The 115343-nt window shown below is 61.7% G+C and carries 103 protein-coding genes and 1 pseudogene (1 of these 104 cut by a window edge); 46 read left to right on the top strand and 58 right to left on the bottom strand.

Features of this window, described 5'->3' with window-relative positions:
- The 3 genes in view from ACZK33_RS12145 to ACZK33_RS12135 are tightly spaced (at most 1 nt apart) and all read right to left on the bottom strand, a layout consistent with a single transcriptional unit that may run on beyond the window.
- Positions 1-1984, bottom strand: partial view of an SbcC/MukB-like Walker B domain-containing protein gene (locus ACZK33_RS12145; RefSeq protein WP_208043162.1) — the 5' portion only. The gene continues 1436 nt to the left of window position 1, outside the view; the window shows 1984 of its 3420 coding nt (coding positions 1-1984); its start codon is at positions 1982-1984; the stop codon falls past the left edge of the window.
- Positions 1971-2627, bottom strand: a complete 657-nt coding sequence (locus tag ACZK33_RS12140) for a DUF4194 domain-containing protein (protein ID WP_102947213.1) — start codon at positions 2625-2627, stop codon at positions 1971-1973. Before ACZK33_RS12140 ends, ACZK33_RS12145 begins: the two co-directional genes overlap by 14 nt.
- A 1-nt stretch (position 2628) precedes the next feature.
- Positions 2629-4050 carry a Wadjet anti-phage system protein JetA family protein gene (locus ACZK33_RS12135; protein WP_049400904.1) on the bottom strand — a complete coding sequence of 474 codons (1422 nt, stop codon included), beginning with the start codon at positions 4048-4050 and terminating at the stop codon, positions 2629-2631.
- A 118-nt stretch (positions 4051-4168) separates the two neighbouring features.
- Here ACZK33_RS12135 and ACZK33_RS12130 point away from each other — a divergent pair, with 118 nt between their 5' ends.
- The 4 genes from ACZK33_RS12130 to ACZK33_RS12115 all read left to right on the top strand — a co-directional run bounded on the left by ACZK33_RS12130 (position 4169) and on the right by ACZK33_RS12115 (position 10518).
- Positions 4169-5026 carry a BrxR family helix-turn-helix transcriptional regulator gene (locus ACZK33_RS12130; RefSeq protein ID WP_146027645.1) on the top strand — a complete coding sequence of 286 codons (858 nt, stop codon included), beginning with the start codon at positions 4169-4171 and terminating at the stop codon, positions 5024-5026.
- Between the two features lie 353 nt (positions 5027-5379).
- Entirely contained in the window at positions 5380-6945 is a 1566-nt protein-coding gene (locus tag ACZK33_RS12125) for a hypothetical protein (protein WP_180855130.1), read from the top strand.
- 57 nt (positions 6946-7002) lie between these two features.
- The gene (locus ACZK33_RS12120; protein WP_180855132.1) at positions 7003-9759 is read left to right on the top strand and encodes a caspase family protein; all 2757 of its coding nucleotides are present in this window, start codon (positions 7003-7005) and stop codon (positions 9757-9759) included.
- A 273-nt stretch (positions 9760-10032) separates the two neighbouring features.
- The gene (locus tag ACZK33_RS12115) at positions 10033-10518 is read left to right on the top strand and encodes a hypothetical protein (protein ID WP_180855133.1); all 486 of its coding nucleotides are present in this window, start codon (positions 10033-10035) and stop codon (positions 10516-10518) included.
- A gap of 144 nt (positions 10519-10662) precedes the next feature.
- Here the strand turns inward: ACZK33_RS12115 and ACZK33_RS12110 are convergent, their stop codons facing one another.
- The 9 genes from ACZK33_RS12110 to ACZK33_RS12070 form a co-directional block, all read right to left on the bottom strand.
- Positions 10663-11277 carry a flavodoxin family protein gene (locus ACZK33_RS12110; protein ID WP_427915905.1) on the bottom strand — a complete coding sequence of 205 codons (615 nt, stop codon included), beginning with the start codon at positions 11275-11277 and terminating at the stop codon, positions 10663-10665.
- Between the two features lie 108 nt (positions 11278-11385).
- On the bottom strand, positions 11386-12426 hold the full coding sequence (locus ACZK33_RS12105) for a lipid A deacylase LpxR family protein (RefSeq protein ID WP_180855135.1): 1041 nt from the start codon (positions 12424-12426) through the stop codon (positions 11386-11388).
- Positions 12427-12969: 543 nt separating this feature from the next.
- A complete protein-coding gene (locus ACZK33_RS12100) occupies positions 12970-13713 on the bottom strand; it encodes a cation diffusion facilitator family transporter (RefSeq protein ID WP_099596065.1) in 744 nt (247 codons plus the stop codon).
- A gap of 97 nt (positions 13714-13810) precedes the next feature.
- Entirely contained in the window at positions 13811-14386 is a 576-nt protein-coding gene (gene gfa, locus ACZK33_RS12095) for an S-(hydroxymethyl)glutathione synthase (protein ID WP_005413334.1), read from the bottom strand.
- Positions 14387-14442: 56 nt separating this feature from the next.
- Positions 14443-15552 carry an S-(hydroxymethyl)glutathione dehydrogenase/class III alcohol dehydrogenase gene (locus ACZK33_RS12090; protein ID WP_005413335.1) on the bottom strand — a complete coding sequence of 370 codons (1110 nt, stop codon included), beginning with the start codon at positions 15550-15552 and terminating at the stop codon, positions 14443-14445.
- Between the two features lie 265 nt (positions 15553-15817).
- Positions 15818-17107 carry an NAD(P)/FAD-dependent oxidoreductase gene (locus tag ACZK33_RS12085; protein WP_180855137.1) on the bottom strand — a complete coding sequence of 430 codons (1290 nt, stop codon included), beginning with the start codon at positions 17105-17107 and terminating at the stop codon, positions 15818-15820.
- 72 nt (positions 17108-17179) lie between these two features.
- Complete coding sequence (locus ACZK33_RS12080) at positions 17180-18052, bottom strand: carbon-nitrogen hydrolase family protein (RefSeq protein WP_017354476.1); 873 nt, start codon at positions 18050-18052, stop codon at positions 17180-17182.
- On the bottom strand, positions 18049-18654 hold the full coding sequence (locus tag ACZK33_RS12075) for a GNAT family N-acetyltransferase (RefSeq protein ID WP_017354477.1): 606 nt from the start codon (positions 18652-18654) through the stop codon (positions 18049-18051). The genes ACZK33_RS12080 and ACZK33_RS12075 overlap by 4 nt, the downstream gene beginning before the upstream one ends.
- 1 nt (position 18655) lies before the next feature.
- Complete coding sequence (locus ACZK33_RS12070) at positions 18656-19063, bottom strand: ketosteroid isomerase-related protein (protein WP_005413338.1); 408 nt, start codon at positions 19061-19063, stop codon at positions 18656-18658.
- Positions 19064-19193: 130 nt separating this feature from the next.
- Here ACZK33_RS12070 and ACZK33_RS12065 point away from each other — a divergent pair, with 130 nt between their 5' ends.
- Positions 19194-20153: a LysR family transcriptional regulator gene (locus ACZK33_RS12065; protein ID WP_180855139.1), complete on the top strand. Its 960-nt coding sequence runs from the start codon at positions 19194-19196 to the stop codon at positions 20151-20153.
- Between the two features lie 85 nt (positions 20154-20238).
- On the opposite strand, the gene ACZK33_RS12060 is transcribed toward ACZK33_RS12065, so the two are convergent.
- The 22 genes and pseudogenes from ACZK33_RS12060 to ACZK33_RS11955 all read right to left on the bottom strand — a co-directional run bounded on the left by ACZK33_RS12060 (position 20239) and on the right by ACZK33_RS11955 (position 45662).
- Positions 20239-22890: an excinuclease ABC subunit UvrA gene (locus ACZK33_RS12060; RefSeq protein ID WP_478453370.1), complete on the bottom strand. Its 2652-nt coding sequence runs from the start codon at positions 22888-22890 to the stop codon at positions 20239-20241.
- A gap of 41 nt (positions 22891-22931) precedes the next feature.
- Positions 22932-24260, bottom strand: a complete 1329-nt coding sequence (locus tag ACZK33_RS12055) for a replication-associated recombination protein A (RefSeq protein WP_180855143.1) — start codon at positions 24258-24260, stop codon at positions 22932-22934.
- A gap of 54 nt (positions 24261-24314) precedes the next feature.
- A complete protein-coding gene (locus ACZK33_RS12050) occupies positions 24315-25619 on the bottom strand; it encodes an NAD(P)/FAD-dependent oxidoreductase (RefSeq protein ID WP_180855145.1) in 1305 nt (434 codons plus the stop codon).
- A gap of 15 nt (positions 25620-25634) precedes the next feature.
- Complete coding sequence (fghA, locus tag ACZK33_RS12045) at positions 25635-26465, bottom strand: S-formylglutathione hydrolase (RefSeq protein ID WP_180855147.1); 831 nt, start codon at positions 26463-26465, stop codon at positions 25635-25637.
- 68 nt (positions 26466-26533) lie between these two features.
- On the bottom strand, positions 26534-27862 hold the full coding sequence (locus tag ACZK33_RS12040) for a DUF3422 family protein (RefSeq protein WP_180855149.1): 1329 nt from the start codon (positions 27860-27862) through the stop codon (positions 26534-26536).
- Positions 27863-28366: 504 nt separating this feature from the next.
- Entirely contained in the window at positions 28367-28642 is a 276-nt protein-coding gene (gene frmR / locus ACZK33_RS12035; RefSeq protein ID WP_017354484.1) for a formaldehyde-responsive transcriptional repressor FrmR, read from the bottom strand.
- A 212-nt stretch (positions 28643-28854) separates the two neighbouring features.
- Entirely contained in the window at positions 28855-30834 is a 1980-nt protein-coding gene (uvrB, locus tag ACZK33_RS12030; protein WP_180855151.1) for an excinuclease ABC subunit UvrB, read from the bottom strand.
- A gap of 233 nt (positions 30835-31067) precedes the next feature.
- Positions 31068-31991 carry a bestrophin family protein gene (locus ACZK33_RS12025; RefSeq protein WP_258014416.1) on the bottom strand — a complete coding sequence of 308 codons (924 nt, stop codon included), beginning with the start codon at positions 31989-31991 and terminating at the stop codon, positions 31068-31070.
- 120 nt (positions 31992-32111) lie between these two features.
- Positions 32112-32558, bottom strand: coding sequence for a sensor histidine kinase (locus ACZK33_RS12020; protein WP_478453367.1), 447 nt, complete (start codon positions 32556-32558; stop codon positions 32112-32114).
- A 14-nt stretch (positions 32559-32572) separates the two neighbouring features.
- Positions 32573-34129, bottom strand: coding sequence for a cache domain-containing protein (locus ACZK33_RS12015; protein ID WP_478453365.1), 1557 nt, complete (start codon positions 34127-34129; stop codon positions 32573-32575).
- 9 nt (positions 34130-34138) lie between these two features.
- Positions 34139-35536: a sigma-54-dependent transcriptional regulator gene (locus ACZK33_RS12010; protein ID WP_099596072.1), complete on the bottom strand. Its 1398-nt coding sequence runs from the start codon at positions 35534-35536 to the stop codon at positions 34139-34141.
- Positions 35537-36222: 686 nt separating this feature from the next.
- Positions 36223-36882, bottom strand: a pseudogene (locus tag ACZK33_RS12005) (ATP-binding cassette domain-containing protein); the annotation flags it as partial.
- Complete coding sequence (modB, locus tag ACZK33_RS12000) at positions 36872-37555, bottom strand: molybdate ABC transporter permease subunit (protein ID WP_005413347.1); 684 nt, start codon at positions 37553-37555, stop codon at positions 36872-36874. The pseudogene ACZK33_RS12005 and the gene modB, both read right to left, overlap by 11 nt.
- Positions 37556-37558: 3 nt before the next feature.
- Positions 37559-38302 (bottom strand): molybdate ABC transporter substrate-binding protein, encoded by a 744-nt coding sequence (gene modA / locus ACZK33_RS11995; protein WP_180855157.1) that lies wholly within the window; start codon positions 38300-38302, stop codon positions 37559-37561.
- A gap of 87 nt (positions 38303-38389) precedes the next feature.
- On the bottom strand, positions 38390-38749 hold the full coding sequence (locus tag ACZK33_RS11990) for a hypothetical protein (protein ID WP_032966746.1): 360 nt from the start codon (positions 38747-38749) through the stop codon (positions 38390-38392).
- On the bottom strand, positions 38746-39312 hold the full coding sequence (gene mobA / locus ACZK33_RS11985) for a molybdenum cofactor guanylyltransferase (protein ID WP_180855159.1): 567 nt from the start codon (positions 39310-39312) through the stop codon (positions 38746-38748). The genes ACZK33_RS11990 and mobA overlap by 4 nt, the downstream gene beginning before the upstream one ends.
- A complete protein-coding gene (locus ACZK33_RS11980; RefSeq protein WP_125895995.1) occupies positions 39278-39796 on the bottom strand; it encodes a molybdenum cofactor biosynthesis protein MoaE in 519 nt (172 codons plus the stop codon). Before ACZK33_RS11980 ends, mobA begins: the two co-directional genes overlap by 35 nt.
- Before the next feature lie 3 nt (positions 39797-39799).
- Positions 39800-40060 (bottom strand): MoaD/ThiS family protein, encoded by a 261-nt coding sequence (locus ACZK33_RS11975; protein ID WP_017354494.1) that lies wholly within the window; start codon positions 40058-40060, stop codon positions 39800-39802.
- The gene (locus tag ACZK33_RS11970; RefSeq protein ID WP_180855161.1) at positions 40060-41313 is read right to left on the bottom strand and encodes a molybdopterin molybdotransferase MoeA; all 1254 of its coding nucleotides are present in this window, start codon (positions 41311-41313) and stop codon (positions 40060-40062) included. The genes ACZK33_RS11975 and ACZK33_RS11970 overlap by 1 nt, the downstream gene beginning before the upstream one ends.
- Positions 41313-42308, bottom strand: a complete 996-nt coding sequence (moaCB, locus tag ACZK33_RS11965; RefSeq protein ID WP_043396339.1) for a bifunctional molybdenum cofactor biosynthesis protein MoaC/MoaB — start codon at positions 42306-42308, stop codon at positions 41313-41315. Before moaCB ends, ACZK33_RS11970 begins: the two co-directional genes overlap by 1 nt.
- A gap of 8 nt (positions 42309-42316) precedes the next feature.
- Complete coding sequence (gene moaA, locus ACZK33_RS11960) at positions 42317-43357, bottom strand: GTP 3',8-cyclase MoaA (RefSeq protein ID WP_226053464.1); 1041 nt, start codon at positions 43355-43357, stop codon at positions 42317-42319.
- A 31-nt stretch (positions 43358-43388) separates the two neighbouring features.
- The gene (locus tag ACZK33_RS11955; protein WP_478453361.1) at positions 43389-45662 is read right to left on the bottom strand and encodes an FdhF/YdeP family oxidoreductase; all 2274 of its coding nucleotides are present in this window, start codon (positions 45660-45662) and stop codon (positions 43389-43391) included.
- Positions 45663-46139: 477 nt separating this feature from the next.
- Between ACZK33_RS11955 and fdhD the strand changes: the two genes are divergently transcribed.
- From fdhD to cydB, 3 genes are all read left to right on the top strand, one after another.
- Complete coding sequence (gene fdhD, locus ACZK33_RS11950) at positions 46140-47000, top strand: formate dehydrogenase accessory sulfurtransferase FdhD (RefSeq protein WP_425519496.1); 861 nt, start codon at positions 46140-46142, stop codon at positions 46998-47000.
- Positions 47001-47109: 109 nt separating this feature from the next.
- Positions 47110-48498 (top strand): cytochrome ubiquinol oxidase subunit I, encoded by a 1389-nt coding sequence (locus tag ACZK33_RS11945; protein WP_017354500.1) that lies wholly within the window; start codon positions 47110-47112, stop codon positions 48496-48498.
- A gap of 11 nt (positions 48499-48509) precedes the next feature.
- The gene (gene cydB / locus ACZK33_RS11940; RefSeq protein WP_180855166.1) at positions 48510-49523 is read left to right on the top strand and encodes a cytochrome d ubiquinol oxidase subunit II; all 1014 of its coding nucleotides are present in this window, start codon (positions 48510-48512) and stop codon (positions 49521-49523) included.
- A gap of 2288 nt (positions 49524-51811) precedes the next feature.
- Here the strand turns inward: cydB and ACZK33_RS11935 are convergent.
- The 3 genes from ACZK33_RS11935 to ACZK33_RS11925 all read right to left on the bottom strand — a co-directional run bounded on the left by ACZK33_RS11935 (position 51812) and on the right by ACZK33_RS11925 (position 53798).
- Entirely contained in the window at positions 51812-52261 is a 450-nt protein-coding gene (locus ACZK33_RS11935) for a phosphatase domain-containing protein (RefSeq protein ID WP_099596085.1), read from the bottom strand.
- Between the two features lie 206 nt (positions 52262-52467).
- On the bottom strand, positions 52468-52902 hold the full coding sequence (locus ACZK33_RS11930) for an NIF family HAD-type phosphatase (protein WP_180855168.1): 435 nt from the start codon (positions 52900-52902) through the stop codon (positions 52468-52470).
- 95 nt (positions 52903-52997) lie between these two features.
- The gene (locus ACZK33_RS11925; RefSeq protein WP_180855170.1) at positions 52998-53798 is read right to left on the bottom strand and encodes a hypothetical protein; all 801 of its coding nucleotides are present in this window, start codon (positions 53796-53798) and stop codon (positions 52998-53000) included.
- Between the two features lie 95 nt (positions 53799-53893).
- Between ACZK33_RS11925 and ACZK33_RS11920 the strand changes: the two genes are divergently transcribed.
- The 10 genes from ACZK33_RS11920 (at position 53894) to ACZK33_RS11875 (ending at position 63145) form a co-directional block, all read left to right on the top strand.
- The gene (locus ACZK33_RS11920) at positions 53894-54139 is read left to right on the top strand and encodes a helix-turn-helix domain-containing protein (RefSeq protein ID WP_180855172.1); all 246 of its coding nucleotides are present in this window, start codon (positions 53894-53896) and stop codon (positions 54137-54139) included.
- A gap of 636 nt (positions 54140-54775) precedes the next feature.
- Positions 54776-56242 (top strand): SIR2 family protein, encoded by a 1467-nt coding sequence (locus ACZK33_RS11915; protein WP_208043159.1) that lies wholly within the window; start codon positions 54776-54778, stop codon positions 56240-56242.
- Positions 56243-56288: 46 nt separating this feature from the next.
- A complete protein-coding gene (locus ACZK33_RS11910) occupies positions 56289-56795 on the top strand; it encodes a toll/interleukin-1 receptor domain-containing protein (RefSeq protein ID WP_180855177.1) in 507 nt (168 codons plus the stop codon).
- A 53-nt stretch (positions 56796-56848) separates the two neighbouring features.
- A complete protein-coding gene (locus ACZK33_RS11905) occupies positions 56849-57937 on the top strand; it encodes a toll/interleukin-1 receptor domain-containing protein (protein ID WP_279923388.1) in 1089 nt (362 codons plus the stop codon).
- Positions 57934-58542 (top strand): SLOG domain-containing protein, encoded by a 609-nt coding sequence (locus ACZK33_RS11900; RefSeq protein ID WP_180855180.1) that lies wholly within the window; start codon positions 57934-57936, stop codon positions 58540-58542. The genes ACZK33_RS11905 and ACZK33_RS11900 overlap by 4 nt, the downstream gene beginning before the upstream one ends.
- A gap of 9 nt (positions 58543-58551) precedes the next feature.
- Complete coding sequence (locus ACZK33_RS11895) at positions 58552-59034, top strand: TIR domain-containing protein (RefSeq protein ID WP_180855182.1); 483 nt, start codon at positions 58552-58554, stop codon at positions 59032-59034.
- Between the two features lie 30 nt (positions 59035-59064).
- Positions 59065-59739, top strand: coding sequence for a TIR domain-containing protein (locus ACZK33_RS11890; RefSeq protein ID WP_180855184.1), 675 nt, complete (start codon positions 59065-59067; stop codon positions 59737-59739).
- Positions 59740-60371: 632 nt separating this feature from the next.
- Positions 60372-60863 carry a hypothetical protein gene (locus ACZK33_RS11885; protein ID WP_180855186.1) on the top strand — a complete coding sequence of 164 codons (492 nt, stop codon included), beginning with the start codon at positions 60372-60374 and terminating at the stop codon, positions 60861-60863.
- Between the two features lie 234 nt (positions 60864-61097).
- A complete protein-coding gene (locus ACZK33_RS11880) occupies positions 61098-61616 on the top strand; it encodes a hypothetical protein (protein ID WP_180855189.1) in 519 nt (172 codons plus the stop codon).
- A 488-nt stretch (positions 61617-62104) separates the two neighbouring features.
- A complete protein-coding gene (locus ACZK33_RS11875; RefSeq protein ID WP_180855191.1) occupies positions 62105-63145 on the top strand; it encodes a DUF2971 domain-containing protein in 1041 nt (346 codons plus the stop codon).
- A gap of 123 nt (positions 63146-63268) precedes the next feature.
- Here ACZK33_RS11875 and ACZK33_RS11870 read toward each other — a convergent pair whose 3' ends face one another.
- Positions 63269-64282, bottom strand: a complete 1014-nt coding sequence (locus ACZK33_RS11870; protein WP_180855193.1) for a hypothetical protein — start codon at positions 64280-64282, stop codon at positions 63269-63271.
- Between the two features lie 329 nt (positions 64283-64611).
- On the opposite strand from ACZK33_RS11870, the gene ACZK33_RS11865 reads away from it, so the two are divergent.
- The 4 genes from ACZK33_RS11865 to ACZK33_RS11850 all read left to right on the top strand — a co-directional run bounded on the left by ACZK33_RS11865 (position 64612) and on the right by ACZK33_RS11850 (position 68979).
- Positions 64612-64851 (top strand): hypothetical protein, encoded by a 240-nt coding sequence (locus tag ACZK33_RS11865; RefSeq protein WP_099596089.1) that lies wholly within the window; start codon positions 64612-64614, stop codon positions 64849-64851.
- A 533-nt stretch (positions 64852-65384) separates the two neighbouring features.
- Entirely contained in the window at positions 65385-66128 is a 744-nt protein-coding gene (locus ACZK33_RS11860) for a hypothetical protein (protein WP_180855195.1), read from the top strand.
- Positions 66125-67975, top strand: coding sequence for a hypothetical protein (locus ACZK33_RS11855; protein ID WP_180855197.1), 1851 nt, complete (start codon positions 66125-66127; stop codon positions 67973-67975). The genes ACZK33_RS11860 and ACZK33_RS11855 overlap by 4 nt, the downstream gene beginning before the upstream one ends.
- Positions 67975-68979, top strand: coding sequence for an ATP-binding protein (locus ACZK33_RS11850; protein ID WP_323162599.1), 1005 nt, complete (start codon positions 67975-67977; stop codon positions 68977-68979). Before ACZK33_RS11855 ends, ACZK33_RS11850 begins: the two co-directional genes overlap by 1 nt.
- 1664 nt (positions 68980-70643) lie before the next feature.
- Here ACZK33_RS11850 and ACZK33_RS11845 read toward each other — a convergent pair.
- Positions 70644-71117 carry a DUF6265 family protein gene (locus ACZK33_RS11845; RefSeq protein ID WP_478455056.1) on the bottom strand — a complete coding sequence of 158 codons (474 nt, stop codon included), beginning with the start codon at positions 71115-71117 and terminating at the stop codon, positions 70644-70646.
- A 90-nt stretch (positions 71118-71207) separates the two neighbouring features.
- Between ACZK33_RS11845 and ACZK33_RS11840 the strand changes: the two genes are divergently transcribed.
- On the top strand, positions 71208-72056 hold the full coding sequence (locus tag ACZK33_RS11840) for a helix-turn-helix domain-containing protein (protein WP_423174124.1): 849 nt from the start codon (positions 71208-71210) through the stop codon (positions 72054-72056).
- Between the two features lie 20 nt (positions 72057-72076).
- Here ACZK33_RS11840 and ACZK33_RS11835 read toward each other — a convergent pair whose 3' ends face one another.
- Positions 72077-72556, bottom strand: coding sequence for a GNAT family N-acetyltransferase (locus tag ACZK33_RS11835; protein WP_107431839.1), 480 nt, complete (start codon positions 72554-72556; stop codon positions 72077-72079).
- Between the two features lie 200 nt (positions 72557-72756).
- Between ACZK33_RS11835 and ACZK33_RS11830 the strand changes: the two genes are divergently transcribed.
- Complete coding sequence (locus ACZK33_RS11830) at positions 72757-73515, top strand: SDR family NAD(P)-dependent oxidoreductase (protein ID WP_154352553.1); 759 nt, start codon at positions 72757-72759, stop codon at positions 73513-73515.
- Positions 73466-74857, top strand: coding sequence for an NAD(P)/FAD-dependent oxidoreductase (locus ACZK33_RS11825; protein ID WP_478455053.1), 1392 nt, complete (start codon positions 73466-73468; stop codon positions 74855-74857). Before ACZK33_RS11830 ends, ACZK33_RS11825 begins: the two co-directional genes overlap by 50 nt.
- A gap of 55 nt (positions 74858-74912) precedes the next feature.
- Here the strand turns inward: ACZK33_RS11825 and ACZK33_RS11820 are convergent, their stop codons facing one another.
- From ACZK33_RS11820 to ACZK33_RS11805, 4 genes are read right to left on the bottom strand one after another with little or no spacing between them, the layout of a single operon-like run.
- Positions 74913-76349, bottom strand: a complete 1437-nt coding sequence (locus ACZK33_RS11820; RefSeq protein ID WP_478455089.1) for an efflux transporter outer membrane subunit — start codon at positions 76347-76349, stop codon at positions 74913-74915.
- A complete protein-coding gene (locus tag ACZK33_RS11815) occupies positions 76349-77194 on the bottom strand; it encodes an efflux RND transporter periplasmic adaptor subunit (protein WP_478455051.1) in 846 nt (281 codons plus the stop codon). Before ACZK33_RS11815 ends, ACZK33_RS11820 begins: the two co-directional genes overlap by 1 nt.
- A 52-nt stretch (positions 77195-77246) precedes the next feature.
- Positions 77247-77465 (bottom strand): DUF1656 domain-containing protein, encoded by a 219-nt coding sequence (locus ACZK33_RS11810; RefSeq protein ID WP_049399289.1) that lies wholly within the window; start codon positions 77463-77465, stop codon positions 77247-77249.
- The gene (locus ACZK33_RS11805) at positions 77462-79312 is read right to left on the bottom strand and encodes an FUSC family protein (protein ID WP_478455049.1); all 1851 of its coding nucleotides are present in this window, start codon (positions 79310-79312) and stop codon (positions 77462-77464) included. The genes ACZK33_RS11810 and ACZK33_RS11805 overlap by 4 nt, the downstream gene beginning before the upstream one ends.
- Positions 79313-79491: 179 nt before the next feature.
- Between ACZK33_RS11805 and ACZK33_RS11800 the strand changes: the two genes are divergently transcribed.
- Positions 79492-80505 carry an AraC family transcriptional regulator gene (locus ACZK33_RS11800; RefSeq protein WP_478455047.1) on the top strand — a complete coding sequence of 338 codons (1014 nt, stop codon included), beginning with the start codon at positions 79492-79494 and terminating at the stop codon, positions 80503-80505.
- An 18-nt stretch (positions 80506-80523) separates the two neighbouring features.
- Here ACZK33_RS11800 and ACZK33_RS11795 read toward each other — a convergent pair whose 3' ends face one another.
- The 7 genes from ACZK33_RS11795 to ACZK33_RS11765 form a co-directional block, all read right to left on the bottom strand.
- Complete coding sequence (locus ACZK33_RS11795; protein ID WP_049399295.1) at positions 80524-81321, bottom strand: SDR family NAD(P)-dependent oxidoreductase; 798 nt, start codon at positions 81319-81321, stop codon at positions 80524-80526.
- Between the two features lie 149 nt (positions 81322-81470).
- On the bottom strand, positions 81471-82511 hold the full coding sequence (locus ACZK33_RS11790; protein ID WP_423174118.1) for an AAA family ATPase: 1041 nt from the start codon (positions 82509-82511) through the stop codon (positions 81471-81473).
- A 20-nt stretch (positions 82512-82531) separates the two neighbouring features.
- Positions 82532-83506 (bottom strand): SDR family NAD(P)-dependent oxidoreductase, encoded by a 975-nt coding sequence (locus ACZK33_RS11785; protein WP_239509126.1) that lies wholly within the window; start codon positions 83504-83506, stop codon positions 82532-82534.
- Entirely contained in the window at positions 83506-83931 is a 426-nt protein-coding gene (locus ACZK33_RS11780; protein WP_423174117.1) for a VOC family protein, read from the bottom strand. The genes ACZK33_RS11785 and ACZK33_RS11780 overlap by 1 nt, the downstream gene beginning before the upstream one ends.
- Before the next feature lie 25 nt (positions 83932-83956).
- Positions 83957-85060 carry an FAD-dependent monooxygenase gene (locus ACZK33_RS11775; RefSeq protein ID WP_423174116.1) on the bottom strand — a complete coding sequence of 368 codons (1104 nt, stop codon included), beginning with the start codon at positions 85058-85060 and terminating at the stop codon, positions 83957-83959.
- Between the two features lie 32 nt (positions 85061-85092).
- Positions 85093-86136, bottom strand: a complete 1044-nt coding sequence (locus ACZK33_RS11770) for an NAD(P)-dependent alcohol dehydrogenase (RefSeq protein WP_423174115.1) — start codon at positions 86134-86136, stop codon at positions 85093-85095.
- A gap of 44 nt (positions 86137-86180) precedes the next feature.
- Positions 86181-87095, bottom strand: coding sequence for an alpha/beta hydrolase (locus tag ACZK33_RS11765; protein ID WP_423174114.1), 915 nt, complete (start codon positions 87093-87095; stop codon positions 86181-86183).
- A 114-nt stretch (positions 87096-87209) separates the two neighbouring features.
- On the opposite strand from ACZK33_RS11765, the gene ACZK33_RS11760 reads away from it, so the two are divergent.
- Entirely contained in the window at positions 87210-88187 is a 978-nt protein-coding gene (locus ACZK33_RS11760) for a LysR family transcriptional regulator (RefSeq protein WP_071227397.1), read from the top strand.
- A 6-nt stretch (positions 88188-88193) separates the two neighbouring features.
- Here ACZK33_RS11760 and ACZK33_RS11755 read toward each other — a convergent pair whose 3' ends face one another.
- On the bottom strand, positions 88194-89120 hold the full coding sequence (locus ACZK33_RS11755) for an AraC family transcriptional regulator (RefSeq protein ID WP_478455042.1): 927 nt from the start codon (positions 89118-89120) through the stop codon (positions 88194-88196).
- A gap of 122 nt (positions 89121-89242) precedes the next feature.
- On the opposite strand from ACZK33_RS11755, the gene ACZK33_RS11750 reads away from it, so the two are divergent.
- Both ACZK33_RS11750 and ACZK33_RS11745 read left to right on the top strand, forming a co-directional pair.
- The gene (locus ACZK33_RS11750) at positions 89243-90016 is read left to right on the top strand and encodes an SDR family NAD(P)-dependent oxidoreductase (RefSeq protein ID WP_329913521.1); all 774 of its coding nucleotides are present in this window, start codon (positions 89243-89245) and stop codon (positions 90014-90016) included.
- Positions 90017-90050: 34 nt separating this feature from the next.
- On the top strand, positions 90051-90920 hold the full coding sequence (locus tag ACZK33_RS11745) for an oxidoreductase (RefSeq protein ID WP_423174112.1): 870 nt from the start codon (positions 90051-90053) through the stop codon (positions 90918-90920).
- Positions 90921-90986: 66 nt separating this feature from the next.
- Here ACZK33_RS11745 and ACZK33_RS11740 read toward each other — a convergent pair whose 3' ends face one another.
- Entirely contained in the window at positions 90987-91925 is a 939-nt protein-coding gene (locus ACZK33_RS11740) for an alpha/beta hydrolase (protein WP_423174111.1), read from the bottom strand.
- 212 nt (positions 91926-92137) lie between these two features.
- Here ACZK33_RS11740 and ACZK33_RS11735 point away from each other — a divergent pair, with 212 nt between their 5' ends.
- Complete coding sequence (locus ACZK33_RS11735) at positions 92138-94327, top strand: AsmA family protein (protein WP_478455087.1); 2190 nt, start codon at positions 92138-92140, stop codon at positions 94325-94327.
- 70 nt (positions 94328-94397) lie between these two features.
- Positions 94398-94883: a TspO/MBR family protein gene (locus tag ACZK33_RS11730; RefSeq protein ID WP_121503250.1), complete on the top strand. Its 486-nt coding sequence runs from the start codon at positions 94398-94400 to the stop codon at positions 94881-94883.
- Positions 94884-94899: 16 nt separating this feature from the next.
- On the opposite strand, the gene ACZK33_RS11725 is transcribed toward ACZK33_RS11730, so the two are convergent.
- On the bottom strand, positions 94900-95193 hold the full coding sequence (locus tag ACZK33_RS11725) for a hypothetical protein (protein WP_121503249.1): 294 nt from the start codon (positions 95191-95193) through the stop codon (positions 94900-94902).
- A gap of 252 nt (positions 95194-95445) precedes the next feature.
- Here ACZK33_RS11725 and ACZK33_RS11720 point away from each other — a divergent pair, with 252 nt between their 5' ends.
- Genes ACZK33_RS11720 through ACZK33_RS11710 form a run of 3 tightly spaced genes read left to right on the top strand, consistent with a single transcriptional unit; the run spans position 95446 to position 100536 of the window.
- Entirely contained in the window at positions 95446-97683 is a 2238-nt protein-coding gene (locus ACZK33_RS11720; protein WP_423174109.1) for an ATP-binding protein, read from the top strand.
- On the top strand, positions 97680-98147 hold the full coding sequence (locus ACZK33_RS11715) for a response regulator (protein WP_423174108.1): 468 nt from the start codon (positions 97680-97682) through the stop codon (positions 98145-98147). Before ACZK33_RS11720 ends, ACZK33_RS11715 begins: the two co-directional genes overlap by 4 nt.
- Positions 98140-100536 (top strand): response regulator, encoded by a 2397-nt coding sequence (locus tag ACZK33_RS11710; RefSeq protein ID WP_423174107.1) that lies wholly within the window; start codon positions 98140-98142, stop codon positions 100534-100536. Before ACZK33_RS11715 ends, ACZK33_RS11710 begins: the two co-directional genes overlap by 8 nt.
- A 2-nt stretch (positions 100537-100538) precedes the next feature.
- On the opposite strand, the gene ACZK33_RS11705 is transcribed toward ACZK33_RS11710, so the two are convergent.
- From ACZK33_RS11705 to ACZK33_RS11695, 3 genes are read right to left on the bottom strand one after another with little or no spacing between them, the layout of a single operon-like run.
- Positions 100539-101231, bottom strand: coding sequence for a Rossmann-fold NAD(P)-binding domain-containing protein (locus ACZK33_RS11705; protein ID WP_478455085.1), 693 nt, complete (start codon positions 101229-101231; stop codon positions 100539-100541).
- 13 nt (positions 101232-101244) lie between these two features.
- Positions 101245-101919: a ChrR family anti-sigma-E factor gene (locus ACZK33_RS11700; RefSeq protein ID WP_071227404.1), complete on the bottom strand. Its 675-nt coding sequence runs from the start codon at positions 101917-101919 to the stop codon at positions 101245-101247.
- Positions 101916-102539, bottom strand: a complete 624-nt coding sequence (locus tag ACZK33_RS11695) for a sigma-70 family RNA polymerase sigma factor (protein ID WP_071227405.1) — start codon at positions 102537-102539, stop codon at positions 101916-101918. Before ACZK33_RS11695 ends, ACZK33_RS11700 begins: the two co-directional genes overlap by 4 nt.
- A 135-nt stretch (positions 102540-102674) precedes the next feature.
- On the opposite strand from ACZK33_RS11695, the gene ACZK33_RS11690 reads away from it, so the two are divergent.
- The 12 genes from ACZK33_RS11690 to ACZK33_RS11635 all read left to right on the top strand — a co-directional run bounded on the left by ACZK33_RS11690 (position 102675) and on the right by ACZK33_RS11635 (position 114490).
- Positions 102675-103442: a hypothetical protein gene (locus ACZK33_RS11690; protein WP_277778751.1), complete on the top strand. Its 768-nt coding sequence runs from the start codon at positions 102675-102677 to the stop codon at positions 103440-103442.
- A gap of 82 nt (positions 103443-103524) precedes the next feature.
- Complete coding sequence (locus ACZK33_RS11685) at positions 103525-104475, top strand: acyl-CoA desaturase (protein WP_032127330.1); 951 nt, start codon at positions 103525-103527, stop codon at positions 104473-104475.
- Between the two features lies 1 nt (position 104476).
- Positions 104477-105754, top strand: a complete 1278-nt coding sequence (locus tag ACZK33_RS11680) for an NAD(P)/FAD-dependent oxidoreductase (protein WP_423174106.1) — start codon at positions 104477-104479, stop codon at positions 105752-105754.
- Positions 105751-106518, top strand: coding sequence for a DUF1365 domain-containing protein (locus tag ACZK33_RS11675; protein ID WP_423174105.1), 768 nt, complete (start codon positions 105751-105753; stop codon positions 106516-106518). Before ACZK33_RS11680 ends, ACZK33_RS11675 begins: the two co-directional genes overlap by 4 nt.
- A complete protein-coding gene (locus ACZK33_RS11670) occupies positions 106515-107774 on the top strand; it encodes an SAM-dependent methyltransferase (RefSeq protein ID WP_423174104.1) in 1260 nt (419 codons plus the stop codon). Before ACZK33_RS11675 ends, ACZK33_RS11670 begins: the two co-directional genes overlap by 4 nt.
- 1 nt (position 107775) lies before the next feature.
- Complete coding sequence (locus ACZK33_RS11665; RefSeq protein ID WP_329913531.1) at positions 107776-108321, top strand: DUF2878 domain-containing protein; 546 nt, start codon at positions 107776-107778, stop codon at positions 108319-108321.
- Entirely contained in the window at positions 108318-109103 is a 786-nt protein-coding gene (locus tag ACZK33_RS11660) for a DUF1295 domain-containing protein (RefSeq protein ID WP_423174103.1), read from the top strand. Before ACZK33_RS11665 ends, ACZK33_RS11660 begins: the two co-directional genes overlap by 4 nt.
- Positions 109100-110173, top strand: coding sequence for an SAM-dependent methyltransferase (locus tag ACZK33_RS11655; protein WP_423174102.1), 1074 nt, complete (start codon positions 109100-109102; stop codon positions 110171-110173). The genes ACZK33_RS11660 and ACZK33_RS11655 overlap by 4 nt, the downstream gene beginning before the upstream one ends.
- 8 nt (positions 110174-110181) lie before the next feature.
- On the top strand, positions 110182-110715 hold the full coding sequence (locus ACZK33_RS11650) for a lipocalin family protein (protein WP_049421983.1): 534 nt from the start codon (positions 110182-110184) through the stop codon (positions 110713-110715).
- 135 nt (positions 110716-110850) lie between these two features.
- A complete protein-coding gene (locus tag ACZK33_RS11645; protein WP_032127338.1) occupies positions 110851-111378 on the top strand; it encodes a GNAT family N-acetyltransferase in 528 nt (175 codons plus the stop codon).
- Between the two features lie 164 nt (positions 111379-111542).
- Positions 111543-112169, top strand: a complete 627-nt coding sequence (locus tag ACZK33_RS11640; protein WP_121503237.1) for a LuxR C-terminal-related transcriptional regulator — start codon at positions 111543-111545, stop codon at positions 112167-112169.
- The gene (locus ACZK33_RS11635) at positions 112166-114490 is read left to right on the top strand and encodes an ATP-binding protein (protein WP_423174101.1); all 2325 of its coding nucleotides are present in this window, start codon (positions 112166-112168) and stop codon (positions 114488-114490) included. Before ACZK33_RS11640 ends, ACZK33_RS11635 begins: the two co-directional genes overlap by 4 nt.
- On the opposite strand, the gene ACZK33_RS11630 is transcribed toward ACZK33_RS11635, so the two are convergent.
- Entirely contained in the window at positions 114491-115246 is a 756-nt protein-coding gene (locus ACZK33_RS11630; RefSeq protein WP_279911945.1) for a SapC family protein, read from the bottom strand. It abuts the gene before it with no gap.
- Between the last annotated feature and the right edge of the window lie 97 nt (positions 115247-115343).

Below are 115343 nucleotides of genomic sequence, written 5' to 3'. Positions count from 1 at the left end.
GCGACCGGTTCGCCTCCTGCTCGCACTCGGCTGCGTTCTGCCCCAACGTGCTGCGCTGCTGCCGAAGCACCGCCAGGCGATGGCTGGCATCTTGGCGTCCCAGCACCAGTTCCGTTGCAGACAAGGGGCGTCGACGGCCGAAATCAGCACGTCCAGCCTGCTCGCCAGTACGGGTGAAGCCCTCAGGGCTATCCGTAGTGACGCGCTCCAATCGCTCCAGCCGGCCGAGTCGAAGACGGATATAGTCCACCGCCACTTGATTGTCACCCGCGATCAGATGCGCGAGACCCATTGGCGGAACTACACCCATATCCGCCTTCGACTTCACCGGGTTCACCAACAGTACTGAATCCGGCTTTGTATCCCACGGAATCTTGTTGAAAACGGACAAGGCATCCTCAAATTTGCCGCTACGGACAACCAGGGCAGTGCGCGAACGACCAAGGAATCCCTCGATTACGGGTGCCCAGTCAGCATCTGTGACCGTGACCAAATCGCAGACGGGCGTGCACAGAAGTCCTTTATCTCCAAGTATGTTCACAACTGCTTGGACGGCCGGCGGGAGTTCCGCTTTGCCTTCTTGGATGCGTTTGATCTGCTCGTTAGCGATCCTAAGCTCATTTCCGAGCTTGGACAGCCTCTGCTCGTCATGGTCTAGCTGACGCCTTGCCGACTGGATGATCGGAGCAACCCGCATGCTGGACTCGCGCAATGCTGCCGAGGCCTGCGAAACGTCAAGCACAAGCGCATCGGATACGGATGTGCTGGAAACCGCGTCAAGAAGCTCAACCCAAGGCATCGCCAGATGCTGCCAGCCTCCGAGATCGGGTTTCACGCGGTTGGCCTTCTCGAAGCCCGCCACCACCTCGCGAAGGGCCTGGGCCACATTGGTTTTGATAGGTCTAAGTGATCTCTCTCGTTCGCTGGCCAGGTCACGGGCGGCACTGATCGCCGGATCTGCTGCTGATTGAAGCTCTAGTTCGATGTGCACGCCGTTGAGTCGATCATGCTCTGCCTTGGCGCTGTCGACTGCGTTCTGCGCTGCCTGATGCCTGTCCCGCGCTTCATGCAGCGTAGTTTGTGCCGCATCAACAGCATCCATGTGTTGTTCACGCTCATAGTCATCCAACAGCGCCCTATAGGTCGCTGCGTGCATCCGAGTCTGAGTAGCCTTATGACCGGCTGCGATCAAGCTTTTGACGTTCTCAAGCCTGTCCAGTGTTTCCAGAACCTTGGCTTGAAGCGAGCGCAGATTGTCGAGCTGGGAGCGGAAGTTCTTGAGCTCGATAGGATGGGCATCGACAATGTAATTTCGAACAAAGCTGCTGGTGTCAGGAACTTTCTGCAGATTAAGCGCATTCTTCATCGCTCGCCGAAAAGCTCTCGGGTCGATGCTGCCCCCTCCTTTGGGGCGCAAGGCGAACAACATTGCTTCAACCTGCTTCTCCGCCGACGGAGGCACTGCGAGCCTACCATTCACGCGACTGACTGCGTCCTCCATCAGCTTATTGAACGTTCCCCAGGCCAACGGCAAAAGTTCCGCCTCGGCGTTCGCTTCAAGATGATCATCTAACGCGAGCGCAACCCCTTGGACCACATAGCGCCCGTAGACGTGCAGCTTTGGATCGCCCACTGATGCGCCCAGGGCCAGGCCAACCGAAACCGGCGGCAATTCGCCCTCAGTGTCGCGAAACACCATGGTCAAATAGGACGTCGCATTCTCACGAATATGCTCGTCACCGCGATAGTAGCCGAGGCAGTATTCGCGCACTGAACGCCCCCGAGTGCCTGATACGCCCCCTGACTGCGCATTGAGATCGATTTGATTCTGATCCCCTCCGTACAAGACGATCTGCATCGCATCCAGAATCGCAGATTTTCCCGATCCGTTAGGCGCCACAATGCCCGTTGCAGGACTAAAGCTCAGGGTTTCGGCACGGAATAGGAAAAACTGTACCAGGTGAAATTTCTCAAGCAGATACATTGCCATCCTCCGTGACTTCATTCATTGCGTCGAAAGTAGCTGCATCCCCCTCACCTGCCACTTCCTTGCGGAAGGATTCCAGATGGCTCAAGTATTCCTTCCGCAGCAGATCTCCGATCGCGGGATGGATGCGAACCTTCGCGAGCTGATTCCGTACATCGTCCCTGTCCTCAAAGGCAGCAATCCCCCAGCGCTTGAACTTGGCCATCAAAGAGCGGAAGTCCCCAGGCGAGGGAAAGTCCCTGCCCGTTTCCTTCTCGTAGTGCTCTTGCAAGTCAGGCAAATCGACGAAAGTTTCGCCATTTGGCTCTTCGCGCCCCTCGAAACGGACGCGATGATGAACGCCGGCGAGCACCAACAGCAGCAGGGTTTCGTCCTTGCTGGCTCGCTGTTGGGTCAGTACGTGCACGGGCCGCGCCACGATGTACTGGTAGTTGGTGTCGTGCAACAGCTCGATGCCGAGGGGACGAACTACCTGCTCAAAGTCATTGATATTTCGGCTGACAATGCCGTAATCCTTCCGGGTCGCCCGGTCCGAGGCGGACAAGACCTGGTGGGTTACTAGCCGATAGGCCGCCTGCTCGTAGTCCTGCTCCTCGTACATAGTGTCGCGGCTAAGCGCCTTTTCCCAGTGGCGTGCCATGTCATTTCACCTTGGTGATGTAGAAGTCCGGCATGTCCAAATACGGCCCGGCAATTCGTTCATCACCGGCGCTTTGGAAGCGATATCCAGGTAGTCGCTTTGAAATTCCTTCATGGTGCTTCTTTCCGAGGCCTGTCATTGCTTCCTGTGCGTAGGTGGACAGCGTCTGCACCATTCGAAATTGCTTGATACCGGTGATGGGAAGCTGAGACGCCCGGATCTGCCTGCCTCCTCCCATGACACCCTGCAAGTACACCCTCACCTCTGTTGGCATGGCGGTACGCGCATCACGCGCACGCCTGTGCAGGTTCATCCGCGCCTCCTGCTCGGCTGTCATCTGCCGGGGAGAATCGGCGGTCCTGGGAATGGGCGGACGGGCGATGCGTGGTTGAAACAGGAGTTCACCGGAAAGCAATGCTCCGGGCCCAACGGGCATGGAGGCGTCGAAGTTCTCCGCAGCATTGACTCCGGCGATAGCCTTTTTGATCCGTCTCTCGAGCTGGCCCGGCGCGCGAAGCTGGTACTCGATCATGGCCAGCATGCGACGCTCGATATGGCGCTGATCCTGGCCCAAGCGATCGAAGTAGTCTTGCAGACGATAGACATTGCTCAATCGCCTGATCGCCTTCTCATAGACAGCCTCAGCCGTGCCTTTATCACCTTTGTAGCGTCGCTCGGCCAACCACACGATGATCCGTTCCCGATGATCCCCGTAATGGATTTCCTGAGTTAGGCTCAACACCTGCGCCTTTCGTGCGAGGGGGTGATCGGCGCCAGCCAAGTCCGCATAGTCAGCCATGACGTGCTTGGAAATGTAGTCTTCAAACAACCGACGGATAGCCGCCCCGGGGGTCGCGGACTTGAATATCTCGCGCTGAAGGGTACGCACGTTCAGACTCATGGCGGCAATCCCGGACAGAAGCGCATGGGCGCTGTCGCCGGCGTTTACGAAGTCGTCGCCGTAGACATTGCTTGCAGGATCAAGCACCCGACGTAATGTGTCTTCAATGGAACGCATCTTCGCGCCGACCATCGCCGGCGTGTCTTCTGTGAAGACCTGCAAGGTGGCAAGGAAACGGCTTACCACAGCAGTCATGGACAGAGTGCGCGTGAGTCCCACCTGCTCTTCTTCGAACCAGCCATTCTCCGTGAGATGGCTCAAGTACATGTTGGCGCGAATGTTGAGCGGAGTGAGCTGGCCTACCCCCTCTTCTGCCTGCCAAGCGTCATCGTGTTCGAGGTAGTTCTCGATGAACTGCGTCAACTGCCGCCGTTCCCAGCCGGTCGCCGGGGGAACCTCAGCCTCTGGCCCGAAGAATTCTTCGTACAGACCCAAGAGCAGCCGCCAGTAGTTCTCCCGATTTGCCGAGGCCAATGGGCGAAAGAGTTGCGATGGCAGTACCTCAAACAGAGAGCTGGACACTGTGCAACTCCACAGAAGTTGGGCTGTCTACTTCACATTAGCATAAACGCTAACATATCATAAACGCTAACTTAGCATCAATGCTAAGCTGCGTGTCATCTGACCCCGGCCCAGCCCCATGCCCCGCCCCCGCCCCAATCCAAACAAAAGTCCGGAAACACTTCGAGCCATCGAAACGCTGCTCCTCTGGGAGGGGCAAGTCACCAATGAGCGAGTACGCCAAGTGTTTGATCTGCATATCACCACGGTAAGTCGATTGCTAACCCAATATGCTGAACTCAATGGAGGCGGCCTTGAGTACCGAAGCCATGTGCGCGGATACGTGGCGATGTCTGGCTTCAGACCCCTCCTAACCGAAGGGCTGATCGAAGAGTACCTTGCGTTTGAGCGCCCCCAGGAAGCTACAGGCTTTATCGAGAGCTCCCAGCTTATCCTCGGCGGCGTTGAACGACGCCACTTCGCACTGCTTAATCGTGCCTGCAGAGAGGGCAAGGGGCTCGTTGGCGAGCACCGGTCCATGCGCAACCCAGCACCTCGCACCAAACGACTGTTCCCTCATGCGCTGGTGCAGGCAGGCAGGCGCTGGCATGTTCGCGCATTTGTCATCGCCGAGGACGAGGCGGAAGCCGGACGCTTCCTGGACCTGTCTATAAATCGGCTGAGCGGCTTGAAACAGCTGGCTGATCCTCGGCCAGAGCGGGCCGAGCCTAGCCAGGACGCCGCCTGGCAGACACAGGTAGAGCTGTCGATCGTCCCCCATCCGCATCTGACACCAGATCAGAAGGATATGGTGCGTATCGAGTATTTCGGAGGTAAGGCAGCCTACAGGTTAAGAACCCGTGCAGCACTACTCCAATACCGACTACATGAGCTGCGCTGCGCCACCGATGCAGAGAAGGAGCCGCCGAACGAATTTCACCTCTGCGTCGACGATCCAACCGCGATCCAACCGTGGCTATTTGGCGAGCTGAATTAGCGGATGGCATGATCGTAGCCAAACTTGAGGCCCGGCACGGATACCGCGCTACCCCTGCCTGGGTAGCTACCCTACATAGCAACCGTATCAGATGGACGCCATTGGCATTCAAAGCCAATTCTCCGTCTGTACCTCAATGATCCGGTCGATGAGCCGTGCCCTCGTGTCCCTATCGATCGAGCGCCAAATGCAAACTACCGCCCCAGCTGCGGCATGGTCCGGGGCATTCAACTCTAGCCCTTCGCTTACTGGGCATTGAGGTGACCAATCCCGACCTAGACGATTACTGATTGCCCACTTCATAAACTCATGGCACTCTGGGTTGGGATCATTCTGGTCACAGGGGGCTAGGTATGGGCAGTCTGCATCAAATCCACAGTCGCAACGGCTGTATCGGTGCCGGAACCGATACGAAGCCAGAGGATATCGACGCTATCGTCACGGCGCTTCGTAAGGACGGGCGTGGTCATTTGCTGCTTTACTTTCACGGGGGCCTGGTCGACAAGGCCGCGGGTATCGGTATTGCCCAGCGACTTGAGGGGCGCTTTTCTCAATCGGCCTATCCGGTTTTTTCCGTGTGGGAGTCGGGTTTCGTTGAAACGATCCGCAACAACCTGCGCGAGCTGCCGGATGAGCCGGTATTCAAGAATCTGGTGCGCAAGGCGCTAGAGTACGCGCTCCGCCGCTTGGGAGGTAGCAACGGCGCCCGGACCATCACGCCGGGCAACGTCGATGCAGAGAAGGTCCGCCAGGCAGTTGATACATATTGGAGCGATCCCAGTCGCAATCACGTGCCCTACCGTGATTTCAAACCTGTAGTAGGGCCCTCAGGTGCGCGTGCGGCGAGTGCGCTGATCGACGACGCCGAGATCGAAGCCGACTTGCAAACCGACAGCGAGTTTGTGGTCGCCATGCAAACCCTGCCAACCGCGTTAGACGAAGCACGCGATGCATTCATCGGGGGAGGAGCGAGCGTTCGAGATACCCCGTTCTCGCAGGCGGTATCAACGCAGGTCGCCGGGGTCGAGGGAGGCCGCGGGTTGATCGTCTGGTTCAAAGTTGCCCTTCTGGTGAAGCGCATCCTGCAGGGTGTTCTGCGTCGGTACGCGGATCAACGCGATCACGGCCTGTATGCAACGGTCGTAGAGGAAGTGTTGCGTGGTGTTCATTTTGGTGGCAGTGGACTCAATGAATGGGGCAAGGCACTCCAGTGGAACCGCATGAAGCAGGACTCACTCGATGCGTTCGGCGACGGCTCCGACCTGTATGCCGGAACTGCGCTGCTGGAGCGGCTGCGTGCCGCCCATGCCTCTGAAGGGCTGCTATCGAGGATCACTCTAGTCGGCCACAGCACTGGCGCCGTCTACATCGCCAATTGGCTTGACAAGGCATCAGAGCTTCTGCCGGCCGAGATTGCATTCGACGTCGTGTTCCTGGCGCCCGCCATCACCTACGAGCGCTTTGCCGCCACGATCACCCAACATGGCGATCGCATCCGTCACTTCCGCTTGTTTGGCATGCGCGATGAATTCGAACGGGACGATCAGGTCGTCGGAGACGACTCTAAATTTCCCAATGGGCAGGACTGGAAGCGCTTCATCTATCCCAGCTCCCTCCTCTATCTGGTGTCGGGTGTCCTCGAATCGCGCCCAAATTCCGACGGAACGCTCGTCGACGAACCGGACATGCCGCTGCTAGGCATGGAACGCTTCTTCGCTTGGCACCACATCTACTCAGATAGCAAGTTTCCCGAAATAGGTGCAGTCCGCGCGTGGCTCGGAGCTGCACCGAACCGTACGATCTGGTCCAAGTCCCAAGGACAGACAGCAGGCTTGAACAGCACAAGCATTGATCACGGAGCTTTCGACGACGACGAAGATACGCTGCTCAGCGTTGAGAGCCTCCTCGGCGGATGGTGACATCTTCGAGAGCACGCCAAAGGTGCCCTTGTGTACGCAACAGGGAGAGATGTGGACATGCCGCGAGATGATCACTACGCGATCGTGCTGACAATTAACCGTTATCCCGGCCTGAGTGACCTCCATGGACCTGAGAACGATGGCGAAGAGTTCCGGCAATGGCTCCTCGATCCGGAGTACGGCGACCTGGACACCCGACGTATCCAAGTCATACGGTCGCAGGATTATGGCGTGGCAGCGACCCCGGACGACGCAAACCCGACCGAGAAGGAGCTCAAGAAGGCGCTTAATCTATGGCTGCGCACCCCGAACGGATGGCATGACCGCATTGGACAGCGCTTGTATCTGTTCTTCGCCGGACACGGGTTCACAGCAGGTTCGACGATCCACGACCCGGCACTATTCTCGGCCGTCGCGCAAAACGGCGATACGGCGCATATCGCCGTCCTACGTTATGCGTCGAAAATCGCCAACGCGGGTTTCTTTGATGAAATCATCCTGGTAACGGACTGCTGCCAGGACGTACTCAAGGCGAGCCAGGTGCTCGAGCCGACTTGGACCCCGCCGGACCGGCAACGAACGGCACACGTCCGATTGTTCCAGGCGTATGGAGCGCCGCGGGGACGTCAGTCCTTTGAGCGCAACATTGGCCCGGCCGGGCAGTCTCGCGGCCTGTTCACTAGCGTCCTACTGGACGCGCTGCGCAGCGCACCGCCTGACGCCGACGGATGGGTGACGGATCGCGCCGTCGCGGACTACTTCCAAGTGCTATGGGCCGATCGCTACGAACAGGAAACCGGATACACGCCACCGCTGACTCCCGCAACGAAGCGGATTCGAATATATCAGCGCCCGGCGTCGGCGCCAGCTTCCGCGCTCCCACGCCGGGTTGCCGTCGACCTGAGCCGCATCATTGCTAGATCCGCGGCCATCGACCGGCAACCGGATCCTGACATCTCTCCTTACCCACCCGCGCCGCCCACCGACATGGCGCCAAATGGGCAGCTACGCAGTAGCCAGCTTCGCCAGCTCGAGCATCCCATCGTGGAGCTGACCCCGGGTCTGCATCTCGTCGTTACACCAGGGAATCTACCCGACCTCGCCTTCGAGGTTCCCTACCCGGTGCTGCCAGCTGCAGGCAACACCCCTCCCGTTGCTGCACCTATCGACATGCCCGCTTTGCGAACCGACCAGGTTGCAGCGCAGCCGGTGGTGTTGAGGACGGACAATCCCAACGCGCAGATCACGGTGCTCGATGCTAGCTACGCTCGTGTCAGCATCGGTACGGGAGTGGTCTCGCTGTCCTTAGCTCCGGGACTCTACAAAGCCCTGGTGCACGTCGGGGCCGAATCGGCGCAATCGCTGTTCGTTGTTGCGGATGCGCCCCTCGACCAGCGGTTGCCCGGGCCCGAATTTTCCGCGGCTGCGCCCGTCATCGGCACGTCAACCACGCACCAATATCAGTCCCTTCATGCCGCTGAATACTCGATGATTCCGACGGAGCCAAGCCGCGATCTCAGCGAAATCGGTGAGGTCTTTGTCTTCGCGCGCGACTCCAGTTTCAGTCCCGACGGCTCTCTAAACCCCGCGCCACCGTGGCGGCAGTGGCACCTCAGTTCCCTTGTAGGGGCAACCTTGGAGGAGCGCCTCATCCACAGTGGTACGGACGACAGGCTCGGCTACGCCTACCTCAAATTAGCAGCAACAGCTGGCAGCCTCGCACTGCGAACGGCCAGCCCTTGGGGCGAGTCGAATGAAGACGGACTGGTCGTCCCGGTGATTAAGGGGTGGCGTACCGAGATCTACCTTGACTGTACCTCAGCTCCGCCAACCCCTCCGATGGTGGACACTCAGGGCGCACGAATGCTCGACTTGGCGACTGCCTCCATCCATCTGATCCGGATGGGAAGTGCGTCACTGCTGTTCGATCCGATCGGGCTTGCGACGGAGGCGGCGCGAGCGCAGCTTACAGTCGGCCGGGAGGTGGCGGTGCCATCAACCGAGCAAGCAATGGCCAGCCCGATGTGGGCCTTGTACGCGGCCCTCGCTGCCTTCCAGCGGGGCGGGCAGCACATCGATACCGTTGGACAATGCGTTGCAGCCGTTCCTAAGGAAATCAGGGAGGGTCTATCCGATTTTGCGGTGCTCGCGCAATGGCTAGGCCTATCGAACGTGGCCCATCCGCTCCGTAACCCACCCGCGCTGGCGGCCTCATGGAGCCTTGCCTCAAAGCTGGAGGCGCGAGGCGGACTGGCCTCCGAACTGTTCGAGGAGATCGGCCAATGGCGGTCCGGTGGGAGTCTATGGACTCTCTGGCAGCGTTCGGTTGATGACCGCTGGTTGTTGCGAAATCGGCTCTCTGACCAGGCTATGGGCACTCTGAAGGGTAATGCACAGGGGATTGACGACGCGGCAACCCCGCAAGTGCTCGCCCCCGCCTGGTCACTGGACACCTGGGTTCCGGTCGAAGACGGCCTGAGGTGTCCTAATCCCACCCATAGCCCCTTCCAGCAAGCACTCCGTCGGCGTCTTCTGGATGCGCTGGCTGAGCGCCACACCGATGCCGACAGCGACGCCTTCACCACTGTGTCGCTGCCACCCGAGTCCGATGTCTTCGCCTTGGCAGCGGAGCTCATGCTGTCGCCGATATACGCCATGGCCGCCTATAGCAAGCTGTATGCGGAAGCCCGCCGCCAATCCGACCTGGGGCCTCTCATCGAGTGGGTAACGGTGAACGGAGATGAACCCGACCTAGACTCGACAGCCACCAAGTCGAAGCGCAGCACTCACCTGCAATCAATGGACGACTACTGAGAGGCGAATCGTAAGCGCGGCCTTCACGCGAACCCCATCCAAGTATTCTTAGCGGTGTCTAGGCAAAGTTGTCCCAAGCCACAGCCGGCCTGCGTTGCCAGCCCGAAGCGGTTATAGGTCAAGAATATAGATGAGGTGCGACGCCCGGCCTACAGGATGACATCCTCCCGCGTGTTAGGCGGCTCTCAAGTAGCGCCATTTCTTGGTGGTCCTTGTGCCTTCGCTGTGGCAGTTTGCGATTCGGACCTCACACTACTCACATAGAATGCTGAAATGCCGGTAAGCGCCAATCTCGCCTACGACCTTCTCAAGACCGTGAGCAAACTGGAATTCCAGCTCCGACGGCACGGGGACTTCTTCCGGAAAGACCGGACGGGGCAACCGACGTCCGACGTGGCTTGGCGCAAGGTGCAAGAGCGCGTCCGAAAGTTGGGCGACGATTTCGCGTCAGAGGTTCCTGAGTCGGCGCGCACGCGCCTTCTCTGTCAACGCGATGAGCGCCCCATGAAGCAGATGATTATTGAAGAGAACGGGAACTTGGTGGCCCGCTTTTGCCCCTGCCCATTGGATGCCGAATCGGATGCGGTCGCGCTGGTGGAAGCCATGCGGCAAGTCCGCAACAACCTCTTCCATGGTGGCAAAGAAGATTCGGAAGTGGATCCGTACGAAGAAGACAACGATTGGGTCTACGCCGCGACGCAGGTTGCGATTGCTCTCCAGCATGCGTTGTCTAACGGACGGCTCGACAATCGCGAATGAAACCACCTCACGAAACTATCGGGACGGCCCTAGGCCGTTGACGAGCGTGCAGCAAGGGTCGACGCGGCGATTGGCATAGCGCTAGCTAAGGCGAGGGGTGCCGACTAAACGCAGCATTGGCCGGGGGCATTCATGGTAGGTCGGTCACAGCAGATCCGTAATTCTGAGATCATCTGGGTCCGATCTTCTGAACCAGGCACGCTTGCGCGCCAAAGGCCGATGCTCGAATGATCGCGCACCTCGTCGAACTATCTCTCGCCCAAGGAGCTCAATAGCTGACTGCTTCCATGATCCTCTGGATGTAGTGACTAGTACGACCTTTTTCCCAGGGAACATGTTGCTCCTAACAAACTCCCAAGCCGGCGGCGCTGGGCAACCACGCCAGATGGGTGTTCCCAAATAGATAGCGTCATAGGGAGCTAGATCCATCCACGCGGGATTTATCCACGCGTCATCAAGACCCCCATCAGCCATAGCATTCACCCACCCGGCCAAGCCCAATGAGTAGTCAAATGCTTCGACAGCACGCAGATCGGCGTGTAACTGGTTCGCCAGATAACTAGAGGCTAAGGCGGTGTGCCCAGAGCGAGAGTAGTAGACCACCAGGGCATCGGGTAAAGGAGATCTCGATGGGGCCGGCGCCTTTAGCTTCTGAAGTTTCTCCAGCCTTCGTCGCGCTGCCCACACGACACAGCAATCAATCACCTTGATCCCAGCGGCAAGCGCGACGATGACTACGACGAGCTTGGTGATTAGCATCATTCAGTACTCTCCATCATGCACTCCCGCGTTACTTCTGTAGTCGCTCTGCGAGGTACTGCACTCAAGGACATAGCATGGTCGAACACCCGCGATCGTCGCCATCTACTATAGCGAGCGGCTAATAGTGAAGCTTCCGAACACCGGCGACTGGCGCTGGCCATAGAACTCCCGGGTGCTGTGGTAACGCGCCATTGCGAATTTCCAGCGACCGCGCATCACCGCGATGCCGTAGCCGCCTTGGGCGACCACGTGGCGCTTGTCCACGCTGTGGCTGTTGCGAAAGGTATTGCCGTCCAGAGTGATGTCGCGGATTACCCATGCCGCGTCGGTGGTCGCAAACAGGTGCCAGGACCAGCCGCTGGGGCGGCCACCACGGGTCGGCGCGGTGTTCTCGCCGGCCGGGCGCAGCGGCGTGCTGCCGAAGTCGTCGGGCAGCTTCCAGCCGAAGCGCACTTCGCCACCGGCGTTGGCCTTGGTTTCCAGGTTGCCGATCGCACCGCCATAGTGACTGATCGCATCCCAGCCCCAGCCGCCGGCATTGACACTGGCATCGGCCGGCCAGCGGCGCATGCGCTCGTGGGTCAGCATGAATATCGGCTCGTTGTGCAGCTGGTTGTCCCAACCCTTGAACTTCTCGTCCCCCAGCGCGTCGTGCACGGCGTTCTGCACCTGCCTGCCTTGGGCCCAGGGCCCGACCACGCCCACGGCCAGCTGGGTGGTCTGCAGGCGGTCGCCGCTGCGTGCGTTGAAGCCGAAGCTGGCCAGCAGCACGCCGGCATACGGCCGGTCATCCTCGATCAGGTCGCGGCGGGTCGGGTCGGTGGGGGTGAAGATGGCCTGGCCGATGCTGAAGATCATGTTCTGCTGCTCGAACCTGCCGGGGTGCAGGCCTTCCAGGTACTGGTTCACCCAGCGCGCCATGCGCGGCAGGCACGGGTCGGCGGTGTAGTCGACCAGGTTCGGCGAGACCAGGGTCAGCTGCGCGCCGTTGGTATAGCCCTGGTCTTGGTGGCGGCCACCGAACAGGTCGTTGTCGACGCGGAAGCTGATCTGCGGCGGGTGGTCGCGCATCGCGTCCGGGCCACATTGTTCGGCCGCCTGGGCCACCGGGGCTCGGGCAGCGGCCAGGAACACGAGTGCCGCCATCACAGACAACCGACTAAGCGCCAGTCTTTTCATGGGCTTGCTGCCATTTGACTCAATGTGAGGTTCAATTGAAGATCTAATGCGCTGTCGCAGTAGACCCGGAGGAAGGGGTTTGAGCCATACACCAGGCCATCAGCCGGCCGCACGCCAATTGCTTTCAAAGGCGGCGCATCCCTGCAGCAGTATCTAGCGCTCTTGGGCTCGCCAAGACGTTCGCCTGAGCAAGAGATCGTCCAGGCCCTCTCTAAGTGCAGCAACAGCCGGCGCCCCAGGTGCTGACCTAGACTGAAGGGCACGTCACCTCGCTGCGAAGCAACGTCAGCCGCTCAAGATGGACGTTTCAGAATCACAGTCAGTTTGTTGATCTCTGACTGAGAGAATGGCCACCCCGCCAGCAACTCCGCATCATGTGAGGTGGGGCATAGGCGCTCGGCGGGCTCGCCAGATGCGTCCAGGAATGACTCCGGTCGCAGCGAGTTTTGTGGAAGGCTCCCAATCGCAGGGCTAGCCTCCGTGCTGAGCACGGAGGCACCACCGCACTAGCTACTTACGCCGACCTGTCCACGCCGAAATGGAGCTACGAAGCAATCTAATGGCCCAGACTGCGACAACCGACGCGCCGATGAGGCCTGTGACTGAGTCCAGCCATGTCACGTCCCAGATCATCCCCACGACAAGTGCAGTAATTGCGAGTGCCGTTACAGCGGTGTCCGTAGCGACGTGAAGATAGGCCGCACGAAGATTGGGACTCCTGCGCGCACCGGGCCCCTTCTCGTCAGCATGGCGCTCATGCGGAACGTGGCAGTGATCAACCGCAGCACCTTCGCGATGGTAGGCAGAATGTAGCCACCGCGCTGAGAATATATTTGTAATCAAACCCGCAACGGCGATGGCAAGCGCTTCTGAGTACTGAACAGCCTCTGGCGCATGGAGACGCTCCGTCGATTCATAGGCCATCGAAGCGGCAATCCAAAGCATGATCATCGCGCTTACGCTCGCCGCGATGAGCTCAACCGCTAGCACCCGAGCCGCGCGCTCTGGGCGGCTCTGATTCCGCTCAGCGTACCAAGCGATAGAAAGTGCGAACAGGAGTACCAGCACGTGAGAGCTCATGTGCCAGCCATCTGCGAGAAGAGCCATCGAGTTGAAGGCCCATCCTCCAGCAATTTCGACGGACATCATGACCGCAGTGAGAGTCGCGGCCTTCGTAATTGCCCGTGCGTTGCCGGTGCTCTGTACGCCCTGCAGAGTCCGCTCGTGCATTGCGTTGGGGGGAAGCAAGGACATGGTCGAAGACTCCAGGCTCTGAGCGAAAATGTATACGCCGGTGGCGTACTGTCAGGAAGTACCGCCCCTTGCATGCAAGGGGCGGCATTTACACTACTTAGGAGAGAACGCCGCTGAGTCGTGCAGCATGCGCGGACAGCGCATCCATGAGCGGCGGGTTCAACACGTCGTACGGCTCCAGGGACAGAGCCTTCAGGCGGCTACGGACGCCGTCCATCTGTTCCGGCCTTGCGCCGCCGCCTTCGATGATCGAAGACACGAATGCGGCGAAGCGCGGTTCTTCCCAGCCCTTCTGTTCGGACAGTTCAACGTGAATGAAGTCCAGGCCGTAGAAGGCATGGGACTTGTTCTCGATGCGGCCAAACATGTGGACACCGCAGTCCTTGCACGCGTGGCGCTGGATGGTCGCAGCCGGATCGACAATCGCCAGCTTGTCGGCGTTCGCCGTGATCGAAACGGTATCGCGGGGAACGACACCGACCACGGAGAAGATGGCGCCTTCCGGCTTCCAGCACTTGGTGCAACCACAGGCGTGGTTGTGGGCCACATTGCTTGCGACGGAGATCTCAACCGGCTTGTCAGAGCACAGGCACTTCAGCGTGCCGCCCTTGAAGCCGGCGGTTCCGGCAACGACGCCGGAATCGACCGAGGGATGGATAGTTTGGTGTTGCATGGACTTAAACTCCTATTGTTGGAAGTGCAGCACCGGTTGCCCGGTGCTGCGGTGCATCAGTAGTTGATGACAGTACGAATGGACTTGCCTTCGTGCATGAGTTCGAAGGCTTCGTTGATTGCTTCCAGGCCCATCGTATGGGTCACGAACGGAGCCAGATCGATCTCACCCCGCATGGCGTCTTCGACCATGCCAGGCAGCTGGCTACGGCCCTTCACACCACCGAAGGCGCTGCCAATCCAGCGACGACCGGTCACGAGCTGGAACGGACGGGTGGAGATCTCCTGACCAGCACCGGCCACACCGATGACAACGCTCTGGCCCCAGCCGCGGTGTGCACACTCCAGCGCCGAACGCATCACATTGACGTTGCCGATGCACTCGAAGCTGTGATCGACGCCCCAGCCGGTCATCTCAACGATGACTTCTTGAACCGGACGGTCGTAATCCTTCGGGTTCACGAATTCGGTTGCGCCGAACTGCTTGGCCAACTCGAACTTGGACGGGTTGGTGTCCACTGCGATGATGCGACCAGCCTTCGCCTGACGAGCACCCTGGATCACCGCCAGGCCGATGCCACCGAGGCCGAACACGGCCACGCTGTCACCTTCCTGCACCTTGGCCGTGTTGTGCACCGCACCAATGCCAGTGGTGACACCGCAACCGAGCAGGCAGACGTGCTCCGGATTCGCTTCCGGATTGATCTTGGCCAGAGAGACTTCGGCCACGACGGTGTACTCGCTGAAGGTCGAGCAGCCCATGTAGTGATACAGCGGCTGGCCGTTGTAGCTGAAGCGGCTGGTGCCATCAGGCATCACGCCCTTACCCTGGGTGGCGCGTACGGCAACGCACAGGTTGGTCTTGCCGCTCTTGCAGAACAGACACTCACCGCATTCTGCGGTGTACAGCGGGATGACGTGATCGCCGGGCTTCACACTGGTCACGCCCTCGCCCACTTCGACAACGATGCCGGCGCCTTCATGGCCCAGCACCACCGGGAACAGGCCTTCAGGGTCATTGCCCGACAGGGTGAATGCGTCGGTATGGCAGACACCGGTGCTGGTGATCTTCACCAGTACTTCGCCCTTCTTCGGCGGAGCAACATCGATTTCGACGATCTCGAGCGGTTGACCGGGACCGAATGCAACGGCTGCACGGGATTTCATGTGAGTTCTCCTTGGGTGTAACGAGATAAGTGCGACAACGGTCTTTGGGGCGAGCTTGATCAGTGGTACATCGGGCGCGCCGCCCCTGGCGCCGGCTCTAGAACGCGTTTCAATCAGGTCGAATGCGCCTACAGCATTCTTCTTGGCGAGCTGTTGGGACCAAGTATTGGACTTCGATGGATTGCTGTATATGGAACAGATTGGATTTCATAATTCCTTGCGTTGGAATTATTGACTCGCAGCTCCGCCCCTCAGCTCGCCCGCATCAATGCAACTTGAGGCGAGGCTCCGTACTCCGTCCCAATGCGTCTGCCAACATGCGCGCAACCACCCGGCGTGTACCGAACAGGCTCCTCTGGTGCATGCGATACAGTGAGATGTAGAACATCCTGGCCAGCCAGCCCTCGACCTTGAATGACCCCATGAGGTTGCCCATCAGCGTGCCAACGGCGCCCTCCCTCGACAGGGACACCAGCGATCCATAGTCTCGATAGGTGAAGCTGGGCAGCGGGCGTCCCTCGATACGGCGGGTAATTGCCAGCGCAAGGAAGTGAGCCTGCTGATGAGCGGCCTGTGCCCTGGGGGGAACGTTTGTACCGCTGTGTCCATTCGGGCAGGCTGCACAATCCCCGAATGCGAAGATGTTCGGATCCTGCGTTGTCTGCAGCGTTTCAGATACCTCGAGCTGGTTGATGCGATTGGTCTTTAGGTTCCCGAGGGATGCAAGGAAGACGGGAGCACGGATGCCCGCCGCCCATACCTTCAGCCTCGCAGCAACCTTGATGCCATTGGCGAGTTGCAGGCCCTCTTCATCCACTAGGGTCACAGCCGAGCCACACATGACACGAACGCCTTCATGTACAAGCCGCTCGGCGACCGGCAGGCTCACGCGCTCTGGCAGAGCTGGCAGCACTCGCGGACCAGCCTCGATAAGCGTGATCTTCAGATTCTCGGGAGAGATCTTGTCCAGCCCATAAGCGCTAAATTGCCTTGCAGCATCACGCAGCTCGGCCGCCAGCTCGACACCGGTGGCACCGGCGCCGACGATCGCAACCTCCAGTGTTTCTGACTTGCCACGCGCTTGCGCGCCCATGTACTCGCTCAGCAGCCGCTTCTGGAAAGCAATGGCGGCATCGGGATCGTCCAGGAACAGGCAATGATCCGCTGCACCGGGAGTTCCAAAGTCGTTCGTTCCGCTACCCACACTGATCACCAGGGTGTCGTAGGAGATCGAGCGACGGGGCGCAATAACGTTGCCCTCCTCATCGTACAGTGGGGCAAGCTCGATCTTTCTGGACTTCTGATCCAAACCCGTCATCCGCCCCAACTGAAACTGGAAGTGATTCCAGCTAGCTTGGGCGAGATAGTTGAGCTCACTTTCTGCGGCATCCAACGCGCCTGAGGCAACCTCGTGAAGGAGTGGCTTCCACAGATGCGTCATCCGAGCATCGACAAGAGTGACTTTTGCTCGCCCTGAGCGCCCGAGCTTCCGGCCCAGCTGCGTAGCCAGCTCCAGCCCTCCGGCCCCACCACCAACAATGACAATACGATGCATTTTGATTCCCCAGGTATTTGAGTTGCCAGCGACGCCCACGAGCACTTCATGGCCCAGGCATCTAGACGTTGGTTAGTTCAGGACCTCAACGGAATGGAAGCGGAGCTGACCATCCCAATCCTTGTCGACGGCTACCTGCGCTCGTGCACGGCTTGCTTCGAGCGCTGCGAAGTCAATGTCAGCAATCGCCCACTCCTGATCGTCGGAGGTCGCTGCGAGCACGCCGTCACTGGGGAAGCCATGGTCCATCGGTGAGAGGATCATTGCCTCACCGGTGTTGACATCAAGCGCTTCACTCCAGTCGGCGACGCCGGCGGTGACCGCCTTTGCCACGAACATCCGATTCTCAAGCGCTCGCGCTCGGCACCCAACATCGACACGGGTGGCACCGGCGTCGGTGTCGGTGCAACTTGGCACCAACAGCAAGCGCACCCCTGCCTCTTGCTGGAGGCGAACAGGAAGCGGAAATTCGCTGTCATAGCAAACCGCAATCCCGACACGCTTTCCGTCCTGCTCAAACGCCGCGATGCGATCGCCAGGCTCGATGACAACTGCCTGCTTCTCGAAGCCAGTAAGCTGAAGCTTGTCCTGCCATCCGCTGCGACCATCAGCTGTGAACCACCAGGCACGGTTGCGATACATCCCATGGGATGTTGCGGTGAGGAACGTTCCTGCCTGGATGGTCATTCCCAGTTCGACAGCCAAGGTGCTGTAGAGCTCACACCATGCGCTCTGATAGATCTGGAGCGACTCCAGGGTGGACCTCAGGCTAAGCTGAAGAGCTTCTGGAAGAGTCGAACCCAGTTCCAGCGACAGGTATTCCGGAAGTACTGCAAGCTCAACTCCTTGTTCCCGTGCGTCATTCAGAATTCGGCGCTGGCGCGCAGCGAACTCGGCAAAGGTCTTCGGACGACCGATCACGTACTTAGCTGCTGCAATCTTCATGTAACGTCCTCCAAGGAACGGAGCCAAAGTGAAAGTGTCTGCTCGGTTTCGTGCGTGGCTCCATGCTGCCGCCAAGGAAGAGCGACCTTCATCGCGCTCTGTTGTGCATACCCACGGCGAGTCCAGAAGCCTTCATTGCTTCGATATCCAGGTGGCCTAAGCGGATCAGTCTCCGACCGAACCACCGACGCGAAAGAAGACCACTTGAAGCCCTTTCGTCGGGCTTGCTCCTCTCTTCGATCAAAGAAGACGTGGCCCAAGCCAGCTCCTCTGTACTCCGGCCTCAGTACGGACTCCCCGCAGTAGAAGACTTCTTCTGGCCGGGGACCGTGCTCCTGGAAGGGACGAATGAAAGCGGCATCGGCGCTCAACAAAGGAAGGCCAGTCGATGCACCTACAACGTCCCTTCCATCCCTGGCCAGAACAACGATGCCCCCGTCAGACGTCGCATAATTGCGGAGGTAGTGACGCTCATAGTCCATGTCTCCTTCGTACAGGTAGGGATAGCTACTGAATATCTCGATCCGCAGCTGAGCGACGCGATCGAGCCAGTCCTCGATTTCGGTGCCGACCAGTACCTCTACTCGCACGTTGGTAGCCATTTCAGGGCGCCTTGTGGACCTGGGAAATCCAGTCCTCCAGGTTGTAGTAGTTGGTAACGCGCGCAATCTTTCCATCACGGATGTCAAAGAACGCGCCACCGGGAAGAACATAGATCTGCCCTGCAGCTGCAGGGAGACCTTCGTCCGTGTGGTGGTAGAGTCCGTGCACCACGTACTCCGCGCCGGCACGCGCACCATCGCTGCTGTACATCACCACGATGTCGTGAAGCTGCTCGCTGTAGCAGGAATCCATGCGGCTCAGGAACGCGCGGAATGCGTCGATCCCTACTTCGCGATTCCCCTGATTTAGATCGTGCACAACGTCGTCAGTGAGCATCGAGAGCATCGCGTCGCGATCACCGCGGTTGAATGCCTGGTAGTACTCTTCGATGTAGTTGAACTTGCTCATCAGGTTCTCCGGTCAGGTGAGGGTGTGGAGGAATTCTGGAGACCTGAAGAATTGTTGTATATGGAATTGATAGGATTTCATAATTCCCTGAAATGGAATAATATGAGCCCAACGACCACAGGGCCTTAAGATGAACAGCGAGCTGGATCTTCTAAAGACGTTTAGGGCCGCGGCTGAGGCGCCGAGCTTTCGTGAGGCCGCTGTTCGACTGGGAAGCTCTCCTCAGGCCATCACCCGAGCGATACAGGCCCTTGAAAGTCATTACGGGGAGCTGTTGTTCCACCGAAGCACACGCCAGGTTCGCATCACGGCCTTTGGGGAGGACCTCTTACATCAGCTGCGGCCGGCGCTTGAGGGCTTAGACAAGCTGTGGCGCCCGCGAACCAAGGCGACGGCCTCACAGATTGAGGGCACAGTCCGAATTAGTGCCCCTCACAGCATGGGCTCCAGGGCAGTTCTTGCCGCCTTGGATACAGTGACCCAAAGTCACCCGGGAATTGTCTTGGACGTTCGCTTAAGCGATCGGGTTGCAGACGCTGTCGATGAAGGGATCGATGTCGGAATCCGCGTCGGCTTCATGCGTGATAGCAGATTCATTGCGAAGAAGGCAGGAGAGATGCGACTGCACGTCGTTGGCTCCCCCGCACTTGTAGAGAGAATCGGAGCACCAGCGGAGACTAGCGAGCTCTCGCGGTTTCCACTGGTTGCGTCGGTGGACATCAATACAGGCAGGCCCTGGCCCTGGTACTTGGCTGGAGGCGTACAGGTGGCGCCGACAGCACCGGTCTTCATTGCAGACAATGCCGACATGGAGATGGCAGGGGTCATTGCGGGCTTGGGGTTTGCCCAACTTGCTGATTACATGGCTGCCCCACTCATTCAGTCAGGTGTTCTGCAGCGTGTGATGGAAGAATTCGATCCTGCGCCGTGGGGCTTGTACGTCTATCGGCCTCAACGCGGCCCAGTCTCACCTCGCGTCAGAGTAGTTTTCGATGCACTCCATTCCGCCGTCGGAGCACTACCGAGCCTTACGCAGATGGCGCCCTCCCCCACCTCGGCCCTAACGCCACCCAAAGCAGGGAAGCGCTAACGCCGAGTCGCTTGGCCGCTCTCTGATACGGGATCTGGCCGCCATGAGCGCCAGGGACGCTCATGGTGGCCAAAAGAGCGTCGGGTCAACCCGCGCGGGCGAGTTCCTCAGCCAAGAAGGGGGCGGTACGGCTTCTCTTCACGCGAGCGACCTGTTTTGGAGTTCCTGCCGCCACGATCTGCCCGCCCGCATCACCGGCACCTGGACCCACGTCGATTACCCAATCCGCCTGAGCAACGGCACGCATGTCGTGCTCAATCATGACCACCGTATTGCCGGCATCAACGAGCCGCTGGAGCTGCACAAGCAGCCTATCCGCGTCCGAGGCATGGAGGCCCGTAGTGGGTTCATCCAGGACATACAGTGTCCGCCCGCGCTGGCTCCGTTGAAGCTCTGTGGCCAGCTTGATGCGCTGCGCTTCACCACCCGATAGCTCGGTAGCCGGCTGGCCCAGTCGAAGGTATCCAAGACCAATCTCCTTCAGCAACTGAAGTGGGCGAGCGATCGCGTCCTCATCGCCAAAGAATTCACGTGCATCGTCGACAGTCATCCGCAGAACGTCTGCAATGTTCTTACCGTTCCAAAGCACCTTCAGCGTAGCTTCGTTGTATCGCGCACCGTGGCACGTTGGGCACGGTGCATAGACGCTAGGCATAAACAGCAGCTCGACGCTCACGAATCCCTCCCCTTCGCACGTCTCACAACGTCCCTTGGCCACGTTGAAGGAGAATCGACCTGCGTCGTAACGTCGACGCCGCGCATCTGCTGTTGCGGCAAACAGCTTTCGAACATGATCGAAAAGGCCGGTGTAAGTCGCGAGATTCGATCGCGGCGTCCGTCCGATTGGCTTCTGATCAACCTGGACGAGACGCTGAATAGCATCGACATCTCCGCCGAGGTGTCCCCCTGTCGTCTCGATGACGGTTGGCCCGTCTGCTGCCCCCGTTTCCACCGCGTCGTCTTCAGGCTCGTGGCCAAGTTGAAGCATCATCAACTCCGGCAACGCTTGGGCGACGAGGCTGGACTTGCCCGATCCCGAAATCCCGGTCACCGCGGTGAGGATGCCCAGAGGTATCTTCGCATCAATGCGCTTCAGGTTGTGACGCTGGATGCCCTGAAGTTCCAGCCAACCACTCGCTTGACGCTCTTGGCCACTAGGGGGCGGGACCTTGTCAAAGAGGTACAACGCGGTACGTGACTCGTCGATGTCACGAAGACCATCCGGCTCTCCGCTGTAGAGCACTTTGCCGCCCCGCTCTCCCGCCTCAGGCCCAACATCCACCAACCACTGGGCACGGCGCATCAGCTCCAGATCGTGCTCCACAACAAATACGGAATTACCACCGTCGCGGAGGCGGTCCAAGGCGTCATAGAGAGCCTGGCTGTCGGAGGGATGAAGACCTGCCGACGGCTCGTCCAACACGTACACCACGCCAAAGAGCAGCGAGCTCAACTGCGTGGCGAGTCTCAATCGCTGCAGCTCGCCAGCGGACAATGTCGGCGTAGCGCGATCCAAAGTTAGATAGCCAAGCCCAAGGCCACGCAACTGACTGATTCGGCTCATCACTCCACTAGCGAGGCGCTGCGCGGCCAGGCGCTTCTCCTCCGACAGCGCTGAGGTGCGGCGGACGTCAGGAGACACCGCGTGGACCGCCCGCCCACTGGCCGCCCTATCGGCGCGATCACGACGGGTGGCTTCCTTGTTCGCCTTGCCCCCGCCAGCATGAGCACTGAAGTCTCCTCGAGAAATGGGCTCGAGCAGGGACGCCAGTTGGTCAAGAGGCATCTGCATGAATTGACCAATGTCCACACCCGCAAATGTCACTGACAGCGACTCTGCCTTAAGCCGCTTGCCATGGCACGTGGGACAAAGCTTACCCTCCATGTATCGCGATACGCGGCGCCTCATCAGGGCACTTTGCGTGTTAGCAAACGTGTGCAGGACATACCTACGGGCGCCAGTGAAGGTTCCCATGTAGCTCGGCTCAGTTTTACGCTTCAGGGCCGCACGCGTCTCCGCCGGCGTGAACCCAGCATAGACCGGCACAGTGGGCGACTCCTCGGTAAACAGAATCCAATCGCGGTCCTTCTTGGGAAGGTCCTTCCAAGGCCTATCAATGTCGTAGCCCAGCGTCACCAGAATGTCGCGAAGGTTCTGCCCGTGCCATGCAGGTGGCCACGAAGCAATGGCACGCTCACGGATGCTCAGCTTTGGATCCGGCACCATGAGGGCCTCTGTCACCTCGTACACATGGCCAAGGCCATGGCAGGTCGCGCATGCGCCCTGGGGAGTATTGGGTGAGAAGTCCTCGGCATAAAGCATAGGCTGATCAGCCGGATATGCTCCCGCGCGGGAATACATCATACGAATGAGGCTGGATAGCGTGGTGACGCTACCCACCGAAGATCGCGCATTGCTGGCACCACGCTGCTGCTGCAGCGCTACTGCCGGCGGGAGTCCATCGATGGAGTCAACATCAGGGACGCCTGCCTGATCGATTAGGCGTCGAGCATAGGGAGCAACGGACTCAAAGTACCTCCTTTGAGCTTCCGCATAGATTGTCCCGAATGCAAGAGATGACTTCCCGGAACCGGATACACCGGAAAAGACGACCAGTGCGTTGCGAGGAATTGAGACATCAACGTCTCTAAGGTTGTTCTCACGCGCACCGCGCACCTCTACAAGGCCGCTTGCTGCGACACTGCAGGAAGCTTCACCGAACGTGGCGTTTGGCATGTGCATCTCTCTGTAGGTTGTAGACGTTAAGTTCAGCTGGATCACTGGCCGGAAGAGGGTTCGGCTTCGGTTTGCGATGCCTCTTCATCCAAGGCTCGCTGCCATGCCTGTCTCTCAGCCAAGGCGCGCTCAGCTCCCCGATCAGTGGGCCGATACCAGTTCGGCCTCTCCACACCCTCCGGCAGGTACGTCTGTCCAGCTGCGTAGCCGTCTGGCTCATGATGCGCGTAGCGATATGCTTGTCGATACCCCATCTGCCTCATAAGCTTCGCTGGAGCATTCCGAAGATGCATGGGAACTGGCAATGATCCGTGCTCCTTGACGAAGGCCCTTGCTAGATCCCAAGCGGCATAGGACGCATTCGACTTGGGGGAGAGCGCCAGATAGGTCGCAGCCTGGGCCAAGACAATTTCACCTTCAGGAGAGCCAAGTCGCTCATACGCCTGCGCAGCATGGATGGCCAAGTGCAGAGCGCCCGGATCAGCATTTCCGATATCTTCGCTTGCCATAACAATCATTCGACGTGTGACCTGGCTCACGTCCCCGCCCCCATCCAGAATGCGCGCTAGCCAGTAGAGGGAGGCGTCGGGGTCAGAGCCACGCAGTGATTTGTGAAACGCGGAGAGCTGCCAATAGAACTCGTCCCCGCCCTTATCGAATCGGCGCAGTGACGGGCTAGTGGAGCGCTTGGCAAACTCAAGATCCACCTCTTCCACCCGCTTCTCAGAGGCCGCAGTTGAGACCTGCTCGAGAAGGTTCAGGAATCTGCGGCCATCACCATCAGCGAAGCCCTTCAGCAGCTGCAATGCGGGATCGGAGAGGTCAACGCCTCGCAAGTGAGGTCTGGCGCGTTCGTAGAGCTTCTCAAGATCTGCGTCAGAGAGAGGCTCAAGTGTGTACACCTGCGCGCGCGAAAGCAGCGCCGAGTTAACGGCCAGTCCTGGATGCTCTGTTGTGCCACCCACCAGTGTGAGTAGCCCTGACTCAACGTGAGGTAGCAGCGCATCCTGCTGGGCCTTGTTGAACCGGTGAATTTCGTCGACGAAAAGTACCGTGGAGCGACCGCGTACGTCGAGTTCGGCCCGCGCATCATCAATGGCCTGCCTGATGTCCTTTACCCCGGCAAGTACGGCGGAGATCGCAATGAAGTGACTGTCAGTCACCATCGCTGCGAGGCGCCCCAGGGTGGTCTTACCGACGCCCGGGGGGCCCCACATGATGAAGGAGTGCAGACTTCTTGCTTCAAAGGCAAGACGCAAAGGCTTCCCTGGCCCCAGCAGGTGCTGCTGCCCAACGAACTCGTCGAGAGACTTCGGTCGTAGCAGTTCGGCCAGTGGTGCCCTTGGTTTCGCTGTGAATAGATCTGCCAAGGTGTTCTCCTTCGGGAAGTCAGTTGCGAGTATGCATTCGGAGCTTCTTGGCCCCTATTTCAGCTTCCCATCCAATGAGCCGCTTGTGGCATTGCCTGCTTTATCACGGAGGATGATGCGAGCTCCTCTGTATCCAACGCTGTGATTCCATACCCAGCTCATTGCGACGCTCAGGCGATTTCGCACTCCGATAAGGAAGTAGATGTGAGCGAGCTTCCAGATCCACCATGCGATTCCTCCGCTCAGCTTTAGCTTCCCCATATCGATTACTGCAAGGCTGCGTCCAATCGTGGCGAGGTTGCCTTGGTGCCGGTACTTGAACGCAGCGGTCCTCCGCGCCCCTGTTATCAGCCCTTCAATCTGGCCCGCGACGTACTTGCCTTGTTGCTTGGCCGCAGGCGCGATTCCAGGAACGGTCTTTCCGTCCGCAGTGGCTGATGAAGCAGTGTCCCCAATCACGAAGATGTTGGGGGAACCAGGCACCGTTAGATCAGGGCCGACGATTGCGCGCCCCGCCCGATCTGATTCGGTGTCGAGCCAACGTGCGGCTGGAGACGCCTGAACTCCGGCTGCCCAGACGATTGTGGATGCCGCCAGCTTCTTGCCATTGAGCATCACCCCATCAGAGGCGCACTCTGTGACAGGTGCCCCCAACAAAACTGATACCCCAAGCTTCTCGAGGGCGCGCCTCGTGTACTCGGAGAGCTTTTCAGGAAAGACGGGAAGCAGCCGCGGACCCGCCTCAATGAGAAATACCCGGGTTTTGCTGGGATCAACTGACCGAAAGTCATCCTGCAGCGTGCCTCGCGCCAGCTCCGCGATGGTTCCGGCAAGCTCGACACCTGTAGGCCCACCACCAATGATCACAAAGGTTTGAAGGGCTTCTCGAACCTCGGGATCATTGCAGAGCTCCGCTTGTTCGAACGCGCTCAGGATCCTGCCTCGAATGGTTGTTGCATCCTCCAGGCTCTTCAGGCCTGGAGCGTACTTCGACCATTCGTCATGCCCAAAGTAGGCATGTGTCGCTCCCGTAGCGAGCACAAGGGTGTCGTAAGGGTATCGAGTGCCGTCCTGAAGGATCACTTGGCGGGCAGCTTTATCCACACCCTCGACCTCCGCCATGAGGGTCCTCACCTCGGGGCGGTCACGGAACAGATAGCGGATCGGCCATGCAATCTCCGACGGTGACAGTGACGCACCAGCTACCTGGTAGAGCAGCGGCTGGAACAAGTGATAGTTCCGCCGGTCAATGATTGTTACATCGACATCCACTCCTTCAAGGTGCGTGGCGGCCTCCAGTCCGCCGAAGCCCGCCCCAACGATCACAACTTGATGACGATTTCTGGAGGTCTTGATCACGGCAGCACTCCTTGGTTAGGTGTTCAGCGCCGATGCGTGGTGCTTGAGATGATCGGCAATGAAGCTGGAGATGAAGTAGTAGCTATGGTCGTAACCATCGCGAAGGTTCAGCGAGAGCGGATGATTCACTTTGGCGCATGCATCTTGAAGCAGTTCGGGGCGGAGCTGATTCTGCAAGAAATCATCGCTGAGCCCTTGATCCACCAGCAGGGGCAGGCGCTCCTTTGCATCTGCGATCAGCTCCACGGCGTCATACTGCCGCCACTGCTCCTGATCTCCCCCCAGGTAGGCCGAAAACGCCTTCTGGCCCCAAGGAACCTGAGTAGGTGCCACGATCGGAGAGAAGGCGGATACGCTGCGATAGCGACCTGGGTTTCGCAAAGCGATGACCAAGGCACCGTGGCCGCCCATTGAGTGGCCGCTAATTGAGCGAGCCTGGCTAACAGGGAAGTTCTTCTCAACGAGAGCAGGCAGCTCACTTACAACGTAGTCATACATGCGGTAGTGGTCAGACCACGGTGCCTCGGTGGCATTAACGTAGAACCCTGCGCCTTGGCCGAGATCGTAAGCCGGATCATCCGCGACGGACTCTCCGCGCGGACTTGTATCCGGAGCAACGATGGCAATGCCATGCTCAGCAGCGAGCTGCTGCACTGCAGACTTGGTGATGAAGTTCTGCTCTGTGCACGTCAGGCCCGAGAGCCAGTAGAGAACAGGTACCGGGCCGCTGGACGCCTGCGGAGGGAGATAGACTCCAACCTTCATGGTGCAGCCAAGGCTGGATGATTCATGCTGGTAGACGTCTTGCCATCCACCGAAGCTTGCGTGACGCTCAATGCGTTCCATTGTTCTTTCCTCAGAATTGAATTTGATAGGCCATCTATCGCGAATCGAATGTGGCCTTAAGCCAGGCTTTAGGCCTTGTCTTCGATAGCCGAGTCACCGTGTGCATGCCTGATCCTTCGGACAATCCACCAAATCAGCAGCAATACAGCGGGAACCAAGATCGCAGTGACGGTTGCTGCGATGTCATGCGTCCCAGGCAAACCCTTGAGCAGGTATGCGAGAAGACTTACGACGTAGTACGAGATGGCGGCCACCGACAAACCTTCCACCGTCTGCTGCAGGCGCAGCTGAACCTTCGCCCGATCATTCATGGACGCCAGTAGATCGCGGTTCTGCCGCTCGAGCTCAACATCAATCCACGACCGAAGAAGCGAGATCGAGCGCGTCAACTTGTCTGAGAGCTTGCCCTGCCGCTCCTTCACGGACTGGCAAGTTCGCATGGCCGGTGCAATTCTTCGATACAAGAAGTCCGCCCAGGTGCTATAGCCGGCAACTTGATCCTCGGCCAACGCATCGAGTCGCTCTTCAACAATTTCGTAGTAAGCCCGACTTGCACCAAACCTATAGAGATTTGCCGCGGCGTCCGCCTCCAACTCTGCAGCCAGGCTGGTCAAATCCGAGAGGAGTACGTCACTGTCACGACGTCCACCGGAGGCCCTGCGCATCTCTTCAGTAATTGCAGCCAGACGCGCCTCCATGCGACGAAGATTCGACGTCATGGAGCGAGTCAGCGGTAGCGCTAGCAGGGCAAGCGTTCGGTATGTCTCGACCTCGAGCAGTCGTTGCGCCAGCGCTCCTGCCCGCGCCGGAGTCAGGTCACGATCAAGGATGAGCATGTGGGTTAGCCCTTCCTCGTCTTGCCGGAAGTCGGTCACAATGGCCGCGGCACCGTTCTCAACCAGCGAATAGCAGCGGCTGACGGGATCAAAGCAATCTATTTCCTTCTCCGCCTCCGCGGTCCAAGGCAAAAGCCTGACGCTAACAGCCGAGATCACGGGTCCTGGCGGCTTGAATCCCTGTCTAAACGGGTTGTCCCCACAAGGCTCACCTGTTTCTGAGCTCAGTGGTGCGCTCCAGAGGTAGGAAGAGAACTCAGTGTGCTTCTCGCAGTGCAGATCACCCTCATTCCACGTAAGCGCGTGATGAGGTGTGGTGTGATCCTCGACTGCAGCCCCCATACGACCTGACAGATCGTCAATCGCGGCACGATCTCGACTCATGTCCCCTTCTGTCATGAAGGAGAGCTGGAGAAGGCTTCGCGGAGACTGGGTGAGCAGGTGCGGTCGCGCATGGACTTCCTCAACGGCGGCGCGGCGGTCCGCGTGCGCCGGCATCCCATATACGTAGCCTTCCGCTGGCGTGCCTGCAGCTTGGCTCAGGCCGGATGGGTCATTCATACATAGCCTCAAGAATGGATGATCTTCTAAACACCGCTCACGGGAGGCCTATCACTTGCTTGTGCGATAGCTCAGCGAAAGGCCGCGTGGTGGAACCGGCTCTGGTGTAGGGCGGTAGTGGGAGCCACAACAAGCGGGGAGGACAGCACCGCATAGATCGCAGGCCCTTGCTCTCCCACCTTCCAAGCCAGGCGCGGACCGCATGGGGGCCGCAACGAGGCTGGAAGCTCACTTCAATGGGCCTGCCATGACTCAGTCAGATGCCGAAGTCAACGACGCCGGCCGAGAATGCCCGCTCCAAGAAATACAGACAGGCGCAACTCGACTGACATCATCCAGCATGCCCTGGAGCCTCCTGGAAAGGCCTCAACGTCCTAGTCGTGACGCCCTAACCCACGAAGGGGCTAGGAATGGCGGGTTCTACTTGAAAAAGAAGTAGTTCGGACACCCATAGATTGCCTCCTCTACTTAGTACTAGCGCCATCAAGCAATGCTGCGAACTGACTAACGGAGATAGGAGCGGACAATAGAGATGGTCTCGTCAATCGACTTCCTCTGAGAGTCGGTGTGCGTGTCGCTATGCGGGAACTCTTCACGCAGATAGCTCTCCAGAACCGTCGCCATCAAACCATTGACCGCCCCGCGCACAGCAGCAAGCTGCTGAAGTACTGCAGCACATTCCGCCCCGCTCTCCAGAGCCTGCTCCAATGCAGCCACCTGTCCGCTGATCCGACGTACACGGGTAAGGGCCTGCTTTTTCTCCCGAGGGCTGTGAGGCATTGCGCACCTGTACGTATCACATGAGGGAACGATACTATACTCCCCGATAGTATGCAAGCTAGCAATCTGGGAGGGTCTTTTGCTCCGTTGACTCAGTCTGCACCTGATTTCGAGCCGCCGCCAGAGGCCAGTGACAGGCCCCTCTCGCCCCACCCGCACACCAGAAAAGGCGGGCTCCTGCAGGAGCCACGCCCCACCACTCGAAAGAGTGGTTACATGTAGATGAATTGGCGGTATAGCTTGTCTAGCTCCAGCCTGACGAACTCGATCTCCTCCTCGTCCCCGGCATCAGAGAGCTCCAGAAGCTGTCGCTCCTTTGATGTAATTCGATCACAGAGATCTTTTAGGTTGGCGCAGAACTCCGCTGAATGGGCTTGCGACCGGTCAGGGCGAGCCTCTGTTGATCCCAACATTCCGCGAGACGTTGACGGGGTGATGCCGAACTCCTCATTGAACGCGATCTGATGCTGTCGCCTGTCATCAGTCTCAGAAATGGCCTGCCGCATCGCACTGGTGATCGTATCGGCATACATGATCGCCTTACCGCGCGAGTTTCTTGCGGCTCGTCCAATCATCTGAATGAGGGCCTGGCTCGACCGAAGGAAGCCCGCCTGGTCCGCATCAACGATAGCGACCAGAGAGGCCTCAGGAATATCGAGTCCCTCTCTCAGCAGACTGATGCCCACTAGCACATCGAACTCGCCAGCCCTCAGCCCATTGATGATCTCAACTCGATCCTCTGCCTTGATATCCGAGTGCATGTACTTCGCACGCACCCCTTGATCCTCGAGGAACTCGCACAGCTCCTCAGCAGACACCTTTGTCAGCGTGGTCACCAAGACCCTGTCGCCCTCTCGTACACAACGGGCGATCTCTGACAGAAGATCGCGCCTGTAGCCCTCCCTCGGCCTCACCTCTACCAGCGGATCGAGCAAGCCAGTGGGCCTGATGAGCTGGTCAATCAATCTTCCCTTGGATCTACCAATCTCATAGGCCCCAGGCGTAGCCGAAACGAAGATCGTCTGAGGCTTGATGGCTTCAAACTCAGAGAAGCTAAGCGGTCTGTTGTTCATCGCCGAAGGTAGACGGAACCCGTACTCGATTAGAGTCTCCTTCCTGCTCTGATCGCTCCTGAACATTGCCGCGATCTGAGGAACCATGACGTGCGACTCGTCAACAAATAGCAGGCCATCCTTCGGGAGGTAGTCCATGAGCGTCGTCGGCCTAGCTCCTGACGGCTTTGAGTTCAGGTAACTGGAGTAGTTCTCCATGCCAGAGCAATAGCCCAGCTCCCTCATCATCTCCACGTCGTTCGTGATCTTCTCGTAAAGCCTATTTGCCTCAACGATTCGACCAGATGCGTTGAGCTCCGCCACCCTGGCCTCCAGATCCTTGAGGATGGACTTCGTAGCCTCATTGATTTCTGTTTTGGGGCTTGCGAAAAGAGTCTTTGGAGAAACGAGGTAGCGCGTCTCATCGCCAAGCTTCTTCCCTGTAATCGCATCAATCCAGGTGAGCGACTGCACTCGCCCCTCATCCGTGAGCTCTACTCTAATTGCCTTGTACTCAGAGTCGGCGGGAAAAATATCGACCACATCGCCAGACACACGGAACGTGCCACGCTTCAGGGTCCGCTCAGTCCTGTCGTACTGAAGCGATGCAAGCCGACGCAGGAAGTCCCTCTGATCCAGCTCGATTCCAAGCGCAAGCTCAACCTGCAGATCCCGGTAGCTCTGTGGGTCCCCGAGTCCATAGATTGAGGACACCGAAGCGACAACAATCACGTCTCTACGCTCTATCAGAGACTTCGTAGTCGATAGTCGAAGCCTCTCAAGGTGATCATTGATGGCTGAGTCTTTCTGGATGTAACGATCGCTACCTGGGATATAGACCTCTGGCTGGAAGAAGTCGTAGTAGGAAACGAAATACTCCACGGCATTCTCGGGGAACAGCGCCTTCATCTCCCCGTAGAGCTGAGCAGTCAACGTCTTGTTTGGCGCAAGAATGAGCGTGGGTCGCTTCAGCCGATGGATCACATTGGCCATCGTGAAGGTCTTCCCTGACCCTGTAATTCCCTTCAAGGTCTGATGTGTTGCTCCCTCCTCGATGCCAGCAATTAGCCTGGCAATCGCTTCGGGTTGATCCCCGGCCGGCGTATGATCCGAATGCATTACGAACATATCTGTTGACATCACTTACGCTCCTACTGGCTCATTCTTGATCGTTAGAGGAACTATTCCCGTCTCACAGATTCCATCCCATATGTGCGAACGGAATCAAGGGGGCTGTACGAATGCTATCTTTGGGCGAGTTCCTTTCAGGTGAGCTTGGCAATCCATGCCTGACTAGCGCTAGAGCATGAGCTGGCACATCGTTACATGCCGGAGCGGCCTCAGAAGTGCACCCACCGCCCTCCGATCACGCCTCACCCCTCCCTACCTGGCTGCTGTACCGACTCGTGATCGACCGCAGTCAGAGCCAGCGTAGACATTAGCTCTGTCTCGATCGTCCTCTGCATTGAGTAGATCGGGAGCGCGTTCGGTGCGGCACTGAATGGCTCCTCCAGCTGACGGCCCAGCGCATCCAGACCAAAAAACGTGTACGCCACAATGAGTACCGGTAGAAAGGTCCACCACCCCAACGTTCCTGCCAGCGCAAAAGGAAGCGTTGTGCAGAATACGATCGCAGTCCGGTGAAGCAGCAGCGAATACGAGAATGGAATCGGAGTATTGAGTATCCTCTCGCACCCACCCTGGATACGAGCCAAGCTGGCAAGCTGCTTATCCAGCACCGAGTACTGAATCGAGTCGATCCTTCCCTCATGAGCCAGATGGGCAAGCTTCAAGCCAATGCCCTGGAGCACAGCGTCCGTCGGATTCGGGCCTTGTGATGCTTTGCCAATATCCCACCAAGGTGCGATCGCATGGGCTTCGTCGGCCCGGCGCAGTCGAGAATAGAGGCCAGCACTGAAGCCACACAGGCCTCGCAGGATCTGTGCTCGGCTGTTTGGATCGAGCAGGGTCGTCTGTCGGGCTATCGAACGACACGCTATGACCAGGTCGCCCCAAAGGTGCCTCGCCTCCCACCATCTGGAATAGCAAGCGTTGTTTCGAAAGCTCATGAATACGGAAAGTGCGATGCCAATGAGCGTGAACGGAACGGCACTGAAGCGAGCAAAGATTCCTGGATGCTCCGTTGATGCGAGCACCGCTCCTGCGGTCACAATGCTAATCAGTAGTAGATGCAATGCGATCCTGGGCAGGATGGTACCCCTGACAGCAAACGCAACGTCCCACAACGTCGGCTGCCTTCGCATTCTCGTTTCAACATCTGGGAGACGGTGTGTCATGCCAACCTCTGATTCATTGATCGACTGCTGGCGTCGATACGGCCAAGCAACAAATTCCTTTCACTTGAGTTCGAAATGCGAATGACATCACGCCGTTCGCATGACACTGCTACAGCAGGTCTAAAGCAGTTCATCGTCGGCAGCCTCGGGCATCCATAGTTCAATGACGGTCCCTGTCAGGCCGGTTCTCTCTACAGACAGGCTGCCACCGTGGCGGTTGGCAAGCATCTGACTGATGGAAAGACCCAGCCCGGTACCTTGACGATGTTTGGTCGTAAAGAATGGCTCAAAAATTCGGACCAGAATGTCCTGAGGAATGCCGCTTCCAGTATCTGATACTCGCAAAGCGACGCCAGGGTGACCATGAACGTCGTCAACGTCCAACGTCGCCAATCCCAGCGTTCCACCCTTCTGCATCACATAGATTGCATTGATCATGAGGTTCACAAGAATTTGCTGCAGCTCGCCCCGATTGCCCGCTACGAGCCGTGTGGACAGGAAGTTCTCCTCTATCTTCACGGGATGGCGCTTGATGAGGTGTTGAATCAGGGGCAGCGTCTCCAACATCAGCGTGGCAGGCTCTAGCAGCTCACTATGACCGGAGTACTCACTGGGCTTGGAGAACTGCAGCAACTTGGAATGGCGCTGATACGCCCAATCTGATCCTCAATGAGGTCAATCTCTTCTCCAAACCGCTGACCCTCGGGCTCCCTGATCGAGTCACGCAGAAGCTCGAGGTTCCCCTGCATGACGGCAAGCGGATTGTTGATCTCGTGCGCTATTCCTGCTGCGATCTCGCCAATTGTTGCCAGCTTCTCAGTGACAATCAGGTGCTGGGTCGTCTCTTCCAACCGTCTATTGGCTAGTGCGAGACCAGCAGTTCGCTCCTCCACCCTGGAATTGAGCTCCTCGTTCCAGGCGACCAGCTGTCGTTCCTTCTCTTCCAGCTGACAGAGCAGTTGGTCCAAGTGCGAAGCGACACGTCCGATTTCATCATTGGATGCCCCTGCTCCGGAGCGAGCACTGCGGTCACCCGCCTTGACCCGTCCAATTGCCTGATCCATTCGCTCAAGTGGCTTGAACACGCCGCGAGCGATGTGCAGAAAAAGGGGTACGGTGATGACTGCAACAAGCAGGCAACCGAACACGATCGCTCCGATGGAATTTCGACGGGCCGTGGTGAATGGTTCCTCCAGAAAGCCCACGAAGAGCATACCAATGGGTACACCCCGGCCATTGAGAATGGGCATATAGCCGGCGATGTACCAATCATTGACTACGTAGGCTCTTGCCTGCCAGGTCTTTCCCTGGCCCAGCACAGCCTCGGCCACTTCAGAAGACACCCGGGTCCCCGACGCCGGGTTCCCTCCCGCCAACAACGCATTGGTGCTGATGCGGGTATCACCAAGGAAGATGGAGGCTATCCCTGTTGCGCCAGTACGCAGGGCCTTATCTCGGTAGACAAGATCAGTGATCTGCTTGATGAATTCGGTGTTGTGGTTCAGCAGAGTACCCGCAATCAAGACGCCGACCTGATTGTTTGGCAGTGCAACCGGCGTTGCAGCTTGAATCATTAGGCCCCGCTTCTCACTCTGGGCCGAATCGACAGGATTCCTTGCGTTATGCGGACGAATGACCTCGGCCCGTGCGGCGAGCTTTGGGGAGATCTCCATCAGATCGTCCCGGCTTACCACCCCCACCTCCACGCTGGACGCTCCCTTCAGGGCCTTTTCGATGACTGACCAGTCCAAGTCAAGCTCAGCTGGCGAGGCCGGCTCGCTACTAGCCAACAAGCGACCGTTTGAATCCAACAGTGCGATGAAGTCTAGTGAACCACCTTGGGCTTTCGACGCCAGTAGGCTGCCAAGCTCTGCATTCTTGTTGACCCCCTGGCTAATGACGCCATGGAAGCTCTGCGAATCAGCAATCGCAGCCAGCGTCGCGCGGTCGTTGACGAGCAGCTGGTTCATGTACTGTCCCGCAACTTTCAGGTCCCCGCCAACCTTCGAGGCGAGCAGTCGGTCGAAGCGCAAATCCCATTGGTAGATGAGTCCGCCGACGATAGCCGGCAGGATCACAAACATTGGAAGGATCGCGATTAGAAGCAGGCGGAAGCGAACTGAGCGCGCTCGGTTCATTGCAGATTCCTAGGCTGATACATTCCAACTGGAGCACTTACGATCAATCGTCTTTCGCGATATGCCCAAGATCGTGGCCGCTCTTTCGCGATCTCCGCCAGTCTCACGAAGCACTGCAAGGATGTGCCTGCGCTCGACCTCCGAGAGCAGCCGGCTTCGTGGGTCAGAGAGTGACTCCAACCGCTCAAGCTGAGTCGGAAAGTGTCCGAGTATCAGGCTACGCTCAACGTAGTTGTGAAGCTCGCGGACGTTCCCGGGCCACGAGTAGCTCTGAAGATATGCCCGGGTCCTTTCGTCGATCGGAATCGGTTGAAGGCCAAGCTGCAGCCCCAGCTCACGCATGAAGCCCGCCGCCAGCTCCAACACATCAGCGCCGCGGTCATGAAGGCGAGGAAGCGACACCTCGAGAACGTTGATGCGATAGTAGAGATCCGACCGGAATGTTCCATTCTTCACTTCCGCAACCAAATTCTTGTTGGTTGAGAAGATGAATCTGACATCGATCGGAATCTCCCGATCTGCGCCAACTGGTCGTATCCGTCTATCTTCAAGCATCCTTAGCAGCTTTCCTTGGAGAGCCAAGGGAAGATCAGCGACTTCGTCAAACAGCAATGTTCCGCCTTCTGCATAGGCGACCAGTCCTTGGCGAGACGAGTTCGCTCCACTGAACGTTCCTTTGAGACTCCCGAACAGTTCAACGTCAATCAACTCGCTGGGAACAGCTGCACAATTTATTGGAATGAAAGGATGAGATGCCCGAGCGGACAACGCGTGCAGCGATCTTGCGGCAACCTCCTTTCCAGAGCCGGATTCTCCAGTGAACAGCACGCTACTGGGCAGTGGTGCGACCTTCGCGATCAGATCCTTGGTGGCCTGAATCGCACGCGAGCTACCTGTGAGCCTGTCTCGAAGCGCAGCTGGTGCACCGGAGCCATGTAGCTCGTGACGGAGAATGGCATTCTCGCGCCGTAGGCGACCGCGTTCCAGGCAGCGCGATATAGCGGCCAGCAACTGATTGGTTCTGAAAGGCTTGAGAAGAAAATCAGCCGCTCCCGCGCGGATAGCGCCGATAGCGGAATCCAAGTCTGCGTACGCAGTAATCAGAATGAAGTCGGCCAAGACCCCTCCCCTGCGCTGGTCCTCCAGCCACGCGATGCCACTCTTCCCTGGCAACACGTTGTCCACAATCACGATGTCAAAGTGGCGCTCCGTCAGATGCTGCTCCGCTTCAATGGTGTCAGCTGCAGCTTCCACAGCTTTGCATCGCGGTCGCAAGGCGCGAACCAAGAAGCTACGCATGCCAGGTTCGTCGTCAACGATCAGTATCGATGAGCGCGCAAGGTCCGGCCAAGCAAGATCGCCGTTTGCGCGCTCTTCGGAAGATTGGTTGGCGCTCTTTGGCGTCATGTTTCCCTCAGTACAAGTGAAGCGTGGCTAGTTCCGTCGATTCGTGGTCGAGTTCATTTCGATCTCTCGACCGCTAGATGACGGGTGACATATCGAACAAAACACCCCCTCTCACGACGTAGGACGTTGTGCACCAAAGGCCAGTCTTAGACGTTCAATGCTGTCGACCTCAGTCATATGCCAATCCGGAATTCTTGCCCTACGAGCCTCGTATCGACCTCTTGGTGGCCAAACGGACCGGGGGACTCCTCGCCATATTGCCCAGAGCGCCAATGGCCTCCGTGCCCCTCCAAGCCCCTCGGCGGTCGGCCGCCACGGGAGGCTGGAGAAGTCTCGCTCCCTTCGAGCGGATCATTACGCCAATTCGGCCATATGGGAAGCGCTGGGTGCGCGTTGTCCCCGCCTCGGCCGGAGCCACGCAGCGCGGCCAAGCGCGGGCGAGTCGATCCGCCTTGCAAGAAGGTCCAGGCCCTACCGCTCGCCTACCGGCATAGAGATGCCTATGCTCCAGGGTCGTCTCCCATTTGCGCGGCTCGCGGGCAGATGTATCGTGGCTTTGGGCTCTCTGAGTCTCCGACCGACTGATGGTTGCTCTTCCCCTCAAGACCCGGGCTTGTTGGGGAGCTGACTAAGGATGGTAGAAGGCGGGGCTGACGGGTCGGCCTCTGACGCGAGCCGGGAGGAGAGATCAGTCGCCCATTTTCGATGTGGGCGATCTGGCCCCCAAATATCTCAATGTCGTTGGGATCATGGCTGATCAGCAACAGTGGAATGCCGGCCCCGTCCAGCACGGCCTCCAGCTCCTGCCGCAGGTGCTGGCGAAGATCATGGTCCAGCGCGGAGAACGGTTCATCCAGCAGCAGCGCCTGCGGCTGCGTCACCAGGGCGCGCGCCAAGGCGGTACGCTGGCGTTGGCCACCGGAGACCTGCGAGGGCAGTAGATCGCCCACCGTGTCGATGCGGAATGCGTGCAACCACTGCTCCACTGCATCGAAGCGCTGGCCGACCCGCGGATTCAACCAGCCCTTCTGCAGACCGAACGCCACGTTCTGGCGCACGCTCAGATGCGGGAACAATGCGTAATCCTGGAACACGTAGCCCAGCCGGCGGCGTTGCGGCGGCAGATCCACGCCGGTAGCCGCATCGAACAAGGTCTGCCCCTGCAGCCGTACATGCCCCTGGCCCGGCCGTAGCAGCCCGGCCACCGCCTTCAAGGTCAGGCTCTTGCCCGCGCCCGAGGGTCCGAACAGCACCACCTGGCGTTGCGTGCACTGCAGCGATACGTCCAACACGAAATCCTGGCCGGCCGCCTGCAGGCGACGCTGCACCTGCAGGTCAAGCCACATCGCGCAGCTCCCGGCGACGTCCGCCTACCAGCCGCGCGGCCAGCAACAGGATCACGATACAGACCACCGAGGTCAGGATCACCAACGCGTTGGCCTTGCCATCCTGGCCGGCCTGCACCGCCTCGTAGATAGCGATCGACAGCGTCTGCGTGCGGCCGGGAATGCTGCCAGCCACCATCAGCGTCGCGCCAAACTCGCCCATCGCGCGCGCAAACGCCAGCAACAGCCCGGCGAGGATGCCGCGCCAGGCCAGCGGCAACGTGATGCGGAAGAACACCGCCGCTTCGGACACCCCCAGCGTGCGTGCGGCCTGCTCCAGCTGCCCGTCCACTTCCTCGAACGCCGCGCGTGCCGGCTTGAACACCAGCGGCAGCGAGGCCACCGCCGCAGCAATCACTGCAGCCTGCCAGGTGAACACCAGGTTGATGCCGAACCACGACTGCAGCCACGCGCCGATCGGGCCGTTGCGACCGATCAGCACCAACAGGTAATACCCCAGCACCGTCGGTGGCAGCACCATCGGCAGGGTCAGCAGTGAATCCAGCAGCTCACGGCCGGGAAATCGCCGCCGCGCCAGCAGCGCGCCCAGTGCCACGCCCAGCACCAGATTGATCGCGGTGGCCCAGCCGGCCACCTTCAGCGACAACCACAGCGCGCTCCAGTCGAGATCCATGCCTCAGGGCTTGCCGAACCCATGCTTGGCCAGGATCGCCTGGCCCTGTGCCGAACGCACGAAAGCAGTGAAGCGCTTGGCTTCGGCGGGCTGCGCGCTGACCTTGGTCACCGCCAGCGGATAGGCAATGCGCCCCGTCACCGGCACCGCGAAGGCACGGCGCACCCGGTCGGGCATCGCCTGTGCATCGGTGGCATAGACGAAGCCGGCGTCCACTTCACCGCGAGCCACGTAATCCAGCGACTGGCGCACGTTCTGCGTGGTGATGGTCTTGCCCTGCACCGACGGCCACAGGCCCGCCGCTTCCAGTGCACCCTTGGCATAGCGGCCGACCGGCACACTGTCCGGGTTGCCCAGTGCGATGCGCTGCACGCCGGCACCAGCCAGATCCCTCAGGGTACGCGGCGCGGCCTTGGCCTGCGGCGGCACCACCACCCACAGCGCGTTCACTGCGAACACCTCGCGGGTACCGACCGCCAGCAGGTCCTGCTGCTGGGCCTGGTCCATCGTGGTTTCGTCGGCCGACGCGAACACATCCACCGGTGCGCCGCGGCTGATCTGCTGCAGCAGCACGCCGGACGCGGCGAAATTGAAATCGACCTTGGTTCCCGGGTGCGCCTTCTCATAGGCGGTGCCCAGTTCGCGGAAGCTCTCGGTCAGGCTCGATGCCGCCGACACCGTCAGCTCGGCCGCCCAGGCCGGCACCGTGGCCAGCAGTCCCAGCAACAACAGTCCAGCTCGTTTCATCATTGGTTTCCCCGTTTGGTTGGGTTTAGATCGGTTTCACCGCCTATCCTTGGCATCGCAGGCGCTACATAGGTGGCCCGCCCAGAGCTAGGCAGAGGGTGCACGACGGTGCGGACCTCGTTGGCGCAGGCTGTCTCGTACATCCACATCGAATTGAAGCTGCAGCGAGATGTCATCACCCAGCGCGATGCCAAAACCAAGACCATCACGACAGGGCAAACGTGATGCCAAGGACTGAACCGCTTCGCGAGGAAGCATCAACCGGCAGTACTCGCTCCCCTCCAGAAGCACCGCCTGTTGCCCTGCATGCAGTGATAGCACCATGCCCCAGCCGCGATCGCCGCCGAACCGCGTCAGGTTCTCCACCGATTCGCCGGCCAGCAACTGCGCTAGCTCCTCTTCATCAACGCGCAGACGAACTGCCTGCCGCTGTAGCTGGACTTTCATGATGCAATGAACTCGAGCTCGGTTGGGGTGTTGCAGTTGAGTAGCTGGTCGTATTCGCTATCCGCCAGTGGCAGCTCGATTGCGCCCAAGCGTTCTCGCAGGGCGCGTAGCGAGCGGTGCGCCGCCGGATTCTCGATCAATTCCCGCAACACATGCCGGCAATGGTCATCAATCTGCAACCGCATCGGCAGGGGTTCTTCCGCAAACAGCACACAGGCAGCCGAAGGCGCATCACGTAACCGTTGTAGTAACGCCGGGGTCACATTGGGCGTATCCACCGGAAGCACCAGAGCGGCAGCGTCCGGCATGCACATGGCCACACTGTAGAGCCCGCCCAACGGGCCGCAGCGTGCCACGCGATCAGGAATGCCACCGAAGGCCGGGTAGTTGCCACTCACCCATACCCTTTCCGCACCTGCCTGTCGCAGCAGGCCACGCATGTGCTCTAGCAGGGTTCGCCCGTGCCACGGTAGCAGCGCCTTGTCACGGCCCATCCGGCTGGAAAGACCACCGGCCAGCACGATGCCGTCAGTGGGAATGTTCGTGATCGTGTGCACATTCATGGGCATTGTCATGAGCTTGCGTGGGTTCGTTATCCGCATGGCAGAGACTGCAGCCTTCGGTCCACTCGCTGTCGCCGTCCTCGTAATGCTCCTGCTTCCAGATCGGGCACTGGTGCTTGACCACCTCGATCAACTGCCGGCAGGCGCGGAACGCCTCGTCGCGGTGCGGGCTGCCGGCAGCCACCACCACCGCCACATCGCCAATGCCCAACCGGCCCTTGGCGTGGGCCACATACAGCTTCAGCTTCGGACCAAACGTCGCCTCGACCTCGGCGGCCAGGCGCTTGAACTCGTTCAACACCAGCGGCTCGAACAGGTCGTAGGTGATCCCGGTCACCGGCCGGCCGATGTTGACGTCGCGCACCTTGCCGATGAACACGTCGATGCCGCCGAAGCCCGGATCAGAGACCGCAGCAATGCCCTCGGCTGGATCGATCGCCGCCTGCGCGCGGTCCACCACCTTCGCGATGATCTTCTCGCTCATCGCTCAGCCCCCGCTCACCGGCGGCAGGATCGCCACCCGGCCATCGTCGGGCAGCGCCTCGTGGTCGCGCAGCACGCGTTGCTGGTCGGCGAACGCCGAATAATCCAGCAGGCCGGCACGGAATCCCGGCCAACGCACCGGCAGCAGCTCGCGCAGCGCCTGGCGCAGATCGGCCACGGTGCCACCGGCCACATCCACGGCAATCTCGCGGCTGGCATCCAGATCGGAAAACGCACCGAACAACTGCAGATTCACCTGTTTCATCATGACTCCTGGCTCACCAGCTGCACCGGTTCGTGGTGACCCCAGCCCTGCACGCGCACGTAGGTGCCGGCGCTGGCCAGGTCACCCTCAGCCTCCAGCACCACCCAGGCGTTGGCCTGCAGCATGGACATCAAACGGAACGACTCCTGCCCGGACAGCACGCGCGCACTCAGGCGCCCCTGACCGTCCATTTCCACCCGCGCACGCGCGTGGAAGCGCAGGCCCGGCGGCTTGCGCACGTCGGCCTGCAGCGGCAGCTGCAACATGACTTCCGGCGCCAGCCCCAACAGGCGGCGCAGCACCGGCTCGACGAAGAAACGCTGGCCCACAGCAGCGGAGACCGGGTTGCCCGGCAGGCCGAAGTACAGCGCGCCATTGGGCAGCACGGCGAACAGCAGCGGCTTGCCCGGGCGGATCGCCACCTTGTGGAACACGATGCGCGCACCACGGCCGCGCAGCGCATCGGGAACGAAATCGTAGCGCCCGGCCGACACCGCGCCGGTACTGATCAGCACCTGCGCGCCCGCGGCCAGCGCTTCATCCAGCACCGCATTGAACGCGACCACGTCGTCGCCCACCGTGCCCTGCCAGACCACCTCGGCACCGGCGGCCTGCAGGCGGCCGACCAGGTACGGTCGGTTGCTGTCACGGATCTGGCCGGATTCCAGCGCCTGCGCCGCCTCGGTCACCAACTCTTTGCCGGTAGCGATCACTGCCGCCTTCGGCCGCGCCACCACCGCCACCTGGCCCACGCCGATGGCATGCAGCAGGGTGCGCGCATTGATATCCAGCACCTGCCCGGCCTGCAGCACGCGCTCGCCTTCGCTCACGTCCTGGCCGCGCAGGCGCACATGCTGGCCCGGCTTCACCGATGCCTTCAAGGCGATGCGGGTCGGGCGTCCCTCCTCGCTGGCGAGGATCTCCACGTTCTCGACCGGCACCACCGTATCCAGCCCGGACGGCATACGTGCACCGGTCATGATTTCCCATGCACCCTCGCCGCCTTCGGCGCCGGCATCGCCGGCCGCCTGCCAGCCCTGCACCGCGAATTCGGTACCGGCCTCGAACGTCGCGCCGTTGGCGCGCAGCGCGAAGCCGTCCATTGCCGAATTGTCGAACGGCGGCAACGACTGCCCGCTGTGGATGTCACTGGCCAGGGTACGGCCGCCGGCCTCATGCAGCGGCAGGCGCTCGGCCGGCAGCGGCGTGGCTGCGTCCAGCAGGTGCTGCAGGGCTTCGCTGTAGGCAATCATCAGTGGCCACCACCCTCGACCATCGCCAGGGCATGGCCCAGTACCGGCGCCAGGATGTCCAGGCACTGCGCCGCCGCCTTCGGGCTGCCGGGCAGCGCGAACACCAGCATGTTGCCCAGCTGCACCACCTCGGCGCGGCTCAGCCAGGCCATCGGCGTGTGCTGTGCACTCAGTGCCCGCACCATCTGCGCCAGGCCATGCACCGGCCGCGCGTTCAAAGAACGCAGCGCCTCCGGGGTCAGGTCACGCGGGCCCAGCCCGGTACCGCCGGTACACAGGCACAGGCGCACGCCCTCGGCGGCCAAGGCCTGCAGGCGGCCCGCCAATGGCTCGATGCCATCGGGCAACACCTCAGCGGCCACCACCTCGCCGCCCAGCTTTTTCAGGCCGGTCACCAGGGTCGGGCCAGAGATATCCTCATAGGTGCCGTCGCTGGCGCGATCGCTCAGCGTGATCACCGCGCAGGCCGCGCCCTCCAGGCCCTTCGGCGCACGCGGCTTGAAACGCGTGCGCTCGGCATCGTCCATGCCGTCGGGGTGCAGCCAGACACCGCGCTTGCCGCCTTCCTTGAACAGCAGGCGGATACCTTCGATGCGCAGGGCCGGTTCCACCGGCTTGCTCAGGTCGTACAGGGTAAGCAGCGCCGCGTTGACGCCGGCCAGTGCCTCCATCTCCACGCCGGTGCGCGCCTCGCTGGCGCACTCGCACCACACGCGGATCGCCTGCCGTTCCGGTACCGGCGCGCAGAACACCTGCACCAGTTCCAGCGGCAGCGGATGGCACAGCGGCATCAGCATCGAGGCCATCTTGGCGCCCTGCAGGCCGGCAATCTCGGCCATCACCAGCGCATCGCCCTTGGGCAGGCGGCGCTCGACGATCAGCGGATAGGCCACTGGACCGGCATGCAGCTCGCCCACCGCCACCGCACGGCGGCGGGTGATGCGCTTGTCGCGGACATCGGCCATATGGAAGGCCGCATTCAATTCCCCACTCATCGTGTTGCTCATCCTCCGATGGAAGCCAGGTGCGGGGTCAGCCCGGTCTGGCCCTGGTGCAGTCCATGCCCGGCCGCTTTCAGGCCAAGCTGTGTGGTGATGCGTGCCAGCAGCGCGTCATGGTCGTCGTCGCTCTGCAGCAGCGGGCGCAGCGGCACGCCGAACTCGCCGAACAGGCACAGCCGCAGGTCGCCCTTGGCGGTCACCCGCAGGCGGTTGCAGCCCTTGCAGAAGTCGCGCGAATACGGGGCGATGATGCCGATGCTGCCGCGATGGTCGGGGTGGCCGAACTCGCGTGCCGGGCCGGCATCGGCCGCGCGCGGACGCTCGTGCCAGCCAGCGGCCAGCAGCTGCTCGATCACCACGTCGGCACGCAGGTGGTGGCGCTGGAAATAGGCTTCGTTGTCGCCGGTGCGCATCAGTTCGATGAAGCGCACGCTGAAGGGGCGGTCACGCAGGTAGTCCATCCACTGCGGCAGCTCGTCGTCGTTCAGGCCGCGCAGCAGCACCGTGTTGAGCTTGATCGCCGGCAGGCCAAGTGCCTGTGCCAGGGCCAGGCCCTGTTCGATCTCCGGCAGGCGGTCATGCCCGGTGATGGTCTTGAAGCGTTCGCGCTGCAGGCTGTCCATGCTCACGTTCAGCGCGGTCAGGCCAGCCCGGTGCCAACCCGGCAGGCGCCGCGGTAGCAACGTGCCATTGGTGGTGATGGCCACCTTGCGGATGCCCGGCACCGCCGCCACGGTGGCGATGATCTCATCCAGGTCCTTGCGCAGGCTGGGCTCGCCGCCGGTCAGGCGGATCTTGCTCATGCCCAGCGCGGCAAACGCACGCACCAGGCGCGCGATTTCATCCACCTGCAGGAAGCGCGGGCGGCCATCGGCCTGGTAACCGTCGGGCAGGCAGTAGCTGCAACGGAAGTTGCAGGCTTCGGTCAACGACAGACGCAGGTACGGAAAGCTGCGTCCGAAACCGTCGGTGAGTTGGCGTGGATGACCTGCCAGTGCGCCCTCACCTACCGGCTCTGGCGCCCGAATGAGCTCGGCTGACATTCTTAGTCCTCCCTACGACATGCCGGCGCAATCACTGTGAAATGACCACCCTGACCGGGATCGACTTCGCCGCGGGGGTACCACTGATGCGATCGAAGTAATCCAGAGGTAGCAGTGGATTGAGTTCAGGGTAGTAGCCCGCAATCGCGCCACGCGGCATCGGATAGTCAAGCACAGTCAACCCATCGACCCGCCGGCAGACGCCATCACTGGAGATCGTCTCGAGGCTCACCTGTTCCTCCTTCCCAATCCCTCGTGCTACTCGATCTTCCAGGTTCATGAAGAGGATCATTCGATCGTTGTACACACCGCGATAGCGATCGTTGTAGCTGTAGATTGTCGTGTTGTACTGGTCATGGGAGCGAACCGTGGCCAGCCGAAGCATAGTGGGATCCTCGACCAGGTCGTTCACTTCAAGACCCGGCAACACCAGAATATTGGCCTTCCCGTTAGGTGTCGACCACTCACGGCGGCGCGGCGGAATGTCCAAGTGGAAGCCACGCGGCGCCTGGATCCGTTCATTGAAGTCTGCGTAGATGCTGGGATAGACCGCCGCGATCAGCTCACGAACATGGTTGTAATCGTGCATGCAAGCTGCCCAGTCGACCTTGCTGTCCGGCAGTGTTGCCATTGCCATGCGGCACACGATCTCAACTTCCGGAAGAACATGTTCACTCACAGGCTCCAGTACTCCACGGGATGCGGTGACATTCGACATGGCATCCTCGATGGTGACAAACTGCTCACCCAGCGGGGTATGGATCCACTCCGAGCGCGCCACCACCGGTAGGATCAGCGCCTCCTTGCCATGCACTAGGTGGCCACGGTTGAGTTTGGTGGCGATGCCAACCGTAAGCTCAAGACCACGCATTGCCCTGTAGGCAATTTCGGTATCAGGAACAGCATGGATGAAGTTCCCGCCCATGCCGATGAAGACCTTGGCGGTTCCAGCCAGCATCGCCTCAATAGACTCAACCACATGGTGCCCATGTTCGCGCGGCGGTTCGAACCCGAACACGTCGCGAACTTGGTCCAGGTAGCGTTGCGTCGGCTTCTCATCAATGCCGACGATACGGTCGCCTTGCACGTTGGAATGGCCGCGAATAGGAGCAATGCCCGCCCCGGGCTTTCCGAAGTTGCCGCGCAGCATCAGCAGATTGGCAACCTGCTGCAAAAGGCGAGATCCTTGCTGGTGCTGGGTCAGGCCCATGCCATAGCAGATAATGGTCGCACGGGAACGGATGTAGATCTCTGCACAACGCAGAATCTGCTCCTTCTTGATCCCGGACACTTGGACGATCTGGCTCCACTCCAGGGACATCACTTCTTCACGCAATGCCTCCAGCCCGACGGTGTGCTCGGTCAGGAATTCGTGATCGAGAACAGACTCGCCGGCCGCTTCCCGCTCGAACATAGCCTTCATGATGCCCTTGATCAGGGCCAGGTCACCGCCGATGCGAATGTGTACAAATTCACTGGAAATCGCGGTGGAGCCAAACGTGGCCATCTGCACGACGTCCTGGGGCTCGGCAAAGCGAATCAGCGCACGTTCCGGCATAGGATTGACCGCGACAATTGGAGCATTACGCTTCCGCGCCTCCACCAAGTTGGACATCATTCGTGGTGAGTTGGTGCCTGTGTTCTGGCCGATGACGAAGATGGCCTCAGCATGCTCAAAGTCATCGAGCACGATAGTGCCCTTGCCGACGCCAATTGCCGGCGGCAACCCCCGGCTGGTCGGCTCGTGGCACATGTTCGAGCAGTCCGGGAAGTTGTTGGTTCCGAACTCGCGCACGAAGATCGAGTACAGGAACGCGGCTTCGTTCGGCGTCCTCCCCGAGGTGTAGAACTCAGCCTCATGCGGGCTGGACAGGGCCTGCAGGTGTCGCCCGATCAGCGCGAAGGCTTCATCCCAGCTACAAGGAACGTAATGGTCGGTTACCGGGTCATATCGCATCGGCTCGGTCAATCGACCCTGCATCTCCAGCCAATAGTCGGACTGCGCCATCAGCTCCTGGACAGTGTGCTCCGCGAAGAACTCACGCGTGGCGCGATGCTTGGTTGCCTCCCATGCCAAGGCCTTCGCACCGTTTTCGCAGAACTCCAGCTTCTTGGTGTGATCTGCATCCGGGAAAGCGCAACTGGGGCACTTGAATCCCCCAGGCTGATTCATCGACAAGAGCGCTTTAGATCCCTTGGCAATGACGCTCTGCTGCATCAAAACCTTGGCGGTTGCACCGGCGGCACCCCAGCCACCGGCAGGATGGTCGTAGGCTTTGTAACGGGGGATCTTCTGCTCTGACATGACAGGCACTCGCAGCATGCAATTGGGAGTGGGAAAAGTTAAGCACGCGACGCCCGCCCCTTCCACGGACAGTATGTCCACCCTGCCCAGACAAGACGTCCGGCGTACACGCCGGGCCTCGAATCGAGGCACTGGTGTCCGATACGAGCGCCTCAACGTACCCGAAGCGCTCATCCTGGCCCTCGCCACGAACAGGTCTTCACGCCACCCGCCATCGATTGTAACTATCTAATTTATCGGACGTTTTCTAGCTACAGACACCTCTAGCGGACAGGCGGACCACAGCCCCTCGAGCAGAATGTCTGATCAACTCAGCCAAACTGTCCATCTGCGAACATTTGTAAATTTTGACCGCAGCGGGATGTACGCCTTGGGATACTCTCCGCACTGTCAAACCACTAAGAAGTCCCCGACCCGAGGGACCCTGCACGCCCAGATCATCGTTACCGGCTTCCCTCCCCGCCAGGCCTCATCTCCATGCAAGCGCCCAGCCCAGTACCTGCCAACGAGCCCTGCGGCATCGCATATCGAAGAACTCTTCGGTGGCGTGGTGGCGAGCGCGGCTCAATCATGGACAGCGTTGCCGAAGAAGTGCCTGTCGCGATGCTCTACAACGACAATCCGTTCTCGGTGATGATGGCCAGCCCAACGGACCTGGAAGACTTTGCGCTGGGCTTTTCCATGACGGAGGGAACAATTTCTGATCCCTCCCAACTTCTCCGGATTGAAGTGAGGCCATCGCTGGAAGGCATTGAGCTGGCGATGGAAGTCACAGATAGTGCGCCCATCGTGTCAATGCCCAACGACGCCACCCGCAACCTACCCGGGCGTAGCGGTTGCGGGCTATGTGGAGCTAGTCGACTGGAGCAAGTGCTCAGAATGCCTTTGCCAATCGACCGACCCACCACCTACTCCGCCTTGGCGCTACGCGTAGCACTGTCCTCGCTAAAAGGGCTACAGCCAATGAACGAGGCTGCCGGCTCAACCCACGCAGCAGCATGGGTTCTCCCGGACGGAGCTATCGAAGTGGTACGCGAAGACGTAGGCAGGCACAACGCACTAGATAAGCTCATTGGTGCAATGAGGCGCTCATCGACTTCAACCAACGAAGGTCTCGTGCTTCTATCTAGCCGTGCTAGCTACGAAATGGTGAGTAAGGCCGCCTATGCAGGCATGGCGATCGTTGCAGCGGTATCGGCACCCACAGCCTTAGCCATAGATCTCGCAAAGGCCGCAGGGATCTGTCTTGTCGGCTTCGCGCGCTCGGATGGCTTCAACATCTATTCACACCCCCAGCGCCTACTCGATTTGGAAGCTGCACACCTAGCAGCCGTATGACGCCAGATGACGCCTGCCGTGCAATGAGCAAGGATCTCCGCCGATGAAATTGCTAGGCACCATCGGAACTTGAGCCGCTAGCCACCACCCACCCCCTATTGGGATCGTTATGGACGCCCTCCTCCTTTCCCGAATTCAGTTCGGCTTTCTCATCAGCTTCCATGTGCTCTTCCCTGCCTTCACCATTGGCTTGGCCAGTTGGCTTGGTTTCGTGGAATGGCGCTGGCTTCGAACCCGCAACCCGGTGTGGCGGGATCTGTTCTTCTTCTGGCAGAAGATCTTTGCCGTGTCCTTCGGCATGGGCGTGGTAAGCGGTATCGTCATGGCGTTCCAGTTCGGCACAAACTGGCCTCGTTTGAGCCAGATCGCCGGAACCGTAATCGGCCCCCTACTGACTTACGAGGTCCTGACAGCCTTCTTCCTGGAGGCAAGTTTCCTCGGAGTGATGATGTTCGGCTGGGGGCGAGTATCACCACGCCTGCACTTCTTTTCCACATGCATGGTCGCACTTGGAACGCTCTTTTCAACGTTCTGGATTCTTGCCTCCAACAGCTGGTTGCATACGCCTGCGGGCTACGAAATGATCAACGGAGTGGTCCATCCGGTTGACTGGTTCGAGGTTGTGTTCAATCCATCGTTCCCCTATCGACTGGCCCATATGGCAATAGGGTCATTCATAACAACCTGCTTCGTGGTGGGTGGTGTTGGCGCCTGGTACCTGCGGCGTAAGGAGCACGTCGAAGCCGGCCGCAAGATGCTTGGGGCGGCTGTGATATTTGCGGCCATTACCGTTCCTGTTCAGATTTTCGTGGGTGACATGCATGGTCTGAACACCCTCAAGCACCAGCCGATGAAGATCGCAGCGGTAGAGGCTCACTGGCATCAGGGCCAAGAAGGTGAAGGAGTTCCGCTGGTCGTCTTCGCTGTACCAAATGAGAAGGAAGAGCGGAACGATCTTGAGATCGCGATTCCGCGTGTTGGCAGCCTCATCCTGACTCACTCCATGGATGGAACCTTCGCACCGCTGACATCCGTACCGGCGAGCGAACGACCTCCGGTCACGCCTGTGTTCTTCGCATTCCGGATCATGGTTGGGATAGGCACCCTCATGCTACTGCTCGCCTGGCTTTCTGCTTTCACCCTGGCCCGCCGTAAGCTGTTCGATTCCGGGGCCCTGCTGCGCGCTTGGAACTGGATGCTTCCAAGTGGGTTCGTTGCTTTGGTGGCCGGCTGGTTTGTCACCGAGATGGGGCGCCAGCCTTGGATTGTCTATGGCGTTTTGCGAACGGCTGATGCCGTGGGGCCGCAAACGGCCTGGATGACAGCGATCTCACTCGCGGTCTATGTCGCTGGATATGCGTTCGTATTTGGTTGGGGCATCTGGTATCTGGTCAAGATCCTCCGACATGGCCCACATGCCCAAGACGGAAGTCCGTCGCTAGAGGGTGGTGATCGCACACCTGCACGGCCTATCTCGGCCGCTGATCAATCTCTCTGAGGAACGCTGACATGGACTCGATGACCTGGTTGCCCATCGCCTGGTTCGCCGTCATCAGCTTCGGCGTCCTGATGTACGTCGTCCTCGACGGCTTCGTACTCGGTATTGGCATTCTCGCGCCCTTTGCCGAGGATGAAGAGCAGCTCGATGTGATGATGAACACCGCTGCCCCAATATGGGATGGCAACGAAACCTGGCTGGTGCTCGGCGGAGCCGGATTGCTAGCAGCGTTTCCAACAGCCTATGCAGCGCTTCTTTCGGCCCTGTACCATCCAGTACTTCTGCTGCTTGTATCATTGGTTTTCCGGGGGGTCGCCTTTGAGTTCAGGTTCAAAGCCCATCGCTCCAAGAGACTTTGGAGCGTGGCTTTTGGCCTTGGCTCGCTTCTGGCCGCGTTCTCTCAAGGAGTGATTCTTGGCACGGTGGTGCAAGGCGTGCCAATGACTGGTGACACCTACGCTGGCGGACCATTCCTATGGTTCAGCCCCTTTGCCATGCTTACCGGAGCAGCCTTGGTTGCCGGCTACGCCTTGCTTGGAGGCACCTGGCTAATCTTGAAGACCGAGGGGCGAACCCACGCACTTGCCAGGCGCCTGACCCGCCCCCTGGTGGTCGCCGTGATCGTGGCCATGGGGCTCGTAAGCAGCTGGCTGCCGTTCCTTGATCTGCGACTAATGACTCGCTGGTTCAGTGACGGGAATTTCTGGTGGCTGTCCCCCGTCCCCCTTCTTACGCTCGCCGTGGCAGTGGCGCTGTGGCGCGCGGAGAAACGCCCCACTCATGATCTTGCCCCTTTCCTACTGAGCCTGTCGTTGTTTGTCCTGGGCTACCTAGGTCTCGTACTCGGCATGTGGCCGTACCTGCTCCCGCCCGGATTGACGATCTGGGATGCAGCAGCGCCAGTGTCGTCGCTTGGCTTCAGCCTGGTCGGCTTGGCGGTCATGCTTCCGGTCATCCTGGGCTACACCGCCTGGTCATACCGCGTTTTCCGCGGCAAAGTGAGTGCGAGCACGAGCTATCATTGAGCGTGATATACCACCCATTCGCCTGAAGTGGAGAATGGGCTCAACTAAAGCCCGGAAAGGGCGAGTAGAGGTTCGGTGGTGGCCGACTCATGAACTGAATGTCACTGGACTATCTTCAGCTAAGCCGAAGGTCGAATGCCACCGCCTCTGGCCCTCGACTTGACTCAATCAGTTAGCCAATACGCCCGGCCTCCCAGAATCGTGTATCGCCCTAAGACACACAGGACGTGATGAGTGAGGCCTTCAGCCGACCCTGAATCGTATGCCTTCGGATCGAACTGACTTGAACGAAAGTCGATGATTCACGGTGACGTGGTAGAAGAACGCCTCACACCAACGAAGCCGCCTAGAAAGAAGGACTACATCATGTATGGGGCCGCTACGAGATAGCCACCGGACAAGAGTGAGTGGGTCCCGTCCCGACAGCATGGGGCTAAGTAGCTCAACAGTAGAGCCTCTGGCCAACGCGCAAACCCACGGCCGTACGGATCTTAACCATAGGTGGAAGCCCTCCCGTTCAAGCCTATGCCTTTCAGCAAGCTCCGCTCTGAGCTGACGCCGGCGAACCTGGCGGGCTATCTCCAAGTGTGCCGAGTACTCCCCCTTGCCATGATAGGCAACCTTCAGGACGTAGCCCCGGGCCCTGGTGGGAATCGGTGAGTACGAAGCTCGAACACGCGCAAAGAAGTACCCCGCGAAAACGGCAGTTGCGACGAGAACAGCATGAAGTTCGCTCGGGGCGATACGGTATCCACTCGCAGTGAAGAACTGGACGCAAACAAGCCCATCGCAACCCGTAGGAATCAACGTTCGATACAACGTCGTCCCGGGAACATACAAGAGAAAAATGAAGCCATAGGCGCACCACTTCCAGCAATGAACTCGCTGATCCAGCACCGGCTCCCAACTGAGCTCTCTTTTGGGGCGGCGCAGAACGTAAGCGCCAATGAAGAGCAGCGAAGGAACGCCCAATAGCAGCAGCAGGTCGATGATCTTCTGAATTGTGTACATGGCAGGGTACTTAGAACGTCGCTCCGGAGCTCCTGGGTAAACGGGATGCCATCGCCTGGATTCGTGGCCGGGACGAACCGCTAGGAGTCTGGACAGGGCTGTATCGGCCGCGCGACATGGAACTTGAACCACTGATTCGTCCATGCTCAATGGCCTACTCGCGCTCCTCGGCATAGCACGGCTCCCAAAGAACCTAGAACACCGCTGGAGGAAGCGACGGGACTTTCACTCACAACTCCACCGCAGCCACGGACAGCAGTGCTGCGATATCTGAAGATCAGATAGACGCGAACTGGCCTCGCTGCTATGCTGGTGAGCTAGGCGAGCGATCTGAGAGACAAGTGGCCTATGTTGTCACCCAACCGACCCTCATTTCGCATTGGCCAGAGTTGGACGATTTCGTTCGTTCAATCGGCCCGTTCTTAGCCTGCGCCTGGTGCGCACTGGAGCGCTCAAGGACCGTAAGCGGGCCTGTTGCCGCCGAGGGCTTGGCCTCAGCCGCACTCGATACGCTTGCCTCACTTCGCGTACTGCAGCGCATTCCCATCGCAGCCCCCAATTCCGGGGCGAGGTCCTTGTATGAGCCTCTGGCATGGACCTATCAGGCCGCTTGGTCACGTCAGGACGTGAGTCTGGAGGCCAGGTTGACCAGTACGCTTACCCGATGGGCTGCCGAATGCTCGTCCACTGCCAAACGGACCTTGGGAACCTCGCTCGCAGAGAGCGAAGCCCGTGCATACCTGGCCAATCTGCTACGCAAGTATCGGCTATCTCCCACGCTGGGCAATGGCCTGAGATCGACCCAGCTCCCGGAGTGGAATGCACTGAGCTTGGGACGCAAGAGGTATGTACTGTGGGCCGGCATGCGCAACGTTGCGTCGGAGTTCCTGAAAGCTGATCTGGACGAGGAGGCCGCCCGTCGGGTACTTGATCGAGAGATCAGCAGGAGATGCACTTGGCTCGTTAGCCGAGTTCAATCGGGAGCACTTGACCCGACTGACTTTTGCTTCGTGCCAGGCCATGGCTGGCGTCAGCCGTTGATCTTGGACGTGGCGATGGAGACCTTTATCCCTCTGGGCAGACAGTACTGGCTGCAGCCAAGTAGCGACTGGAGGCTTTAGCGGATACTCTCCGCGCCGCGTCCACTAGTGGGCGCGCGACCCAGCGAATCCGGTGTCAGCGGTCAACTAGATCGCGTAGGTATCGGTGGCGCCAATAGCCAGGGCCTGGCCTTGAACGACTGATGAGCTCGCCACGCGTTTGATCTGGAAGGCCAACTACGAGCGCAGTCCCTGTGCCCATTGCTGCAGGAACTCCTCCTGGACAGCGGTCTCGATGGCACCCGGCCTGACACGTCGCACCGAGCCAATGGCAGCCTGCGCTGTTCGCTCAGCCCCTGACTGCAGTAGAAGCATCGCTGCGACAGTGCCGGCTCGCCCCAGCCCACCCTTGCAGTGGACCACAATGCGCAGGCCCGAATGCAAACTCCGAACGAGCATTGACCCCAGTACTGGCCATCGTTCGAGCAACCTCTGGTCAGGCGCTGCGCCATCCGTGATTGGAAGGCCATGCCATGAGATGCCCTGCCCTTCAACCACTTGAGGCAAGCACTCGATCCGCAACTCACTGAACTCCCACGGCTCGAGTAGCGTAATCAGGTGGCTGGCTCCCCAACACTGAATCACAGAGACATCCACATCGATGTCTCTCGCCCATGCCCCCGTCATCGCAACTTCTTGGTACTTACCTGGCGCGAAGGTCACACCAATAGCCCCTCCCCTTTCGCCAACCGGGAGTTCCGCGATAGCTAAAGGGTGGGTCAAACTTGTTCGAATCATGTCGGATCTCCTGAACGACAGCCCATTCCTATGCAGCAACCGGCGCTGCTGGCTGGAAGAGCTGCACCCGCCAACCCACTCACTAAGCACACCAACTACAACGGAACAACCAATCGTTCCTTCAGCATCTCAAGGGCCACTTCCAGGCCGGCGTCATCCGCGTCATATGGAGCGCCGAACAAAGAGACCTCAATCCAATAGCGCTCCTGCCCCGGATGGATGTAGTCCGAGTGATCGTCCAGCAACAGCGCTGCACCCAGGATCGGAGACACATACCGGAGGTCCTTCGTTGCCCCTCCCCAGAATGTATATGGCAACTCAGCGAACCAGCCTGGCGCGCCCCCTTCCTCGACCAGCAGCCGCGAAATCCTGCGGAAAGCTGCCTCAGGGACCGTGGTGTAGATGACCAGATGCTCGAAGAGTTCATGAGCGACCTCAAGGAACTGATAAAGCCCTGGGCGTGGAATCTGGCTGACAGCATTTGAGATCAGCGTCCCCTCGAGATCGAGAGCAAGGATGGTCGGTCGCATTGAGCGCTAGGATCCTCATCAGTAGTTGGACACTTTGATCTGGAGCGTTCCGCGCTGCGCTTGGTCATCGGACGCAGTTGCGGAACACCAATGAGTCAGATATCTGAGAACTTCTCGGCTTGCTTAAGCTGATTCTCCAGAGACTGGATCTTTTCCCTATAGTTGGCAGCTATGTAGGGCTTGTCATTGAAGTCCAAAGCCGTCTGAGGAATTAGTTCGAGCTCGACTCGCGTTGAAGACGCTTGTCGAATTGCCAGTGTCGACCACGCATCATCACCTTTTACGAAGCCAACATTGAAGCGCGCCGTGACGCCATGGTTCGGCTTGAGGCCATCAATCGATCTGAAGTCGCTGTGCACCCGCGACTTTGCCGTGGGCTGAGCTTCGCCATTGATGTAGAGCGTCGCCGCCCAGCTGGCCTGGCTGAGCGCCAAAGTTGAGCCATTGGCAATTCGCGCCTCAATGACCGGCTTCGGGCCAAAGAAGCTGTCCTCGATCCGTAACGTTGCGCCACTCGCACGCACTCTTTCTAGTTCGGTGATCGTCGGCCGCTGCGCGTTGGCCTGCTCCTGCAGAGCAAGAATTTCTTTTGGATGGGCATCCCTAATCTGCTTGATGTGCCCCCTAACCACCTGTCTTACAGATGCATTCGGGTAGGCCTTGTTCAGCTCAGCCAGATCAAGGCCGGCAACGGCCCAGTTGAAGGCATCCCGCTCATGGGCACTCAGCTCGGCGTCAATTGCGTCAATCGACGCTCTGTATTGCTCCTGCGTGCCGTCAGTGACCATCTTCCTGTCTACTGGACCGCCGCAGGCTGCAACTAGGACCGTCAGAGCAAGCAGCAAGCCCTGCCTGCCCCAGCCAGCTGCGTCGCGTCGACATTGTTCGTTGATCATGCCCTTCCCCTGTCATTGAGAAGTACAGGATATCTGGTTTTTAGATATCGGAGAACTGGATATAGCTTCTGAAGCCGCTCAACCAAGGTGCGGCCGTGGCCAAGACCATCCATCGCAAGGAATACGCCGCCCTGATTGAGACCGTCAGAGACGCGCGCTTGGCTGCTGGCCTTACCCAAGTACAAGTGTCCAGCAAGTTGGGGCGCAGCCAGTCGTTCATTAGCGATGTTGAGACAGGGAAGCGCAGGGTTGACGTCGTGGAGCTTAGGGACATCGCGCACCTGACAGGCCGATCCCTAAGCAAGCTCATTGTCGACTTTGAGAAGCGACTCAAAGATTGACTTTACTGAGCTGGGCTCAGTCTTCTTCAGATGCGTACCACCAGGCTCACACCTAGTGCCGACCCCGCTCTCCCGCCCAACGAGCATGCGCCCACGTTGAAAAATGGGCTTCTGGGCAGTCCTGTCTACACGGGACTAGCTGTCCAACTGCTGGCCTACAGCGCCCTATGTGTGCTCGAAGGGCAAGCATTTTTGGCCTGTCGCCGTGACTGACTCACGATTGGCCCGCTACGTTGCAAGTTGCGCATCCAGCAGCCCCAGGAAACCCTTGGGATCCAAGCCTTTGCGGATACTATTGCGTGAAGACCTCAGCATCCATTGCAGAGCCAACATGAGGACCGCCCTCCCGCCTCAAGAGGACGTGCTTAGGCACTCGGGAAATCATCGTGGGCATCCGCCTTGCCTTGACTCGCCCCCAATTAAGCTAGGTAGCGGATATTCCTCCGGAATTTAGCCTGCCATCGCATAGGGCGTCGCATTCAACTAGACATTGCTAATACGACTCAGTTGCATGCCATGGCCGCTGCAATTGGAGCACGGAGAAGCACCGACGGAGGACCTTGAAGCGCGCAAGCCACATGGGTAAGATCCGACCCATTCACGTTTGTGAGACATCCGTCACAAGGAGTAACGGTAATGGTCAGGGCAGCAAAACCGACATTCTCCCCAGAGATTGGAGCCTTCATTGATCGTTACGTAGAAGAGCTCGTCAACGGCAATGCCTCCGTATTCCTAGGCGCCGGGATGTCAATGAGCGCAGGCTTCGTCGACTGGAAAGGCTTGTTGAAGGATGTTGCCGCCGAACTGGGGCTCGATGTAGATCGCGAGACAAACTTGGTTGCGCTGGCGCAGTATCACTTCAACGAGCGCAACAACCGCAGCGTTCTCAATCAGAAGATTCTCGCTGAGTTCACGGAGGATCAGCAACTGACGCCGTCGCACCACGTACTGGCTCGCCTCCCAATTGGCCACTACTGGACCACCAACTATGACCGGCTGATTGAGACCGCTTTGACACAGGAGCATCGCCGCCCTGACGTCAAGTTCACAGCCGATCAGATGAGGCAGAGCAAGCCTGGACACAGCGCAATCGTCTACAAAATGCATGGCGATGTGGAGCACCCAGAAACCGCAATCCTGACGAAGGACGACTACGAAGGCTACTTCAGGGAGCATGAGGCCTTCGTTACGGCACTCAGTGGTGATCTGGTCCAGACGACCATGCTTTTTCTTGGTTTTAGCTTCACCGACCCGAACATCGACTACGTGCTCAGCCGTGTCCGTGTGACGCTGCGCCGAAAGCCAAAGAACCATTACTGCGTTCTTTGTCGCCTGCACCGCAAGGCACGCGAGAAGAAGGATGTGTATGAGTACCGGAAGCGCCAGCAGGAGTATCTGATCAAGGACCTGAGTCGACTCGGCATTCAGGCACTAATGATCGACGAGTATAAGCAGGTACCCAGCATCCTGAGTGCTATCGAATACCGATACCGACAGCGCACCATCTTTATCTCCGGCGCGGCTCACGTCTTCCCTGAACGTTGGGATTCGACTCGCGCGCACCAGTTCCTGGCAGGACTGAGTTCTGCCTTAATCCGCAAGCGACTGAATGTGGTTACAGGGTTTGGGCTGGGTGTCGGAACTTCGGTTGTGAGCGGTGCTCTCGAGACGATCTTGAGCAACCCAGCTCGATATCAGGAGAAGCAACTGCAAGCGAGCCCCTTCCCTGTAGCTACCGATCCGCGCGCAAGGCGCAGTCTCTATCGACAACATCGGGAGAAGGTACTAGGCAAGTGCGGCATTGCCATATTTGCATTCGGCACGAAGCTTGAAGGAAAGAAGACAGCCCAGTCCCAGGGTATGCGTGACGAGTTCAATATTGCCTGTGCTGACGGCTTGATCGTGATCCCGATTGGGGCAACCGGCAGCGTAGCCAAAGATCTCTGGAATGAGGTCTCTTCTCGATTCAATGAGTTCTACCCCCATGCCAGCAGTGCTTTCGCGAGACATTTCAAGACACTAGGCAAAGACGAAGCAACGCCGGAACAACTGACTCGTGCATTGACAAGCATGATCGATGAGCTGAAGCGTCTGCCCATCTAACCCGCACGACTGTTCCCCATCATTTCCATCATCAAGGAAGAACGCAGTGGCAATTTCGATCAGTTCGCTTCGCATGGCCTCCCATCGCGGCAGTGTTTCATTCGCCAGCACATCAGTAGAGGCACGAAATCGCGGAGTGAGGACGGCCTTCCTATGCCATAGCCACAAAGACCAGGACCTTGTGAAAGGCTTCGTTCGGATGCTGCACGAAAGCGGATGGTCAGTCTATGTTGACTGGAATGACACCTCCATGCCGAGCACACCCAATCAGGAGACCGCCCGCAAGATTCGGGAGAAGATTGTCCAGTTGGACTATTTCATCCTCCTCGCAACCGAAAACTCAATGGCCTCCCGCTGGTGCCCTTGGGAGCTGGGATGCGCAGATGGGAAAAAGCCGAACGAGCGCATCCTCGTGGTTCCCACCACAGAGCATGGTCGTGAGCATGGAAATGAGTACGTTGGTCTGTACAGGCGCATCGACAGCAATTCACTCGGCCACATGCAGGTGTTCAGCCCGGGATCTTCTTATGGAACTGCGGTGCGATCGCTATGAGCAGCTTGGCGACATATGAACTCGCAGTCCTTGGCTACCCTAGCCCGGAGCAGATGGAGCAACTGAGGGGCTACGTCGCCCATGCACTGGAACCATTTGGACTTCTGCTCGGCCAAGAGGTGGGTTGGACCGTGCACGAGTTCGAATTCCAACCAGCTCAATCGCGAGCGGCCGCCGCTCTTTACTTTGGATGTGAAGGTGCTACTCCCAAGCCACCTTCGGTGCCGGCAGCCGTCCCCGTAATTCCGGTGGTGAGTGACCTTGAACGCACTCCCTATCAGCTACCTGACAGCCTGCGCCCCATCAATGCGTTGGCCTGGCCTGTTGACCGGGTAGAACGTATCGCAACGGCCTTGTTGGAGTGCGCCGGACTGCTGCCACGGCAACGAAGAGTCTTTCTAAGCTACCGCAGAAGGGAGGCGCGCCTGGCCGCGCTACAGCTCTTCGACGCCTTCTCGGCGCGGCAGTACGATGTCTTCCTTGATACCCACGGCGTACCGCCTGCGGCCGATTTCCAGGCAATGCTCTGGCATCGATTGTGCGATTCGGACGTGCTGGTGATGCTTGATACGCCAGGCTACTCGGAAAGCCGGTGGACCAATGCCGAGCTTGGCCGCGCATTGGCAAAGGGTATCGTGATACTACGGGTCCAATGGCCTGACTCGACGCCGGATCGACGGACGCTGACGTCCAGTCGAGCCGAGCTCGTGTCTGAGGAGATCGATGTGTCTGGTCGCTTGGCGGAAGAAGCTGTCGAAAGAATCTGCCTGCACCTTGAGCGAGCACGCAGCGAGAGCATCGCAGTCCGTCATCTGAACCTGGTCAGTAAGGTCCGTGGTGATATCGAGAAGATCGGCGGCCAGTTCCTCGGCACTGGCCACTCCAGCTCTTTACATCTTCAGCTAGCCGATGGAAGGCCCTTGGTGGCATACCCAAGCGTCGGAGTACCCACGTCTTCCACACTCCACGATGCGAGCATCAATTGTCTGGGGAAGAGTGCGGCCGTAGTTTACGACTCGATCGGACTGTTGCCCTCATGGCAAACCCATCTGGATTGGCTTGGTGGCTACGTTCGAGGAGTCAGGTGGATCAAAGCGTCAGAGGCCGCCTGGCAGCTCGCTGATTGGGAGGACCACGCATGAAGGAGCTGTTTCTGTCCGCAAGCGTTCCGGTTCCCGAGCGTGGGCACTATCACGAGACAGCCAATCCATTTCTGATTCAGGTGGCCGTACGAGAACTGCTCATTGCAACAGTACGTCATCGCCGAATTGTGTGGTGCGGGCACCCTTCCATCACACCCATGATCTGGGCCATATGCGAAGACATGGGTGTCAGCTACGCCGATCAAGTCACTCTCTATCAATCTCGGTACTTCCGGGACATCTTCCCGGTGGAGAACGAGCACTTCAGCAATGTCGTTTTCACACCAGCCGTCCCCGACGATCAAGATGCCAGCCTGGCCTTGATGCGGGAGGCCATGTTATCCAGACAAGAGATCCAGGAAGCCGTCTTCATTGGCGGGATGGATGGCGTGGAGATCGAGCGCGCGCTACTCAATCGATTCCACCCCACCGCCAGAGTTCTGGCAGTCGCAGCAACTGGTGGCGCAGCACTAGATCTTGCCGCAGCCCAATCAGGGTCACCAGATCGCTACGATCTGGATTTTGCCTCGATGTTCCGCAACTTCTCCCCCGATGACCTTGGCACTGATCCATCGAGTGGGCCACGCCCACGGATGCACCGTTAGGAGGAATCAATGACACGCAGAGTCTTCTATAGCTTCCACTATCAATCTGATGCGTGGCGAGCGGCGATGGTTCGCCAGATCGGATCGATCGAAGGAAATGCATCGGCCAACGACAACGACTGGGAAAAGATCAAGCTTGGTGGCGACGCAGCCATAGCCCGCTGGATCAATAGCCAGCTCGAGAATCGAAGCTGTACCGTTGTGCTCGTTGGAGCTCAAACCTCACAGCGACGCTGGGTGCGGTATGAGATAGAGAAATCTTGGAGTAAGGGCATGGGCGTCTTCGGTATCCGTATCCATCGCCTACTGAACTCAGACCGGGTGCCGTCCAGCCCTGGAGGTAATCCGTTCGACTTCGTTCGGATTGATGGCCAACCCCTGAGCACGACTGTACCTCTTTACGACCCTTCCGGCAGGAACAGCCAAGAGGTGTACGGAATCATCTCCAGCAACATTCAGAACTGGATCGAACGCGCCGTGGGCGCGCGCTAGCATCAACACTGTCACGCATCAGGGGGATTTATGGGTCGAAAGATCTTCGTTTCGTACAAGTACGCAGATAGTCAGGTTCTGCACCTTCCCGGGAATGGGCTCAGGACCACGGTTCGGGACTATGTCGATCTGCTTCAGGCAAAGTTAGAAGAGGGCGATCACATCAATAAAGGCGAGGAAGACGGCGAAAGTCTTGTCTCGTTCTCGGATGAGGCGATTGCCTCACAGCTGCGCGAGAGAATCTATGACAGTACCCTGACCCTGATCATGGTATCGCCTGGAATGCGCGAGTCCGCGGTTTCAGAGAGAGATCAGTGGATGCCTTGGGAAATAAGCTATTCGTTGAGGCATAAGACTCGGAACGGCAGGCAGAGCGGTCCCAATGCGCTGCTTGGCATTGTGCTTCCGAACGCCGAAGGCAGCTATAGCTACTTCTTTGAGGATAAGAAATGCCCCAACTGCACCTCGGTCACGTTAAGAACCGATCGAACCTTCGGCATCCTCCAGCGGAATGCATTCAACACGAAGAGGCCTGAGGCTGGAACCTGCACAGATCACTCCGGAGGAAAGACCTACCGAGGCAATCACAGCTATATCAAGTTCGTGAAGTGGAACGAATTTCACGCCGACTATGGCAAGCACCTTGAAAAGGCCTACGAAATGCAGAAGTCTATTGATGACTTCAACATCTCTTCCACCATCTAGTGCATAGCCTTGGCTGATTGCGGGCATCTTGATGGAGATGGGGTTCCTTACCCCATCTCCATGAGCTAGACGGCGCCCCCTCGTCCTCACTCAGGCAGGACCGAAAGCCACTCTAGCCTCACGACACTCTGTCGGTGGGTGCAGGACTACCGGTCCTCGGCTCTCAAGCTCACGCCGCACTACGCGGCTGCGACGTGTGTGCTGCTTGAAGGCCCTTCCCAGGCTAACCAGCTCCAGGTCGCGGCGCCCAGCAATCGAACGACGTCAATACATTGAGGCCGGCCTGCCCCACCCATCGATCTAGCGTTTCGCCGCTTAGTCGACTAGCGCACCTCAGCCCCTGGCGCCCGGTAGCAACACCCAGCGGGAGCGCTTGCAACCCAAGATTGAGGGCCAGTTGCATCTAGGCCTGGTTGAACTAGATGCGTTGCCATGCCACTTGGGTAACGTGCGATCAACCGATCGGAACTGGCCGTATCAACAGATAGAACGCCGCCACTACCGGCCTTCATCTAAAGCATTGCCGGCCGCTAACGCCCTTACAGGCACTTCTGATCCGGCCGGGATCCTGAGCAGATCCGCTGCCAAGCATCACAAGGCAAAACGCAAAGAATCCTTGCAAGGAGCCATTCATGGAATCCCCATTTGCTTCAACCATCATCGCCGGACTACTACTGTCAACCGCCATCCAAGCCTCGGCCTCGCCTTGCACACTGTCGACCCTCACCATCGATGCGAGCAAGAATGGAATCGCCCGAGCGCACATAGTCTCAGACCTCACCAAGACCACCACCTTCTATGAAGGCTCACCCTATCAATTCGTCAGCGCGGCAGTAGTTCGGGTCGACAGCGATGGCGTGAAGCTTGATCAAGAGGAGACTACGACATCGATCGATGTGGGCTTCAGGGGCATCACCAACTGCTTCGGAGATCGGGTCCTCATAGACTTCAGTCACACAGATCTGATCGGGGTGCAGACAATCCCCCTTGCGCTGATTGGAACCTCCTCCCGCCCACCAATTCTGGATTCCTTCAGGACAACGATGATTCTAGAGGGCCGATCTGGCTCCGAACCCGAACACCGGACCATGAATGGTTGGACATACAGCTTCCGGGCGGAGTAGCGCCGAATGCCAGACTGCACCGGAGAAGGCCTGCATCTGGCCAAATCTCGCGGGGCACCCCCACGAATGCTCAGCGCATGGAAGGCATGCCCTACTGAGAAGAAGCCCGCATCAGAATCAAGTTCCAGCTATCCATCGAGCCGCGAGCGGTTCGTTATGAGTAGACAACGCAACCGTGCCCTGCATCCAGGGAATCAGGCTACTGACTGACGACTAGAAGGAGTACATTTCGTCATGAACTACGAAGAGCTGAACAAAGCATGGAAAACTCAGCGCGAGCAGTACCTGCTGTGGGAAAGGAGGCTAATGCACCACGCCCAGGAAGTATGCGACCACTTTGAGGAAAAGCTCAGACTTCCTCAGGCATCCTGGACCACATATGACGGAACGGAAGAGCGCCCCTATGTTGAGCTCGTTGACCTGTCCGACAGAAGCAAACCCAAAAGGGGCGCACCGAGTAACAAATCAATAACCGATGAAGGGACTCTAGTCTTCGGCATCGGCATCATTTTTGACCACGGCCCAGATTCTCACCCCAAGCGCAGCATATCCATCCCAATTGCGGTTCGGTACAACAAGATGAACCCGGAGTACGCAGTTCATTCTTTCGAAGGCGACCAGCCCGCTGAATCTTGGGTCCAGGATATGGATACGCTCTATTCGAACGCTACGAAAAAGCTGCATGAGTACCTCTCTCACGACCCTCACAACGGCTTTGCCAAGCAAGAAAGAGCCATTGGATTCATCGGCTGAGCCTTAAGCTGGAGCCCTCCAGGCCTTTGAGGTTATGCAGTCTCGTGCGCCCGCCGTCTACATGATCGCGGGCGCACGTACGACCCCACCTCTCCAGCTTTCAAATTCGCAAGCCGCGGGCAGAAGTAAGCGAACCCTCCCCTCCACCTGCGCGTGAACGCCTAAGCCCACTCGCGAGCCGACTAGCCCCTACAGCAGAGATCGAGAACACTACTCATTTGACTCGGCCGACTTGGAAAGAAGGGGTATCGTCGACGCCGCAAGGGCGCCGGACCACGTCGCGCAATGGCCTGAGGCGCAACTGCGGTAGTGACCAACCACCACTGGAGAGAAAGGGCGAGGGCCTACTCGGCGCCCTGCCACTCCGACCATCCTCGCACCCAAGATTACCTTCGTGTTCGCAGCGTGCCGGTGACGATGCATCAGCGAGCGCGAGTTGTAGCCGCAAGTGGTCATCACCCGCCAGCCACATGTAAGCAACTCTCAACATGAAATCCAAAGAAGAAAAGATGCAACCTGACTTGCTCTACCGCTACCGGCCGTTGGGCGAGAAGTCTTTGTTCACGCGCGAGCTTGACGCGCTGGAGAAAAGTTATCTATATGCCCCACGATTTGACCAGATGAATGATCCAATGGAGGCTCTGTTCGAGGTGGCAACCGCAGACGATGCCATGGCGATTCTACTACCGCCAAGCCTAGTAGCCATTGGCACCCGCATCCTTGAGACAACTGCAAAGATCGCCAAGGAATCAGGCTTGATTTCGATGTCAGTTAACCAGCTGGACTACCCGCTGTGGGCCTACTACGGCAGCAGCTTTGGTGGCATGTGCCTAGAATTCGATACTGCGGAACTAGAGATCGGATTGCTAAGCCGTGAACTCCTAATGAAGGTCGTCTACGACTCGAAGGCTCCTAACCCAGTGAGCTTCCAGTCCCTAGCATTTGCCGATCCTCTGCTACTCGTCAATAGACGACTGACCCAGAAGCGCGAGGAGTGGCGACATGAGAAGGAATGGCGCTATCTGGCTGGCCAGCCCGGCCCCAAACCACACACCGACACCGCGCTCAAGTCAATCTATCTTGGCCCCCGCATCAGATCCGACGAAAAATCGCGAATTCTCGAAGTCATGGCCCGCCGGCCGGTTGCTGTCTACGAGGGGATAGTGGACGGCTACGACTTAAAGTTCCATAAGATCAAGGCCGCGACGCCCTGGAGCGAATGCGATCGAGTAGGCTCAGGCCACTACAATCCCGATGAGTCACTATCGGCCGAAGATGAGCTTCGTAAGGCACTTGGATCAAACTTCGAAGCGCTGGGACGAAAGTGCAAGGAACTGAGCGAACACCCAAATATCGAGAGCATAGATGATGTGTATCTGACGAGCTCTGGAAGCGGTGTATTTATCACAACGACGTACGCTTTCAGGGACGGAACCCGTAGACCGCATGTCCACTACTTTGATGCCTCAATGAATCCGATCACTAAAGAGGCAGCCCTTTTGAAGGTGACCCCGGCGGGGGCTGATTGACCTCGATGGCCTCTTGGCGTGGCGCGCCCCAGAAGGGCGCGCAAGCGTATCGACCACAACCGCCTATCGCCCCTCTTGCTTTGGCCAAAACCTGAGCCCGCCTCCCCTCCCCTCGGAGTCGCGCTACTCCAAGGAAACGGGAGATCCTGGAGGTGCAACTCCCAGCATCCCAACCATGGGACGCGGATGCTCAACGTCAACCAGCACTTCAACAGACTGCCGGACCCCCAAAAGCTCCCGACCCAGAGGCTTGATGCGGGCGTAGGAGGAACTTCCCTCGCTAGAAATGGGCAGAACTTCCGCCACGCATGCAGCTACTGGGCTGATCAACGCAAACTGCGTGAGAGTTGTCACCTCACCGTGACAAACATCCTCCGGCACGTCCAGCAAGCCAAGAAACAGATCATCAACAGCGTCCTGGGGCGGCCAAGATCCGCCGAGATCAGACTCAGCCTGCTGCTCGACCATCCTTTGCCTTGCAAGATCTTCCACGAAGGCAAGATAGTGCACGTGGAACCGGGCGAAGAATGCCTCCGCCCCGCCCGTCCGCGGAGTTACCGGAAGCATGCACGGATAGTCATCTTCAAAGAACACACCACTCGCCAGATTGCCACCAAGTGTGCCGGACTCCGTTTGGCCGAGTGGAAACCCAACATCCTTTGGCAAGAGCGATCCCCGCCGGAGCCTGACCACCCGCTGCTCCATCAACAGCTGGATTGTCGCGCATGCGTCGGGACGCAATCCCCAAACAGCACAAAAACGAACAACTGCCCATCGCAGTGCGTCCCGGACATCTATTGCAGTCTCGAGCCTACCGCTGTCTATGGCCAACAGATAATTGCACGCACACAGGCCTATCGCGTCCAAGGAGCCAACTTCGGCCACGTTAAACATGGACTCCAAGGCATCTACTCGACTAGGCGCATAGCTGCTGAAGCCAGGGAGTTGGTGATGAAAAGCCACCAGGCGTTCAGTAATGGACGGCATCAGTAGCCCAAGACGCTCCATTAGCGATCGACGTACGCCTCGCAGCTGCTCCGCAGTGGGAGCCCCTGCGCCGCAGATCATCCAGATCGGATGCTCAAAGGCCTCCTTTGCAGCCGCGAACGCTGGATCCCGATGCACCGAGTCGATCAAGTATCCACCAGGGCCGCGCAGCCTCCCTGGATGATGCCCCTTGCTGAAGATCCGGTAGAAGGATCGGGGACGACCGTTCGCCGCTTGGGCGTGTACATCGAGCCCAACTCTGGGCAAGAGCGACTGATCAAGGTCATCCCAAGTCAGCCGATCGCCATGCAGCCTTCGTACAACGCAGGCCCACACGCTATTACGGACGACCAGCGCCCCATCGGTTGGAATCTTGCCACGAGGCATGCTTATGGATCTTCTGAAGCGGGACTAAAGAATCCCCTAGAACTGGCTGCAATTGTGCATGATGGAGCCCAACGGTAGCTAGGAGTTGGGTCATGCCTATCCAGAATCCAGAAGCAGCAGTCTCCACCGAACTCAGTCGCGAGCTGCTAGAGCGGCATGGGGAGCTCATGGGCGGCAGCGACCTCCAGCGGAACCTTGGCTTTCCAAACGGCCGCACCTTCGGCCGAGCCGTCCAGCGCGATCTTTTGCCGGTTCGCACCTTTCCGCTGCCAGGTCGGCGGGGGTTGTTCGCCAAAACGCGAGATGTCGCTGAGTGGCTGAACTCGCTGTAATGCCTAAGCACGCGAGCTGAGGCCGAAGCCAAAAGGCCCGCACCACTTCTGATCTGCTGAAACTCACTTGGGCGCACAGTGCGCCCCTGAATGGCTTGACGCCATAACTCCAGCTTCGAAGGAGGCATTTACCCCCCCCAGCCCATCAAATCTCCGACCCCGGAAATGAAATCGCCCCCGCAGCAACGGAGGCGATAGCCTCTCGCCGGAGCGAGAGGAGGTGAAGCTCTACGATAACGAATGTAGGCTCCCGCAATTCCGACTTCGTGTCAAGCAGCAAAGCTGCTTGAGCGGGCATCTGCGCGCGCCGACTGCCACCGTATGGCAGCCGGCACGGCGCCCCATGCCCGAAATCCCTAATGACCCTGCTGGCCATTGCCGCCAGTACCGAGCCTCATTCTCCGAGGCCAACCGGGAAGTCGATCGATGAAGATCCAACACTCAGCTGCCCATGCATTGAGTCATCCCGCAATCGCGATTGCGCAGCGCCACTCCTCGACCATGCGAACTGCAGTCATCCACAAGGAGGCAGCATGAGCAACCACGCGACCAATCCCGTGAGCCCGTTCCAAGGCGTAGCGTCTGCACGCGCCTCCGACCCGCTCCACAATGGGACGGATCGACCGCTGGTCCCCCGTGAACTCACCGCTGGCCAGATCAAGAGGGGGGACATCTTCACCTTCTTTAGCCCGAAAGAGAACCGGACGGTTACCGTACACGGCCCCCTGCAACTCGCGCTTCGGCTGCAATTGGAGTTTGATCCATCAGTGGCGGCCGTGACCGAGAGGCCTCGGTCCATCCCGGTAGGACTTGACAGCATGGAGCTGCATTTCTGGTTTCAGAGGCGCGGAGGCCAGGAGATCTATGCAAACGTCATTCCGAATTCGCAGACAGTACCCGGCGTGGATGGCAAGCGTCGTCCTCGCGAGCTGGACCGGCTTCGTTCAGCAGCCAAGGATGCAGGCATCTCTTTGCGGCTAATCACGGAGGACGAACTCAAGGCGCCCGGCGGCAGGAATGAGCTCTGCTACCAACTGCTCGGGTTCTGCCAGTCAGCCAAGGATCTGGGGAGCAGCCTGGCGTTGCGACAGGAAATCGCCGCGACCATCGAGCGAAGCGGCAGCATCAGTGCAGATGAACTCATCCATGAGCTTAGGCACCACCCTCGAACTCACATTCAGGGGGTCGTGGCTGAGTTGCTTCACGTCGGATTTCTGGCGACCGATGCATTTCCTCGAATGACGGGGCGATCAAGGATCTGGAGGGCCGACGCATGAGTTCCAAGTTCAATGCCGTCGACCTCGAGTCGATCCGGGCAACTCCAAGGCCAAATGGGATCGTACTTCCAGCTGATCAACAGTCGGAATTTCAAGCCCGTCTGTCCGCACTCACCAGCGTCCTTGATGGGGCAACCTTGGTCGACGCAGCCCTTCGATGGGGCGTGCCGCGAAATACCCTCTCTCGAATGATCCGGACCGCACTGCTCTTCGACGAAAGCGGTCATCGAGTCGGATACCGAGCCTGCATTCCCTATGCGCGATTCAGCGTGTCAGATCGCAACAATTCGGTCGTCCCCGATAGTTCACATCCGTTCGCCATGGATGCCGTCATGCAAGCCATCCCCGAGCTCGGCGATGCAGTCGCAAGATTCAAGGGCGCCTTGCCAGCGAAGTCCAAAAGGAGCCCCGCGTTCGACAGACTGCATTCCCAGTTCGTGAAGGTGCTGACTGGGAAGGGCTTTCAGGCCATGTATCCGCTCAACATCCGCGACAAGGGAAGACGAGCACTAACCTCCCTCATAAGGCGCATCCGAGGCACAAAGAGCGAAAGTGAGATGCTCTTGGCTGCGGATGAGCCTACTTCCACCCGAATCGAGAACCTACTCAGCATTCGGCCATTTGATCGAGTTGAGTACGACGAGCATTCCGTCGACATCGACGCATGGCTGGCCATGCCGATGGCGGACGGCTCATTCCGGCTAGAGAAGATTAGTCGGATCTGGCTACTGGCAGTTGTTGATGTCGGGAGTGGCGCCATCCTTGGATGGGAAATGGTGCTTGGCCGGAAGTACGAGCAACACGATGTAGTCAGCCTGTTCGCGAAGATCATGAGCCCCTGGCAACCAAGGGATCTGAGCACGTCGAACTTAAGCTACTCGACTAATGCATGGATGCCGTCGATCTACCTAGTGGATGAGGTAGTGATGAGAAGCGCAATGATCGCAATGGACAACGACTCATCCCATCACGCCAAGATGACAGTCCGAAATCTCATTGATCATCACAAGGGAATCCTGCACTTTGGACGATCCGGGATGGGCGAAGGTCGCCCCTACATCGAGGCTCTATTCAAGAAGATTGAGAATGGCCTGCTGCGCCACATCGCCGGCGGCTTTGCTCCCGCAACGCAAGTGAATGAGCGTCAAGTCACTACAAAGCTTGACGGGAAAGACCACCCCATCCTCCTGGAGGTCTTGAAAGACCTCATTGACACCTATGTTACCTCGCACAATGTGACGAGCCGGTCCACTCGCGAACCGAGGTCGCCCAAGCGAATCATTGATGAGCATCTGGCATCTGGGGAGTGGGTGTGGCATGCACCTGGCACCGAAGATGACGTGAGAAACATGACCGTTAGGCGGATGAAGGTGACCATCAGAGGCTCCAGAAGGAGTGGTGTACCTCCCCTCGTCTATCTCGACCACGCTAGGTACAGGTCACCAACACTGTCTGGACAGTGGCACCTGATTGGGCAGTCGTTTGACGCAACCTACGAAGACTGGCAAGACATTCGCAAGCTGACCCTCTGGAGAGGCGGTAAGCGTGTACTCACACTTCACGCTCTCGCCCCATATGCGAGCGTGGCCCACACGCTGTCGATCAGGAAGCGCGCGGCACGCTGGGCGAAGAGCGACGCGTCACGGGAGCCCGGTAACTACTGTTTAGCCGACAACATTGAGGCCTATCACGCAGCCGTCCGATCGGCGGCCGCTGGCATCAGGGACAGCGCCTCGCTCATGGCAGCTGGCGACGTGCCCAAGCAACCTTCCACGACCAACAGTCAGGGGCAAGGCTCTCCACTGATGGGAATCCGCAGGGCCACGTTCAACACGAGGCTCCGCTGATGAAGGCCCCGGCGAGCCTTGAGAACCACCCAATGCACGCGCGACATCGCCCCAATATCCAGACTCTCCCCTTACTGCGAATGGCATCTGGATTCGCCACGTGCCTGGAGTATGGGCGGCCGAGCCTGAGGATCATTGGCGATGGCCGGTGTGGGAAGTCAACTGCCACGCGAATACTTGAAACCACCACTTCTTGGCGACCTTTTCCTATTGGATTCCTCCGGATGGTCGTCGGAAAACCGACTACCCCTAGCGAAGGCAACTTCTTCCGCGAGGTCATCCTTGGACTGGGCATGAGGGCAACAACCGTAGCCAGCCCGCAGGATCTCCTCCTCAGGATCATCCGGGCAATTGAGCAGGAAGCCGCTAGAGCATCGGCCGACGTGGTCGTGATTGCGATCGATACCGCTGAGCAGCTCACGCTCAAGGACTATGCCCACCTTGCAAAGCTTCAGAACCACTTCCTCGGATCATCAGTGCAACCGTTCTTTCTCTTCATCCACCAGAGCAACAGCGTGATTGGAGGCGCAGACGATCTTAGTCAACTGGCGCCGCCACATCTGTATGGCCGATTCTTTGTCGACAGCCATCCTTTTACCGGGCTTCTCTGGGACATCCCGAAGGAGGACGCTGACGTGCAGGACGCATGTGACGTCGCCTTGGCATTTCGTCAGCTTGACCAAGTTATGAGATGGCCGGACGAGGGCGGAAAGACCTACACCGAAGCATTCGCACCCTATGCTTACAGCGTTGGCTGGCGCCTTGAGAAGGAGACCGAAGCGATACGCGAACGAATTGAGAACCTTGCCAATCAAGGCAACTATCCCGTCCCCAGGGATTGGCTCATGGCCTCTTTCAACCAGTTTGTTTACCACCTACTCACCAAGATCGCCGCTGGGCGCAGCGATTTCGAAGGACTTACTACCCAGCACATCGATGAAGCTCTCCTGCGCAGCGCATACGCCGGCTTCGAAAGCTCAAGAAATAGGGCCGCAGGCAAATGAGGAGCGGCACTCAGCTGGTCGGAGGCAACCTCCGACTTGTTCCATACCAATCGGCTTTTGGCTGCGTCGCGAGGCTATCGCGACTGAACCAGGCCAGGCGGGTCACGGAGTACTCACAGCTCCTCGGAATCAAGCCAAACAGACACATCAACCTGCTCTTGAGCCTGACGACCTCGCAAGTACAACAAGAGGCGCTCTCTACAACCCTTGGGATCGAGACTCCGCCCGAGTGGGACTTAGCGGCGTGGTATCCGTTCATAACTGACGACCCGAGACTGCCCTCCCATCTCAGGTTGAGGTACTGCCTTCCATGCATCAGACTCGGGTATCACACCACACTGCATCAGCTGCCCTGGATTTCCACGTGTCCTTGGCATGGCGTTCGCCTGCGCCAGAATTGCCCACGATGCAATGGATTTCCGGTGACAGTCGCCGGCACGCCCACGAAGTTGCTCACCTGTGCGTGCGGCTTTGACCTTATGAATGAGTCAGCTTCCGCCTTGCAGAGGCAGCCCCACCCCACTGCTGCGGCGTACTTACAGGCCTACCTCAACTGGTGCGCGGAGCAAAGGCGTACAAGTCGGCTGATCGTAACTCCAGGGGCGCACATTGATCCCAGCAGGATTTCCAGCCTTGTGGACCTCCCTCCTGGCCTGGCGCTACGCCAGGCCAGGAGGGTCTGCAACGCTAAAAGGTACAGACTCACGACACACCTAGACCAACAATCACCACCAGCAGGCGCAGACACAGCACGACGCGCAAGCCATACGGACCTTGAGGACGACTCAGACCCAATCCTCCGTCACATTGACCAGAATGCAGCCAAAGGTTCCCGACGAGGTCGATCAGATCAGTCCTTTAGCCATCAAGGTGAGCGAGTCGCCGGAGCTCAGGATCAGCCGGCTCCGGATGGATGGAGCAGCTACGCCGCGACGATGCCAGGTGGGCGCTATCGAGCTATTCACCCCAACTACTTGAGCTTCGTAGATGAGCTCTTGGACAAGTTCAGCCATTCCAGTCCGCGACTGGTGATGAGCAACGCGGAATTCGATCTACGAGTGAGATTGGCGGTGCTCGCCCAAGGCTACGCGGAGGGCATTCTCCTCTCGGAGCATGAGGGCAACTTGAGCGCGCTTCCGGAGCGCTATAGATCGCCCAGTCCCATTGCACTGTTGGATACGAGCCATCCACACGAACTGCGCGTGGCGTTCGGATAGCACACTCTCCAGCTGGCGCATCGCCCGTCCCCTTCTCTAAGCTCCTGACGTGACGGAGCCCTGCGCAATGCTGGCTCGATCTCGAGCGGCACCGCAGCCAACCCCTGCTCCGTGCCTCGCCTCTATCAAGAGGCGGGGCCGGCCTGAAGGAAGGCCTTCATTACCTTCCTGATAGCCTCCCCCCCCAATCCTTCGAAATCTGCTTGAGGACGATCATCGGCAGCTCGTAGGGCAAAGCCCACCCCCCAAGAGATTGAAGGCGCGGACTGAACTGCAGCGACGCACGCTGCCGCCCCATTGGCTTTGCCCCAAATTGTGAGCCGTGCATTGACGCTGCACCAACTTCACGCCCCAGCGTTGTGCAATGACCAGCTCAACAGCACTGGCTCAAGCGCGATTGTGGCGCAAAAGCCAATCAACCCCCTTACGAATCAATTACATGTAGATTCAAAATCGCGCGCGTGCAACACAACGACGATAGTCAAACGGAATCCGCAGGATCTTCCCATCATCTCCCGGACCGGAGATGCTCGCCTTCAGCGCAGTGCCATCACGCCGGTACTCGATTCGCTTCGGGAAGTCATTCTGCGGGTTCTCGAACACGACCCAGTTCGCACCATGGTCAGCAATGACAAACGTGGTTGATGCCACGCCATTGGGCTGCACATGCAGGCCAGCCGCTTTGCCTGCAGGCACCAGGCGCATGTACTCGAATGACTCCATGTCGCCGTGGCTCAGCGTGCGCGACATCCCAAGCAAAGCGCCGCCGGCCTCGGGCAGCCAGACCTCATCAAGCCTGCGCTCCTCGGTACCGCCACACCAATGCCCGGCCAGCCAGTCAAACTCGGCCGGTGCGGCCATAGCCGCGCCACTTCCAAACGCAAGGCCTGCGCCCAACACCGCCACCTTCGACTTCACCATGTCCTGACCTCCTGGATGGGTTGGCTGCAGGCTAGCGGCACGGACACCGAGGGCGCTTGTAAAAACGCGCAGGATGGCGTCCGATGCCGCATGGACTACTGCGAGCACCCTGCCCCCGACGATCTCCGCCATCACGTCCAGTGCATCTGGTGGCTGCGCGACGATGCACCCGGGAATGACGTGCAGGTCATCTATCCCGATGGCCGGTGCGAGCTGCTGGCCGAACTGGGCGTGCCGCTGCAGCTGCATGGCGCAGATGGCCGTATCCGTTCCGATCTACCGTTCTGTTTCGCTGCACAGCAGTGCGGGCCTATCCGGCTGCAAGCCGCTGGTGCGGTGTTCTGCATCGGTGTGCGCCTGCAGCCGGCCGCGAGCGCCTTGATCGCCGGTGCCCGCTTACCCGGCCTTCGTGACCAGGCCCCTGACCTGTACACGCTGGATGCCTCCTTTGCCGAGACCTTCAGTGCCGCCGCACGCGCCAGTGCGGTCATCAACACGCCCGAGCCTCTCTGGCAGGCCCTGCGGGATCGTTGCGCCAGCTTCATCCTGGACGAGCGTGTTGAACAGGCCGTAGCAGATCTGGATGCGATGGAGGGTGACCTGCGCATCGCCGAACTGGCGCGGCGGCTTGGCATGTCCCTGCGCGGCCTGCAATCCCGCTTTCTGGCTGCGGTGGGCATGACTCCGAAGGAGTACGCCCGTGTGTGCCGTCTGCAGGCAATTCTGCACACACTTGATGAGGAAGCCACGAGCATTGCCGCTGCAGCCGCACGCCATGGCTACAGCGACCAGGCCCATGCCACGCGCGACCTTGTCCGCTGGACAGGAGTCACGCCCGGCCGACTGGCGAATGCCCTGCGTGGCGATCGTGGCAGCGACGATGCACTGCGATTGGCTGCCGCCTTCGTGCGCGGCACCAGCGGCGGCCGCTTACTGTGAGCCCCCTCCTCCACGTCGCCCTATAGAAAGCGGTGCATCACATATACATCAACCAACCCCAGCGTTCGATGCCGAAACGCCGCCGGTAGCGTCCCGACCACGGCAAAGCCCAGCTTCCGGTACAGCTCAACCGCTGGCGCATTGGAACTGACCACGTAATTGAACTGCATGGCCAGGAAGCCTTCCGATCTGGCTCGATCAAGACTGTGCTCCACCAGCGCCCGGCCAATGCCGCGACCTTGTACCCGAGGATCGACCACATAGGTGGCGCTGGCCACGTGCGCTCCCAGGTCTGGATAGTTGGCACCCATCTTGTACATTCCGGCCACGCGCCCTTCCAGAACGGCCGCAAAGGCCGGCTGCACTCCAAACCAATGGCTCCGAAAGGTCCCGGCCTCGAAGGTGCCGGCGAACGGAAGCGCATCTTCCGTCGCAATGGCGGCCTGGAAGATCGCCCACATGGTCTCGATGTCGTCCGCGCTGGCGGGTCGGATTTCCATGCGGTTCCTCGGCGAGGGGCGTGATGGACAAGGCGGACACTAGCAGAATCCAGGCACGAACAATCCCGCAGGTAATGCGGACGCCTGCACATGGGATTGAGAGCTGCCAGAGCGCCCAATGGACGCAGAACCCGGCGCCGGCCAGTGAGCCGTAGCGCATGGGCCTCTCAACCCATGATCCACAGCACAGAGGCGTTCACATGGCACGTTTGAAGGACAAAGTAGCAATCATCACCGGCGCAGGGGCCGGCATGGGGGCAGCCGATGCCCGCCTGTTCGCGCGCGAGGGCGCCCACGTCTTCATCACTGACATCCGCGCCGACGCGGCACAGGCCATTGCAGCGGAGCTCAGTGCTGAAGGTCTGTCGGCCACGGCCCTGCCCCTGGATGTCACCCGCGAAGACCAGTGGAACGACGTGGTCGACCAGGTCATCGCAGCGCACGGCCGCGTCGACGTCCTGGTCAACAATGCAGGGCTTCCCGGTCCTTTTGATACCTGGGACAACGCCACGCTGGAAGGCTTCAACGCCATCATCCAGCTCAACCTCAACAGCCATTTCCTCGGCATGAAGGCGGTCAGTCCGCACATGAAGCGCGCGGGCAAGGGCTCGATCGTGAACATGTCGTCCATCTGTGGACTCGTGGCCATCACCGGCATCCATCCTGGCTATTGCCCGTCCAAGGGCGCCAACCGCCTGCTTGCCAAGGGGGCTGCTGCCGAGTTCGCCAGCTTCAACATCCGCGTCAACTCCGTGCACCCGGGCATCATCGATACGCCACAGAACAAGGACCTGATCGCCAACGATGGCGCCAACCATGGCATGCGCTCACGCATCCCGCTCGGTCGCTTCGGACGTGCAGAGGAAGTTGCCAATGTGGTGCTGTTCCTGGCCAGTGACGAAGCGTCCTATGTCACCGGTGCCGAGATCGTTGTCGATGGCGGCTACGTCATTGTCTGAGCCCATCCGGCACGGGACGGCCTCGCCCTCGCGCCATCAGGCACACCCCATGTCAGATCAGAAGAGAATCGTCATCGTCGGCGGTGGCATCGGCGGCTTGCTGCTTGCGACCCAGCTCGGCCAACAGCTGGGTCGCAGCGGTCGTGCTGCCATCACTGTGGTGGACAAGAGCCCCACCCATATCTGGAAGCCCATGCTGCACACGCTGGCAGCGGGCACGCGCAGCCTGCAGCAGCAACAGGTGGTATTGCTTGCGCATGCCAGCGAGCACGGCTTCACTTACCAGCCGGGGGAAATGCGCGGCCTGGACCGGGAATCGCGGGAAGTCCTTATCGGCGACCTGCGCTCACCCGACGGAGAGTTGCGGGTACCTGCGCATCGAATCCCCTACGACGTGCTCATCCTCGCCATGGGCAGCCATGCAAATGATTTCGGCACACCCGGCGTCCGCGAGCACTGCCACTTCATCGACAGCCTGGCCCAGGCCGAAGTCTTCAACGATGCACTTCGAACCCGGGTGATGCGTGCCATGGCCCAGGACGAGCGCCTGCGTGTGGCCATCGTCGGGGGCGGTGCCACCGGTGTGGAGCTGGCTGCGGAACTGAGTCGGTTGCTGGAACTCGCTTCCAGCTATGCAGACCCTACCCTGCGTGATCGCCTGGATCTGACCCTGCTTGAGGGAGGCCCGCGCATCCTGCAGGCATTTACCCCAGCGATCTCATCGTCGGCCACACACCAGTTGCGCCACATCGGTTTCCAGGTCCTGACCGGGGCATCCGTGATCGCCGCCGAGGCCGAAGGCTTCCGTCAGGCCGATGGCAACCTGGTTCCCGCAGACCTCATGGTCTGGGCGGCTGGGGTGAAAGGCATCACGTTTGCAGAGGGCCTGGATGGGCTGGAGCTCAATCATGCCAATCAGGTGCGGGTGCGCCCCAGCCTGCAATCCACAACGGACGACACGGTCTTCGTGCTCGGGGATGCCGCAAGCCTGACCTTGCCCGGTGCCACGCGCGCCCTGCCACCCACGGCGCAGGTGGCCACCCAGCAAGCGCAGCATCTGGCCCGCCACCTTCCGGCCTGGCTGGAGGGCCGGCCGCTGCCCGAGTTCGCGTTCCGTGACTTCGGTGCACTCGTTTCGATCAGCGATTACAACGCCTTTGGCACGCTGGGAGACTTCGGATTCTTCCGTGGCGCGTCGATCAAGGGACGATTCGCACATCTCAGCCATGCGCTGCTTTATCGCCGCCACCAGCATGCGCTGCACGGCTTCCGCAAGGCGACCCTGCTGTGGATGGCCGAACGCCTGAACGGCTGCGTCCAACCCCGCGTTCGTCTTGCCTGAGGAGAAGACGGTGCTTCGGGGCCAGCCATGGCCCCGATTGCATTGCGGCCCTTCCTTACGACTCCCATCCTCCTCCCAGCGCCAGGAACAGGGCGATGCGGCTTCGAGCGACCGTCGCATCGGAGGTGGCGACGGCCTGCTCGGCCGCCGCAAGGCTACGCGCCACATCCAGCGCTTCCAATGCCGATACTGTTCCCGCCTTCAGCATCTGCTGCTGTTGCGCATGCGCCAGTCGGGCCGCCCCGCGCACATCCACCAGTACGGCGTTCTCTTCCAATGCCTTGGCATAGGCTGCCGCGGCAATCTCTGTTTCCGACAACGCCTTGAGAACCGTACCGTCGAAGGCCGCGAGTTCAGCCCGTGACGCCGCGTCGGCAGCGTCTATCCTCGCCCGTGCCACGGAGCGGTTCGGAAAGCTCCATGACACCAGCGGGCCTACCGAATAGCGCAGTGCGGAATCGTCGAACAGATGGTCCAGTCGACGCGATGTGGCACCCGCACTCAAGCCAAGATGCACACTGGGATACAGGCCCGCCATCTCCACACCGATTCGTGCCGTGGCCGCTGCCAGTCGACGCTCGGCCGCACGTACGTCCGGGCGCCGTCGGATCAGGTCAGCGCCCTCGCCCGCTGGCACCACACCGGCCATGGTCGGAATCGAGGTGCAGTGCTGGTACTGCGCATCCAGTTGCGAGGGTGCCTGTCCCAGCAGCAACGCCAGTCGTGACAGTGCGGATTGCTGGCCGGCCTGTAGTGGCGGTATCTGCGCCTGCAGCTGCCCAAGCAAGCCCCTGGCGCGGGTTACATTGATGGCTGGCTGCTGCCCGGCCTTCCACGCACGCTCGATCAATGCCAGCTCCGAGGCCTGCAGCTGGATGGAACCTGCCACCACCTGCTGGCTCGCGCCGGCGGCGCAACTGTCGGTGTACGCGCGCACCACGTCGCTGACAATACCGATGGTGGCCAGGTCCCGCGCCGCAGCGACGGCCTCGGTCTGCGCGTCCTGCGCCTCGAGGAGCCGCTTTACCCGCCCGGCCAGATCAAGATCGTAGTCGATGCTGATGCCAGCATCGAAACTGGCATGCACGCCTGCACTGGATCCAAGACCAAGGCTGGAAGCCTGGCTGGCACCTGCCCCGGCACTGACAGCAGTACCCACACCCGCTGCGGCGCGGACCTCCCGCGCCTGAGCACGGGCCTGCTCCAGCCGCGCCTGTGCGATCCGCAGATCGGTGTTGGCGGCAAGGGCGCGCTGCACAAGGGCATCGAGCGCGGGGTCGTCGTACAGCCGCCACCATCGTTCTGGTAACGGAGCATTGCTGACGGCCGCCGACGCTCCCTGTACGGGTTCGATCGATGCAAACCCAAGGCCTGCAGCCGGCGGTCTCGGAGACCGGTAGTCCGGTCCTGCGGTACGGCACGCGCTGATGGCCAGCACGATGCACACCGGCAGTACCCACCGGGCGACATGCCCACAGGGAACTGCGCGCATCATGGGGCCCTCCCCTGCGAATCATCTTCGATCAGGGTCACCGTGGCGGTGCGCCCCGCGATCATCGCCATCCCTTCAGGGATTTCATCCAGTTCGACCCGCACTGGAATGCGTTGGGCCAGCCGGATCCAGGTGAACGTCGGATTGACGTTCGCCAGCAGGGTGCCATTTGCAGTCACACGCTCACGGTCATCGATGCCCGGTGCCAGGCCGACCACGTGGCCACGCAGCGTGGCGGCCTCACCCATCACATGAACCTGGACCGGTGCACCTGGATGGATGCGTGGCAATTTCGTTTCCTCGAAGTAGCCTGCGACGTGATAGCTCTCGCTGTCGACGATGCTCACCAACGGCTGGCCTGCGCTGGCGTAGGTGCCGGGGCGCAACGAGAAATTGCTGATGGTGCCGTTCACCGGCGAACGCACGGTAGCGCTTTCAAGATTCAAGCGCGCCAGGTCCCGCTCAGCGATGGCCTGGCGATGACTGGCCGCCGCCTCTTCAGCCTGCGTGCGACGGGCAGCGATGTCCTGGTCGGATGCTACGCCGACCAATCCGCCGTAGCGCGACGCCTCACGGCGCGCAGCGCGGGATCGCTCCGCAGCCAGTGCCACCGCGGCGTCCGCCCGTTCCAGGGCATTGGCCAGGCGGTCACGGTCCAGCACGAACAGGACCTGCCCACGCTGCACCTGCTGGTTGTCTCTCACATGTACTTCAGAGACGCGGCCGGAGACCTCGGTGGCCAATGCCACCACGTCTGCGCGGATCTTGCCGTCACGGGTCTGTGGCGCACTGATGTAGTAGCTGTAGATGTGCCAGGCCACGAACGCAGCAATGGCACTGAACATGAGGGGGTAAGGGCCTGCCGGGCAACGGCAAGCAGCAGGGGTTGCAGATTCTTCATGACGATGTGCGCCAGACAAGCGGAAAGAGAACCAAGAGCGCGCCGACGAGCATCACCAGCAGCGACAGGTCGAACAGAGGGCGATTGCCGAGCAGCCGATAGGCGCCAATCCGATCCAGCACGCGCGACAACGCAATGCGCAGCACGAATCCGATCAGCAGGCACGGCAGCAACGGCGAGACAAACAGTCCAGCCAGGTCGAGCTCTCCGATCATGCTGCCTCTCCGTTCTGCGCCGGCACCGGCTCCAGGGCCAGGCGCAGGTGAACCAGTGCATCGGTCAGTGCGTCGCCTTCCGGGCTGCCCAGCAGGATGTCGCGTCGCAGCACCCGGTCGAGGTGATCGCCCAGCATTCCGGGCGACGCTGCGCCCGCCAGTTCACGGTGGAGTCGACGCATCAGCGCATCCAGCAAGTCGCGTTCGATCCCTGCCACATGGTGGGTGGCACGTTGCAGGTGCACCAGGCTGTGGCCCAAGCGAAGCTGCCGAAACAGGTGCGCTGCCACCACCGCATTCGCACCTGTGGCACGGGCGCCAAGCTGCCCGATGCGATCGAGATCGCGCTCAAGGAAGGCGTCCTCCACGTCGCGACCCGCGGTCCGGCCCAGCGTCGCCAGGTCCTGCCGCCCGTCCTCCTGCAATCGCTTCGAGGCCGCTTCGGCGCCCATGCGCTTGACCAGCAGCAGGCAGAAGAAGCCGATGAAGATGCCGATCAGGGTTCCCGCGGCCATGTCCAGGAAGGTGCCGAAGTCCTGGGGCTGGTAGTGACTGGCCAGACCTGCATTACTGAGTGTCAACGCCAGCAGCAGGATCGCCAGCGGCTCCTCGATGCTCCACACCGCCAATGGCAGGATCACCAGTGCACAGGCAAGTGCGAACCCAGAGAAGCTCTGGGCCATGGGTAAAAGCAGGTATCCCAGTACCACCGACAACGCGACCGACAACGCGGCGAAGCGACCGAACTTCATCGCGGCCAGGTTGGCACCATCGAAGATGCCGAAGAAGGCCAGCGTCACGGTACCCATGATCAGCATGTTCGGCCCCTGTGCCCAACCGGTGGCCCACCACAGCAGGCAGATCAGCGCATACGCGAGGGCGCAGCCACCGCCGATGCGCAGTGCGTGATGATGATCCGGCGCGAGCGGCAGTGGCTGGCTCGTGGCCAGGCTGCGCTCCAGATGCGGCGGCAGCGGATCACCCTTCTCCAGGGCATCATCCAGCACCTGGATATCGGTCCATGCCTGCTGTGCACGGGCCAGGTCGCGCTGGCGTGTTGCCACGATGCACGCGCGCCAGGCCGGGTCATGCAGGCGCGAGCTGCCCGCGGTCGTCGCTTCCAACGCTCCGATCAAGGGCACAAGACGCGCCAGCCGCCGCTGCAGTGCAAACAGCAGCCGGTGCTGGCGATTGCTTACCGTGCTGTCGAAACGCAGCTGCTCGGCCACCAACGAGAGCGCCGAAAGGTCGGCCACGGCCTTGAGCCGATGCTGCGCAGCCACGTCCGTGGCCACGTTCCCAGCGACCGCGTCGTCCAGCCACTGCCTGACTTCTGGCAACCAGCGGCGCAGTCGGGTTCTCACCGAAGGGCCCAACGCGGTTGGCGCCAGGCCGTCCACCAGGGTGATCGCGGCGATGCCGATGCAGATCTCGGTGACGCGCAGCAGCGCGATGTCGAACAGGCGCCCCGGGTGTTCCACGTTGCCCACGGCGATCAGGCACAACGTGACGGCAAACAACTGCAGCGCATATGCCCGTGGGGTGCGGTTGGCCGCCGCCACGGTGAAGCCCAGCGTGGCAACCACACCACTGGCCAGCACCACTGGGAAAGAAAGAATGCCGAACAGGCCGCCGATGGCCAGCGCAGTCACGCCGGCACCGAGGGTGCCCAGTAGACGGTACAGCGCTTTGGAGCGGACATTGGCCGAGATTGGATTGGCCAACGCGACGCAGGTCACGCTGGCCCAGTAATTCTGCTCCAGCCCGAGGTGCACGGAGGCGACGAACGCCAACATGCAGGCCACATAGAGCTTCAATGCGAACAACAGGGTGGCCGCCGCATTCATGCCGGCCACCGCGATTCTGGAAGTGGGTTCACGAGGAAGGGCCCGGAAGGCGCAAGGCGGCAAGCGCCATGCCGCCGAGGTGGAAAGATGGACCGGGACGCAGGCCGGCGACCGGCACGTCCAGCCGGAAATTCTAGGAACGGAACACGGGCTGTACCATTCGCCACCGTTCGTGGTTGATGTGCATTCGTCCGCCCGCTTCGCGCCGGAGACGGGGTTGGCGCGGTACGCTATGTGCGGCCCTTCTGTTGCCGTTCTGGTGCATGGATCCTCTGTCTGAAGTACTAACCCTGCTCCGCCCCACCCATACGCGTACCGCAGCGCTGGATGTGGCGGGCCCATGGTCACTGCGTTTTCCCAACCGGCAGGGCATCAAGTTCTGTGCCGTCGAGCGCGGGGAATGCTGGATCTCCGCAGATGGCGGCCAACAGCCGCAGCACCTGCAGGAAGGTGACTGCTTCCTGCTCAGCAAAGCCGGCTCGTATGTCCTGTGCAGCGACCCTCAACTCGCTCCTGTTGATGCCGCCTCGGTGCTCGACCTCGAAGCCACTGGCCGCAGGACGCTGCACGGAGGCGGCGACCACCTGATCGTCAGCGGCAGCTTCCGCTTCGCCGATACCGATGCGGTGCGCGTCCTCGACCCCTTGCCCGGTATCGTGCAGGTGTCACATGGCGACAGCGAGGCCATCCTGCTGCGCCGTGCGCTGGCCCGCCTTGCCGAAGAACTGGTACAGCCACGCCCGGGGGCTGCGCTGGTGGTCGAGCACCTTGCCCATCTGATGCTGGTGGAGATGCTCCGCCTGTTCCTGTCCTCCGAGCACCCTGCCCTGCCGCCCGGCTGGATGCAGGCCATGACCGACCCACGTATCGCCGACAGCATCCGCGCCATGCACGGCGAGCCGGCCCGTTCCTGGCGGCTGGACGATCTTGCCAGCATCGCGGCCATGTCACGCACGGTCTACGCCGGCCGCTTCAAGCAGCTGATGGGCGTTTCGCCCATCGAGTACCTGACCAACTGGCGCATGCTGTTGGCCGCCTCCCGCCTGCGCAGCACCCAGCAGACGCTGGCACGCATCGCGGCAGACGTGGGCTACAGCTCCGAGTTCTCCTTCATCGCAGCCTTTACCCGGGTGATGGACGTCGCACCTGGCCGCTATCGCCGCCAGGTCCGCACCAGTATCGATGCGGACTGACGGCGGCAGCCAGGTGCATCAGAATGGCGTGTCAGCCACGCCACCATCCGCACGCAGCGCGGCGCCGGTAGTGCCGGATGCGAGGCTTGAGCAGGTGTAGGCCACCAGGTTGGCCACTTCCTGCGCAGTCTGGAAGCGCTCGGTGATCGACGAAGGCCGCATGGCCTTCACCAGCGCCGCGCCCTGCTCCTCGATGCTCTTGCCGGTCCGGCGGATCTCATCCTGCAACATCGCCTCCACACCTTCGCTCAGGGTCGGCCCCGGCAGCACCGCGTTGACGGTCACGCCAGTACCGGCCATGCGCTTGGCCATGCCACGCGAGAGACCCAGCAGTGCGGTCTTGGTGGTTGCGTAGTGCAACATGTCGGGAGGCGTGCTGATGCCGCACTCCGAGCCGATGAAGACCACCCTGCCCCAGGCCTTGCCTGCCATGGCCGGCAGGTACGAACGCGCAAGGCGCATGCCAGCCATGATGTTCACCGCCCAGTAGGTGTCCCACGTGTCATCGGCAATCTCGAAGAAGTCTGCGGTTTCGAAGACAGCGGCATTGTTGACCAGGATGTCGCACGCCGGCACCTGTGCCAGCAGCACGTTGCAACCCGCCGCGCTGGCCAGGTCCGCAACCACGCCCTGCACCGGTGCTGCGTCGCCGTGCTCGGCCTTCAGCCGCGCAACAGCCTGGTCCACCTGGTCGCTCCTGCGGCCATTCACCACCACCGTAGCGCCCTCCGCCAGCAACGTGCTGGCGATGGCATAACCGATGCCCTGGGTCGCACCGGTAACCACGGCGACCTTGTTCTGGATACCAAGTTGCATCTCACATTCACCTTGTTGAGGCGCACATCGTGCGCGGGTTGAAACAGCTGCGGCTGGCGTTGGATTCCATGCCATGGCCGCAAGCGTCGTGTTCAGGTCATTAAGCGCCGCGAGCAACGCTCAGGCCATGCGTGTCTGACCGCGATCACTCAGCCAGCGTCCGCAGGTGACCCGCTGCGCGAGCGCGCGTTCAGCCATGCCATCACCGTGGCGTTGGATTTGTGGGTGGCCCCCAGGTACAGGGCCGTGTTGGCCAGTGCGGCCGCGCCCAGTTCGTCGCCGAATCGCTCCAGTACCTTCCAGGCCTCCAAGGCCCTGGTCTGCGCTCTCGGGTCGGACAGGCCGATGTCCTCGATGGCCATCTTGCTCAGGTTGCGTGCCAGGTACCGTGGATCACAGCCTCCATCCAGCATCCGGCAGATCCAGTACAGGGCCGCGTCGGGATTCGTGCTGCGCACCGACTTGAACGCCGCGGATATCTGGTCGTAGAACAATTCACCCTGCTTGTCGAAGCGGCGCACCTGGCGGGGCAGCGCGTCATCCAGCAACGAATGTGGGATCCGACCATCCGCGGGCGCCAGATCCGCCAGGATCTCCAGAGCATTCAGCGCCCTGCGCAGATCTCCATCAGCGCGAACGGCGATGGCGCCCAGAACGTCGTCGTCGATCTTCAGATCGCAGTGGGCCAGCCCCTGCATCCCATCCACCAGCGCACGCCGCAGTTGTCCGATGATGTGGATCGGCTGCAGCGGCTGCAGTACATGAACGTCGCAGCGCTGAAGCAGTGACGGTCGCAACTGGAACGACGGATTCTCGGTGGTGGCAGCAAGCAAGCGAGCGTCGTTGCCCTGCAGATGACGTACCAGCACATCCTGCGTGGCACGGTCCAGACGATGAACCTCGTCGACGAACAGCAGGTGGCCGCGGCCTGCCTGGTGGCTGGCCACGGCCAGCGCCCGGCCCAGTTCGGAGGGCGTCATCACGGCTGCAGGCAGCGATGTGTGGCGATGCCCCGATGCCCCCAGTAGCAGTTGCGCGATACTGGTCTTGCCACACCCCGGCGGCCCCCACAGGATGATCGAACGTGGCAGGCCTGCTTCCAGTGCCCGCTGCAGCGGCTGTCCATCCGCCAGAAGATGGGACTGCCCGACAACGCCGGCAAGCGATACCGGGCGCAGCCGTTCGGCCAAGGGAGCGCGTGCCTCCGACATCACTCCGCGCCTGACGTCACGCCAGCAAAAGCATTGATACCGGTCAGCTCGGCCGACAGCCGCCACAGGCGTTCTGCCTGCGCGGCGTCCACCGCATACGGGCGAACACCCCCTTCGCTCGGGACGGGAAGGTCTTCCTCCCATGCGACGTCGCAGTCCTCGCAGTACACCCCACCGATGCCATCCAGCAGCGACGATGTGGCCGCCCACACCGTGGTCGCCGCACCTTGAGCGGACGTCTTGAAACTGGGGTCGATCAACCGGCCCTCTGCATCAAGCCAGCCCAATGCCTGCATTTCTTCCAGTGCCATGTGGCGCTGCAGCGCCGTGTGGATCTTGCCCGGATGGACCGAGTAGGAACGCACGCCAGCGGTGCGACCGAGCACATCCAGGTGCAGCGCGAACAGCGCGATGGCGGTCTTGGACTGCCCATAGGCCAGCCATTTGTCGTACCCCGTTTCGAACTGCAGGTCCGTCCAGCGCATGGGCGAATAGTGATGTCCCATCGAGGACAGCGAAACGATGCGGGCACCTCGCGCAATGGCCGGCCACAGCAGATTGACCAATGCAAAATGACCCAGGTGGTTGGTGCCGAACTGCGACTCCCAACCGTTGCCCACGCGCGATTCATCGTTGGCCATGACCGCGGCATTGCAGATCACGATATCCGCCCTGCGTCCGCTGGCGACGAAGCGCTCGGCACAGGCACGCACGCTGGCCTGGTCCGCAAGATCAAGCATGTCCACCTCCACCCCGGGCACATCGGCCAGCGTGGCCCGGGCCGCCGTCGGGTTGCGCGCAAGTACCAGCACGTCAGCGCCGGCGCTGGCCAGGGCCCGGGTGGTTTCCAGGCCGAGGCCACCGTGGCCGCCAGTGATGATGGCCAGCTTGCCGCGCAGATCGATACCCCGCACCACATCGGCTGCGGAACTCGTCCGGTCGAAGCCGGAGTTCAGGGGGCGCTGAGGGCTCATCACGACGACGCCACCGCAGTGTCAAGCGTGGGAGCGGAATCGGCCAGCGTATGGAACGCGCACAGCTTGTTGCCGTCCGGGTCACGCAGGTAGGCCAGATACAGCGAGCCCGCCGGAGTCTCGCGCACACCGGGCGGTTCCTCGCACGAGGCTCCACCGTTGGCCAGCGCCGCAGCATGGAAGGCATCCACCTGTGCCGGGCTGGCCATGAGCAGGCCGATCGTGCCGCCATTGGCCGCCGAGGCAGCTTCGCCGTTCAGCGGCGTGGCCAGCACCAGCAGGCTACCTGCGTGCTGGTAGAGGATGCGCTCGGAATTGAAGTTGAGGCTGAGTGCCGGGCGGGCGCCCAGTACTCCCATTACGGCGTCGTAGAAGCGACGGGACCGCACAAGATCGTTGCTGCCAAGGGTTACGTGACTGAACATGTTTCTGTCTCGGTTCGGAATGAAGTCAGGCCCAGCGCTGGCGCGCCGCACCCGGCGAAGTGGCGTCGCGGAAGGAGCGCCCGAAGACCTGGCCCTGCAGCACCTGCTCGCGCATGTGGGGCAGGCGCCGTTGCTGGTAGAGCGCCAGGGCGTCCACCACGTCGGGTTCCAGGCGTAACGCCCGTGACACGTGCAGGGCATCGAGCATGGACTCAGCGAATCCCGCGCCGGTCATCGGCGATTGCGCATGCGCAGCGTCCCCCACCAGGGCCAGGCGCCCGCGCGCGACCTGCGTGGGGACGTATTCGGAGATGGGCATCGGCAGCGCGCCCGCCTGCCGGATCGCCCGCGAAAGTGCCTTGCCCCACGGTGCAGGCCACTGCACCCGCGCACGATTGGCCAACGCAATGCGGGCGTCTGCGGGCACTGCGTCCGCCCTCGGCGTGAACCGCACCCGGTCCTCGCAGACCGCACCGAGGGCCTGCAACAGCCGGGTGCTGCGCGCTTCGAACCACGCCCAACCCACGCGTCGCGGGGTGGCGTGTGCAGCCTCCAGCAACGGGTAGATGGCCAGCACATCGTGGCCGGCCGAATGGAACTCGACACCGCTCAGCGCACGCGCGTTCCGGGGTGGCACGTCCAGTTGCCCCAGCCACGCCAGATAGCCTGCGTAGGAGGCCTCGGGCTGCTCCGGGGCGACGCACCGTCGAACCACGCTCCGATGGCCATCGGCCCCGATCAGCAGGTCGGCCGTCCACTCCCGCCCTTCTGCGCTACGCGCCCATGCCGCGTCAACACGCTCACCAACGGTGGCCACCGCCTCGCCGTCCACCAGCGTGATGCCGGGCTCAACGCTGGCCGCCTGGCGGAGCGCACTGTAGACGTCCCACCACGCATGCGGCAGCACGGCCTGTTCGATGGCATCACCGCCCAATGCATCCACCACCTGCTGGCTCGCCGGTACAGTGAATGCCATCCGCAAGGCAGTGCCGCCGGCGCGGATGGCCACACCAGCACGCCCGCGCGCCGGTGCTCGCTCGAGCACGGTGGAAACCACGCCGACGTTGGCCAGTGCCAGGGCCGCTGACAATCCGGCCAGCGAACCACCAATGATCAATGCCGTGCGCATGCTGTGCTCCTCGTCCGCTCTACCGCAGGCCTTCAGGCCAACGTGGACATGTCGATGACGAAGCGATAACGCACGTCGGCCCGCTCAAGCCGATCAAAGGCCTCGTTGATCTGGTCCATGCGGATCAACTCGCAGTCCGGCAGGATCTGTTGTCGCGCGCAGAAATCCAGCATTTCCTGGGTCTCGCGGATTCCGCCGATCATCGAGCCCGCTACGCGGCGGCGGCCCATGATCATGGGCACGGTGAACGGCTCCTGCAGATCGCCCAGTTGCCCGACGACCACCAGCGTGCCGTCGATATCCAGCAGCGGAATGTACGGGTTGATGTCGTGCTTGGTCGGTACGGTATCGACGATCAGGTCGAAGCTGGAAGCCGCAGCCGCCAATGCCTGCGCATCGTCGGTCGGCAGGAGTGCCTCTGCACCCAGAGCAAGCGCGTCGGCCTGCTTGGCGCGCGAGCGGCTGATGACGGTGACGTGTGCGCCCAGTCCGATCGCCAGCTTGACCGCCATGTGGCCCAGCCCGCCCAGGCCAACCACGGCCACCCGGCTGCCGGGACCAACGTTCCAGGTGCGCAGCGGCGAATACGTGGTGATGCCGGCACACAGCAGCGGTGCGGCCCGAGACAGGTCCAATCCTTCGGGCACGCGCAGCACGAAAGCCTCCTTCACCACAATGTGCCGCGCATAGCCCCCCAGGGTCGGCTGGCCGGTGACGCGGTCCAGGCCGTTGTAGGTCTCGGTCAGCACCTCGCGGCACATGTGCTCTTCGCCCTTGTGGCACTGGTCGCAGTGCTCGCAGCTGTCGACGAAGGTGCCGACAGCCACCGCATCACCTGCCTTGAAGCGATGCGCGGACGCGCCGGTGGCCACCACACGACCGATGATCTCGTGGCCAGGCACGACCGGGTAGATCGCCCTGCCCCAGTCGTTGCGGACCATATGCAGGTCCGAATGGCAGACGCCGCTGTAGAGAATTTCGATAGCGACATCGTCGTCACGCAGTTCACGACGTTCGATGGTGTACGGCACCATTGGCGTAGTTGCCGACAGCGCAGCGTAGGCCTGGGTTTTCATCTGCAGATCCTTGAGTAATTCAACGAAACGCCGTACTGGCGTGCTCAGCGCGCAACCAGCGCCTGGTGGTAGAACTCGCCCAGTGCCGCGCCCGCACGCGCCACGAATTCGGGCTGGTCGTACAGCGCCACGTGGGTACCACCGGCCAGGATCAGCAGGTGCTTGTCGGTGCTTGCCGCGCGCCGGTGCAGCTCTTCGCTCATCCAGCGGGTGCCGGCCTCGCTGCCGGCGATCGCCAGCAACGGTTGGGTGAGGAACAGTTCCGCGTTGTTGAAGGCGTCGTAGCCCACCAGTTCGGCCAGGTTCTGCAGCGGGAACAGCCCAGTGGCGTTCGGATGCTGGCCACGCGGTGTGCGGTAGTAGTCGAAGGCTTCGGCAAAGTCCGGGTGTGTGGCGGCTTCGCGGTTGGCTGGCAGCGCATCCTGGTACTGGAGCTGTCCGCCCTCGGCCTGACGGGTGCGGGCCTGCGCTGCGGCGTCAAGCAGCGCAACTGAATTCCGGGGATCGGCATCGCCATCCCAACCCTGGCGGAACATCTGGCCGTAATTGACGGCACTGATGGTGCCCACCGCGCGGATGCGGCGATCGTTCATCGTGGCGTGTGCCGCATAGCCGCCACCGGCACAGATACCGAGCACACCCATCCGATCGGCGTCGACGATCGGCAGCGTGACCAGCAGGTCAATCGCCGCGCTGATATCGGCCACACGCGCATACGGGTTCTCATTGCCGCGCGGTGCGCCGGTGCTGTTGCCCTGGCAGGAGGCATCGAAGGTCAATACCACGAAGCCCTGCTTGACCAGGCTGGCCGCATGCACCGTTGCGGTCTGCTCCTTCACGCCACCGGCCGGGTGAACGACCACGATGGCCGGATGACGGGCCGACAGTGCGGCGTGCTCCGGCACATGCAGCTGGCCGGCCATGGTGATGTTGCCATTGGGGAATTGCACTGCTTTCATTGCCGTCCTCACAGGTTGCTGTCCACGTTGTGTGGAATGACAGCTACGATAGGGCTGGCATGGCGCGGTGATAATCCGCAAAAATCGTAATGGACTTATAAGCAGGATCACCCAATGGCAGGCAGTCACCTCAAGGATCTCTCGGCCTTTCTGATGGTTGCCGAAGAGGCAAGCTTCACCCGCGCCGCAATCCGGCTGGGCATCACCCAGTCTTCGCTCAGCCAGATCATCCGCGGGCTGGAAACCCGCCTGGGGCTGCGCCTGTTCGCTCGCACCACCCGCAGCGTGGCCCTGACCGAGGCCGGCGAGCGCCTGCTCGGACTCATCGGCCCGGCCATGAACGAACTGGAAGCCGGGCTGGCCCGCATCGGTGAACTGCGCGACAAGCCCGCCGGCACCCTGCGCCTGACCGCAGACGAATATGCCGTGCACGCTGTATTGATGCCCGCCATCGCCCGGCTGGTACCGGACTACCCCGACATCCGTGTGGAAATCACCACCGACTACGGGTTGACCGACATCGTCAGCGGGCGCTTCGATGCCGGCGTGCGTCGCGGCGGCCTGGTTGCCAAGGACATGATCGCAGTGCCGATCAGCCTGCCGATACCGATGGTGGTGGTGGCATCACCGGCCTACTTCGCCCGCCACCCGGCACCCCAACAGCCGCAGCAGCTGGTGGAGCACCAGTGCGTGAACCTGCGCCTGCCCACCCATGGCGAGATCTATGCCTGGACATTCACTCGCGCCGGCCGCGACCACCGGGTGAAGTCCGAAGGCCAGGTGGTGGTCAACAGTATCTCGGCCATGCGCGATGCAGCTTTGCAGGGCGTCGGCCTTACCTATCTTCCACTGCATTACGTGCAGGACTGGCTGGCGTCAGGAGAGCTGGTCGAGGCGCTGACCGAGTGGCGCAAGACTTACGAGGGGTATCACCTCTACTACCCGAACCGGCGCTTGGCTTCGCCGGTGTTCACACTGTTGCTGCAAGCGTTGCGTGACAACCTGGAAGACAGCAGGAAGCGCACCGCAACGAGTGCAACACGTGCCGCCACCCAGCGTGCACCGGCCAGGCCTCGCCGGCGCGCGACCTGATACTTCTTACCTGGGCGAGGTGGCCTGCCTGCGATACTGCGCGGGCGCCTGCCCCATGATGCGCTTGAACGCAGTACTGAACGCACTCTCCGATTCGTAGCCCACGGCAAAGGCAATACTGGACACGGCATCGGCGCCATGGGACAGCCGGTCCGCCGCAAGCAGCATCCGCCAACGTGACAGATAGTCCATTGCCGTGTGCCCGACCAGTGCCTTGAAGCGCTGCGCGAACACCGTGCGCGAAACCCCTGCGATACGCGCCAGTGACTCCAGCGTCCAGGACTGGGCCGGAGCTGCGTGCATCGCCCCGAGGGCCAGGCTGATGTGGCTGTCGGTCAGGGCCAGGAACCAGCCCTTCGGCACCCGGCCCGGGGTAGCCAGGTGCAGGCGCAGCACCTGTACCAGCATGAGATGGGCCAGATGGGTGGACATCAACCCTGCGCCCGGCTGCGGCACGTGCAGTTCATTGGCCCATTGATCCAGCGCCCAGCGCAGCACGCCTGCTTGTCCCGAAGCACGTGGCACATGGATCAGGGGTGGCAGCGCATCGAACAGCACGGCGGCATGCCGCCCGGGAAACGCGAATCGGCCGCTGATGAGGAAGGTCTCTCCTCCCCCGTTGTGAGTGACAACGCCCTGCCGCGCCGCCGCTTCGATGATGGGTTCGCCGCTGGCGATGGCCACTGCAGGATCCGAAGCGAGCACGAACCGGCAGCGGCTGTTGAGCAGGAAGCAGTCGCCGGCTTCGAAGTGGAACGGTGCAGGCTCACCCTCGACGCGGCCCCAGCAGCCGCCCCCCATGACTGCCGTGAACTTGATGCCTTCGTGCGCCGGGAAATCGAATGCCCAGTCGCCGGCGGCATCGAATCCGGCAAAGAACTGGCTGCTTGGCTGCAGCAGTGACAGCACATCGGACAGCGGATCAGCGCTCATATCCGTACGCTCGAAGAAGTCAGGCGAACGCCACGGCATGGATCGTACAGAACCCCGGGCCTATCGTGCATTCCATGGCGGCACATCACCGCCCCGCTCCCGATCAAACACAGGAATTGCCCATGAAACGCCTGCAGGACAAAGTCGCCATCATCACCGGCGCCGGCAGCGGCACCGGCATGGGCGCGGTCATCGCCCGGGTCTTCGCCAGCGAAGGCGCCGTCGTTGTTGCTACCGGCACCCCAGACCGCAAACAGAACCTTGACGCACTGGTGCAGGACCTCACCGCCCAGGGCCATCGTGCAACATCGGCGTTCCTGGATGTGACCCGGCCCGAACAATGGGCCGAGGTGGCCGCCACCACAATCGAGCGCCATGGCCGCATCGATATCCTGGTCAACAACGCCGGCACGCCGGGGCCGCGCGACGGCCGCTGGGACAACGCCACGGCCGAGGACTTCAGCCACGTCATCGACGTCAATCTGACCAGCCAGTTCCATGGCATCAAGGCGGTCACGCCGCAGATGGAACTGCAGCACAGTGGCGCGATCATCAACATCTCGTCTGCCGCCGGCATCATCGTCTTCCCCGACGTGCCGCCGGGCTACAGCGCCTCCAAGGGCGGCAGCCGTCATCTGACCAAGGCCGCCGCCGTCGATTTCGCCCGCCGCGGCATCCGCGTCAACGGCATCTACCCGGGGCTGATCGACACGCCGATGGCCACCCATTTCACCGGGGATCCGCAACTCCTGGAAAGCCTGCTCAAGGGCATTCCGATCGGCCGCGTCGGCACTTCGGAGGAAATCGCCAAGGCCGCGCTGTTCCTGGCCAGCGATGACGCGTCCTACGTCATCGGTGCCGAACTGGTGGTCGACGGTGGATTGACCATCATCTGATCGCGTGTTGCACAACATTCCGCAGGATTCTCCAATGAATACACAACAACCACGTGTCTGGTTCATCACCGGTGCGTCATCCGGCCTGGGCAAGGCCCTTTCCGAAGCGGTCATTGCCCGGGGTGACCGCGCCATCCTTACCGCGCGGCGGCTGGGCCGCCTTCGCGCGATCGCCGCAGGCCATGAGGACCACGTCCTGCCGCTGGCGCTTGACGTGAACGATGCCGATGGCCGTGCACGTGCCGTGGCCGACGCCATCGAACGCTTCGGGCGCATCGATGTGCTGGCCAATGTGGCTGGCCGCGGTGTGGTGGGCGCCTGCGAGGAATTCAGCCTGGAACAGCTGCGCGAGCAGATGGAACTGAACTTCTTCGCTGCTGCCGAAATGAGTCGCGCCGTGTTGCCGCAGATGCGGAAGCAGGGCGCTGGCCACATTCTCACTGTCAGCAGCATTGCCGGGCTGGTGGCAATGAACGCGGCCGGCCCCTACTGTGCAGCGAAGTTCGCCATCGAAGGCTGGACCGAAGCACTGGCGATCGAAGCAAAGCTGCTCGGCATCCGGGTGACGCTGGTGGAGCCGGGCGCGTTCCGCACCGAGTTCGCCGGTGATGCCAACATGCGGCCAGCACACCGCATCGATGCCTATCGGCCGGTTGTGGAGCCATTCGAAACCTACCTGGAATCATCCTCCGGTCAGCAGATGGGTGACCCGGCAAAGGCCGCGCAGCGCATGCTGGACGTTGTAGCCAGCAATGACCCACCGGTGCGGCTGATGCTGGGTGCGGATGCCTATTCGATCTGGGAGACCACACTGGCCAACCGCCAGGCCGATCTGGCCAGGTGGCGTGAGCGCGGTATCGATACCGCGTTCGAGGGCGCCGCTACGGTGCAGATCCAGCTGTAAAGCAAACGTCCCGCCCGCCTGAAATGGGCCGGCGGGACGTACGTTGCTCTGGCTGGTCTTGTTGCATCAAGCGCCAAGATGCGTCCGGTAGAACGGAATCAGCTGCTGCAGCGCCTGGGTGGTGGCTGCTGGCTGGTCATACAGCTCGTAGTGACTGGCGCCGGCCACGATCTGGATGCTCTTCTGCGCCGAACGCGCCCTTGCGTACAGCTCCAGGCCGTCACGATACGAGCCGAAACCACCGGGCACACCGCCGATGACGATGTGCAGCGGCTGAGTCAGCAGATGCTCGGTGAACGCAAAGGCATCCCAGCTCAGGGCGGCGCCGGTGCTGGTGAAGCGCAGCTTGTTCGGCGAGCCCGGCTGCTGGCCACGCGGCGTGCAGTAGTACTGCACCGCCTCGACGATGTCGATGTCGTTGACTCCGGCGGCTTCGCGCTCCGCTTCAGAGCTAGGAATGTAGCCCACGATCAACGGCTCAGCACCCCGTGCCTCGGCAGTGCGCTGCTTGCCCAGCGCTTCCAACGTCTTCAACGCAGCATCCGGCGACATGTCACCTTCACGCATCAGCCGGCCATAGTTGGCAGCCACCACCGTGCCGACTGCCTTGAAACGGTGGTCGGTAGTGGCCGCGCTCACCGCATAGCCACCGCCGCCGCAGACGCCCAGCACGCCAACACGATCTTCATCGATGTACGGCAGCGTCATCAGGTAATCCATGGCACAGCGGAAGTCCTCTACTCGGGTAGCGGGATCTTCCATGAAGCGGGGCTCACCGCCGCTGGCGCCCTGGGTGGAGGCGTCAAAAGCGAGAGTGATGAAACCAGCGGCGGTCAGTGCCTCACCATAGATGGCGCCCGACGTCTGCTCCTTGCAGCTGCTGATCGGGTGCGCGCAGACGATGGCAGCGTACTTGCTGGCAGGGTCGAAGCCTTCCGGAAAGCGCAGGGTGGCGGCGACATCCCAGCTACGGTTCTTGAAACTGACGGTCTCTTGGGTGCTCATTTCAGTTCTCCAGGGGATTGGATTCGGCAGGCAAAGCGTAGGCCGCCGCTATTGGGTTGATAATCCCGGAAAAAAGCATTGCACTTATTCCAAGTACCACCTAATTGCTCCAGGTCGCCGACTTCAGGCCGTCTCCACGCCCGCATTCACACGGTGCAACCCAACACTTCGCAATAGTGCGCTGGCTCCCCATGTGATGAAGGTTGAAGCCGCTGATTTCCGTTCGCTACCCTCAATGGCCTCGCCATGCGCGCCTCACGGTGCGCATTCTGCTTGTCGTGTACGCTGCCTACCTGGTGGCCGGCAACATCTTCCTCAACACCCCGCTGTTCGACCAGGTCACCAACCGCAAGCCGCACAAGTTCGTGATGACCACCGGCCCGGCCATCACGCTGCTGCCGGGCCACGTCATTGCCTGGAACGTGCATATGCGCGGACACGTCAACCACACCGTCTACGTACTGCATGCCGAGCGTGCGAGCGCTCGCTTGGCCGTGCTGCCCCTGTTCCGCCGCGAAGTGCGGGTTCCCCGATTGCAGGCCACAGGCGTGTCGGCCGAAATCAGTCGCGTCGAGGACGCCATTCCGTCGCCCCCGCGCAGCGACCAGGGTTGGACCCTGCGTTTCGACGCCATCCACAGCGACAGCATCCGCAGCGCCCGGCTGGGCAAGCTGTTGATCATCGGCAAGGGCCAGGGCACGGTCGGGTTCCTCAAGCAGCTGCGCGGCGGCCCATCGGAACTGTTCGATTCCGAGGTCTCGTTCAGCAAGGCAGACACCAGCTATGACGGCGTGCAGCTGCTGGGCGACATGAATCTGACTGCGCGCTTCAGCTATCCGCGGCACTATCGCGACCAGGCGCCCGGCCTGGCCAAGTTGAAGCTGTTGCATGCGCAACTTGAGGTGGATGCGCGCAGCCAGGGCCTGCGCATGGATACGGATGCCACAACGCCAAAGATCTCCAGCGCGCCCGTGCCCGGACGCCTGCAACTGGCGGTCCACCTGATCGACGGCCAGCTGCAACCCGGTGACCACGCGCTCTGGCAGGTGCCGCTCTTCCTCGGCGATGGCGCGCCCAATCGCGGCGTGCTGGCCCTGCAGCTCAATGTGGCCAACGACCTGCGCCTGCAGGCCCGCCTGCCGCCACGCCCGGATTCGGCCGCCGGCATCGATGCCGACCTGCTCATCACCAGGCGCGAGATTCCGTTCCAGCACCCTGCCCAGCTGCTGGAACGCAGCTCCGGTACAGTGCGTGGCGAATGGGCCTTCACCTCGCTCAACTGGATCCCTGCCCTGTTCGTGCACAAGCCGTGGCTGCAGCTCGACGGCGGCGGCACCCTGAAGGCCGATCTGCGCCTGCGCAATGGCGAACTGATCGAAGGCAGCACCGTGGACATTCCCTCCGCCGCGGCGGTGGCCGAAGTGGCCGGCGTGCGTCTGGCCGGCACCGCCAGCGCGCATGGCGAGCTGAAGGCCGGCACCCCCAACCAGGCACAGCTGGCGATCCGGCTGCCCCGCTTCACCGCGCGCCCCAGCGATGCGAAGGATGTGCGGCTGTTCGACGGGCGTGACCTGGCCGTGGACCTTACCGGCGATGGCCGCCTGCAGGAACTGCGCAAGGGCGTTCGCGCACGGTTGCGTTTCAGCGAGGCGACCATCCCTGACCTGGCCGCCTACAACCGCTACCTTGGCTCTCAACAGGTGCGCCTGCTGCGTGGCACCGGCAGCCTCAGCGGCGACGCCACGCTCGACACCGATGGCCGCGTCGGCCACGGCACCGCGCGGCTGCTGGGTCGCAATGCCAGCGCCAAGGTGGCGGGCCTGGGCATGGGCGGCGATGTCGACGTGAACGCGACGCTTCGCCGCGGGGACTTCAACCAGCGTCATTTCGATCTGTCCGGCACCACCGTGGAGCTGCGTAATGTGCAGGTGGCCGGTACCGACTCCAGCAGCGCGTGGAAAGGCCGTGCTGTGTTTCAGCGGGGCCGCATCGACGCGCAGTCCCCGTTCCAGGTGGACGCCACCACCGATCTGACCCTGAGCGATGCACGCCCCTTGCTGGCCGTGTTCGCCAAGCGCACCGACTACCCGCGCTGGACGCTGTCCCTGCTGGATTCCGGCCAGGTCGATGCACAGGCCACGTTGCGCTGGCGCCCGGGGCATCTGGTGATCGACGGACTTCAGGCCGAGAATGATCGCCTGTCGGTACGTGCGCGGCTGGATCTGCTGGAGCAGCGCAAGCGTGGCGATCTCTATCTGCGCTGGGGGCTGCTGGGCGCGGGCATCGAGCTTGATGGTGATCAGCGCCAGTGGCATCTGGCCAAGGCGCGCGAATGGTTCGATCAGCGCCCTTCGCTGTTGCCGGCTGCCGAACGTGGAAGCGCCGCGGGTTCTTCAGACTGATCGCCCCGGGTTGCATCCATTTGCCGCTTCCGTTCGTATGAGCGGTAAACGCAGGATGGAGCGGTACGGAATGAAGCGGCGTTCACAGGCTCTGGGTCTTCTGGGATGGGGCGTGGTCACCTTTGCGGCGGCCGCAGTCGGCGCATGGGCATCGGCCTCCGCCGCCAGCTTCTACGCCACCCTCGCCCTGCCCGCGTGGGCACCGCCTGCCACCGTGTTTGCCCCGGTGTGGAGCCTGCTCTACGCCATGATGGCCATTGCGGCGTGGCTGGTCTGGCGCGAACGCGGCTGGCGCAACGCGCAACCGGCCCTGGTGCTCTATCTGGTACAGCTGGCCGTCAATGCCCTCTGGAGCTGGCTGTTCTTCGGCTGGAAGCTGGGCGCGCTGGCCTTCGTCGACATCCTGATACTGATCGCGCTGGTGTGCGCAACGATCGTTGCATTCGCCCGCCTCCATCGCGGTGCGGCGGTGATGCTGCTGCCTTACCTGGCCTGGATATCGTTCGCATCCGCGCTGAACTTCGCGGTGTGGCGCGCCAATCCCGGGGTGCTGTGACCCCGTATCAGTGCTCTCAGGCCTGCGCGACGCGCTGCGGCTGCCATGCACGCAGCAACGCCGGCTTGAACGCCTGCTGGCCACAGCCCGTTGGGCATCGCACCACCCGCGCGGCGGTGTGGCTGACCAACCCCTGCCCTTCCTCCGCCTTGAACACCGTGTCGCAGCTCATGCACCGCGCAACCAGCGAGTACAGGTGGAGCAGGCGCCCGCTGGCCGGATCCTGCAGGGCATCCACATCCAGCAGCTCAAACTGGCAGCTGTCGGCAAGCATGCGGTATGGCGTTGAAAGCAAGGTCTGCAGGTTCACGGGGCGTAGTCACTCAGGAATGTGCGTTCACCCTAGGCAAGTGTGTGTCGAGCGCGCGTGCAGCGCACATGTACCTTTCGCGAAACATGCAAGTGCTGTTGGAATGCTCAGATGAAGAATTCAGGTTTGAATGAAACGTTCTTCACACGCACGTGCTGGTATGCGAATGCACGATTTTGGGTCACCATCCGTGCATGCCGGATGCAACGCTGGGCCATTCCAGCCATCCACGAATCTTGAGTCCCGCCTTTGATGCCTTCTGCCGAGTCCACGCACGACACTGCCCAGTCCCGTTGTGCGCGCGAACCGATTCATACGCCCGGTGCGATCCAGCCCTACGGCGTGCTTCTGGTCGTTGAACCGCAGTCCCTGCGGGTGCGCGAGCGCGCCGTCAGTCATCCCGGGCTGCTGCAGCAGTTCGGCGAACCGTTGATGCAGCATGTCAGCGAGGTACTGGGCGGCGTGCTGGCGCCCTTCCAGGCGCTGTTCCAGCAGGCCGCGGTGGGCAGCAGCGCGCATGTCGGCGCCGTGCACCTGGATGGCCACGGCCGCCATCAATTGTTGGTGCATCGCTCCGCCACCGATCTACTGATCGAGCTGGAGGCACCGGTTCCCGGCCAGCCGGGTTCGCTGGAAGAATTGTATCCGTCGATCCGCGAACTGATGAACGGCATCGAATCGGCCACCACCGTGGAAGATCTGTGCCAACTGGCGGCCGCGCACATGCGCCGGCTGACCGGCTTCGATCGCACCCTGGTCTACCAGTTCGATCCCGGCTGGAACGGCATCGTGGTCGCCGAGGATGGCAACGGCCTGTTGCCGTCCTACCTGGACCTGCGCTTCCCCGAGTCGGACATTCCTGCGCAGGCCCGCGAGCTGTACCGCCGCAATCGGGTGCGCCTGATCGCGGACAACAGCTATACCCCTACCCCGCTGATGCGGGCCGAGGACCATCGCGACGCGCCGGCTACCGACCTGAGCCTGGCCGTGCTGCGCAGCGTTTCGCCCGTGCACCTGCAGTACATGCGCAACATGGGCACTGGCGCGTCGATGTCGGTGTCACTGGTGCACGAGGGCCAGCTGTGGGGTCTGGTGTCCTGCCACACGGTGCAGCCACGCCGCCTGCCCTACCACGTGCGCACTGCCTGCGAGTTCATGGGCCAGATCCTGTCACTGCAGATCGCCCTGAAGGAGCGTGCACGCGCCATCGAAGAGCGCGTGGCGCGCCGTTCGGTGCTGGTCAAGCTGCTGGCACGCATGGCCGGCGACGAGGATTTCATGGCTGCGCTGCGCCACGATGAAGCCAGCCTGCTGTCGCTGACCGGCGCTGCCGGTGCGGCCATCGTGCACAAGGGCGACTGCATGCGCGTGGGTGAGTGCCCACCCGCCAGCGACGTGCTGGCCCTGGCTGATTGGCTGGCTACCCAGCAGACCGGGCAGGAAACGTACTGCAGTGACCATCTGGCAGCCGACTGGGCGCCCGGCGCGCGCCTGTCCGATGTGGCCAGCGGCGTACTGGCGGTGTCCATTTCGCAGCTGCACGACAGCTATCTGATGTGGTTCCGCCCGGAAGTGGTGCGCACCGTGCGCTGGGGTGGCGACCCACGCAAAGCGGCGGCGCCCGGCGTGGCACTGTCCCCGCGCAGCTCATTCGAAGCCTGGAAAGAGACCGTGCAGCAGCGCAGCCTGCCGTGGTCCGACGCCGACTGCGATGCCGCACACGAAATGCGCACGGCCATCGTCGATATCGTGCTGCGCAAGGCCGAGGAGATGGCCGAGCTCAACGAGCAGCTGGTCCGCAGCAACAAGGAACTCGAAGCGTTTTCCTATTCGGTCAGCCACGACCTGCGCGCGCCGTTCCGCCACATCGTCGGTTACTCGGAGCTGCTGGGCAGCTCGGCCGGCGAACGCCTCAACGATACCGAGCGCCGCTTCCTGGATACGATCGTGGAGTCGGCCAAATCCGCTGGGACACTGGTGGACGATCTGCTGAGCTTCTCGCAGATGGGCCGTTCCACGCTCGGCCGGGTACGGCTGGATATGGCGGCGCTGGCCGAGGATGTGCACCGGAGCCTGGCTTTGGACTACGCCGGACGCGATGTGCAATGGACGCTGGCGCCGCTGCCGGAGGTGGAGGCCGATCCCACGATGTTGCGTCTGGTCTGGCAGAACCTGCTGGCCAACGCGATCAAGTTCACCCGCGAGCGCGAGCAGGCCGTTATCGAGGTCGGTCACGAGCGCAACGTCGACGAAGACCACTTCTTCGTGCGTGACAACGGCTGCGGCTTCGACATGCGCTACGTGGACAAGCTGTTCGGTGTGTTCCAGCGCCTGCATCACGTCGAAGAATTCGAAGGCACCGGCATCGGCCTGGCCAATGTACGCCGCATCATCGGCCGCCATGGCGGCCGCACCTGGGCCGAGGGCGAGCCCGGCAAGGGCGCCACAGTTCATTTCACCCTACCCCGTTCCACAGGAGATCACCCATGAGGGACCTGCGGCCGATCCTCCTGGTGGAGGACAGCCCCAAGGATGCCGAGCTGACGCTGGCCGCGTTGTCGCGCTGCCAGTTGCTGAACGATGTCATCCATGTACGCGATGGTGCCGAGGCGCTGGATTACCTGCGCTGCGAAGGCAAGTTCGCCGGCGCCATGCACGGCGGCCCGGTGGTGGTGCTGCTGGACCTGAAGCTGCCCAAGGTGAACGGCCTGGAAGTGCTGGAACAGGTGCGTGGTGACGCACAGCTGAGCAGCACCCCGGTGGTGATGCTGACCTCTTCGCGCGAAGAACAGGATCTCGTGCGCAGTTACGAACTGGGCGTGAACGCATTCGTGGTCAAGCCAGTGGACTTCAAGGAGTTCTTCGACGCCATCCAAGGGCTGGGCATGTTCTGGGGCATCACCAACCAGCCCCCGCCGCATCGGCCCAACGGCTCGGGGCGGCACAATGCGTGATGGATCGCGCCGCAGCGAGCGCCTGCGCATCCTCATGCTGGAGGACAGCGCGCTTGATGCGGAGCTGATCAGCGCACAGCTGCAGCGTGCCGGCCTCGATTTCGAGGCCGAGCGCCTGTGGACCCGCAATGCCTTCATCGAGGCAATTGAGAATCGCGCCTTCGATGTGATCCTGGCCGACCATGTGCTGCCCGGATTCGACGGCGATGCGGCCCTTGCACTGGCACGCGAGCGGATTCCGCAGACCCCTTTCATCTTCGTTTCCGGCACGCTGACCGAAGAACTGGCGGTGCAGGCACTGACCCGCGGCGCACGCGATTACGTAGTCAAGCAGCGCCTGCAACGCCTGCCGGATGCGATCCGACGCGCCCGCCAGGAGGCTCATGAACGCACCCAGCTTGTGCAGGCGCAGGCCGCACTGAACGACAGCCAGGCGCAGTTGCAGCAGGTAACCGATGCCGTCCCTGCGCTGATCGCCCAGCTCGACACGGCGCATCGCTACCGCTTCGCGAACAAGGCGTTTCTGGACTGGCACGGCGTCAGCCTGGCCGAACTGCTGGGTCGCGCGGCACGGGATGTCAGCGGCATTTCCGCCTTCGAGCACGCCCTGCCCAGCCTAGAGCGGGTACTGCAGGGCGAGCGCACCAGTTTCCAGGTCGAACTGGTCCACCGCAGCGGCGAATCACGATTCGTGCAGATGGACTGCGTACCGGAACATACGGCCGATGGCAGCGTGGTCGGCTACATCTGCATGGGCAGCGATGTTTCACTGTTGAAGCAGGCCGAACTGGCGCTGCGCGAGGACAACCAGGTTCTCGAGCGACAGGTGCAGGCACGCACCGCCGAGTTGCGGGCCAGCAAGCGGCGCCTGCAGGCGATCTTCGAATCCAGCTTCCAGCATCAGGTGCTGCTGGATCTGTCCGGACGCGTGGTTGATGCCAATGACGCGTCACTGGCCGCGGTGCTTGCGGACAAGAAGGACACTGTTGGCGCGCGCTTCGGCGAATCGCTCTGGTTTGCCACAACCGATGGCATCAGTGCGCTGATCGACCAGGCCGTCGCTGCAGCCGTACAGGGCCGCAGTTCGCTGCATGCACTGGAACTGGAACTCCCGACCGGGCGGCGCAGCTTCGACTTCTCGTTCCGCCCGCTGCTGGATACCGAAGGCGTGGTCACCGCCGTGGTCTCCGAGGCGGTGGAAACCACCGCGCGGCTGCAGGCAGAACACGCGCTGCGCCAGTCACAGAAGATCGAGGCGGTCGGCCAGCTCACCGGCGGCATCGCCCATGATTTCAACAACATCCTGACGGTCATCTCCGGCAACGTCGAGCACGCCATGCTGCTCAACGAACGCGCCGGAGAACCCGGGGCAATGGTCAGCCGTGCACTGGACAATGCACTGAAAGGCGTCGGCCGTGCCGCCAGCCTGACCCAGCGCCTGCTGGCGTTTGCCCGTCGCCAGCCGCTGCACAGCCAGGCCGCCAACCTCAACGAACGCCTGCTGGACATGCACGACATGCTGCAGCGTGCACTGGGTGAGCTGGTGCAGCTGGAGCTCCGCAACGCCGAGGACATCTGGTGCGTGGAGATCGACATCAGCCAGCTGGAGGCCTCCGTACTGAACCTGGCGGTCAATGCCCGCGATGCGATGCCGCATGGCGGCCGGCTGGTGATCGAAGTCGACAACAGCCACCTCGACCACGACTACGCCGCCCTGTTCCCAGACGCAACGCCGGGCGAGTACGTGATGTTGCGGGTGCGCGACAATGGCCACGGCATGGACGCGGCGACCCTGGCGCGCGTGTTCGAGCCGTTCTTCACCACCAAGCAGGTTGGCCGCGGCACCGGGCTTGGCCTGTCGATGGTGCATGGCTTCGTCAAGCAGTCCGGCGGCCACGTGCTGATCGACTCGGTGGAAGGCGGCGGTACCAGCATCACCATGATGTTCCCGCGCTCTCCGCTGTCCCTGCCCTGCGAAGCACGCACCCCACAGACCGGCCTGGCGGGTTACTCACCGCGCGAGGAAACCATTCTGGTCGCCGAGGACAATGACGATGTCCGCGCCCACACGGTGGATGCGCTGCGGCTGCTCGGTTACCGCGTGCTGGAAGCCCACGACGGCCCCTCCGCGCTGCGGCTGCTGGAGCGCCCCGACACCAAGGTGGATCTGTTGTTCTCGGACGTGGTGATGCCCGGCATGTCGGGGTGGGAACTGGTGCACGAAGTCCGTGAACGCTGGCCGGAAGTCGCCGTCCTGTTCACGTCGGGCTATCCACGTGACCACGACCAGGTGGGCAGCCAGGGACGCGCGGTTTCATTGCTGCCAAAGCCGTTTACCCGCAGTGATCTTGCAGCGGCGGTACGCACCGCGCTGGGGGCGACGCACTGAGGTCAGGACGCCGGATCACGCATGCCAGCGGCGATCCGGTTGATGTCTGCGCACTCCACCGTGGCCGGCGGATGCTCCCTGCCGGCCAGCGCAATAATCGCCTGGCCCAGGGCCAGATTGCTGGTCATCAACGAAGGCGCAATCGCACCGGCCAGCTTCATCAACGGCGCGCCGCCCCAGTACAAGGGCTTCAACAGGGCATGACGGGTGCCGGTTCCCGCGACCGGCCTGACGCCACCCGGGCGCAGCATCACCGAGCGCATCGGCAGGGCCTGCAAAGCAACTTCGGTCTCGCCCTTGACCCTCAGCGGCATCAGCCGGCTCTGAGGGTCTGCACCCGCACCGGATACATACAGAAAGCATCCCTCGGGATTCGCGGCCGCCCAGGCACGGGCCACCGCCAGCGTGGTGTCCACGGTAACGCGTCGGTACTCGGCCTCGGCGGTGCCGACCGGTGGCGCTCCGGCGCAGTAGAGGCATGCATCGAACCCGGCAAGCTCCTCCACCCGCTCCTGGATACGCAGAAAGTCCGGGACAATCAGTTCGCTGCCGGTGCCGCTCAGACTGCTTGGGTGGCGGACCAGCGCGGTCAGGCGGGAGACCTGCGGTGAGCGCTGGCAGGCCAGCACCACACCCTGCCCGACCAGGCCTGCGGCACCGGTCAACAGAATCCGTAGTGCACCTGTCCCGACCATCATCGCACCCGCCTCAGAGTTTCACGAAACGCTGGATCTTCCGCGCCAGCCAACCGCTGAACACCAACGGCGCATCCAACGCAGACACGCAGATGCACGGCACACCCGGCGCGGTCACCGGCTGGTGCTCCACCTCCTCGTCCAGATCCGCCACGTCACCCGGCGCGAACAGCCCCAGCGCGTCGTTGTAGGAACCGCGCAGGATCTGGGTCAGCTCGCTGCGGCCATGGCTGTGCATGGGCAGGCACTTGCCGGGGGCGATCTTCAGCATGATCAGCGAGGGCATCTGCTCGGCCCGGATGCAGTGCACCCCCGGCGCCATCCAACGCCAGCGCAGGTCACCCAGCGAGGTGCCAAAGTAGGGATGCAGTGACACCGGCAGATGATCGGGATCGGCCTCGGGCCGCTCCTTCGGCATAGGGCGCAGGGATTCCGCCATGGCCGTCGGGGTTTCCGTGGCCAGCTGCATCAGCATGGCCTCGCGCAACTGTTCGCGCCGCGTGTCGGTTGCAGGCGGCTGGGTCTGCTCCAGCAGTACCGAACCGATCGCCTCAGCATCGCGCAGGCGCTGACGGCAATGCGGGCACTGCTCCAGATGGGCACCCGCCACGATGCTCAACGGCGCCGGCAGCGCACCGGCGGCATAGCTCATCAGCGTGGATTCGTGCAGGTGATGGTGTGGATTCACAGCGCACCTCCCACTTTCGCCTGCAGTTGCAGGAAGGCACGGCGCAGGTGTGATTTGACCGTCCCCAGCGGCATGCCCAGCGCTTCGGCGATCTCGCTGTGGCTCTTGGCCTCGAAATAGGACATCCGCACCAGCCGCGCCTGCACCGCAGGCAGCTCGTTGATGCGCTGGCGCAGACGCGCCTGGTCGGCGAACTGCTCGGCGCTGCTGCGCTCGATCACATCCAGCGTCGCCGCGTCCTCCACCGCCGCCTGCACCTGCATCCAGCTGCGCTCACGGCGCACTCGATCGATATGCAGGTTGCGGGCGATGCGATACAACCACGTACTCAGCGCCCCCTGTGCCGGATCGAAATCGGCGGCCCGCAGCCATAGGCGCAACAGGCATTCCTGCGCCAGCTCCTCGGCTACGGCATCGGGTGCGCCCAGGCCGCGCAGGTACACGCACAGCCGCGGCATGAAGTAGTCGTAGATCCGCATGAAACACTCGCGGTCGCGCAGCCGCGCCACGCCGTCCATGTCACCGGCCCAGTTCGTCGGCTCGCTGCTCGGCTGCTGGGAACTGGACACGGTGCGTGCGCTATCGAAGTTGAGGAGTGTGCTGGCGGCGTCAGGGTACATCTGCGTTCGCGGCGGGCGGGTGAAGGTCTGTCCTCTGTACGTGCAGGGGCAGCCATTGGATGCAGTCGGCACTGCGCATCCAACCGGGCGCCCCCACCGTATGACCTGAGAGACCTACCCTTCCGGATGAACACCATGCGCACTGCCTGGCTGCTGCTGTGCCTGCCCCATGCCGCGCTGGCGGCGCCCTGGCTGCGAAGTGAGGGTGTGGCCACCTCCGCGCAGGGCGACATCCTCTACCGTGAAGTGCACTGGCGGCGCGAGGCAACGGAGGGTGCCGAACGCTGGGTGCTGTACCAGTGCCCGGATGGCCAGCCCTTCGCCCGCAAGCATCTGCCCGCCAGCGCCCGCCCGCAGGCACGGAGCTATTCGCTGCAGGACCGCCGCAGCGGCCAGACCGCCGAAGTCGACGCCACTGGCGACTCGGTGTCGATTGCCTGGAAGGAAGATGCCGCCAGCCAGCCGCATCAGCGCCGGCTTGAACTGCCGCCGGACGCGGTGATCGATGCAGGGTTCGACGCTGCGGTGCGCCTGCACTGGCCGGCGCTGCTGCGCGGCGAACGCATCAGTCTGCCCTTTCTGGTGCCGGGGCGGCAGCGCTACTTCCCGGTGCAGGTGCGGCGCATCGGTCCGGTACGTTGGCAGGGTATTGATGGCCAGTCGATCGACGTCAGTCTGGACACCTGGTACGGCGGCATCGCCCCGCGTCTGTCACTGGTCTATGCCAGCACCGACCGCCGCCTGCTGGAATTCCGCGGCACCAGCAACCTGCGCGATGCCCGCGGCAGCTACCCGCAGGTGACGGTGCGCTTCAGCTCGCCAGCTGCCGAGCAGACTGCCGCGGAATGGCAGCAGGCCTGGACGCGTCCTCTGGTCGACCGCTGCGCCGTGACGCCCAGGTGAAGTCGAGATTCTTCGCGTCGCAGCGCATCCATTGCACGCGCTGCTGCGTACAGGTAGACACGACACCCGCCGAGATCCCCCAATGGCCTCTGTAGCGCCCCTCCCCCGTCGACGCTCGCGCCTGCTGCGTACGCTGCAGCGCTGGATCGACACCGGCAACGTCGCAGAGACCACCGGCGAACAGCCCGGCCGCATCGACTGGTTGCGCGCCGTGCCATTTGCACTGATGCACCTGGCCTGCATCGCTGTGCTCTGGGTCGGAATCTCATGGACAGCGGTGATCGTCGCCGCAGTGCTCTATGCGGTGCGCATGTTTGCCATCACGGCGTTCTATCACCGCTATTTCTCGCACCGGACCTTCCAGGCATCGCGGCCGGTGCAGTTCGTGTTCGCTGTCATCGGCGCCTCCAGCGTGCAGCGTGGGCCGCTTTGGTGGGCCGCCCATCATCGCCATCACCATCGGCATGCCGACCAGCCGCTGGATCCGCACTCGCCACGCGAGGGCGGCTTCTGGCGCAGCCACATGGGTTGGTTCCTGACCCGCGAGGCGTTCGCCACCGATCTGTCACGGGTACCGGACCTGGCGCGCTTCCCCGAACTGCGCTGGCTGGACCGTTTCGATACGGCCGTACCGGTACTGCTGGCCGCAGCGCTGTATGCATTGGGCGCCGGGTTGGAGCGCTGGGCACCGGGCCTGCACACCTCCGGCCCACAGCTGCTGGTGTGGGGCTTCTTCATCTCCACCATCGTGCTGTTCCATGCCACGGTCACCATCAATTCGCTGGCGCATCGATTCGGCCGCCGCCGCTTCGACACACGCGATGACAGCCGCAACAACCTCTGGCTGGCGCTGCTCACCTTCGGCGAAGGCTGGCACAACAACCACCACTTCTTCCCCGGCACTGTCCGCCAGGGCTTCCGCTGGTGGGAAGTGGATTTGACCTGGTACGGACTGCGCGCGATGGCGGCCCTGGGCCTGGTCAAAGGTCTCAAGCCCATCCCCGAGTGGGTCCTGGCCAAGGCGAGGTACTGACATGCGCATCGCCGTCATCGGCTCGGGTATCGCGGGGCTGGCCAGTGCCTGGTGGCTCGATGGCCAGCACGACGTCACACTGTTCGAGGCCAACGACTACCTCGGTGGCCATACCCACACGCACGACGTCCAGGTGGATGGGACACGCATGGCGGTGGATACCGGGTTCATCGTGTTCAATCCCCAGCACTATCCGCTGCTGACCGCGCTCTTCGACGAGCTGGGTGTGGCTTCGCAGCCGACCACGATGAGCTTCTCGATGCACAGCGAGCGCAGCGGCGTGGAGTACAACGCCACCTCGCTGGATGGCCTGTTCTGCCAGCGCCGCAACCTGGTGTCACCTCGATTCTGGGGCATGCTGGCCGACCTGCGCCGGTTCTATCGGGATGCGCCGTTGCTGCTGGCCGAGGAAGACGGCCCCACGCTCGGCGAGTACCTGCGCAGCCAGCGCTATGGCGAGGCCTTCATCGACGAGCACCTGCTGCCGATGGCCTCGGCACTGTGGTCCTCACCGACCGCCACCGTGCAGGACTTCCCGGCGCGCTACTTGGCCCAGTTCATGGCCAATCACCAGATGCTGCAGATGACCGGGCGCCCGAGCTGGCGGGTGGTCAGCGGGGGATCGGCGCGCTACGTGGATGCGCTGCGCCGCCGCTGGCGGGTGCATGAGCGGCTGCAATGCCCGGTCAGGATGGTCGAACGCATGCCCTGGGGTGCACGCGTGCACAGCGCGGCCGGCGCGGAAGGCTTCGATGAGGTCATCCTGGCCTGCCACAGCGACCAGGCCCTGGCGCTGCTACGCGACGCCGACCCCATCGAGCGCGGCGTGCTCGGCGCCATCCGCTATCAAACCAATGAAGCGGTGCTTCACACCGATGCGTCATTGCTGCCGCGCAACCGCAAGGCATGGGCGGCATGGAACGCGCACGTGCCAGAGGATCGCGCCGCGCCCTGCACGGTCAGCTACTGCATGAACCTGCTGCAGGGCCTGCCCGGCGATACGCCCCTGGTGGTTACCCTCAACCGCAGCGAGGCAATCGATCCGGCCAAAGTACTGCGTACGCTGCGCTACGCCCACCCGGTGCACGACCATGCCGCAGTGCGCGCGCAACAGCGCTGGGCGGAACTGCAGGGCCGTCGCCATACGTGGTTCGCAGGCGCCTATTGGGGATGGGGCTTCCATGAGGATGGCATCCGCAGCGCCCGCCGCGTGGTCGATGCCCTGCAGGCCTGCGCTCCACATCGGCTGGCATCCGCCGCGGATGAGGTGGCGGCATGAGTGCCAGCGCGCTCTACATCGGGCAGGTGATGCATCGCCGGCATCATCCGCACCCGCATGCCTTCCGTTACCCCATCGCCCAGCTGCTGCTCGATCTGGACGAACTCGATACGGTGTTCACCGGGCGCTGGTTGTGGTCGGTCAATCGCCGCAACCTGGCCGAGTTCCGCCGCAGCGACTACTTCGGCGATCCCGCACGGCCACTGGCCGATGCCATCCGCGATCACGCTGCCCACACGCTTGGCTACCGGCCGACCGGCCCGGTGCGCCTGCTCACCCATCTTCGCTTTGCCGGGCACGTGTTCAACCCGGTCAGTTTCTACTACTGCTACCAGGCCGACGGCAGCACGCTGGACTGCATTGTCGCCGAGATCACCAACACGCCCTGGAAGGAACGGCACGCCTATGTGCTGCCGGTCGCCACCGCCACGCACGAAGGCAGCTCACTGCGTTGGCAGTTCGACAAGTGCTTCCATGTCTCGCCGTTCATGCCGATGGACTGCGGCTACGACTGGCGATTCAACCACCCCGACCAGGACCTGCGCGTGCACATGCAGGTCTGGCGGGACGGCGTGCGCCAGTTTGATGCCACCCAGGCCATGCAGCGGCGTGCCTTGGATGGCCGCGGGCTGGCCCGGGTCCTGGCCTGCTATCCCCTGATGACCACCCAGGTGGTGGCCGCCATTCACTGGCACGCACTGCGGCTGTGGTTGAAACGCAACCCGGTGCACGACCACCCCACTCTTGCCGAGAAACCGCGATGAACTCGATGACTCCCTGGGTTGCCCTGCCACGCCCCGGCGCCTTGGACGCGTTCCTGCGCCGCCGCCTGCTGGCCCAGCTGGCCCCGATGCGCGACGGTCGGCTGTGCGTGCGCGATGCACTCGGCGAAGTCTGGCTGGGCGATGCCCGTGGTGAACTGCATGTCACCGTCACCATCGATGACCCGGCGTTCTATCGCAAGGTTGCTGCGCAAGGCAGTGTGGGCGCAGGTGAAAGCTACATCCAGGGCGAGTGGCACTGCGATGATCTGGTGGCACTGATCCGGCTGCTGGTGCGCAATCGCGATCTGCTCGACGGCATGGAGCGTGGCCCGGCCCGCTTGGGTGGGGGGATGCTGCGGGTCTGGAACCGCCTGCGCCGCAACAGCCGTGAAGGCAGCCGCCGCAATATCGCCGCGCACTATGACCTGGGCAACGACTTCTTTGCCCTGTTCCTGTCGCCGGACCTGATGTACTCGTCAGCGATGTTCGACAGCGAATCCGAGCCATTGGAATCCGCCTCGCGGCGCAAGCTGGACCGCATCTGCCAGCAGCTGCAGCTCAAGCCAGGCGACCGCGTGGTGGAGATCGGCACCGGCTGGGGCGGTTTCGCGGTACACGCCGCCCAGCACTATGGCTGCCATGTGACCACCACCACCATCTCCGCGGAACAGCATGCGCTGGCCGCCCAGCGCGTAGAGGCGGCGGGCCTGCAGGATCAGGTCACGCTGCTGATGCAGGACTACCGCGACCTGCAGGGCCAGTTCGACAAGCTGGTCTCGATCGAGATGATCGAAGCGATCGGCGCCGAGTACCTGGACACCTACATGGCTACGCTGCAACGCCTGCTCAAGCCGGATGGCGTTGCCCTGCTGCAGGCAATCACCATCGAGGACCATCGCTACGAACAGGCCCGGCGCAGCGTCGACTACATCAAGCGCTATGTATTTCCGGGCAGCTTCATCCCATCGATCAACGCGATCATGGCCGCCAAGACCCGATCCAGCGACCTGCAGCTGATCGCCCAGCAGGACTTCGGCCACTCCTACGCACTGACCCTGCGCGCCTGGCGCCAGCGCTTCCTGGCCCAGCTGCCTGCGGTGCAGGCGCAGGGCTTTGATGCGCGCTTCTGCCGGTTGTGGGAGTTCTATCTGGCCTATTGCGAGGGCGGCTTCCTGGAACGTTCGATCGGCGTCTCGCATCTGCTGCTGGCCCGTCCGGACCACCGGCCCGTCCTCGCTGCGGGCGACAGCCGCTGACATGCGCCGGTTCTGGACCAATCTGCTTGGCAACCAGCTGGTCTGGCTGTGTGCCGTGGCCGGCGCAGGGCGAGGCTGGCAGTGGCCGGCGCTGCTGGCCGCAACGATCTATATCGGCAGCCAGCTGCTCACTTCACCGCAGCCGCGACTGGACCTTCGGCTGATGCTGCTGGCGCTGGCCTGCGCGTGGCTGGTCGACGCCAGTGCCGCCGCCAGCGGCGCCGTGCGCTACGCTGCTGCCCCGCTGGGCTGGGCTCCGCCCCTTTGGATCATGGCGTTGTGGGCCGCGTTTGCGATGACGCTGACCACTTCGATGCGCTTCCTGCTGCGCCACCCTGCCCTGCCAGCCCTGTTTGGCCTGTTGCTGGCCCCGCTGGCGTATCTCTCCGCAGCGCGCGGTTTCGAGGCGGTGCGTTTCACTGCGCCGCTGTGGCAGGGCCTGCTGGTGCTGGGTGTGGGCTGGAGCATCGCGCTTTCGCTGCTGTGCATGGCCGCTCGTCGCGGCTCCCGCACCTTCCCGCCGCCCCTGGCAGGAGCACCGTCATGATCAATCTGTTGTGGGTCCTGCTGTATGCCGTACTGGTGATGAGCTGGGGTTGGGCCTGGCAGCGCCGCCATCACAACATCGGCGTGGTCGATGTGCTCTGGGCCAAGGGCGTGGGCGCGTCAGCCCTGTTGCTGGCGTGGCTCGGCGATGGTGCGGCGGCGCCACGGATGGCGCTCGGCATGCTCGGTGGCCTGTGGGGCAGTCGACTCGCTTTTCACCTGTGGCGCCGGGTCCGCCACGAACAGGAAGACGGCCGCTACCGTTATCTGCGCGAGCACTGGCAAGGGCATCAAGGCAAGATCTTCGGCTTCTTCATGGCCCAGGCGCTGCTGGTCGTGCTGTTCGCCCTGCCCTTCGTCGCGGTGGCGGCCAGTCCGCAGACAAGCACGACGTTGTGGATCGTGGCCGCCGCACTTGTCTGGCTGCTGAGCGTCGGCGGCGAGAGCCTGGCCGACCACCAGTTGGCCCGCTTCCGCGCCGACCCGGCGAACAACGGCCGAACCTGCCGCGAGGGGCTGTGGCGCTACTCCCGCCACCCCAACTACTTCTTCGAGTGGCTGCACTGGTTCAGCTACGTCCTGCTCGCGGTCGGCTCGCCACTGTGGTGGCTGGCCTGGGCCGACCCGCTGCTGATGTACGTGTTCCTGCGCTATCTCAGCGGCATTCCCTTCACTGAAAAGCAAGCGCTGCGCAGCCGCGGCGACGACTACCGCGCCTACCAGCGCACTACATCGATGTTCTTTCCCTGGTTCCCCCGTTCTTCCAAGGAGCACTCCGCATGAGCGCGATCCCGTCACTGAATCCGGCCGAAGATGCGGAAACCGGGCTGATCGCCTGGGCCGAACGTGGGCTGGTGCCCGATGCGGCGCTGCGTGCGGGCATCCGCCGCTTGTGCGCGCAACGCCTGCATGAGGAAAGCGAAGGCGGCATCGAAGGCCAATCGGCACGCTTCAGCCAGCGCATCACCGAGCTGGCCGACAGCCCACTCGCGCTGCATACCGAAGCGGCCAACCGCCAGCACTACGAAGTTCCCGCGGCATTCTTCCAGGCCTGCCTGGGCAAGCGGCTGAAGTACAGCAGCTGCTACTACGCCACCGGGCGCGAAACGCTGGACCAGGCCGAGGACGCCATGCTGGAACTGTACGGCCAGCGCGCCGGACTGGCCGATGGCCAGCAGATACTTGAGCTGGGCTGCGGCTGGGGCTCATTGACCCTGTGGATGGCCGAACGTTACCCGCAGGCGCATATCACCGCCGTCTCCAACTCGCACAGCCAACGCCAGTACATCATGGCGCAGTGCCAGGCGCGCGGCCTGGGCAACGTCGAGGTGATGACCCGCGACGTCAACCAGCTTGACCTGCCGACGGCCCGGTTCGACCGCTGTGTCTCGGTGGAGATGTTCGAGCACGTACGCAACTACCAGCGCCTGCTGGCAGCCATCGCACGGTGGCTGAAACCAGACGGTGCACTGTTCGTGCACATCTTCGCCCATCGCACACTGATGTATCCGTTCGAGACAGACGGCGGCGACAACTGGATGGGTCGCCACTTCTTTACCGGCGGACTGATGCCGGCAGCCGACACACTGCTGCATTTCCAGCGCGACCTGCGCCTGAAGCAACGGTGGTTACTGGACGGCACCCATTACCAGCGCACGGCCGACCACTGGCTGGCAAACCAGGATGCAGCCCGCGAGCAGGTGATGCCGGTGTTGATCGCCACCTATGGCCAGGTTGCAGCGAAGGTCTGGTGGCAGCGCTGGCGGATGTTCTGGATGGCATGCGCCGAGCTGTTCGGCTACGACGACGGCCAGCAGTGGCTGGTGGCCCACTATCTGTTCCGACCCCGCTGAGGTGCCCGATGCGCATGTTTCCGCTGCTTCCCCTGATCGCGGTCGGCCTGTTCGGTTCCGGCTGCAGTTCCAGCGACACCCGCCCGTTGCCGCGTCCACCGTCGGTGGATGTGCCGCGCTTCATGGGCGACTGGTACGTGATCGCGCATATCCCGTCGCGCCCTGAGCGCGAAGCCTTCGACGCCGTGGAGAGCTATGCCCTGCGCCCCGATGGACGCATCCAGACCACCTTCACGTACCGCAAAGGCAGCTTCGAAGCGCCACAGAAGTCCATGCACCCCATCGGCCGTGTCGAGAAGGAAGGCAACGGCGCGGTCTGGGGCATGCAGTTCATCTGGCCGATCCAGGCTGAGTACGTGATCGCCTGGCTCGATGAAAGCTACCGCCAGACCATCGTGGCACGAAGCAAGCGCGATTACGTCTGGTACATGGCCCGCACCCCGCAGGTGTCGGACAGTGACTACCAGCAGGCGGTCGAGCGGATTGCGGCCATGGGTTACGACACCCGCAAGCTGAGGCGGGTGCCGCAATCGGTGCGATGACGCGGCACCTTCTGCCCGGGTCGATCATCCTGGAGCATCAGTCGATCATCAATCATTGCAACGTGGTGCACTCGCGACGCGCCCTGCAGATACGATGCTGGGCAGGCCAGCAAGGCCGGAACGGATACACGATCGATGAACAGCCCCGCGGACGATGCCATCACAACCTCCTGGAATGGATTCGAAGTCCGGCAGATCCTTCCGTGCGACCTCGACCTCATCTGCGCTCACCGAGAAGCGATGTTCCGTGAAAGCGGCCGGAGCGAAGAGATCCTTCAGCAGATGGCGGCCCCGTTCCGTACCTGGCTCGAACCGCGCCTGGTGTCAGGCGACTACTTCGGCCATGTCCTTTCCGACAATGGACAACCCATCGCAGGCATTGGCCTGATGCTGATCGACTGGCCGCCCCACCCCGCCCATCCAGAGCAGGACACGCGCGGCTACGTACTCAATGTCTACGTGGAGCCCGGCTATCGGCGTCGCGGCATCGCCCGCCAACTGATGAAACTGGCCGACCATGCATTCGCCGGACGAGCGGTGGCCTACGCGGTGCTGCACGCTACCACCCAAGGGAAACCACTGTATGCGGATCTCGGATGGGCTGCGACCAGCGAAATGGCCCGCGACCTGCGCAGCGCGAGCGAAGTACCCCGAAGCGCTTGATTGGGTACTGACGATCCACCTCATCAATCGGCGGCATTGAATTGATGGGCTTTACGCATCGATTCTTAGGAATAATCGCAAAATTCCAACAAGTTCGATGCTCGACGCGATAGCGGCGCCAGAATGATCGCCACGCCCTGCGGGCGCCGATCACCTCCCTGCGCATGAATGGATATCCTGCACCGCGCCGACTGCGGCTGGCACTCCTGGACGATCACGAAATCGTCCGCCGCGGCACCGTCCTGCACCTGTCCCGCGACGTCCGCTTCAGCATTGTCGCCAGCCACACCCGCAGCGATGAGCTCATCGGCAGCCTGCGCCAGTTGGCAGTGGATGTCGCCATCATCGATCTCACCCTGGCGCCTGGCGACCGCAGCAGTGATGAGCTGGTTCCCCTGCTGCGCGAGTGCTTTCCACATATTCCCCTGCTCGCCTTCGCCACGCTGACGCCAACCACCCGCATCGACCACCTGCTGGCGAGCGGCATCTCCGGCGTAGTCAGCAAGTCCGAGCCCCTGGAGATGCTGTCTGATGCCATCGTGCGCATCTCGCAGGGGCTGTGCCGCCTCCCTGCTGATTGCCTGTTCCCGGCGTGCCGCGAGGAACTCAGCCGCAATGAACGCGAAGTGCTGGACCTACTCCTGGCCGGCCTGACTGTCTCGGAGATCGCGCTGCGCCGCCACCGCAGCGTCAAGACGGTCAGCACCCAGAAGGTCGCCGCCCTGCGCAAGCTCGGGTTGCGTAATGACGTGGAGATCTATGCACTGCGGCAGCAGCTGGAGCTCCAATGAGGCGGCGCGTTCGCCTCCGTCTGCGCACGTCGTGCACGTTGTTGCTGGCCCTGATCCTGCTGCCGGCTGCATCGGCCGAGGATGCACAGTTGCGGAGATGGTCCGCCGGCCGCGAAGTGCGGGTTGCCACCGCGCCATCATTGCGACCGCTCCCCCCAACGCTGGCGGATTCAAGCGCACTGCCCACCCTCGCCCATGGCTATGCCAGGCTTGTGGCTCGGCATTCCGGCCTGCGCTTCCGCGATCTCAACTACCCCAGCACGAGCGCAGCGGTCGCTGCCGTCTGCCGGGACGAGGCCGACCTGGTGCTGGTCATGGGCAGCCCCTCGCATCACCCGCTTCCCTGTCCCGACCTGAGGGCCTCCGGCGCCTTCCATGGCGGCAAGACGGTATTGGCTGTGCGTAAAGGCGAGCACCCGCCCCGTGACATTACCGGCGTGAGAGCGCAGGTGCTGGCTGTAGTTGAAGGCGGTCCCTATGCCGACTGGCTGACGATCCACCACCCCCGGATCCGCCTCCTGCATCTCCCCGACCGCCATGCGGCCCTGGCCGCTGTTGAAAGCGGCAACGCCGATGCTGCGATCGGCCTGGAAGCAACGCTGCACTCGATGATCCGGCAGCATTTCACGGGAAACCTGCAATTGCACCCGTTCGACAGCGGATTCTCTACCGATCTGCACCTGCTTGTCCGCCGGGAGGACCAGCAGCTGCTGGCGCGCATCGATCAGGCGCTGCGCGCCATCACCCTCGAAGAGCACGCAGGCCTGCTGGAGTTGTGGGCGCAGCAGATGCTGCCCACATCCATCGAGAGCGCACTGGACCGGGTGCGCCCCCCGCTCCAGCTCTGGCTGCTGTGTCTGGCCGCGGCACTCATCGGCCTGCCCGTGCTCTGGCAGGCGTTACGCTGGCGAATCGGCCGCGCGGAACAACGCCTCGGGCGCGCGGCGGGAATGATCAGCCATGAAGTGCGCAATTCCGCGCAGACAGTACTGGCTTCGATCGACCTGCTGAGCCAGTCACACCTGCCCAAGGGGCAGCGTGAACTGCTCGCGGCTGCCCTTGCCGCCGGCCACTCGCTGCGCAGGCTGCTCGATCGCTCGCTGGCGTTCTCGCGCCTTGCCAGCGGCAGCTTCAGGCCGCATCCCACGCCCTGCGACGTCGGCCAACTCTGTGCCCGTGCACTGGAAGCAATCCGGCCGGAGGCACTGCGGAGAGGGCTGTCACTCCAGTTGGATCGCGCGCCCGATCCAGCGCCGGTGGTTGTGCTCGATGCTGATGGACTGCGCCAGATTGTCGACAACCTGCTGGGCAATGCATTGAAATTCACCGATGTCGGCGGTATCGAGGTGCGCCTGCAACTACAACCCGCCCTGTCTCCCCGGGAGCTGTTGCTGGATGTGATCGACAGCGGCATCGGCATCGCACCCGATCAACTGGCGCTTCTGTTCCGACCATTCCAGCAGAACGAGGATGGCCAGAGACGTGGCGGCAGCGGGCTTGGCCTGACGATTGCGCACGAACTGGCCGTTGCCATGGGCGGCAACCTGACCGCACACAGCGTGCATGGGCGCGGCAGCCGTTTCACCCTGCGATTGCCGGTCCGCGCCGTTCACGGCGATCAGCCGCCCATCGAGCCACTGCAGCAGACGCCACTGACCGGCGTCGACCTGCTCCTTGTCGAAGATCATGCACTCAGCCGGCATGTCGTCGCAGAGCAACTGCGTCGGCTGGGCGCCGACGTACGCGCGGTTGCCGATGCCGACGCCGCATTGGCCGAGCAAGCGCTACGACCGCGCGGCACGGTCGTACTGGATATCGGGCTTCGCGGCTCGGATGGCTATGCACTGGCGCAGCAGCTGCGCGCGCAGGCACAGGCACCTCTGCGAGTGATTGCCCTGTCCGCCCGCATGGGGCGCCGGCACGCGGCACGCTGCCGAAGGGCCGGCTTCGACGCCATCCTGGTCAAGCCGCTGCAGGTTGCGAGCCTGCTGCAGGCGCTGGACCTGCCGCCCTCGGCGCACGGCACTGCGCCCGACGACACCCCTGGCGCCGCGCCGGATTACGCTGCGGACATTGCCCATGAGCTGGCCAGGATTGAGCAGGCCGTGCAGGACGCCGATGCCTCGACACTGCGCCATCATGCACACCGGCTGCAGGGAACGCTGCAGATGTGCCGGGCAACGGATCAGGCCGGCACAGCGGCCGACCTGTGGGAACTGGGGCATAGGGCCGCGCCTGACTGGGTCGAAGCGCGGCGACTGCTGCGGGGATTGCAGCAGTGGCACGGTTCCCGCAAGGCGGAAGCCGCACCATCGGCCTGATCAGGCCGCCAGGCGCTCGACCTGGCGACGGGTCAGGTCATTGAAGCGACCCAGCGACATCAGGTGCTGGTGGATCAGCGCCAGCCAGCCGCTGCGGTGCCACTCGACCACGGTCGCTTCCGGCAGCGCCACGAACTTCTCGACGTCCACCACCAGGAAGCCGTTGAGATTGAACTCGCGGCCATCCGGAGTGCGGACGGTGGCGTTGCGCTCGACCAGCAGGCCGTTGTCGATCAGTGCCTTGGAGAAGGCCTGGGTCTGTTCGTGCTCGCGGGTGTACTGGCCGCAGAACTCCAACGCCTGCTGCACCATGTCGGTGGCCTTGCCGTCGACGAACAGCGGCTGACCTTCGTCACCGCCCTTGACCACGCGCGAGCTCTCTTCGTCGATGCCCAGCAGGAAATCGTTGTCCGCACCGGTGTCGATGAAGATGAAGGGGTGGCGACGCAGGTAGGCCGGGATATAGGCCTCGTCTTCCCACAGGCCGTCCTTGATGAACAGGTTCTGGTCGGAAACACCGACGGCGGCCATCGGCACGGCGGTCGGGCCGGCGAACAGGATCGGGAAGTGGTGCAGGGCCAGCGAGAACTCGCCCAGCACCAGCGGAATGGCGTTGTTGCCGGCGGCAAACTCGAGCCTGCCCGGCAGGATGCGCAGATCGGCATGCACATCGGCCTGCAGCGGCACCGGACGGGTGTAGAACAGGGGGGCGCTGCTCGGCGCCGCTTCGGTGGTGGTGTCGCTGGTGGTCGTCATCTTGGGAACCGTTCGATCATGCGCGCCTGCCATCCCGGGCGCGCCAGCGGGAACAACCTGAATCCCGCATTATCAACAAGCTCGATGACAACGGCCA

Source organism: Stenotrophomonas sp. 86156_Sma, assembly GCF_056481625.1.
This window is presented reverse-complemented; position numbering and strand designations above follow the sequence as displayed.

Coding starts and splice junctions, on each gene's coding strand:
- ACZK33_RS12140 (WP_102947213.1), bottom strand. CDS start 2,627: ATGGCACGCCACTGGGAAAAGGCGCTTAGCCGCGACACTATGTACGAG.
- ACZK33_RS12130 (WP_146027645.1), top strand. CDS start 4,169: ATGCCCCGCCCCCGCCCCAATCCAAACAAAAGTCCGGAAACACTTCGA.
- ACZK33_RS12125 (WP_180855130.1), top strand. CDS start 5,380: ATGGGCAGTCTGCATCAAATCCACAGTCGCAACGGCTGTATCGGTGCC.
- ACZK33_RS12120 (WP_180855132.1), top strand. CDS start 7,003: ATGCCGCGAGATGATCACTACGCGATCGTGCTGACAATTAACCGTTAT.
- ACZK33_RS12115 (WP_180855133.1), top strand. CDS start 10,033: ATGCCGGTAAGCGCCAATCTCGCCTACGACCTTCTCAAGACCGTGAGC.
- ACZK33_RS12110 (WP_427915905.1), bottom strand. CDS start 11,277: ATGCTAATCACCAAGCTCGTCGTAGTCATCGTCGCGCTTGCCGCTGGG.
- ACZK33_RS12105 (WP_180855135.1), bottom strand. CDS start 12,426: ATGGCGGCACTCGTGTTCCTGGCCGCTGCCCGAGCCCCGGTGGCCCAG.
- ACZK33_RS12100 (WP_099596065.1), bottom strand. CDS start 13,713: ATGTCCTTGCTTCCCCCCAACGCAATGCACGAGCGGACTCTGCAGGGC.
- gfa (WP_005413334.1), bottom strand. CDS start 14,386: ATGCAACACCAAACTATCCATCCCTCGGTCGATTCCGGCGTCGTTGCC.
- ACZK33_RS12090 (WP_005413335.1), bottom strand. CDS start 15,552: ATGAAATCCCGTGCAGCCGTTGCATTCGGTCCCGGTCAACCGCTCGAG.
- ACZK33_RS12085 (WP_180855137.1), bottom strand. CDS start 17,107: ATGCATCGTATTGTCATTGTTGGTGGTGGGGCCGGAGGGCTGGAGCTG.
- ACZK33_RS12080 (WP_017354476.1), bottom strand. CDS start 18,052: ATGAAGATTGCAGCAGCTAAGTACGTGATCGGTCGTCCGAAGACCTTT.
- ACZK33_RS12075 (WP_017354477.1), bottom strand. CDS start 18,654: ATGGCTACCAACGTGCGAGTAGAGGTACTGGTCGGCACCGAAATCGAG.
- ACZK33_RS12070 (WP_005413338.1), bottom strand. CDS start 19,063: ATGAGCAAGTTCAACTACATCGAAGAGTACTACCAGGCATTCAACCGC.
- ACZK33_RS12065 (WP_180855139.1), top strand. CDS start 19,194: ATGAACAGCGAGCTGGATCTTCTAAAGACGTTTAGGGCCGCGGCTGAG.
- ACZK33_RS12060 (WP_478453370.1), bottom strand. CDS start 22,890: ATGCCAAACGCCACGTTCGGTGAAGCTTCCTGCAGTGTCGCAGCAAGC.
- fghA (WP_180855147.1), bottom strand. CDS start 26,465: ATGGAACGCATTGAGCGTCACGCAAGCTTCGGTGGATGGCAAGACGTC.
- ACZK33_RS12040 (WP_180855149.1), bottom strand. CDS start 27,862: ATGAATGACCCATCCGGCCTGAGCCAAGCTGCAGGCACGCCAGCGGAA.
- frmR (WP_017354484.1), bottom strand. CDS start 28,642: ATGCCTCACAGCCCTCGGGAGAAAAAGCAGGCCCTTACCCGTGTACGT.
- uvrB (WP_180855151.1), bottom strand. CDS start 30,834: ATGTCAACAGATATGTTCGTAATGCATTCGGATCATACGCCGGCCGGG.
- ACZK33_RS12025 (WP_258014416.1), bottom strand. CDS start 31,991: ATGACACACCGTCTCCCAGATGTTGAAACGAGAATGCGAAGGCAGCCG.
- ACZK33_RS12020 (WP_478453367.1), bottom strand. CDS start 32,558: ATGTTGGAGACGCTGCCCCTGATTCAACACCTCATCAAGCGCCATCCC.
- ACZK33_RS12015 (WP_478453365.1), bottom strand. CDS start 34,129: ATGAACCGAGCGCGCTCAGTTCGCTTCCGCCTGCTTCTAATCGCGATC.
- ACZK33_RS12010 (WP_099596072.1), bottom strand. CDS start 35,536: ATGACGCCAAAGAGCGCCAACCAATCTTCCGAAGAGCGCGCAAACGGC.
- modB (WP_005413347.1), bottom strand. CDS start 37,555: ATGGATCTCGACTGGAGCGCGCTGTGGTTGTCGCTGAAGGTGGCCGGC.
- modA (WP_180855157.1), bottom strand. CDS start 38,302: ATGAAACGAGCTGGACTGTTGTTGCTGGGACTGCTGGCCACGGTGCCG.
- ACZK33_RS11990 (WP_032966746.1), bottom strand. CDS start 38,749: ATGAAAGTCCAGCTACAGCGGCAGGCAGTTCGTCTGCGCGTTGATGAA.
- mobA (WP_180855159.1), bottom strand. CDS start 39,312: ATGAATGTGCACACGATCACGAACATTCCCACTGACGGCATCGTGCTG.
- ACZK33_RS11980 (WP_125895995.1), bottom strand. CDS start 39,796: ATGAGCGAGAAGATCATCGCGAAGGTGGTGGACCGCGCGCAGGCGGCG.
- ACZK33_RS11975 (WP_017354494.1), bottom strand. CDS start 40,060: ATGAAACAGGTGAATCTGCAGTTGTTCGGTGCGTTTTCCGATCTGGAT.
- ACZK33_RS11970 (WP_180855161.1), bottom strand. CDS start 41,313: ATGATTGCCTACAGCGAAGCCCTGCAGCACCTGCTGGACGCAGCCACG.
- moaCB (WP_043396339.1), bottom strand. CDS start 42,308: ATGAGTGGGGAATTGAATGCGGCCTTCCATATGGCCGATGTCCGCGAC.
- moaA (WP_226053464.1), bottom strand. CDS start 43,357: ATGTCAGCCGAGCTCATTCGGGCGCCAGAGCCGGTAGGTGAGGGCGCA.
- ACZK33_RS11955 (WP_478453361.1), bottom strand. CDS start 45,662: ATGTCAGAGCAGAAGATCCCCCGTTACAAAGCCTACGACCATCCTGCC.
- fdhD (WP_425519496.1), top strand. CDS start 46,140: ATGCAAGCGCCCAGCCCAGTACCTGCCAACGAGCCCTGCGGCATCGCA.
- ACZK33_RS11945 (WP_017354500.1), top strand. CDS start 47,110: ATGGACGCCCTCCTCCTTTCCCGAATTCAGTTCGGCTTTCTCATCAGC.
- cydB (WP_180855166.1), top strand. CDS start 48,510: ATGGACTCGATGACCTGGTTGCCCATCGCCTGGTTCGCCGTCATCAGC.
- ACZK33_RS11935 (WP_099596085.1), bottom strand. CDS start 52,261: ATGACGGGGGCATGGGCGAGAGACATCGATGTGGATGTCTCTGTGATT.
- ACZK33_RS11930 (WP_180855168.1), bottom strand. CDS start 52,902: ATGCGACCGACCATCCTTGCTCTCGATCTCGAGGGGACGCTGATCTCA.
- ACZK33_RS11925 (WP_180855170.1), bottom strand. CDS start 53,798: ATGATCAACGAACAATGTCGACGCGACGCAGCTGGCTGGGGCAGGCAG.
- ACZK33_RS11915 (WP_208043159.1), top strand. CDS start 54,776: ATGGTCAGGGCAGCAAAACCGACATTCTCCCCAGAGATTGGAGCCTTC.
- ACZK33_RS11905 (WP_279923388.1), top strand. CDS start 56,849: ATGGAGCAACTGAGGGGCTACGTCGCCCATGCACTGGAACCATTTGGA.
- ACZK33_RS11900 (WP_180855180.1), top strand. CDS start 57,934: ATGAAGGAGCTGTTTCTGTCCGCAAGCGTTCCGGTTCCCGAGCGTGGG.
- ACZK33_RS11895 (WP_180855182.1), top strand. CDS start 58,552: ATGACACGCAGAGTCTTCTATAGCTTCCACTATCAATCTGATGCGTGG.
- ACZK33_RS11890 (WP_180855184.1), top strand. CDS start 59,065: ATGGGTCGAAAGATCTTCGTTTCGTACAAGTACGCAGATAGTCAGGTT.
- ACZK33_RS11885 (WP_180855186.1), top strand. CDS start 60,372: ATGGAATCCCCATTTGCTTCAACCATCATCGCCGGACTACTACTGTCA.
- ACZK33_RS11880 (WP_180855189.1), top strand. CDS start 61,098: ATGAACTACGAAGAGCTGAACAAAGCATGGAAAACTCAGCGCGAGCAG.
- ACZK33_RS11875 (WP_180855191.1), top strand. CDS start 62,105: ATGAAATCCAAAGAAGAAAAGATGCAACCTGACTTGCTCTACCGCTAC.
- ACZK33_RS11865 (WP_099596089.1), top strand. CDS start 64,612: ATGCCTATCCAGAATCCAGAAGCAGCAGTCTCCACCGAACTCAGTCGC.
- ACZK33_RS11860 (WP_180855195.1), top strand. CDS start 65,385: ATGAGCAACCACGCGACCAATCCCGTGAGCCCGTTCCAAGGCGTAGCG.
- ACZK33_RS11855 (WP_180855197.1), top strand. CDS start 66,125: ATGAGTTCCAAGTTCAATGCCGTCGACCTCGAGTCGATCCGGGCAACT.
- ACZK33_RS11850 (WP_323162599.1), top strand. CDS start 67,975: ATGAAGGCCCCGGCGAGCCTTGAGAACCACCCAATGCACGCGCGACAT.
- ACZK33_RS11845 (WP_478455056.1), bottom strand. CDS start 71,117: ATGGTGAAGTCGAAGGTGGCGGTGTTGGGCGCAGGCCTTGCGTTTGGA.
- ACZK33_RS11840 (WP_423174124.1), top strand. CDS start 71,208: ATGGACTACTGCGAGCACCCTGCCCCCGACGATCTCCGCCATCACGTC.
- ACZK33_RS11835 (WP_107431839.1), bottom strand. CDS start 72,556: ATGGAAATCCGACCCGCCAGCGCGGACGACATCGAGACCATGTGGGCG.
- ACZK33_RS11830 (WP_154352553.1), top strand. CDS start 72,757: ATGGCACGTTTGAAGGACAAAGTAGCAATCATCACCGGCGCAGGGGCC.
- ACZK33_RS11825 (WP_478455053.1), top strand. CDS start 73,466: ATGTCACCGGTGCCGAGATCGTTGTCGATGGCGGCTACGTCATTGTCT.
- ACZK33_RS11820 (WP_478455089.1), bottom strand. CDS start 76,349: ATGCGCGCAGTTCCCTGTGGGCATGTCGCCCGGTGGGTACTGCCGGTG.
- ACZK33_RS11815 (WP_478455051.1), bottom strand. CDS start 77,194: ATGTTCAGTGCCATTGCTGCGTTCGTGGCCTGGCACATCTACAGCTAC.
- ACZK33_RS11810 (WP_049399289.1), bottom strand. CDS start 77,465: ATGATCGGAGAGCTCGACCTGGCTGGACTGTTTGTCTCGCCGTTGCTG.
- ACZK33_RS11805 (WP_478455049.1), bottom strand. CDS start 79,312: ATGAATGCGGCGGCCACCCTGTTGTTCGCATTGAAGCTCTATGTGGCC.
- ACZK33_RS11800 (WP_478455047.1), top strand. CDS start 79,492: ATGTGCATTCGTCCGCCCGCTTCGCGCCGGAGACGGGGTTGGCGCGGT.
- ACZK33_RS11795 (WP_049399295.1), bottom strand. CDS start 81,321: ATGCAACTTGGTATCCAGAACAAGGTCGCCGTGGTTACCGGTGCGACC.
- ACZK33_RS11785 (WP_239509126.1), bottom strand. CDS start 83,506: ATGAGCCCTCAGCGCCCCCTGAACTCCGGCTTCGACCGGACGAGTTCC.
- ACZK33_RS11780 (WP_423174117.1), bottom strand. CDS start 83,931: ATGTTCAGTCACGTAACCCTTGGCAGCAACGATCTTGTGCGGTCCCGT.
- ACZK33_RS11775 (WP_423174116.1), bottom strand. CDS start 85,060: ATGCGCACGGCATTGATCATTGGTGGTTCGCTGGCCGGATTGTCAGCG.
- ACZK33_RS11770 (WP_423174115.1), bottom strand. CDS start 86,136: ATGAAAACCCAGGCCTACGCTGCGCTGTCGGCAACTACGCCAATGGTG.
- ACZK33_RS11765 (WP_423174114.1), bottom strand. CDS start 87,095: ATGAAAGCAGTGCAATTCCCCAATGGCAACATCACCATGGCCGGCCAG.
- ACZK33_RS11760 (WP_071227397.1), top strand. CDS start 87,210: ATGGCAGGCAGTCACCTCAAGGATCTCTCGGCCTTTCTGATGGTTGCC.
- ACZK33_RS11755 (WP_478455042.1), bottom strand. CDS start 89,120: ATGAGCGCTGATCCGCTGTCCGATGTGCTGTCACTGCTGCAGCCAAGC.
- ACZK33_RS11750 (WP_329913521.1), top strand. CDS start 89,243: ATGAAACGCCTGCAGGACAAAGTCGCCATCATCACCGGCGCCGGCAGC.
- ACZK33_RS11745 (WP_423174112.1), top strand. CDS start 90,051: ATGAATACACAACAACCACGTGTCTGGTTCATCACCGGTGCGTCATCC.
- ACZK33_RS11740 (WP_423174111.1), bottom strand. CDS start 91,925: ATGAGCACCCAAGAGACCGTCAGTTTCAAGAACCGTAGCTGGGATGTC.
- ACZK33_RS11730 (WP_121503250.1), top strand. CDS start 94,398: ATGAAGCGGCGTTCACAGGCTCTGGGTCTTCTGGGATGGGGCGTGGTC.
- ACZK33_RS11720 (WP_423174109.1), top strand. CDS start 95,446: ATGCCTTCTGCCGAGTCCACGCACGACACTGCCCAGTCCCGTTGTGCG.
- ACZK33_RS11715 (WP_423174108.1), top strand. CDS start 97,680: ATGAGGGACCTGCGGCCGATCCTCCTGGTGGAGGACAGCCCCAAGGAT.
- ACZK33_RS11710 (WP_423174107.1), top strand. CDS start 98,140: ATGCGTGATGGATCGCGCCGCAGCGAGCGCCTGCGCATCCTCATGCTG.
- ACZK33_RS11705 (WP_478455085.1), bottom strand. CDS start 101,231: ATGGTCGGGACAGGTGCACTACGGATTCTGTTGACCGGTGCCGCAGGC.
- ACZK33_RS11695 (WP_071227405.1), bottom strand. CDS start 102,539: ATGTACCCTGACGCCGCCAGCACACTCCTCAACTTCGATAGCGCACGC.
- ACZK33_RS11690 (WP_277778751.1), top strand. CDS start 102,675: ATGCGCACTGCCTGGCTGCTGCTGTGCCTGCCCCATGCCGCGCTGGCG.
- ACZK33_RS11685 (WP_032127330.1), top strand. CDS start 103,525: ATGGCCTCTGTAGCGCCCCTCCCCCGTCGACGCTCGCGCCTGCTGCGT.
- ACZK33_RS11680 (WP_423174106.1), top strand. CDS start 104,477: ATGCGCATCGCCGTCATCGGCTCGGGTATCGCGGGGCTGGCCAGTGCC.
- ACZK33_RS11675 (WP_423174105.1), top strand. CDS start 105,751: ATGAGTGCCAGCGCGCTCTACATCGGGCAGGTGATGCATCGCCGGCAT.
- ACZK33_RS11670 (WP_423174104.1), top strand. CDS start 106,515: ATGAACTCGATGACTCCCTGGGTTGCCCTGCCACGCCCCGGCGCCTTG.
- ACZK33_RS11665 (WP_329913531.1), top strand. CDS start 107,776: ATGCGCCGGTTCTGGACCAATCTGCTTGGCAACCAGCTGGTCTGGCTG.
- ACZK33_RS11660 (WP_423174103.1), top strand. CDS start 108,318: ATGATCAATCTGTTGTGGGTCCTGCTGTATGCCGTACTGGTGATGAGC.
- ACZK33_RS11655 (WP_423174102.1), top strand. CDS start 109,100: ATGAGCGCGATCCCGTCACTGAATCCGGCCGAAGATGCGGAAACCGGG.
- ACZK33_RS11650 (WP_049421983.1), top strand. CDS start 110,182: ATGCGCATGTTTCCGCTGCTTCCCCTGATCGCGGTCGGCCTGTTCGGT.
- ACZK33_RS11645 (WP_032127338.1), top strand. CDS start 110,851: ATGAACAGCCCCGCGGACGATGCCATCACAACCTCCTGGAATGGATTC.
- ACZK33_RS11640 (WP_121503237.1), top strand. CDS start 111,543: ATGAATGGATATCCTGCACCGCGCCGACTGCGGCTGGCACTCCTGGAC.
- ACZK33_RS11635 (WP_423174101.1), top strand. CDS start 112,166: ATGAGGCGGCGCGTTCGCCTCCGTCTGCGCACGTCGTGCACGTTGTTG.
- ACZK33_RS11630 (WP_279911945.1), bottom strand. CDS start 115,246: ATGACGACCACCAGCGACACCACCACCGAAGCGGCGCCGAGCAGCGCC.